This is a genomic window from Vibrio sp. S17_S38 (assembly GCF_014694375.1).
Classification (GTDB): domain Bacteria; phylum Pseudomonadota; class Gammaproteobacteria; order Enterobacterales; family Vibrionaceae; genus Vibrio.
In genome coordinates this window covers 57,672-167,689 of sequence record NZ_JAAUWW010000007.1, presented here as the reverse complement: position 1 = coordinate 167,689, position 110,018 = coordinate 57,672, and the positions used below count along the sequence as shown (strand labels likewise).

Here is a 110,018-nt window from a genome sequence, read left to right as displayed (position 1 = left end):
ACCCACCTGATTCCATGCCGAACTCAGAAGTGAAACACAATAGCGCCGATGGTAGTGTGGGGTCTCCCCATGTGAGAGTAGGACATCGCCAGGCTTTTAATTTAAGAGAGCCCGTTTTAAACGGGCTTTTTTATGCTTAAAACAAAATGCTGATATAGCTCAGCCCGGTAGAGCGCACCCTTGGTAAGGGTGAGGTCCCCAGTTCGAGTCTGGGTATCAGCACCAGTATTTAAAGTTTACGACTTCTTCAAATTTGTCGTCAGATTTTGCTTAGCGACCATAGCATTGTGGACCCACCTGATTCCATACCGAACTCAGAAGTGAAACACAATAGCGCCGATGGTAGTGTGGGGTCTCCCCATGTGAGAGTAGGACATCGCTAGGCTCATATTATTAAAGCCTCCCATTTATGGGAGGCTTTTTTGTTTGTCCTGTCTCGTTCTAGATAAGGTGAGCCTTAAGCTCTTGGATAGGTGCCTTTTCTCTACCCAAATTTTTGTTGGCCAAATCTTCCTTCACATTGAAACCAAACTAATAGACCATTGAGGTGAGCGTGCCTAAGGATCTTAAGAATTGTTTTTATTCTTAAAGAGGGGGGTAGGTGTAGAGAGGTAATTAAGTGCGGTTAAAGTCTTTTAAGTTGAACCATACTAGCCCTAGTGGATGGTGTTTGGGGAATAGTATGGTTCTATAAAGTCCTATCTCATGGTAACAAATTCTTCGCTTCCTGTTGGATGGATTGCAACAACGGCATCAAAATCTGCCTTAGTTGCACCCATTTTCATAGCAACTGCAAAACCTTGGATCATTTCATCAACTGTAAAACCGATACCATGTAGTCCGACAACTTTTTCATCGTTACCGGCACAAACTAACTTCATTTTACATGGTTGACGGTGTTGCGTGACAGCGGTGTACATTGCGGTGAATCCTGACTGATAAACCTTTATATTATCTTTACCATACTGTTCAATCGCTTGCTGTTCAGTAATACCAATAGTACCAATTGGAGGATGGCTGAATACTACAGTAGGAATGAGATCATAGTCCATTTTGGCGTTAGTCTGCCCATTGAATAGACGCTCAGACAATTGACGGCCAGCTTTCACAGCCACAGGAGTCAGTTCAACACCTCCTTCCATAATGTCGCCCACACAATAAATACCTTTCACGTTGGTTTCTTGGTATTCATCGACTTTAATATAACCGCGGTCATTAGTGGCAACACCAGTCACATTTAAGTTAATAGCATCAGTGGTTGGATGGCGTCCAATTGCCCAAATAAGTGTATCAACATTTTGGCTTTCACCGTTTTCAAGGTGGAGAGTGATACTGCCATCGGCTTCTTTAATCACTTCTTTAGGAACAGAATGAGTATGCAGTGTTGGACCTTCGGTATTCATTACTTCAACCAAGGTTTCCACAATCATAGGATCAAAACTGCGTAGTGGTGATTCTTTGCGGACATACAAATGGGTATCAGTGCCGAGAGCGCTTAATACGCCAGCGATTTCGACGGCAATATAACCTGCGCCAACGACAGCAACACGTTTTGGTTGTTCGTTTAGATCAAAGAAACCATTGGAATCAATACCGTGCTCAGCACCTGGTACGTTTGGAATGCTTGGGCGCCCGCCAACGGCAATCAGAATATGATCGGCGGTGTAAAGTTCACCGTTTACCTCAACTGTTTTTGCATCGACAAACTTCGCAAAGCCACGGATTACATTGATTTTATTGTTACCCAAAACACGGTCGTAAGACTGATGAATACGACCAATGTATGCTTGGCGGTTTTCGACCATTTTAGCCCAATTGAAGCTTTTTACTTCAACATCAAAGCCGTAATCTTTTGAGTATAAATTGATGGCTTCAGCTACTTGTGCACCATGCCACATTACTTTTTTCGGTACACAACCAACGTTAACGCAAGTACCGCCGAGATCTTGTGCTTCGATCAGTGCTACTTTTGCACCATACATTGCTGCACGGTTAGCTGATGCGATGCCACCACTGCCGCCACCAATACAAATGTAATCAAAATGCGTCATCTTGTTCTCCGTAACTGTGTTGAAGGCATGTGATATTATCAGCATGCTCATGATTATTAAGTTTGTGAGTTATTTATTCATAATGGGGATCGCCCACCAGAACTGCAACCCCCATTGTTGTGAGTTCGATTATTCAGGGACAATCCAATCTACTTTAGAAAATCCGGTAGATGGTGCTATCGATTGTTGTAATAATGGTAAGATTTCCTGCATCTGACTTTCTAGCTTCCACGGCGGATTAATCACGATCATGCCTGAAGCTGTCATTCCTCGTTCTTCACTATCGGCTGAAACACCTAATTCAATTTGCAGGATTTTACGAATCCCGAGATCTTTTAAGCCTTTCATCATGTCATCAATATTACGACGGTAAACCACTGGGTACCAAATAGCGTATACGCCGGTTGACCAGCGTTTATAACTTTGACCAATTGCTTTCACTACATCTTGGTATTCGTGCGTCAATTCATAAGGTGGATCTATTAATACTAAACCACGGCGTTCTTTTGGCGGTAAACATGCTTTTAAATGAGCAAAGCCATCTTTTTGATGAATAGATACTTGGCGATCACGATGAAATTCTTGTTCAAGTAACGGAAAATCACTAGGGTGTAGCTCAGTAAGAACCATGCGATCATTTGTTCGTAAGTGAGCACGTGCTACGCGTGGAGAACCTGGATAATAACGTAGTTCATTATCAACGTTTAAGTTTCGAATCGCGCCTAAGTAACTGCTCACCTCTTCAGGTAATTCAGAATTCCAAATACGAGCAATCCCTTGTTTGTATTCGCCGGTTTTTTCAGACCATTCATGGGTTAAATCGTAACGACCAACCCCCGCATGAGTATCATGATAAACAAATGGCGCATCTTTTTGCTTCAGAGCATTAAGAATAAGGCTTTGAACAATATGTTTAACAACGTCGGCATGATTGCCAGCATGAAAGCTGTGGCGATAACTCAGCATGAAAGATCTCTTCAAAATAATTCAATATTATAGCCATGATACCGAATATTGACTGGCGATGCTTTACAAAAGATAAACCGCGTTACCCATTGAATTTTACTTATATCGACTACATTTAATAACAAAGACACAAATAATCTAGAATTTAAGCATTGAGCAATAAAGTCTCTCGCTTTAAAAGAACTTGGCGATTACGCCTTCAGTGATTAAGGAAGCATTCATGTCTAACCCGTTATTAAGCTTTACCGACCTCCCGCCATTCACTCAAATTAAACCAGAACACGTTCAGCCCGCAGTGGAACAAGCGATTGCCGATTGCCGCGCTCAAGTGGAAAAAGTATTACAAAATGACGCCGCACCAAGTTGGAATACCATCTGTGAGCCATTAACTGAAACTGATGATCGCCTTGGTCGACTTTGGTCACCAGTAAGCCACTTAAACTCAGTGAAAAACAGCAATGAATTGCGTGAAGTGTACGAAGCTTGCTTGCCGTTACTATCCGAATACGGCACGTGGGTTGGTCAACATAAAGGTTTGTACGATGCGTATAAAGCGATCCAAACCAGTGATGAATTTGCCACATTGAATACCGCTCAACAAAAATCAATTACCGATGCATTAAAAGATTTCGAATTATCGGGTATTGCACTTCCTGCGGATGAGCAAAAACGTTATGGCGAGATAAGTAAGCGTTTATCTGAGTTAGGGTCAACCTTTTCCAATAATGTGCTGGATGCGACCATGGGTTGGAGCAAGCTGATCACGGAAGAATCCGAATTAGCCGGAATGCCAGAATCGGCTGTGTCGGCGGCAAAAGCGAATGCAGAAGATAAAGAATTAGACGGTTGGCTGTTAACACTTGAAATGCCATCTTACATTCCTGTGATGACCTATTGTGATAATCAAGCATTACGCCAAGAAATGTATGAAGCCTTTGTGACTCGTGCCTCTGATCGTGGTCCAAATGCAGGTAAATGGGACAACACAGAAATTATGGCTGAAGAGTTAAAATTACGCCATGAAATCGCTCGTTTGTTAGGTTTTAGTTCGTACGCTGAAAAATCACTGGCGACTAAAATGGCAGAAAACTCTGGTCAAGTGATGAGTTTTTTAAACGACTTAGCCATCAAAGTGAAGCCGCAAGGTGAAAAAGAAGTCGAGCAACTACGTCAGTTTGCTGAGCAAGAATGTGGTGTGACTGAATTGAACTTGTGGGATATCGGCTATTACAGCGAAAAGCAAAAACAAAAACTTTTTCAAATTTCAGATGAAGAACTGCGCCCATACTTCCCAGAAGCTAAAGTTGTTTCGGGTTTATTTGAAGTATTAAACCGTGTGTTTGGTATGACTGTAAGCGAAAAGGAAGGCGTAGAAGTGTGGCATAATTCAGTCCGCTTCTTTGAAATTAAAGATCCGAAAGGCGAATTACGCGGTAGTTTTTATCTAGATTTATACGCTCGTGAACATAAACGTGGCGGGGCGTGGATGGATGAATGCCGCGTGCGCCGTAATTTGAAAGATGGTTCTATCCAATCACCAGTGGCGTACCTAACTTGTAACTTCAACAAGCCAGTGGGTGATAAGCCTGCGTTGTTTACCCATGATGAAGTCGTTACCTTATTCCATGAGTTTGGCCATGGTATTCACCACATGCTCACCAAGGTAGCTGTTGCCGATGTATCTGGTATTAACGGTGTGCCTTGGGATGCGGTTGAATTGCCAAGCCAGTTCTTAGAAAATTGGTGCTGGGAAGAGGATGCGTTGTCATTTATCTCTGGTCATTACCAAACGGGTGAACCACTGCCAAAAGAAATGCTCGATAAAATGCTGGCAGCAAAGAATTTCCAATCGGCAATGTTTATTTTGCGCCAGTTAGAGTTTGGCCTATTCGATTTCAGTCTGCACTCGCAATACGATCCTGAAGTCGGCGCGAAAGTGCTAGAGACGTTAGCTGAAGTAAAAGCCAAGGTTGCAGTACTGCCAAGTTTAGAGTGGAATCGTTTCTCACATGCATTTAGCCATATTTTTGCAGGTGGTTACAGCGCCGGTTACTACAGCTATTTATGGGCTGAAGTGCTTTCCAGCGATGCATTCTCCCGTTTTGAAGAAGAAGGTATTTTCAATAAAGAAACCGGTCAAAGCTTCTTGAATAACATCCTAGAAATGGGTGGCAGTGAAGAGCCTATGGAGCTGTTCAAGCGCTTCCGCGGTCGTGAGCCACAAATTGATGCCATGTTGCGCCATGCTGGCATTGAAGGATAAATAATTCTCTTTATTTGAAATGAAAACACAAAGCCCTGAATGAAAGTTCGGGGCTTTTTAGTCTATCTAACGTACTGCTTATTCAGTTAAATTCTTATCTAATCAATTTTTGCACATTTGAGCTGATCAACACATTCGACAATTTTTCCAACAGCGAACCATTTTGGTGCCAATAATGCCAATACAGTGGGACTTGTACGCCGTCCTGTTGTGGGAATATTTCAACTAATTGATCAATAAAAGGTTCCGCTTGTAAGAGCGGCAGCAAACCATAACCTTGGCCGCTGAGTACCATGTGCACTAAACCTTCGCTTGATGGGCAAATATGGTAAGGATAAGTCTGATTAAAGCCATATTGTTGCAAGGATTGTTTATGTAGTTTATCGGAGGAGCCAAAAATAACAGCTGGCGCATGAGGTAACTCTGCATGTCGATCGTGAGTGGAAAAGTAACGTTGATAAAAATCATGAGTGCAATAAAAACGGTACTCCATATTGCCAAGAAAATAGCTACGAGTGCCATTGAGTGGTTTTTCTGAGCTACACAAACAGCCCAGCACTAACCCTTCTTCCAGATGCTTTAAGCCTTCACTTTGATCTTCAATAATGAGTTCAAATATCACACCATGTTGCTGTGAAAAATGTTGAATCGCAGGAAACCACCACGTGGCTAAGCTGTCGGCGTTCACCACGATTTTAATGGCATGTTGTTTGGTCATATCGCCCATTACATGACTTAACTCTAATTCGAGTTGTTTGACCTTAATGACATGATTAGCCAGTGCTTGTCCGGTTTCAGTTAATGACAGAGCTTTGCCACGATGAACCAAAATCGCCCCCACTTTTTGCTCAAGCGAACTGATACGTTGAGAAATAGCCGATTGCGTAATATTGAGCTCATTGGCGGCGGCGTCAAAACTTTTGAGTGCGCCAATACGCTCTAGTGATTCCAATAATTTATAGTCGAACATAATGTGTATTAAATAAGTTTATCTAATGTTAGTTAAGTTATTTTAATTTTAACTTATGATGAGTTGGCGTGATACTGCGCGTCTCACGTTTTCACTTCAAGTTTTTAAGGAATCCACTCATGTTGGCAATGGTAGTCAAAGGGGCATTTTTGTCGGGTAGTTTAATTGTGGCAATCGGTAGTCAAAATGCCTTTTTATTAAAGTCAGGATTGAAGAATAACCATGTGATGCTGGTGGCGACCATTTGCTTTCTTGGCGATATTTTGATGATCTCAACCGGTATTCTAGGTGTGGGTGCATTATTAGAACAAGCGCCAATATGGCGCGATGCCTTAACATTGGCTGGCATTGCCTTTTTATGTTGGTATGGATTTTTATCGGCTAAATCAGCATGGAAAGGCCAAAGTCATCTAGATGTTGACTCTGGTGATGTCAATCGCAGTTGGGTGGCCGTGGCAATGATGACGCTTGCGATGACTTTCCTTAATCCACATGTGTATATCGATACTATTGTGGTGTTAGGCGGTGTCACTTCATCGCTTACTTTTGATGAGAAAAAATGGTTTTTGCTTGGCTCACTAACGGCGTCGGCAGTGTGGTTTTATGGCGTGGCGTATATTGCCAAAAAACTGATCCCATTTTTTGCCAACCCGAAAACCTGGCAGATTTTAGATAGTGTGATTGCGGTGATTATGTTTTCGATTGCGGCAGGGTTGGTGAGGGGATTGGTTTTTAGTTCCTAGTCTCGAGATCCGAGTAAAACATATCGACCAATTACCGTCATTCCAAAAGTGAGGGACGAGCTGTTTGGAATCTCCTAAAGCACGCTGAGACGCCAATAGTTGTGGGAGATTCTGAACTGCGCCCCTACGTCGATTTTCAGAATGACAGGCTTTTTCTTAATATAAAAAAAGCTTCATCATCTACCGCTAACTGGGAGATGAGAAGCTTTTGGTTAAGGGAATGGTTATTGTTGAGTCTCTTAGCTCGGCTCTTGAGCTAAGCGTCTTCGTGACTCGTCACTTGCTATTAAGAGAACTGATTCATGGTGTTGTTCTCACCTGAGGCTTTTAGTGCTTGGTCGCCAGAGAAGTATTCTTTGTGATCATCTCCAATGTTCGAACCTGACATATCTTGGTGCTTCACTGATGCCAAACCTTGGCGTAACTCTTTACGTTGAACGCCAGCCACATAAGCCAACATGCCTTGCTCTCCGAAGTAGTCTTTCGCTAAGTTATCGGTAGAAAGTGCTGCTGTGTGGTATGTCGGTAGCGTGATCAGGTGGTGGAAAATACCCGCTTGCGCCGCCGCATCACGTTGGAAGCTTTGGATTTTCTCATCCGCTTCTAGCGCCAATTCTGAACCATCGTACACTTGGCTCATCAATTGGGAACGCTCATAAGTGGATACGTCTTTTCCTGCTTCATTCCAACCATCAAATACTTGTTGGCGGAAATTCAGCGTCCAGTTGAATGATGGGCTGTTGTTGTAAACCAACTTGGCATTTGGTATTACCTCACGAATTCGATTGACCATGCCTGCAATTTGTTCAACGTGAGGTTTTTCGGTTTCAATCCACAATAGATCAGCGCCGTTTTGTAGGGAGGTAATGCAGTCTAGTACAACGCGATCTTCACCTGTGTCAGGCTTGAAGCGAATCAGACCATTAGGCAGACGAGTGGGTTTGATCACTGCATTACCTTGTTTTAGTACCATATCACCGGATTCAAGCTCAGATAGAGACGTAATTTCTACGCCATCAATATAAGCGTTGTATTGATCGGAAAGATCGCCTGGTGTCTGTGATACTGGAATTTTTTGCGTTAGCCCCGCGCCCAATGAATCGGTACGCGCTACAATCACGCCATCTTCTACGCCCATTTCTAGAAATGCATAACGTACGGCATTGATTTTAGCCAGAAAATCTTCGTGCGGCACGGTGACTTTTCCGTCTTGGTGGCCACATTGTTTGGCATCCGATACTTGGTTCTCAATTTGAATGCAGCACGCACCCGCTTCAATCATTTTCTTCGCGAGTAAATAAGTCGCTTCTTCGTTACCAAATCCGGCATCAATATCGGCAATGATAGGAACAACATGAGTTTCAAAGTTATCGATTTGTTTTTGTACTGCTTGGATTTTGATGTCGTCACCGGAAGCTTTAGCCGAGTCCAAGTCTTTAAATAAATGATTTAACTCACGAGCATCGGCTTGCTTTAAAAAGGTGTACAGCTCTTCAATCAGCATAGGAACCGAGGTTTTTTCATGCATGGATTGATCGGGCAGTGGGCCAAATTCAGATCGCATAGCCGCGACCATCCAACCTGAAAGATACAAATAACGACCGCGTGTGGTTTCAAAATGCTTTTTAATTGAAATCATCTTTTGCTGGCCGATAAATCCATGCCAACAACCTAGAGATTGAGTGTAGTTAGATGAATCAAGATCATAAGCGTCCATGTCTTCACGCATAATTTTCGCAGTATAATGCGCGATATCCAAACCGGTTTTAAAGCGATTTTGCAGGCGCATACGAGCCACATATTGCGGTGTGATCGCACTCCAAGTGCTGCCTTGCTTTTCGATCATTGAGGTCGCATCTGCAAGCTGTTGTTTGTAGCTGTTTTGCTGACTATTTGATAAATGAGTAGTGGTATTTGGCATAATGATTCCCTTCTATTTGCTTTGATTCTCATTGCAAGAGCGCTTTGCTTCTTTTAGCGAGGCTGCTCTACGATTTTTGTTATTGAATTAAATTTATAATTTCGCGATTTTTATTACCGTCATCCTGAATAGCGACGAAGGCGTGTGGTTCAGGATCTCCTTCCACTATTGAGCCTCTACGGTGTAGGAGATCTTGGATAACACGTGTCTCGTTTTCTTATTGATCCTTAGCCCAAGCTCGATATTGGTGTAACAAAGGTTCGGTATAGCCACTTGGCTGATGGCGACCTTGGAATATCAGCTCCCTTGCTGCTTGGAACGCTAAACTGTGTTCAGTGTGAGGCGACATCGCTTTATATCCTTCAGTACCTTGATTTTGGCTGTCTACCACTTGCGCCATTTTGTGCATGCTGTCCATAACTTGCTCTGGGCGGCAGATACCGTGTAATAACCAGTTGGCAATATGTTGGCTGGAAATACGTAGCGTGGCGCGATCTTCCATTAATTCAATATTGTTGATGTCTGGTACTTTTGAGCAACCAATCCCCAGCTCAACCCAGCGAACGACATAACCTAAAATGCCTTGAATATTGTTGTCTAACTCGGCTTCGACTTGCTGTTGAGTCAGCTCATTTTCAGCCAGTAATTCAAGCTGTAATAAATCCTCAATTGTTGCTGGTGGACGTTGGCTAATCGTTGGTTGTTGCTCAAATACATTGACTTGATGGTAATGAATAGCATGTAGAATCGCCGCGGTTGGTGATGGTACCCAAGCGGTATTAGCACCTGAAAGTGGATGGGCGATCTTGGCGCTCATCATGGCGTTCATTTCCTCTGGCATCGCCCACATGCCTTTGCCTATTTGCGCTTTACCTGCAAAACCACACGCTAAACCCACGTCAACATTGTTGTTTTCATAAGCTGAAATCCAAGCTTGATGCTTGATCTCAGCTTTTGGTTTGAATGCGCCCGCTTGCATGCTGGTATGAATTTCATCGCCAGTGCGATCTAAAAAACCAGTATTGATGAACACCACACGAGATTGCGCCGCGCGGATGCATTCTTTTAGATTAACGGTAGTGCGACGTTCTTCATCCATAATGCCCATTTTGATGGTGTTTGGTTCAAGTTCTAGCATGTTCTCTACACGTTCAAAGATTTCGTTACTGAATGCCACTTCTTCTGAGCCATGCATTTTGGGCTTCACAATATAAATGCTACCAGTGCGGCTATTGGCGACACGACACGCTTGAGGATTTTTGATTTCGATAGCTGCAATCAAGGAGGTGATCACGGCATCAATCAAGCCTTCTGGCATATTGTTGCCGTGTTGGTCTTGCGCTAAATCACTCGTCATTAAGTGACCGACGTTACGCACCATCAACAGTGAGCGGCCATGTAAGGTGTAGTCATCGCCATTTTTATGGGTGTAACTACGATCGCAATTAAGGCGGCGAATCTGGGTTTGATTGCCTTTGTTGATGGTCGCGGTTAGGTTGCCAGTAATTAAACCAAACCAATTACGGTACGCTTCAATTTTGTCTTCACTGTCTACCGCGGCTACCGAATCTTCAAAATCCATGATGGTAGAAAGTGCCGATTCCATTTGAATATCATCTAAACCAGCGATGTTATGCTGACCAATCGCTCCTTTGCGGTTAATGATCAGCTCAATATGCAGACCATTATTTTTTAAAACGATAGACGTGGGTTCCACATCCGGGTTACTGGAAGCCACAAACTGGCAAGGTTGGGCTAAACCAGATTGGCTTCCATCTGGAAATGTTGCTAAAAGGTGGTGAAAATAAACCGAATAGCTTTGAACGTCGTGATGTGAGCCTTCTTTTAATGGAAAGTTGTCATCCAAAAAAGTTTTAGCGAAAGCAATCACATGCTTACCACGAGCAGGATTGTATTTTTTGCCCACCTTTAAACCGTCAGATTGTGAAATCACATCTGAGCCGTAAGCTGCATCATATAAACTGCCCCAGCGAGCATTAGCCGCGTTTAAAACAAAGCGAGCATTTTTAATCGGAACCACCAATTGCGGCCCTGCCATGATCGACATTTCTTCATCTACATTGCTGGTGGTTATTTGGAAATCATCGCCTTGCTCAACCAAGTAACCAATGTCACGTAAAAATGCTTGGTATTGATCGGTATTTAATTGGCTAGGATTGGCTTGATGCCATTGATCAATTTGTTGTTGTAGCGTTTCACGCTGGGCTAAAAGCGCATTATTTTTTGGAGCAAGATCGGTTAACAGTTGGCTAAAATCTTGCCAAAACTGTGCTTGGTTTAACCCTGTTAGCGGCAACACTTCTTGATTGACGAATTGAACTAGGTCAGCGTTGATCTTGTGTGCCATCGACGGTGTGTTTTTGGTATTGATTGTCTGAGCTAAGTTCATAATATTTCCCTCGTGTTACCGGTTATAAATGTGGTTCTGATAGAGCAATTAGTGACGGCTGTCTTAAAACTGAACATCAAATGCGGTTTTCTTATCTTGTGACTAAAAGAATATCTATAAATTAACTAAAATTTCACAAAGGAAATTACACACTGTAAATTTTACAAAATAATCATAGGAAGTTCTCAAGGATGAAAACGGTACATTCACTCAATCGACAATCTCATTTTTTGGGAACAAAAGTCCGTAACCTGCGGAAACGTAACGGATTAACCTTGGAGGACTTATCCGCGCGTTGTGTCAAAGTGGATGCTGAAGATGCGCCATCTGTTTCTTATCTTTCGATGATCGAGCGCGGTAAAAGAGTGCCAAGTGAAGCGATGCTGGATGTGATTGCGCAAGTATTTCAAAAGCCATTAAGTTGGTTTTTAGACGATGCCAGTGAGGAACAAGAATTCGCACCAGAAAAAGGTACCCGTGGTGGTATCAATGGCATGGCACTTGAACCAAGCTTCCTGTTTTCTAATGATATTTTACAGATTGCCATTCCAGAAATGCTGTCTCAAACAGGAACGACAGGACATCAATTCGCCCATTTGCTTATTCGTGCTCACCAAGAACATCATCAAAACCATTTTCCAGATCTAGAAAAAGCGGCGGAAAAAATCGGTCAAAAACGTATGCCACTTTCCGTTGATGATTTACTGGAAATCTGTAAAGAGGTAGGCGTAAAAATTAAATGGTTTGATGAGCCGTCACAAGATGTAGTCGATAAAGCGGGCATTAAATCTAAGCATATTGTGCGCTCTTATGCTGAAGCTCCGAGTGTTATTCGTATTAATAAAGCCCTCAAAGCGACGCCAGAAAAGTTGAAGTATGATCTAGCGGTGCATATTGGCCATAAGGTATTGCATAACAGTGATGGTGAAAAAAACGTTATCGCGTCTGATAATCGTAATTTATCGACACTCAAACGAGATGATAAATCTCGAGATACGTTAAATTTAGATTCACAACATATCCTACAAGCGTGGCGAGATTTTGAATGTTCGTTTTTTGCGGGCGCGTTACTGTGCCCCAAAGTACCATTTCGTCAATTGCTTGACCGCCATGGCTATGAGATCAGCGTGAGTAAATTGATTGGTGTATCGGAATCGGTGGTGATGCGTCGTATGACCGCCGTGTCTTCGTATCCGCATTGGCATTATTTTGATGCATACAATCCCGGGAAATTAAAAGCGGTGTATCGCGGTAACGGTATTCCGCTGCCGTGGGGCAATATGCGAATGGTGGAAGATCCGTGCCAGCATTGGTCAGTATTTCGCATGATAGGCATTCCGGGAAATACGCCAGTCGCGCAAATTTCGGTGTTAAATCAAGATGGTGTGCCACACATTTATTGCTGTGAATCGGTCAAGGTGAAAGACATGGCGGGTAATTACCATGTGCTATGCAGCGGAATCGATTTAAATCCCGCTTTGGATGCACAAGGTGAAAATGCAGTAGAGATTGCCACTGCATTGCAAAAAGAATGTGTGCGCCGAGGCGGTCAAGCTGTAATACCACATGGTATTCGACAAAAGTTATTAACCGTGGCCAGAATTTTAAATATTAATTGGATTGAACGCGGAATTGAAAATGACGCCAGAGTGATTTGTGCTCGCGGTGGCATGTGCCCACGGGTACCAACCTGTTATACCGATAAAGCCGAAACTCGCAGCTCTGAACTGAAAGTATCGACTTTATAAGATTAAGTGATCACTATCGGAAACTCTGATATTGAGATCCCGACATGTGGGAAACGAGGCTTATGCCCCAATCACGCCACCATCTTCACGGGTAATTTTCATCACGGTTGAGCGCGGAATGCCGTTGAGAGCAGAGAAACTTCCCGTGGGGTGCTGCACGCCAATCAGCATGGTTTTATTATCTGGGCTAAAAGTGATTCCAGTGATTTCACAACCAGTTGGCCCAGTTAGAAATCGTTTGATCTCACCGGTATTAGGATCGCCACACAGCATTTGATTATTTCCCATGCCAGCAAAATCGCCTGAATTTGAATAATCACCATCAGTTTGGATCCATAGGCGACCAGCGTTATCAAACCCAATCCCATCAGGACTATTGAACATATTGTCTTTGTTTATATTCTGGCTACCCGAACGCGGATTTTTAACATCGTATTTATCCGGATTACCTGCCATCACATAAATATCCCAAGTGAATTCATTGGAGGCATGGTTACCATTTTTAGGTTCCCAACGAATGATATGACCATAAATATTGTTTTCGCGAGGGTTGGCTGCATTTAATGCTTGGTTCTCTTTTACGCCTCGGTTTTTATTGTTGGTTAATGTACAAAATACTTGATCGGATTTTGGATTAATCGCTACCCATTCAGGGCGATCCATTGTGGTTGCGCCGACTTGTGTCGCTGCTTGACGAGCAAAAATAACTACTTCAGCTTGATTATTAAAACCATTTTCAGGCGTTAAACCATTTTTGCCAAAGGTCAGCTCTAACCATTCGCCATTACCGTAAAGCTCACCATCTTGAGCGGAAAATTTGGCTACATACAATGTCCCTTCATCCAATAAATCACGATTGGCTTCTGGTTTACTTGCATTATATTTTGCTTTCGAAACGAATTTATATAAATGCTCACCACGTTCATCATCACCTAAATACACGACTATTTTGTCATCTTGGTTGATGGTTAAGGCGGCGTTTTCATGCTTAAAGCGCCCTAGAGCCGTGCGTTTTTTAGGTTTTGAATTTGGATTCATTGGATCGATTTCGACTACCCAGCCGTGACGGTGGTTTTCATTCGGCTCTTTTTGTATATCAAATCGCTCATCAAATTGATGCCAATTGAAGTCACCATCCCCTGATTTTATACCGTATCGAGCATCTTTCTCTGGCACTTTAATGTCGTCCTTACTGCCAAAGAAGCCATCAAAATTTTCTTCACAAGTTAGGTAGGTTCCCCAAGGTGTCGAACCATTAGCGCAGTTATTAAATGTGCCTAGCACTTGTGTACCGGTTGGATCAGCATTGGTTTTGAGGTGTTGATCGCCAGCGGCAGGCCCGGTGAGTTCCATTGGAGTGTAAGCGGTAATGCGGCGATTAAGACGACCGTCAACATTCACATTCCAGCCTTGCTGATCTTTATGAAGCTCAACAATAGAAACCCCAACCGCAGCTTGTGAACGGCGAACTTTTTCGGCGGTTAATGTTTTACCGTGATCATTAAATAAAGTGGTGTAATCTGTACTTTCATTATTTACCGCTAAAACGGCGCGCGATTGGCTGAGTGGCAAAAATGTCATGCCATCGTTATTGTCACCAAATTGGTTTTCTTGATCTGCGGCTGAGTTGGTTTGGGAAAAAAGAGCGGCTTTAGGCTTAATTGAATCACCCCAAGCGATAAGTGGTTGAGCGAGATAACCTTTTGGAACCACAACGGTATCTGAGGTTGAAGCTGCGATGGGATTAAAGCCAATAACGGTTGGATTGCTGTGTTTTTTTGTCATCGCATTGGCTAACGGTGACGTCGCAAAAAAGGCAATAGAACTTCCTGCTGCCGTTGTTTGTAAAAATCGACGTCGACTTAAGCTGTTATCGATAATTTTTGAAAAATCAGAAGGTGTAGATAAAAGGTTATTTGAATGCTCATCGTGCTCAATATGTGTCATAACAGCTTCCTTGGTCTATTTTTAGTTTGACCAAGAGGCTAAGGTTTCTATGTTAAATAAATATGACGATCTATTTACGGTAATATTTCATGTGAGATATACCCGTCTTACTTACCGCCTCACTGCAACTTTAATTACTTTGGGTATAAATGCTGAGAAGGCCACAATGAGCACTCCAAAATACGTTATGGATTTACGTTGCGATTAATGGGGTTTTGCAAAGAAATCAAGGTTTCAGTGGACTGAACTTCATCAATTGCTTGCAGCTTATCGATTAAAACATGCTGTAATTCTTCGATGTTTTTACACATCAGTTTGACGAAAATATTGTAAGCGCCGGTGGTGTAATAGGCTTCGACCACTTCATCTAAGGCATTCAGTTTCGCGATCGCAGAATGATAATCACGCGCCGCGTTTAAGTTAATCCCAATAAAACAGCACACATCATAGCCGAGTTTTTTCTCATTAATGACCACTTCGGTACGCTCAATAATATTAGCGGCGCGCATTTTTTCTACCCGAACATGTACGGTGGCAGGGCTAACATTAAACATTTTAGCCATTTCGGCGTATGGGGTACGAGCATCGGCCATCAAAGTTTTGAGGATATCTCGATCAAGTTGGTCGAGTTTAGGTACGTTATTTTGCATGCTGTCTTCCTGATCCTGAATAGAATATAATTTAACATACATTGACCGCTATCCCACGTTATCCATACTATTTCCTTTGTGGGTTGCTTATCTTTAGCCTTTTTCGCGGTTATGTTGATTTTCCTATTATTTATCTATTATAGAGGTTGCCGATTGTGCAGTTGAACTTATGTTGTGAAGCGCCAGAAAGAATAGCGGAACTTCAAGAACTTGCCCAACGTTGGCAACTGACGCACCAAGCTGACTCCGTATTTTCCCTTGTTTTAACTTCTGAGAGATTAGAGCTGCGTAAATTAGATGAGCCCAAATTAGGGGCGATTTATGTTGATCTGGCGGGCGGAGCGGTGGCGCATCGACGTAAATTCGGTGGCGGAAAAGGTCAAGCAATAGCCAAAGCTGCAGGATTAAATAAAGGCGGTAGACCAACGGTTTTAGATGGTACCGCTGGGTTGGGACGAGATGCCTTTGTATTGGCCTCATTGGGTTGTAAAGTGCAGATGGTTGAGCGCAATCCAGTGGTGGCTGCATTGTTAGATGATGGATTAGCGAGAGCCAAACAAGATCCTGAAATCGGCGGTTGGGTGAGTGAGCGAATGAGCTTGTTGCATGCTTCTAGTCATGATGCTTTGACGCAATTAACACAGCAAGCTGACTTTGTGATGCCAGATGTCGTTTACCTTGATCCAATGTATCCGCACCCTGAAAACAAAAAAAAATCGGCATTAGTCAAAAAAGAGATGCGTGTTTTTCAGTCTTTAGTTGGTGCGGATAATGATGCGGATGCGTTGCTTAAACCTGCATTAGCGCTCGCTACTAAGCGAGTGGTGGTGAAACGCCCTGACTATGCGAATTGGCTAGATAATCAAAAACCGAGCATGGCGATTGAAACCAAAAAGAATCGTTTTGATGTCTATGTCCTAAACGCCATGACAGAGAAATAGAACGCGCATAACGAACACTTGACCTAAACTTCACAAATATATTGAAATTTATTCGTTATTAGATGGTCTTATCTACTTGAATGGCAAATTAAAAAAAGAGAGCAGTATGAAATCTACAACCCTATTACTATCATTAGCGTTATTGCTACCTGCGACTACATTTGCAGCAACGTCAACTTCGGATTCGGCTTGTTCTGAATTGAGCAATAAGATCATCGTCGGATCAAAAGAATGGCTGACGGTCATGAATACCGATCAAAGAACCATTGCTAAAATAGATACGGGTGCAACGACCTCTTCAATTAATGCGCTTGATATTAAAGACTTTGAAAAAGACGGCAAAGATATGGTGTCATTTAAACTTAAATCAAAAGATAAAGTCAGTGATACGATTACGTTACCAGTGAAACGTTGGGTTAAAATCAAGCAGTCTTCGACCACCAAGCTGTCTCGTCGCCCAATTGTGGAACTTGAAATTAAACTAGGTGATAAAACCTACACCACACCGTTTAACCTTGTCGATCGTGACCATATGGTTAGCGATATATTACTTGGTCGCTCATTCCTAAATCCGATCGCTTTAGTCGATGTTGAGCAAAAATACATTTATAAATAAGCGTTGTTATAAATAACGATTAAAGCTTGAATGAACAGTTTGAGGTGCTGACGGCGTATCGCCATTGGTGCCTTAAACTATTAACAAGATAGCTTCATAGGGTTAATTTTGAGTATTGCATGACCAATTCAGCAATGCTTTTAGTGGCAAACTTCTTCATTAAACTAGAACGATGTACTTCTACTGTTCTGACCGCAATACACAAATCATCAGCGATTTGTTGATTCTTCATACCTTTCACGATTAACGCTAAAATTTCTTTTTCTCTCTCGGTTAATGATGCAAATGCCAATTGGATGGTGCTGGTTGCCTGTGCTTGGCGTGAATATTCACATGCTTTATCAATTGCCTGAGCGAGTTTTAATCCATCGACTGGTTTTTGCAGGAAATCCACCGCGCCTTGTTGCAGAGCTTCAACTGCCATCGGTACATCGCCATGTCCGGTTAAATACACCACACCTAATGGGCTGTATTGTTTGATCAATTGTTGATGGACTTGTTGGCCGCGCATTAATGGCATGCGGCTATCCAGTACGACGCATCCCGCTTTGTCTAATTGAGCATGATTGAGAAAATCGGATCCGTTAGAAAAACACGTCACTGAGTAATCTAATTCTTGTAATAAAAAAGCCAATGAATCGAGTACGGAATCATCGTCATCGACCAAATAAATAGGAAGCATCATTATAGTTATTTATTCCTTAATACAATGGGGTGTTAGATGGTTGAGTGAGAGAACTATAGGGCAGTTGAATACGAGCTTCACAACCATGAGGCTGAATCGATTGTAAGGTAAAATGGCCGCGATGATGCTCAATAATGTCATGGCAAATCGATAAACCAAGTCCTAATCCTTCCTCTTTAGTAGTCACAAATGCAGCCTGCAAATGTTCAATTGGATGACTTAGCCCTGCGCCATTATCGGTAATAATAATATGGGCTTCATTAGCAAGATACTCGACAACAATCTTAATGTGATTATCCAGTGGATCACCGTGACTTAAACAAGAATCCGTAGCATTGTTGAGTAGATTAATCAGCACTTGTTGTATCCCGACAGGATCAAGATGAACGTCACGAGCACGACCAATAATTTGAGTGTGAATATTCACATGTTTAAGGCTTAAATCGTGTCTCAGCAGGGCAATGGTGTCATCTATGATCGCTTGAATATTGAAATCTCTGGTGGCAATTGGTCTTTTGGTAATTAAGTTGCGTAAGCGCTGCACTATCGCATCGACTCGCACCACTTGTTGCTCAATTTTTTCCATGATCGGAGTGAGATCTTCCGCTTTGGCGCCCTTAGATATTTTAATTATTGCCCCTTGATTGTAATTACGGATCGCGGCCAAAGGCTGGTTGATTTCATGCGCTAGGTTGCTACCCAACCCACCGACAATGGCAACTCGTTGTGCATGTTCCAGCATTTGGCTTTTCTGTTTTAAGTCGTAGTTGGCTAAGTTCAACAATTTTTGATTACGATTAAAGCGGTATTCCAACCAAAAGTGATAACCGCTGAGTGCTAAAAATAATATTAATGCCACCCATGCCCATTGTTGATTTTGCTTTAACCACAGTAATGCTTGTTGCCACCAAGGGGTTTGTAACGGATGAATATTGAGATCTTGGTATAACTTATTAATGCGCAGTGGACTAATTGGGGAGGCCCAGCCTTTTGATTGGGCGGCGGTAGCTGCGATGCTGTCGGCAGGCAGGCTGAGTAACGCTTTAGCAACATTGGTGGCAAGACCTTCACTCGCTTTACTTGTTTTGGCAAATGACCAATTGGGATAAAGCGGCGTAGAGACTGAGCAAGGAAAGCCTGGGGGCGGGTTATTATTAATGACGCGAAATTTTTCAGCATCAATTAATCCGTCCTTGGCCATATTCTCAAGTAAACAGGCAGGCGTAATTGCCACATCGGCGCGATTATCACGCAGTTGATAGATCATGGCGTCCAATGGGAATCCAATATAATCAATGTGCTGAAAGAAATTTTGTGGGTCTTGTTGTTGTGACTTTAGGTATTGCTTTAAAGTCAGAAAGCCGCCAAAGGCATCGGGTGAAACTGCAACGGCGTGCGAGTGTTGTAAATCGTTCAAACTTACAAAAGGACTATTCACTCTTACCACTAAAGCACTGCCTAACGCCTGATTAGTACCATGTGGCCAAGGGCTGTTTAACGTGGCGATCCAAGACAGTGGGAATTGCTGGCCAAGCATGACAGATTGTCCGGGATTGGTGATCGCAAATTCAACGGTGTCTTCACGTACCGCTTGTTCTAGTTGCTCTAAATTACTTGGCAATAGCTCAAACTGATATTGAGGAAGTTGGATATTGAGCCAATCAATCGTGGGCTGCCAACGTTGTATTGCGTCAACATTGCCGCGTGGCGCTAAAACTGCAACCTTGATGGTAGGTGTTTGAGGTTGCTGCGCATAAGCGTTCAGGCTCAACAATGGGCTTAAAAATGAAATAAGCAGCAGACAGAATAAGCATCTTATTTTTCGAACATGGATGAGATGCGTCAAATTGTATCCTTTATGCCAAATTATATGATGAGTAAAAGAGATTCCCTCCTCTATACCTAAAACAGCGTCCGTTTTAAATAAGCCGAGTACTTTTATTCTAGCTTAATTTGTTCTAGATCAAGTGACGTTGGCTTATGTGGAAAACCACAGTAGAGCAAAAATTATCCATTAGAGAGAATACCTCTTAATAGCTAGTACCACCAAGGTAGATTCTAATGGATAAAACGAAACGTCGATTTTTTAGTGGCATAGGTGCGATCACCGCAGGCGCTGCCATCATTCCCGTGACCAGTGTCGCTGCAACACCGATTATTCGCAATAACCAAGAACCTGATCGCCAAGGTATGAAAGGTAAGCGTTATGCGATGGTGGTTGATTTGCGTAAATGCATTGGCTGCCAAGCGTGTACCGTGGGTTGTAGTATTGAAAACCAAGCGCCAATCGGCCAGTTCCGTACCACGGTGAAGCAATATGAAGTCACCTTAAATGATGGTTCAACCGCGAGCAGACAAACCAAAATGTTTACTTTGCCGCGTCTTTGCAATCATTGCGAAAATCCACCTTGTGTTGCTGTCTGTCCTGTTCAAGCCACTTTCCAGCGTGAAGATGGCATTGTGATGGTGGACAATAAACGTTGTGTTGCCTGTGCTTATTGTGTGCAAGCTTGCCCTTATGATGCTCGTTTTATCAATGAAGAAACCCTCACCGCCGATAAATGTACCTTTTGTGCTCATCGTTTAGAGCAAGGTTTACTGCCAGCTTGCGTCGAAACTTGTGTGGGTGGCGCTCGCGTGATTGGCGATATAAAAGATCCAAACAGCGAAGCCAGTCGTTTATTGGCTGAGCATAAAGATGAAATCAAAGTATTGAAGCCCGAAGAAGGCACCAATCCGCATGTGTTTTACATTGGTTTAGCGGCAGAGTTTACGTCTCATATTGGCAGTGGAAATGTTGACGCTAGGGCCGCGATTTACGATCCAGCTGAAACCAATAACCGTCCAGTTGGAGGAGATGCATAATGAGCATTACTGAAGTGTTAGTTCCCATGCAAGATGTCGCTTGGCTACCGTGGGCGGTGCAATATTTTTTCTATATTGGTAGTGCTTATGCGGCGGCAATTTTATTTTTGATAAGTTTGGTTCTGCGAGATAAAACCAGTCATCAATTGCGCGCTTCATTTGCTTTATGCTTGGGAATTTGCGCCATTGTTGGTCCATTAGCTTTAACCGCTGATTTACACCAACCCGGCCGAGCATGGCATTTCTTTATTCATCTAACGTCTTGGTCTTGGATGTCTCGTGGAGCGGTATTATTACCATTATTCTCAATGCTGTCCGTTGCGGCTGCGTGGTTGTACTTACGTCCAGATATTGCCCAGCTAGAAAAAAGCGAGCATAAAATTGTACGTTTATGCTCAATGTTAACGCTAGGAAAATGGCAAATATCTAATCGGTTAATGACGACGGTGGCGGCTATCACCGTGCTTTCTGGTTTGTCGATTGCGCTTTATACCGGCATGGAGATTTCGGTGGTGGCGTCTCGCCCAATGTGGCATCAACCTGCTTCGCCGATAATTTGGTTTGTCACGGCTTTCTTTGGCGCGATTGGATTTAGTCTGTTCATTTTAAGTTTCTTATCGAGTAATCAAGCAGCACAAACGTTAACCTCAACCGATGTCAGTTTACTAAAACGTAGCGTAGTGATCTGTTCGGTATTATCTCTGATTTTATTACCTATTTGGGTATCCAATGGTGCGTATATGGATTTACTTCATTACGGACAATGGTTCGCCAATTTATTGCTGATGATGGGCGCTTTTGCCGCGTGCTTGGTGATGTCGTTATGGCTTCTACGTGGCAGTCAATTTAAGCGCATCAGTTTGTGGGCTGCGAGCGCGTTAACCATTTCAACGTGTTGGTCGATTCGTTGGATGACCATGATAGAAGTGCAAACATTGCCAAAATTTGATGTTGGTCCTTATCCATATGATGTTCCGTGGGGATCTCCGGGGATTTTAGGTGTGGTTGGAATGGCAGGATTATGGCTATTACTGGCGATGATATTAACGGAGCTCGTGTCAGCCAAAGGAAATCAGCCTCAATTGATCAAAGCAGATTTAGTAAAAACAGCATCAAGCTCATCACAACCAGTAAGAGGTCATCATGGATAATAAACGTCGCAAGTTTTTAAAATCTGGTCTTGCTGTTGGTGGTGGTGTGGCGTTTTCTGCCGGTTATGCTTCTACCGCTAAACACACTGCGGAAGGTATTTTGGAGGGTACATCGGGCGAAAAAACCAAACATGCGCATTTTGGTAATTCATTAGAGCCAGAATACTGCGTCAAAAATGGCAATTTGATCGCCAATGAGAAACAACGAGTTGCGCCTTCAATGTGCTTTGGTTGCTACAGTTTATGCGGCGTGCGCGTGCGCATTGATAACGAAACGGACAATATTTTGCGTATTGCGGGTAATCCGTATCATCCGCTTTCTAGTGAACAAAAAATTCCATTCGAAATGCCAGTTAAAGAGGCGTATTTGTCGCTTACGGGTGAAGCTGGCATTGATGGCCGTTCTACTGCTTGTGCACGAGGCAATGCCATGATGGACGTACAAAACAGCCCATATCGCGTGACTCAACCGTTAAAGCGTGTGGGAAAACGTGGCGAAGGAAAGTGGCAGCCAATCAGCTTTGAGCAGCTGGTTAAAGAAGTGGTGGAAGGCGGTGATTTATTTGGTGAAGGTCATGTCGATGGCTTACAAACGATTCGCGATCTGAAAACGCCATTGGATGCGAATAATCCAGAATATGGCCCATTAGCCAATCAATTATTGGTGACTAATGCGACCAATGAAGGGCGTGATGATATTCTAAAGCGCTTTGCTTTTAATAGCTTTGGCACGCGAAATTTTGCCAATCATGGTTCATATTGTGGCTATGTGTTCCGCGCAGCATCGGGTGCTTTCTTGCATGATTTGGATAAGTTTTTAAATCTAAAGCCCGATTATGAACATGTGGAATTTGCTTTATTTATCGGTACCGCGCCAGCGCAATCAGGTAATCCATTTAAGCGCCAAGCTCGTCAATTGGCCAAAGCTCGTACTCGTGATAATTTTGATTATGCGGTGGTGACACCAGTTTTGCCAATGACATCAAGCCTCGCGGCAGGTCATAATAACCAATGGGTATCCATTAAACCTGCCAGTGATTCGGCATTAGTTTTTGCCATGATGCAATGGATGTTTACCCATGATCGTTACAACAAAGATTATTTAGCTCAGCCAAGTGCCGAAGCAATGACTGCAGCCGGTAATGCGCATTGGTGTAATGCTACGCATTTGGTGATCACCGAAGCTGGCCACAAGCGTCAAGGTTCGATGTTACGAGCTTCCGATATTGGTTTGCCTTTTAAGGGCGAAGCACATTCAGACAGCGATCCTTATGTCGTGATTGATGAAGCATCTGGCGAATTGGCAGTCAACACTCAAGCTAAGCCTGCGCGTTTATTGGTGGAACAAAGTGCTGAAACCAAACACGGCACGTTGCAAGTGGCGTCTTCTTTACAAAAATTAAAACACAGCGCGTTTGAACATAGCATGCAAGAGTGGAGCGAGTTGTGTGAAGTGCCAGTGGAGAAAATCATTGAGTTAGCGGATAAATTCACTAGCCATGGTCATAAAGCAGTGGTGGATACCCACGGTGGCAACATGCACACCAATGGTTTCTATAATGGCTACAGTATTTTAATGCTCAACGCTATGGTGGGAAACATTAACAAAAAAGGCGGCATGATGGCCAAAGCAGGCGGTTGGCCAACCTCTGGCGCGGGACCTCGTTATGATTTCACCAAATTTAAAGGCAAAGTAGCGCCGACAGGGGTGTTTTTATCGCGTAGTAAATTCCCGTATGAGAAAACCACTGAATACAAAAACAAAGTAGCGGCAGGAAAATCACCTTATCCAACGCGCGCACCTTGGTATCCGATTTCTGCGCCATTATTAACCGAGCATTTAACCGCTGCGATTGATGGTTATCCGTATCGTTTAAAAGCGTGGATCAATCACATGGGCAACCCGCTATACGGCATTCCTGGTTTGGTAACCTTGCTTAAAGATAAGCTAAGCGATCCAAAACAATTGCCTTTGATTGTGTCAGTCGATGCGTTTATTAATGAAACTAGCGCCATTTCTGATTACATCGTGCCCGATACCGTGACATACGAAAGTTGGGGCATGGCAGGTCCGTGGCATGATGTTCCAACTAAAGCAGTCACGGCTCGTTGGCCGGTCGTCACGCCACGTACTGAGAAAACCCAAGATGGTCGTTCAGTCTGTTTAGAAACCTTCTTGATCGATGTAGCTAAAGCGATGAATCTAGGCGGTTTTGGTGATAACGCGATTCAAGATGTACAAGGTAATTGGCATGGCATTCACTCTGCTGCCGATTACTATCTGCGTAGCGCGGTGAACTTAGCCTATATTGCTGGTGGCGCGCCGAAAGCGTCTGCGGAAGATATTCACTTTTCTGGACTTGAGCGCTTATTGCCTGAAATGCAAAGAGTTCTAAATGCAGAAGAGTTTGCCAAGGTGGCCTTTATTTATGCGCGTGGTGGTCGTTTTGAAAATTTATCAGAAGCCTATAAAGGCGATTTGATGAAGTATCAATGGCAAAAACCAGCAGCAATTTGGAACGAAAAACTAGGCACATCGCGTAATACCATGACTGGCGAATTGTATTCTGGTTGCCCGGCTTGGTTCCCACAGAAATTGGCCGATGGCACGCCGATGGATAAGCAATTTCCAAAATCAGAATGGCCATTTACGTTAACCAACTTTAAGTCGAATGTGCACAGCGCAGTATCAAACTTATCGCCACGTTTGAATTCAGTTAAAGGAGTGAATCCGGTTTATATTCATCCACTTGATGCCAAAAATGCTGGCGTTGAAACGGGTGATGTATTTACGGTTGAAACACCAACCCGATCACTGGAAGCGATTGCAATGATTGTCGATGGTATCCGCCAAGGTACATTGGGTTTTGAGCATGGGTTTGGTCATACTGAATTGGGTGAGCGAGCACATTGGATTGGTGATAAGCAGCAACCCGTGAAAATGAAAACCAGCGATGGCGTCAATATCAATGATATCGGCATTATCGATCCTACGCGTGAAGGCAAAGGTGTATTACTCGATTGGGTGGTGGGCTCCGCTGCAAGGCAAGCAATGCCAGCTAAGATTAGATTGAGTTAAGGTTAAGCAAGCGGATAGAAATAAAATGGGCAACCAAGTTGGTTGCCCATTTTTCTATTTTGATGAAGGGTGTTTATTGGGCGACTTTCTTTTTGACCCAGGTTTCATTGACCCAAAGTGAAAGTAAGATCACTGCGCCACCTAATGCTAGGCGAGTGAAGTCGACATCGCGGTTCCAAATCAAAATATTGACCACTAGTCCAGCAGGTACTAATGCATTATTCATGACCGCGAGCGCGCCTGCATTCACCATACACGCCCCTTTATTCCATAAGAAATAGCCTAGACCAGAAGCAATCAATCCTAGATAGATCAAAATCCCCCATTGCAGATTGGTGGTTGGAAGTTTGTCGGTATGCCCCAGCAATAAGAACGCAATGGTGGCGACAATAAACGCCCCAATATAAAAGTAGCCAAAAATAACGCGTTGTGGCAATTGGACTTTTTCTTTTTCCATCACATATTTATAGCCGACTTGCCCAATCGCAAAACATAAATTCGATGCTTGAACCACCAAAAAACCAATCAAAAAGTTGTCGTTAACGCCTGAAAATTTAATGATGGCTGCGCCGAAAACGGCAATGGCAGCGGTGACTAAATACCAAGGCGAAAATTGACCTTTGAGTAAGTCATAAATTAAGGTGACATAAAGAGGAGTAAATACGGTGAATAACAACACTTCAGGAACGGAAAGTAACAGAAAAGATTGATAATAGAAGCAATACATTAGGCCAAGTTGCAGACCACCAATTGTCATGAGTTTTCCGATTAAAGCGCGAGGTATCCCTTTGAATTTTAAGAAAGGTAAAAAAAGCGCACCCGCGAGTGCGATACGAATCCAAACTGAAAACCAAGCATCCACTTGACCGGAAAGATAGACACCGATCAAGCTAAATGAAAACGCCCACAACAAGGTGACCGCAGAAAGATAAAACATGACGAATTCCTGTAAACCAAAAATAATCCGCCAAGTTTACCTTGATCTAAAATAAAATCAGCTTAATCTTCGTTTCTTTTATCTTGGAGTTCAGATTATTTAGTCTTCTAGAGGTACGATCAGCATATCGACCGGAGAGTCATTGATCATTTGGCGAGACGTTGAAAGTAGTTTGCTCCAGAAATCTTTGTGATGTCCACACACGACTAAATCAATATTAATCTGCTTAATAGCATTGCGAATTTCATTACACAAGTCGCCGCTAGAAACAATAATTTCACTGACAGGGTAGTCAAGTGCTTGCACTAAGGTGTGTATTTTTGCTTGAGCGGCTTCCAGCATCGCATTCTGCGTTTCAGCAAAATTGATTTCCATAAAGCCGGTGTACATATCGGTGAAATTCACATCAATATGAACTAGAGAGAGTTTTGCATTTAAAGCGCAAGCAAGCTCAGCGGCTTTTTTAGCTAAAACTTCACTGTCTTCCGATAAATCCACTGCAACTAAAATATGTTTATATGTCATATCAATCTCCAATACATATGATTTTATAAGTTTAGGTCTAAACTCATAGTACGCCTCAAATTTTAAAAAAAATAGATGCAGTGTCACAACCATTGCTTAGATATTTTTATTATCCTAGAGAGTTAGAATCCTGATTTTTCAATAGGTAAGTAAAAATATTGGATTTGTCACAGCGAGGTTTGAGCAACATGATATAGTGGTGCAGAACGTCAATATTCGTTAACGTAGGAGTTTCTTATGCTGTCAAAAGCGATGATCGATAATTTAAATGATCAAATAAATCTGGAGTTTTTCTCATCCAATCTATACTTACAAATGAGTGCTTGGTGTGAAGACAAGGGCTTTGAAGGTGCTGCGGTATTTTTACGTAAGCATGCAGTAGAAGAAATGGAACATATGCAACGTCTGTTTACTTATGTCAGTGAAACCGGTGGTTTACCGATTTTAGGTGCAATTGATGCACCTAAGCATGAGTTTAAAAGTCTCGGTGAAGTGTTTCGTGAAACCTACGAACATGAGCAGATGATTACTGAACGTATTAACAAGTTAGCCCATATGTCTTTTACTTGCCAAGACTACTCAACCTTTAATTTTTTACAGTGGTATGTTGCTGAGCAGCATGAAGAAGAAAAATTATTCAAAGGTATTTTAGACAAGCTAGAATTAGTTGGTGAAGATGGAAAAGCGCTCTTCTTTATTGATAAAGATTTAGCAGAGTTAGCTAAACAAGGCTCATCTTCTGTGATGGCAAGTTCAACTACCGTTTAGTTTCGGTATCGAATTTTAAGATAAGGACTGATCGTCTTTTTCTTCCTCCATTACAAGAAGATGTTTGGAGGGAAAGATGATCAGTGCTGATACTTTACTTATTGCGTTTACGCTCGTAACCGCTATCAATCTTGTGCGATATCTCACCGCACTTCGTTCACTCATTTTTATTATGCGAGAAGCGCACCCACTGCTGTATCAGCAAGTCGACGGGCGAGGTTTCTTTCACACCAACGGCAACGTTTCTAAGCAGGTGCGTTTATTTCATTATTTAAAAAGCCGTGATTATTTACATCACCACGAACCCATTTTCATTGCTAAGTGCACCAAAGTTCGTGACTTGTTCATGTTATCGGTTGGTTTACTCGGGTTGACGCTATTAATGGCTTTCATCGCTTAGTTGATATTACCCATATACTTTGTCTCGCATCATTTAAGGATGTGCTAAAATCGCGCATCTTTTTTGTGTGGTAGATAAAGTTATGAGTAATCATTTTGAGGTTGTGATCATTGGTGCTGGTGCGGCTGGGTTAATGTGCGCTGCTGAAGCGGGAAAACGTGGTCGAAAAACCTTAGTGATTGATCATGCTAAAAAGCCGGGACGTAAAATTTTAATTTCTGGTGGTGGTCGCTGTAATTTTACCAATTATGATGTTAGCGCCAATAACTTTGTTTGCCAAAATCCACACTTTGTAAAATCAGCCTTATCACAATATACCCATTGGGACTTCATTAGCTTAGTGTCTAAATACGGTATTGAATTTGAAGAACGCGATCATGGGCAACTGTTTTGTTTGTCGGCCAATGAAAGCGATAAGAATCCAGCTAAAAACATCGTTAGTATGCTACTTAAAGAATGTGATTTCCCCCATGTATCGCAATGGTATCGTTGCGATATTCAAGAGATAAAAAAAACAGAGACGGGATTTTCATTCCACTCTATTTCGAGTAATAAAGAACAAACAGGCGAAATAACGTGTGAGTCTTTGGTGATCGCAACCGGTGGTCTTTCAATGCCAAAATTGGGCGCAACCCCGTTTGGTTATCAAGTGGCGGAGCAGTTTGGTTTACCAATCGTGTCAACCGGTGCTGGCTTAGTGCCTTTTACCTTGCACAAGGAAGATAAAGAAGCGTTTGCGGAGTTGTCTGGCATTGCCGTTCCTGCTGAAATTACCGCGCAAGATGGTACGCTGTTTAAAGAAGCCTTATTGTTTACGCATCGTGGTTTATCGGGCCCATCGGTGCTGCAAATTTCTTCCTTTTGGCGAGCGGGTCAAACGGTTACTATCAATCTCGTTCCTAATGATGATGTGTTTGAATTACTGACACAATCACGAGAAAAACATCCTAATCAAAGCCTTAAAAACACCTTATCTAAAATATTACCAAAACGTTTAATTGAAGTATTTATTGACCGAAAATTGTTAAGTGACAAACCACTTAAACAGTTTACGCCTAAAGAGATCCAAGTCGTGGTTACTCAATTAGAGCAATGGCAAGTACTACCGAATGGCACGGAAGGTTATCGCACCGCAGAAGTCACTTTAGGTGGTGTGGATACCAATAATTTATCCTCTAAAACCATGCAATGCAAAGACATCCAAGGCTTGTATTTTATTGGTGAAGTGATGGATGTAAGCGGCTGGCTGGGAGGTTACAATTTCCAATGGGCTTGGAGTAGCGGTTTTGCAGCTGGGCAATGGGTTTAGGCATTAAATCATTCCTTTTATTACGAATATTAGGTTTCCAAGCTACATGACTGAGCGTGGTTAGATTTTATTTCAATGTTATGGAATCATATATAAAAGCTTCCAATTGCCTATAGAGATAAATTACCCTAAATTTTCTCAATATAAAGAATCAAGCTGCCAACACGGATGCCGAACTTGGTCATTTCGGTTTTATTGAATAGACGCTTTTCATCCATTAAGTACATCCAATCATCAAGGGTGAGTTGATAGGTTGTGCCTTTCGATTCTATATCCATGTCATATTTCCAATATAGTGCGGAACCATTAGTCGAGCCTTTGGCTGTGCCGATGACATCACTGGCGTGACCTTGATATTGGTTATCGGAGCGTTTTTCTAAGTACCAGATTCGAGTCGATTTCTCGCCATCATCAAATTCAAACCATTCATGTAGTTCACCTTTGTTGCCATTCCATTTACCGACTAAATCGACTTTAAAGCGGCGAGTTACGTTACCAGAACGATCGAGTACCATGCCATAAGCTTTTAATTTGCCATCAAAAAACTGTTCAAGCTTGAGCTCGGGCGTGGTGTTGGCGTATTGCTCTAATGCCGTTGGGCTGCATCCGCTTAGTAAAATAGAGAATAATAAAATGATGATTTTCATGGTGAATCCTTTTCCATATTGAAGTTAGCCAACAATGTTTGACTCAATCCAAACTGAGCCTAGTTAATCTTTATCAACACCTAATAATTGCTTACGTAATTTAGGTTCTGAGGTGTTTTTAGACAGCCAAATATCTAAGAAAGCATCGCCAAAATAAGGGTCGTTGATAGTGCCTATCAAATGGTTAGCAAGATAAAACTGGCTTGTTCTCTGGGGTGTGATGAATAAAGTGAGCTGATCGCCCGATTTTACATTGGGCCAAATAGCACTTAATTCATCAAGCCAAGCAGAGGTTTGTGTCGGTGGTAAACCTAAGTGTTGCCACTGATCTTGGGTTGCTTTAAGTAAGTCATTTTTAGAGATGGATTTGAGATAGGTTAACCGTAGTGCGGTTGTATTGTGCGATGAATTAAGGTGCGATGGCTTATTTTTTAAGGACTGGCTTTGCAAAGACTGGTCGTTTGATGATTGGTTATTAGAAGATTGATTACTTGAACCTTGGGCATTCTGTGGACTGCGAAACAATTCAGCATGGTATAAATCCCAAAAGAGATATTGCATGTTGCCTTCGCCAAGCTTGTTGAGTTTGTCGATATTAAAAGGTGCGGCGGTTGCAGCCGAGACCGAGAAGCTGAATAAGAATAATAACCAAGCTTTACTCATAATGACTCCAATCGTTGGTGGTTTTAAATGGCTTATTTTTCATATGCCTTTTTTATATGCCTTTTTTTATATGAATGGCGAGCGGATTGAGTTTGCGGTAGATCATTGCTAGAAGTGGTAATAACACCGCCCAAGATAGAGACAGAAGCATGATCAATACTGGGTAAGACCAAGTGGTTTGCATGGCACCTGCTTTTATTCCAGCTAAGTAACTTGCCGTTCCAGAAATTGCGCCCAACAAGGATATTAACCATAACGATTGGCTAACCAGCCAATGCAAACTGTGATTAAGGCTTATCAGCAGCATTGCCCACAACAATCCAAGCCACAAAGGAAAACCACCTGAGTGAGTTGAAAACGTACCCAGCGCAATATGTAAGCTGTCGATAGCAACCGCGGGTATCAGTAATGCCAGTACTTTTACATCGGCTAATTTTTGGGGTGAAAAACAAAAATGCATAATTAATATCGCAGTGATCCAATAAGCGGCCTCGGCGGTATAAAAGGCTGCGCAAAACCAACTTAATTGGAACAAGGCAAAATTAATAATCCAAAATTGACGCATTATCTGGGCTTAAATAACGGGGTTTTCTTGCCATGATGTGATGCGTACTGATCACTCGTTCCATAAACGCGCCTTCGCAATAGCATAAATAAAACTGCCATAAACGTTTGAAATCTTCTGTATAGCCTAATGATTTTAGCTCCGACCAATTTTTATCAAAGGCTTGATGCCAATCATTCAACGTTCTGGCGTAGTGCAAACCAATATCTTGGATTTCATCGATCACCATATCGGTGCTGTTGGCGATATGCTTACTCATTTCGGCAATCGACGGTAAGCAGCCACCAGGGAAAATATATTTTTGGATAAAGTCGATATTCTGGCGATATTGATCGTAACGACTGTCGGCAATGGTGATCGATTGCAGTAACATTTTTCCGCTGGGTTTCAGCAGTTGAGAGCATTGGGTAAAGAAGGTGGATAAATATTCATGTCCGACTGCTTCAATCATTTCAATTGATACCAATTTATCGTATTGACCTTCAAGTAAGCGATAATCGTTTTTCAACAAGGTGATGTTATCTTCTAATCCGAGTTGCTTCACTTGTTGCTGGGCATAGTCAAACTGAGCATCAGAAATGGTGGTAGTGGTGACATGACAACCGATATGTTGCGCCATATAAATCGCAAGCCCGCCCCAGCCTGTACCAATTTCAATCACGCGATCGCTGGGTTGCAGCTCAAGCCTTTGACAAATAAGGTGCATTTTATTTTGTTGAGCGGAGGCCAAACTCGTCGCATCTTGGCTGTAGATAGCCGATGAATACAGCATCGAAGGATCAAGAAAACGTTGATACAACTCATTACCAATATCGTAATGCGCAAGAATATTACGTTTAGATCCGGTTTCACTATTTAAGTTTTGACGCTTTAGCCACCAGTTTTTAATTGAGCTTATCCAGCGAGTTTTGCTTTCAATTTTATCGAGTTGAGGTTGATTACGCGCCATGACTTGAATGAGAGCCGTCAAGTTTGGGCTGCTCCATTTTCCTTCTAGATAGGCTTCGGCGGCGCCAATACTGCCTTTAAAGATCATATCTTTAAAAAAGCTACTATCATGGACAGTAATTTGCGCTTTCAGTGGGGCTGAATCGTAACCAAAAACACGGTGATGTTTACCTTCAACTATTGTAATTTGGCTATCATTTAAATGAGTTAATATGGCAAAAATCACATCGCGATATTTGTTTTTTGTATTGGATGATACCGCGGATTTTTCTGTATCGAGCGTGTTGTCTTGTTTGGCTAACTGTTCCATATCAACCTCATTTTGAATTTATTTTTGTTTTTATTTCGTATCTGGATGACCAACAAACGGTACTTTCTTGATAAACAGTTTTAATGCTTGCCAGTAAATGCCCGCGACAACTTTCAGTGTCATTGTCGGTGTACTAGCAACCGTTTTAAGCAATTGGCCCGCCGTAAATGGTTGTTTCTTTAATGCCAGTGTTGCATCGAATATTTTGCTTTGGTTATTTTGTTGTCGTTCATTATCTTGCTTATGGTTTTCAATATGAATCAAGGTGTGGCTGTCTGGCGCGGCGACTTTCCAGTGATAATTCATATTTAAGGTCATAAACGGTGACACATGAAATGCCTTTTTGGTTATCGTTGGTTCATTTGGGTTAACCAAATAATAATGGCGTTCTCTCCAAGGCGTATTGCTCACCTCAGCTAACATCCATTGGCATTGGTCTTGTTGGTCATAGCAAAAATAGAAATTCACTGGACTAAAATACAATCCCAAGCAACGGCATTGTGCCAACATCATTACTCTATTTTCACTGTTCCAATTACCGCCTAACGATTGCACTTTTAAATCAATACGTTGTTTGAGCGAGACCGGATCATGTTGACGTCCATTTTTTTTCAGCTCATCTGTTTTTTTGTTATCTTGGTTTATATAATCGTCTTCACAAAATCGGATCGGATTAAACCAACTCTCCCCAAACAACCAGCTTTTTTGCGTGAGTTGGGGAAGCTCATCAAGATCAATGCCCATCATATAAAGCGCGTAATTAAATTGATGAGGAATATCACCAAAGCGGCGATGACGAACATTGCCCGCATAAATGCCGCTATTGTGGGTGAGTTGATTGGAGTGCGTGATCATAGTGACACGCCAAAATGCTGAGTCACATCGAGTGCGCTGCGCACGCCATCTTCATGAAAGCCGCTATACCAATAAGCACCGACAAAATGAGTACGATTTTTTCCTGAAATCAATGTGCGTTGTTTTTGCGCCGCGACACTGGTGCTATTGAGTACCGGATGATGATAAACAAATTTTTGGATGACTTTACTGGCATCAATGCTGTCGGTTTGGTTTAAGGTGACACAAAAGGTCGAGGCGCTTTCAATCCCTTGTAAAATGTTCATGTTGTAGGTGACGCAAGCAGGGCGAGAGGCTGAGTCGGTGCTGGTATCACTATTGTTGACCGCCTTATCACCAAGTAAATAGTTCCAGCTTGCCCATGCCAATTTTCGTTTTGGCAGCAACGAAGTATCGGTGTGTAAAACCACTTCATTGCGGCTATAAGGAATGTTACCCAGCACTGCGCTTTCATCTTCAGTAGCATCAGCTAATAATGCGAGTGCTTGATCTGAATGGCAGGCGAAAATCACCTCATCAAAGGTTAAGGTTTGCTCTGAGCCATTGGGTGTTTTCGAAGCTAATTGAATCGAAACATGGCCGTGATGTCGTGTGACGGATTGAATATCACTTTGGGTTAGAATCGGTTTATTTAAGCGAGACAATATCGCATCAACATAAGATCTCGAACCACCGGAAACCACATGCCATTGAGGTCGATCGCTGATATTGAGTAGCCCATGATGGTAAAAAAACTGAATGAAAAATTTAAGTTCGAACGCTTTCATCTCGTTTAAGCTGGTGGACCAAATTGCCGCTCCCATGGGTAAAATATAATGTTCGGCAAAAAAAGCAGAGAAGCCATTGGCGTGTAAAAAATCGCCCAGCGTTAAGGCATCATCAATTTCTTGACGGTGGAACAGCGATTTACACATCTTATTAAATTTGATGATTTCTAAGATCAAACGCCAAAAACGAGGACGAAAAATATTACGACGCTGCGCAAATAATGAGTTAATTCCATGCCCATTGTATTCAAACCCAGTAGCGCAGTTATGTACGCTAAAGCTCATTTCAGTATCGCGCTTTTTAACCCCAAGTTTGTCTAATAACTTGTTGAAGTTAGGATAAGTACGATCATTAAAGACGATGAATCCGGTGTCAATTGAATGGGGTTGACCGTTGTGAGTAATATCAACAGTGGCAGTATGCCCGCCCACATAGTCATTTTTTTCAAACACAGTCACATCGAACTTCTCGCCAGAGCGATAATTATCGAGTAAATAAGCGCAAGTTAAACCAGAGATCCCAGAACCCACGATGGCAATTTTTTTCATTACGTCATCCTTACTGCTAAATAACGCCAAATAAAATCGGGAAGAAAGCGAAATACTTTCATCATCAATACGAAAGCAAAAGGCACATTAATTTCGGTCTTTCCTTTGTGAATGCCTTGGATGATTTGTTGCGCTGCCGATTGACTGGTGATCATCATGGGCATGGCGAAATTATTACGCTCGGTTAGTGGTGTATCAATAAATCCCGGCTGCACGACTGACACAGAAATATGGTGAGGCTTGAGGGTTAAAGATAAAGTTTTGGCCAAATAGGTGAGCGCTGCTTTTGATGCGCCATAACCTTCAGCCCTTGGTAGTGGCAGTAAGCCAGCACTAGAGCTAACGAGCACTAGTCGTCCACCTTTGTTCATGTTTTTGAGCCAGGCTTGCAAGCAATAACCGATAGAAATTAAATTAAGATTGATTGTTTGCTCAAAGGCTTGGGCATCAAAATGAAGCGGATCGTTGATGTAGAGACAATCTCCGGCATTTAAGATCAACAAATCAATCTGCTGAGCTAAAATCGGATAATGGTGATAGTCGGTTAAATCAAAGCACAAAGTCTCGATTGTAGGATATTCAGCGACGAGCGTTTGTAATTTGTCTGCATTTCGGCCACAAGCGATTACATCATGCCCTTGCTTGGCGTAGCGGATTGTTAATGCTTTGCCTATGCCAGATGTTGCTCCGGTGATCATGATTTTCATAGCTTACCTGCCCTATTTTTTATCGCGGTAATCACGCGTCCCAGCAAAGGAATGTGCTCATAGACCATTGCGCCCACATCAAGATAATCACGGTGATAGGCAACCATGCCTTCTCGTTGTTTTAAGTGAGAGTGACCAACAACCTCAATCGGTTGCTTACCATTGAGGTTTTTATGGGTGTAAGTCATGGTCCAATAAATGGACGCTTCGTTTTCAGACTCTATTACATGGTTGATAACAAATTGGCAGCTTGCGACATTGGTATACATATTTTGAAAGTAGGCGACTAAAGCGGACACACCATTTAAATGATGTAAGGGATCGATAAATTCAACATCAGCGTGGTAGACGTGCAAGAGAGACGTAAAATCTTGCGGCTCGGTTTGCTGAGCGTTATTTTTGGGAGATCCATTTTTTGGCTCGCCTAGGTTTTCATACATAGTGATGAAGTTTTGTAGCCATGGCGCTCGGGTAGCGTGTAAGTCTGATCCGTCAGTCATTTAATGTATCCTTATCGCTCGTTTGCCAGACTAGTTCTGCTTAAAGAAATTAATCGCTCGCTCGCGTGCAAATTTATGTTCAACCAATGGTGGCCAATACATCTCAGATTTCCCTTCTTTATGTAAATATTCATGGGGAAAGTGGATCTGTTTATTCGGCACGTTTTCTAGCTCTGGTAAATATTTACGAATGAAATCACCGTTTGGATCAAACTTCTCACTTTGTAGAATCGGATTAAAAACACGGAAGTAAGGTTGAGCATCACATCCAGTGCTTGCCACCCATTGCCAGCCGCCATTGTTAGCACTGAAATCACCATCAATTAATTTCGACATAAAGAATGTTTCTCCCCAGTGCCAATCGATTAATAAATGTTTAGTTAAAAAGCTGCCGACTATCATACGCAGTCGATTATGCATCCAACCGGTTTGGCGCAGTTGTCGCATGGCAGCATCAACAATTGGGTAGCCAGTTTTTCCATCGCACCATGCTTTAAAATCATTAGAGTCATTACGCCACATTAGGGTGTTGTACTTGGTTTGAAAGCAATCGCCTTTGATTAAACGAGGAAAATGATGCAGTAGATGCTTATAAAAATCCCGCCATATGAGTTCATTAAGCCAAGAAAATGCAGGATGATCGGAGTGGTAGAGAACTTGTGGATCGCGATCGATAAGTTGCGCGGCTAATTGTCTTGCGCTGATGGCACCAATCGCAAGATAAGGCGATAAACCGGAAGTGCCTTTAACCGATGGAATGTCTCGAAGGTGTGAATATTCACCTACTTTATTGGCTAGAAAATCAGGGATGACATGTTGGATAACGCTATCACTGAGCGGCCATCGGCTGGAATCAATTTGCGGATAATTAAACTCAACTTTTTGCGTTGGAATATTGATCTGAGGGCTATTTTTATCAGAATTCACCACAGGAATAGAAGCCGTTTCAACACCTATTTCTCGAATGTAATTGAGCCAAGCTTTTTTGAATGGAGTAAAGGTTTTAAACATTAACCCTTGCTTGTTCAATATGCGGCCAAGTGGCGCGATGCTATCACAATCAAACAGTTGCAAATCAATACCTGATCCCATCACTTGTTGGTCGCGTTTGATCTCATTAAGTTCTGGTTCTCGATTGGCGAACACTTTTTCAATTTGGTGGTGTTGGCAAAAATCGCGTAACACCGAGATTTGATCGTTAAAATCATTCGCTTTTAGGTGAATAAACGAGACGCCAAGTTCCGCTAATTGCTTGGCAAAAAGATCAAGATGGCGACGTAAAAAATCGGCTTTGATTGGCGCGAAGTGATGTTGATGCCATTGCTGTGGCGTTGAAATGAACACTGCGTATGTTGGTATATCATGGTGTTCTGTTTGAGGTAATAGTGATTTTTCTGGTTGCTGATTTAGCAGCGAAAATAACGCCGGGTTATCGTGCAAGCGGATATCTCGGCGTATCCAAAGTAAAGAGTTCAATATCCGTATCTCAGCTTTAATTCTTTAGGGTGTGGTGTTAAGTAAACTTGATCGCTTAAATATTCATTAGGGAATTCTTTTAAGTGATGGTTGATTAAGGTCAGTGAGACCAATAAAGGTGAATAGCCTTCTCGATAGGCAGTAATCTCATCGCTTAATGCTTGCTTCTTTTCAGGCGATAACTGTTTTTTAAAATAGCCTTGCAGGTGTTGTAAGGTATTGGTGTGGGTTTTGCGTGTGGCTTTAATTTTGAGTGCGGTCATTAAGCCATGAATATACTCGTTTGCTTGTTGCTCTAATGGCATGTCCGCCCGTGCTAATAATTGCCCTAAAGCACGATAACTTTCCACATGATGGCTCATCACAAGGTATTTATGTGCGCGATGAAAGGTGATTAGCTTATGCTTGGTAATGCCCGATTTTTTAGTCTCTAACCAGCGCTGATAAACAAAAATACGAGTAATGAAATTTTCTTTGATTACCGGATCGTTTAGGCGATCATTTTCTTCGACCGGTAAACAAGGGTTGGCTTTCATGATTTGTTCGGCAAAGACACCAACGCCTGTCGATGCTGAACCTTTGCCGTGATGATAGTAAACTTTGACCCTTTCCATGCCGCAAGTTGGGCTTTTGGCGCAAAAAATAAAGCCAGCCATATCTTGAGTTGTATTAGCGTGAGCTTTACCAAAATCTTTTAGTGCTTGAGTCACATCGCCGCTACCATCGGGCTTGGAGACGGTAATAATCTCATTGTTGAGAATTTGTCTAATGGTCGGCCGTGGAGTGGGAAGCCCAATCGCGACTTCTGGGCAAACGGGAATAAAGTCGGCAAATTCACCTAATTGATCGGTACAAAACGCTGAACGTTTATGACCAGAATTAAAGCGAACTTTATAACCAATAACGCAAGCACTAATGCCAATTTTAAGTTTTGACGCCATCTGAAACCTCTCTACAACGTGATAAATGAGGGGCTAATAAATGAATTTTCCGATCGGATTAAGAAGCTGACTCATCCCTTGGGTAAAGTGAATCGCATCACTCGATACCGTTAGACACACGCAACCTTCGTCCGTGATTGGGCTATGAGTGTGTTTGCCATCCAACCACATAAAATCACCGGCTTTATATTCTCCCATGTCATCGTGAAAGCTGCCTTCAAGTAATAAGGTGATTTCAAAACCATGATGAGTATGCGTTGGAATGCTGCCACCTTTAGCGATATGCAATAGTGACATTTTAAGCTTATTGTCCTCCAGTGCTGCGCGAGCTCGTGAGAGCTTTCCTATGCCTTGCCACTCCTTCAGCGCAATGGATTTCATCGAATGTGGCAGGGCAATCCGAGTACCGTTGATATCAATTTCGGTAACGGTTTTCGGCAGCAGAATGGCGGCTTGTGTTTCTTCAATTTCGATATCGGTAATGCTCTGCATCATATCGAACTCATCGAAAGTTAAATCAGCGTGCGAAGGGGTTAAATCAAGCACTTGATTGAACGTTTCTGGTTCAAATAATGATTGCGCCGCTTGCTCGGTTAGTTGCATCGTGTGTTGCTGGCAATGCAGACATATTTCTACATGGCTGGCGACAATGATCGAAATAGAGGCTGGCAAGTTGCCATCGACAAATTGCTGCAAAATGGTCGCGGTTGGATGATGTTTAATCATGATCGTTTTCTCCCATGTGTTGCTTTAATTTTTCCAGTGCCAGTCTGAGTCTTGATTTGACCGTACCAATTGGAATGCCGAGATGTTGAGCTAATTGTTCTTGCGATAGCTCTTGATAATAAATGCCTTGTATAACTTGTTGCTGTGCTTCAGGTAAGCGACCCACATGATTGAGCAAGTGCTTTGATAACAGATGATCTTCAAACCCGCTGCTTTCATCTTGCTCTGGGGTTTGTGCCGAGTGGGCGATAGAGTCTACGGGCCAAATATCATCGGATAAGGATTCTTCAGAGCGAAACTGTATTTGCCTTAACATATCAAATGCGGAGTTACGCATGATGGTATAGATCCACGTTGTGGCGGCGCTTTTGTCTGGGTGATACAGGTGCGCTTTCTTCCACACTTTGGTCATGGTGTCTTGTACCAGTTCTTTGCCCAAGGCTTCACTATTAAGCTTACTGATGCCAAAGCGTTTTATTTTGGGAGCAAAGTATTGAAACAAGATGCTAAAAGCGTGTTTGTCCTGTTGCTTAGCCACTAAAACGAGGTATGTGGTTAAATCTTCGGGCAATAGTGATTGGGCAGCGATGATGCTCTCCTTATGACTTATCTTATTCACATCCTGCTGCATATTGTCACCCAAATAGTTAGACGCTTCATATTGTGAATACGCACGGACTTTTAATTAGGATCAGATATTTTCAGCAAGGTATTCAAAAAGTGTACAACATGTTGAAAACTATTTGGTTTTAAAAATTCTTTTTGTGCTTGGTAAGGCAACGGTAATTGTTCAATTAAGCGAGCCGCGACCCATTCTAATTGGGAAAAATAAGTGTCTGTGTACAGCTCGGCACGTAAAGGTTGGGCTTTAAAAAGGGATTTTAATTGATCGGCATATTGGTTTTGGTGCTCATTAATGTAGGTTGTTTCTTGATTCAACTCTGATCCAGTTTGTGATTCATTTTTCGCTTGGGTTGGATTGAGTTGAGTGGGGTTTAGATGAGTTGACGGCGTAACTGGATCGAGTTGTGACCAATGATCTCTCGCTTCAATGTGACAAAACCAGCGGTGCGGTTCTGCTTGGTGGTAATCCAATAACACGACCATTTGTCGGGCATGAATATCGATAGTTAAAAAACCTTCTTTGGTTTGAGAAAAATTTGTCACCTCAACTTGAACGCCCCAAGGATAAAGCTTTTCATCGCTGGGGTAATCGAACGCCATCACCAGCGGGCATTGTTTTTTTAATACTCGAGTAATCAAAACAAGGTGCTTGGCATCAATAATCTTAAGGCGTTGACGGCCACCGGGTAGCAGGATGATTGGCAGAAGAAATAATTCTATCTTGTCAGAGCTATTTGATGTTAACCATTGATGTTGCAAGTGAGCATTATTGGATGTGAGCATTTCTATCCTTTGGATATTTGGTGTGTTTCATATACAGATAAATACGAAACTCAGCCAAAAGAAGATCACTGAGCGTTAAATGAGAATGAATGACGAGCGATTTTGTATGGAATTTAGTCAATGGGAAATGGAACGGTATTACGCATAAAAATGAGTTTAAACAATCAGATAATCTACAACAGTCACAAATTAAAATATTTTATTACATCAAAGTTCACGAAGCTGAAACTATCTAATGCATCTTGGGTTGAAAACCGATTTAATGTGCGGAATTAATGATAATTAAAGGGGCGAAGACTATGTCCATGTTAGAAAAAGAGTCAATTATTCCAAACAACTCTCGTTATTTAGGTCTTTTTATTGGACCACTAATTTTGATCATGACGTTAGTTTTTCCGCCACCTTTGGATGGTTTGAGTGAACCGGCTTGGCGCATGATTGGTCTTGCGACTTTAATGGCGGTGTGGTGGGTAACCGAAGCTGCGCCGATCCCTGTGACTTCATTCTTACCTATTATTTTGTCGCCATTATTGGGAACCGCCAATATTAAAGAGGCGACGGCGGCGTTTGCCAATCCGCTGATTTTCTTATTCTTAGGTGGATTCTTACTCTCGATTGCGATGGAAAAATGGAATCTGCATAAACGAGTGGCGCTGATCGCGATGCTGGCGGTTGGGAAGAAACCTGCACATCAAATTGGTGGTTTAATGGCAGTCACGGCGTTTTTATCCATGTGGATGAGTAATACCGCAACGGCTGTGATGATGTTGCCGATTGGTATGTCGATCATTGGTATTGTGTGCGGTGAAAAACGCGATAAAAACCCTGAGTTTGCTAGTGCCTTGTTATTGGGTATTGCGTACGCAGCCAGTATTGGTGGTTTAGCAACCTTAATCGGAACACCGCCCAATGCATTGTTAGCAGCGTATTTGGCTGACAGTTACAACATGGAGTTGGGCTTTGGTAAGTGGATGATGGTGGGCTTGCCATTGTCGATTATGATGCTGGCTTTCACTTGGGTTTGGTTGACCAAGATTTCATATAAATTGCCGGATGCTCAAGAAGGTGATGCGACCGGTTTATTAGGGCAACAATTAAAAGCATTGGGTCAACTGAGTAAAGGTGAAAAGTGGGTTGCTATTATCTTTATTGGCGCGGCGCTTAGTTGGGTGTTTCGTCCATTAATTGCAAAATGGACTGGGCTGCCAATTAATGACACCAGCATTGCGATGTTTGCCGCTTTATTGCTGTTTATTATTCCTATTAATGTGAAGAAGCAAGAGTTCGTTCTAGATTGGGAAAGCACTAAGAAATTACCGTGGGGTGTATTACTACTTTTTGGTGGTGGTTTAAGTCTTGCCGCACAAATTAAAAGCTCCGGTCTGGCGGATTTTATCGGCGACAGTTTAGCCTCAACTGGCGGAATGCCAATTATTGTGGTGATGCTAATTGTGACCGCTGCGATTATTTTCTTAACGGAAGTGACCAGTAATACCGCCACCGCAGCAGGTTTCTTACCGTTATTAGGACCAATTGCGATTGCGATGGGAGAGAATCCCGCTATGCTCGCGATCCCTGCTGCATTGGCTGCCAGTTGTGCCTTTATGATGCCAGTGGCCACGCCGCCAAACAGTATTGTATTTGCCTCTGGTCAGCTACGGATCAAAGACATGATCCGTGCCGGTTTTATGCTCAATATTGTGGGGATTTTCTTTATCACCGGTATTAGTTATACACTCGCAGCTTGGGTGTTTGGTTTATAAGTAACGGTTTGGTTTGTAAGAAAAAATAAAAGCCGAGACGTGGACTTATCCGCGTTTCGTTTTTATTTATTTCCTTTTATGTTTTTGTAAATATTCCCGACTCTCTTCTTTGCCCATGTATTTTGCCAACGTGCGTGGCGGCACTTTGCGTAAATCCACTACGATTAAGCCGTCTAACGCATCGTTGAAATCTTTATCCACATTAAAACTGATCAGCTTGCCGTTAAGATTAAGATATTGTTTCAACAAAATGGGCAGACTGTTTTGTCCTAAACGAGTGAGGACCTTCGATAACAATTGAATATCGGCTAAAGAAGACAACATATCGTTGCGCCAAAAGGTGTTTTTGGGTGGTTTGAGAGGGTTAGTGGCTTTGACTAACATGGCACTTTCTTGATCAAAGTGGTGCATTTCAAGTGTTGAAACCATTAACTGACGAGCGATTGGGCTGTACTCACTACTGATACTGACAGGGCCAAATAAATGAGTGTAATGGGGGTGGCGATAAGCATAGGTTGAAATCCCTTTCCACAATAATAATAAAGCGGTGAGACTGCGCTGATAAGGTAAGTCGATAACCGAGCGCCCCATTTCAATAGCATGACCATATTTGCCAATTAAGGCTTGGTCGTAGTCAAACAATGTTCGTGAATACAAACCGTGTACATTTTTATCTGGCAGGATTTTATCGGTTAATCCTAAGCGGTAAGCGCCGACAATACGGTGTTTTTCGTTATCCCAAATAAATAAGTGCTGATAATAATCATCGAATTCATCTAAGTCACAATCTTTGCCGGTTCCTTCATTCACCATGCGAAAATTCATTTCACGGATCCGACCAATTTCTCGCAATAAATGAGGAATGCGTTTGGCTTCAGTGCAATACACGTCAAATTGTTTAAAGCTGAGTAAGTGCTCATCAGCGGTTAATGTCGCAATGTCCTGTGCCATTAAATGAGAGGCAATGGGGGCGATAATGTTGCCTTGTTGTGATGGTAGCTCGGGCTGATAGTCGGCTTTGGGCGCAAGCAAATAGGTGTTGAGGCGCAAATAATATACTAATTGTTGATCGCTATCGAGTTGCTCAAGTTCTTTATGCTAAATAATTCAGAATCAGATTCAATTAATTTAACCCCTACGCCACGACAACCTTGGTCAGGTTTGGCGACAATTGGCAGCGTTAAATTGGCTTTTTGCATGTGTTGCTTTGCATCTTCAAATTGAGATTTAACTGATGAATCCAGTTTAGTCAGAGTGATAAATGACGGGATCCATGTTTTGGCATAGCTTCCCGCTTGCGACAAAATATCCGCTTTAGATTCTCCCACCATGCCGCTCAAATCTATGTTTGGATTAGCAACTAAAGGCAAACGTAAATCGCCATATTTGAATCCATACCAAATACTTTGCACCACCACCGGAGCATAGAAAAACCAAGTGGGCCAAAATTCAAATCGAGAGATGGCTTTATCGGATGTGTGCATTGCTGGCATGCCTTGATTGACAGTGCTCTCTTTAGCGGAGACGGTTACTGATTGATCGCCTGAGATGGTTATAAATTCAATGTTTGGCTGCATATTAGGCTTTCCCTTTGATCTTTGGGCGAATGACTTGAGCGCTGTAACGGTTGAAAATAAATAGCACCAATAATGCCAGCGGACCAAGTAACCACTTCCAGCTGCTTTGCTGCAACCATTGCGTGTTGCCCAATTGATAAATCAGGCTAAATACGACTAAGGTCCATATTGCGGTGGCGACCAAGACAGCTGATAAAAACTTGCTGAATGACACATCAAGATAACCGCATAAAGTGAAACTAATACTACGCAAACCAGGTATAAACCGAATAATGAAAATATTCACAAAAGCATGGTTGTTCAGGTGACGTTTTGCCTGTTGTAAATACGGTAAGGTCAATAATCGGTATCGGAGGCCTCTCCAGCGTTTCGCCCAGTGACCTAATCCATACAGCAATGTATCTCCGCTTGCGATACCGATAAAAATGGCAAGCAAAGCCAGACTAGAAGGAATAAAATCTTGGCTAGCTAATATTGCTGCTGTAATGATGGCGAGATCTTCTAATAGGTATGACAGCAGTATGATGCCGATAAAAGCCATCCAAACGTTTTGCTGTAAGAGTGTGAGATACTCGTTCATATCAGACCTATTGTTGATCTTGCTTGTCCATTAATAGATATAGAACCATGTTATCGGAATTAAATTTCAACCTGAGAGGGAGTGATGTTAGAAAGCCCTTTAAATAAAGCGATATTCAATCGAAATTTATAATAACTATAGTTGGCGATAAGGCTTTTTCCTGATTTTTAGTGTTGTGAGATAGACAAACAATAGAACGGATGTGATGAATCTAAAATCCTGTCTTAACTTCGTGTATACTCGTCCTTTATGTATAAATAACCAGTGGAATGATGATGGATCCTTCTTTATTACTCGATGGTCTTAATGACCGACAACGTGAAGCTGTAGCCGCGCCGCTTGAGAACTTACTAGTACTCGCGGGGGCTGGAAGTGGTAAAACTCGAGTATTGGTTCATCGCATCGCTTGGTTATTATCGGTAGAGCAAGCTTCGCCGTTTTCGATTATGTCGGTGACTTTTACCAATAAAGCGGCGGCGGAAATGCGAGGCCGGATTGACGAACTGATGATGGGAACGTCGTCAGGAATGTGGAACGGTACTTTTCATGGCATTTGCCACCGCATTCTTCGTGCTCATTATATGGATGCGAAACTACCAGAAGATTTCCAGATCCTTGATTCAGAAGATCAACTACGTTTGCTGCGCCGTTTAATCAAGGCGCAAAACCTTGATGAAAAACAATGGCCAGCCAAACAAGCGAGCTGGTGGATTAATGGTAAAAAAGATGAAGGCTTACGCCCAAGTCACATTGATACTTATCATGATCCGGTTGCCAAAACCTACCTGCAAATCTATCAAGCCTATCAAGAAGCCTGCGATCGTGCGGGTTTGGTTGACTTTGCTGAAATTCTATTACGTTGCCATGAATTATTACGCGATAAAGTGCATATTCGTGAGCACTATCAAGCGCGCTTTAAGCATATCTTGGTGGACGAATTCCAAGATACCAACAACATTCAATACGCTTGGTTGCGGATGATGGCAGGGCGAGATGCTCATGTGATGATTGTGGGTGATGATGACCAATCAATTTATGGCTGGCGTGGTGCGCAGATTGAAAACATTCAAAAATTTCTACGCGAGTTTACGGCTGCGCGCACTATTCGTTTAGAGCAAAACTACCGTTCAACCAAGAATATCCTGACCGCAGCCAATGAGCTGATCAGCAATAATACCGAGCGGATGGGCAAAGATTTATGGACCGAAGGGGAGGATGGTGAACCGATCTCTTTGTATTCGGCCTATAACGATCTTGATGAGGCTCGCTTTGCAGTCAATAAAATTAAAGAGTGGCACGACAAAGGCACGCCATTGAGTGATTGCGCTATGTTGTATCGCAATAACGCCCAATCACGGATATTGGAAGAAGCGTTAATTCAGGCGCGCCTGCCATACCGAATTTATGGTGGTCAACGCTTCTTCGAGCGTCAAGAAATCAAAGATGCGCTCAGCTATTTACGTTTGATGAATAACCGCAATGACGATGCTGCGTTTGAACGCGTTGTGAATACGCCAACGCGTGGTTTAGGTGATAAAACGCTGGAAACTATTCGTATGACCGCGCGCGATCGTGGTACCACATTATGGCAAGCGGGCGTTCAACTTATTGACGAAAAAGTTCTGCCTAATCGTGCGGCGATGGCGTTTAGTCGATTTGTTGAACTGATTACTGCACTAGAAGATGATACTTACGATTTAGCTTTACATGAACAATTCGACCATGCAATTAAATCGTCGGGTTTGTTCAATATGTATGAAATGGAAAAAGGCGAAAAATCTAAAGCTCGCATTGAGAACTTGGAAGAATTAGTTACCGCCGCGCGTCAGTTTGAAAAGCCAGAAGAAGCGGATGAAATGAGTATGTTGTCGGCATTCTTATCGCATGCGGCGCTTGAAGCGGGTGAAGGGCAAGCGGATGAATTTACCGATGCAGTACAATTAATGACACTGCACAGCGCCAAAGGTTTGGAATTTCCATTAGTCTTTATGGTTGGCGTGGAAGAAGGCATGTTCCCCAATCAAATGTCGGCTGAAGATGCCGCTCGTTTGGAAGAAGAACGCCGCCTTTGCTATGTTGGCATGACGCGAGCAATGACCAAACTCTACATTACTTACGCTGAAATGAGGCGCGTATATGGTCAAGAGAAATGTCATAAACCCTCACGTTTTATTCGTGAAATCCCAGAGAGTTGTGTAGAAGAAGTGCGAATGAAAGCGCAAGTGAGCCGCCCGGCTACCTCGGGTAGATTTGGCTCAAGTGCAGTTAAAGAAACCTTCAATAGCACCGGTTATGCATTAGGACAAAGAGTGACCCATCCTAAATTTGGCGAAGGCACAATTATTAACTTTGAAGGCAGTGGTCAGCAAAGTCGAGTGCAGGTGGCTTTTAATGGTGAAGGGATTAAGTGGCTGGTCACAGCTTACGCTAAGCTAGAGAAATCTTAAGGTCTGATTTGAATGGAAAAAAATTACGCAAAGTTAGTTAATTCCGCAGCATGGGCGGCAATGGTTATAGCGACTATTTTGTTGATCGTGAAAGTGATCGCATGGTGGCAAACCAATTCAGTTAGTTTATTAGCCTCATTGGTTGACTCATTATTGGACATGGCAGCATCATTAACTAATTTACTGGTGGTTCGCTATGCATTGCAACCCGCTGATGAAGAGCACCAATTCGGGCATGGTAAGGCAGAATCTTTGGCGGCGTTAGCGCAGGCTATGTTTATTTCTGGATCTGCCGTATTTCTGGTGCTCAATGGGGTCGAACGATTTTTTCGCCCACAGGCTTTAGTCTCGCCTGAGATCGGTGTGTGGGTGAGTGGTTTTGCTATTTTGCTCACATCTGGTTTGGTTCTATTTCAAAAACATGTGGTAAGAAAAACGGGCAGCCAAGCCATTTCAGCCGATTCTTTGCATTATCAAACTGATTTATTTATGAATATTGCCATTATGATTGCTTTGGTACTCAGTTGGTATGGGTTAAAGCAAGCCGATGCTATTTTTGCTGTCGGTATTGGTATTTACATTTTGTATAGCGCATATCAAATGGCGAATGAAGCGGTGCAGTCGTTATTGGATCGCCAGTTACCGGATGAGGAAGTCGATGCCATCCGTTTAGCTTGTGTGTCGGTTGAAGGCGTATTAGGCGCGCATGATTTACGTACGCGAATGTCTGGCCCTGTACGTTTTATTCAAGTACATATTGAGTTAGATGATCATTTACCTTTGCTAGATGCGCATCGAATTTCTGATCAAGTGGAACAAAAATTGGATAACTTATTCCCATATTCAGATGTCTTAATTCACCAAGATCCAATCTCCGTCGTGCCGGCAGCAAAATATCGACCATTAAGTTAGCAAGTGGCACTTATATAGAATAAAATCATGTGAGATAAGTCATTATGTTGAGATAATTGACTATCTTATTGTTCGTAGAAATGTTGAGTGAAAGTGATGTGAATCAACACACTTTGATTGCAAGCTTGTATATTGATCATAAAGGTAAACGATTGAAATAAACTTATGACTATTATGAGTGGTAAGTTTTTCGTATTTAACGTACAGAATCTCGAATTAAGTTGGCGCAGATTAGCCAAATATGTAGTGAAGATTCAAGTAAACCAATTTTTATATTTTGAAATTTAGAGGGTGAAAACATGGTTAAGAAAATCGGTGTTTTAACAAGCGGTGGTGATGCACCAGGTATGAACGCAGCGATTCGTGGTGTAGTTCGTACTGCATTAAGTGAAGGTCTAGAAGTTTATGGTATTCATGATGGATATCTTGGCTTAGTTGAAGACCGTATCGAAAAACTTGAGCGTTCTAGCGTTTCTGATGTAATTAACCGTGGTGGTACGTTCTTAGGTTCTGCGCGTTTTCCTGAGTTTAAAGATGAGAAAGTGCGTGAAAAAGGCATTGCTAATTTGAAGAAACACGGCATCGATGCACTGGTTGTTATTGGTGGTGATGGTTCTTACATGGGGGCGAAGAAGCTGACTGAAATGGGCTTTCCATGTATTGGTCTTCCTGGCACAATTGATAATGATATCGCAGGTACCGATTACACTATTGGGTACATGACGGCACTGAATACCGTTATTGATGCTATTGACCGTTTACGTGATACATCAACCTCTCACCAACGTATTTCGATTGTTGAAATTATGGGCCGTCACTGTGGTGATTTAACTTTGATGTCAGCACTTGCGGGTGGCTGTGAGTACATTATTACGCCAGAAAACAATCTTGATAAAGATGCACTGATCCAAAACATTCAAGATGGCATCGCCAAAGGCAAAAAGCATGCGATTATCGCACTGACTGAATTGCAGATGGATGCTTATGAACTTGCTAAAGATATTGAAGCAGCAACGGGTCGTGAAACTCGTGCAACGGTATTAGGTCATATTCAACGTGGCGGTCGTCCAACGGCATTTGATCGTGTATTGGCTTCTCGCATGGGGAACTATGCGGTACATTTATTGGTTGAAGGCCACGGTGGTCGTTGTGTTGGCATCCAAAAAGAAGAGCTAGTGCACCACGATATTATCGATGCTATTGAAAATATGCGTCGTCCGGTACGTAAAGATCTCTACAAAGTAGCGGAAGAGTTATTCTAATTTTTCAGAGTATTCATACTTTTGTTTGATAAGCCGTTGGTGAAAGGCAGCGGTTTTTTTTCGTTTTAAATACTCCAATAAAAAAGGTTAGTGATTTCTCACTAACCTTTTGTCTTTTATTTTTTAGAGCCTAGAGCCTAAATAACAAGAATTATGCTTTTTTCGCTTCTGCTGCTGCTTTAGCAATTGCTGCAAAGCTTTTCGCGTCAAGCGCTGCGCCGCCAACTAGAGCACCATCGATGTCTGGTTGTGCAAAGTAAGCTGCTGCATTTTCTGGTTTAACAGAACCACCGTATTGGATCACAACATTTTTCGCTACGTCTTCAGACTTAGCTGCGATGTGAGCACGGATTTGTGCGTGAGTACGTTGTGCGTCATCAGCAGTTGCAGCTTTACCAGTACCGATTGCCCAGATTGGCTCATAAGCAATGATCGCGTCGTTAAGCGCTTCAACGCCAAGCAGATTAATAACTGCATCGATTTGACGTGCACATACTGCAACTGTCTCGCCTGCTTCGTTTTGCGCTTCAGATTCACCGATGCAAAGAACTGGCGTTAGGCCATTTTCTTTTAGGAAAGCGAATTTTTTAGCGACAAACTCATCTGATTCGTTGTGGTATTGACGACGCTCAGAGTGACCGATGATGATGTGAGAAGCGCCGAATTCTTTCAGCATTTCAGGAGACATATCACCAGTGAAAGCACCGCTGTTATTTAGGTCAGTGTTTTGAGCGCCTAAAATGATTTGGCTGCCCGCATCAGTAAGAGTGCGTTCTGCAAGATCGATGAAAAGTGCTGGTGGCGCGACAGCAACGTCTACACCAGTAACGCCTTCAAGCTCTGCATTTAAGCTCGTTAGCAAATCAACAACCATTTCTTTGCTGCCGTTTAATTTCCAGTTACCCATAACTACAGGATGACGCATAGGATTCTCTCCAATTCGATTTAATGAATGTTCAGGTATTAACCCAAAATGTACTATCAAAGAATATAACAGAATAATGTGATGAGATCATGATTCTCGTCATGTCTATACTCTTCATTAATGGTAGTTTCGTTTTTATTAATTTTCAGCGTGATTATAGCGGAAAAATCAGGTGGCTTAAGTGGCTATTTTTCCTTAATTAGGTATGTTAGAACTATGAACGTGATCCGCTGGTAATAGTCTAATTTGTGAGGGAAAACCAATGCCAAATGTTGTGATGGAATATTCAAATTCAATTGATGAGCGTGTCAATATTCAAGCTCTGCTAGAAGATATACACCACGTCACGATTGAAAGTGGCTTATTTCAATTGATGGATGTGAAGTCCAGAACTTTACGTACTCACAATTGGTTGATTGGGGATAAGGCAGATAATGTTGATTTTATTCATGTTACGGTTGAGTTACTTGAAGGAAGAACCGTGGAACAAAAGCAGGCGTTATCTCAATCAATAATGGTAGCATTGCGTTTAAAGGCTGATTTTGTCGCAAGTCTTACGGTTAACCTTCGAGATATGGACAAAGCAAGTTTTCAAAAAGTGATCAACCTATAAATTTTAAGGTAAGAGTATGAGTTTGAAATAGTGGCTGTTTTCTTTTCAAGGAAGGATCGGTCGACAACGTTTTTGGATCTGGAACATCTTTTATTATGCGGTTATTTTAGGAGCTGGCGTTTTTCTCGGTCAAAGCGGCTTAGGAAATATGGCGAGCTATATTTTATTGCTTGTGACCGCAGGGTTATTAATTCCTGACTTGGCGGTAACGGCCAAGCGTTGGCATGATAGAAATAAATCCAATTGGTGGTTACTTATGCATGTACCACTCATTTTGGGGCGTTTATATGCACCTGAAATAGGAGCAGCGCCGAGTACAATGGCACAAACAGCCATGGGATTGGTAGCGTTAGTTTGCGGTATTTGGATGTTGGTCGAGTGTGGATTTTTAAAAGGGTCAGTCAATGAAAATCGTTATGGGCAGCCTGACATTTCGTCACGTTAAGTTTGTTGGCGTGACGGTATTTATTGGGGTAATTTTATAGCTACAACGTCTTTCACCTTTAATAATATGCTCGGTTCGTTGGATATGACATTCATCACCGAGCAGTTGAGAAAAAATCGAAAACTCCGAATGACATAAGCTTGGACAATGTTTTGCTGCATGGCAAATCGGGCAATGATTTTCAATTAAAAGATAACCTTCTAGTGTCGTTTCAAGCTCCGCCATATAACCTTCACTTTCTCGTAATTGAGTTAAGGCTTTCAACCGTTGTTCTAATGTTTCGCATGTGGATAACTGATCTTGATAATGATTGAGAATTTTTCTCTCTCGCTCCGCAGTAACTTGCTCTAATCCCTGTTGACCAAATAAATGTGTCACAGCATCAATAATATCGATAGTGAAATCATTATGGCGATCAATAAAGCCATTATGACCTTGTTTGGTGAGTGACCAATGACGAGCAGGGCGTCCGACCTTAACTTTGATATCAGTAAAAGACAAAAGCCCTTCATCTTCTAATGCTTGTAAATGCTGCCTTGCACCCATTGGTGTGATCGATAAATCTTCCGCGAGTTGGCGTGCGGTAATACTGCCTTCTCGTTTTATTTTGTGGAGAATTTTATCTGAGGTTTTCATCACTAAGCCTTTACACTTCGATTATTGATGTAAATGTAAATAAATCGTTAACTAATATGATGAAGTAAAAAAGAAATAATGCAAATGACGAGTAGATTTATATGGCGCAGGCTAACGTTTCTGATTTATGAGTAATAAAAAACGCAACACTAGGTTGCGTTTTGATATGAAGTTTTATCATTTAAACAATTGATAAAACTATAAAATGTGTTTTTTAATGGTGTCGTCTTTACGTTCAAGGTAGTGAATCGATTTAATACGACGAATGGTACGACTTTTACCACGGATCACTAAGGTTTCTGTGGTCGCAATATTACCTTTTCGAGTAATGCCTTCTAATAAGTCACCTTTGGTAATACCCGTTGCAGCAAATACCACATTATCGCTGCGTGCCATATCATCCATTTTGAGGATCTTATTGGCTTCAACACCCATTTCTGCGCAACGTTTAAGCTCTAATTCGCCATGGGTTCGGTTTTCTGGCGTATCGCCTTTAACTTCATGACGAGGTAATAAACGGCCTTGCATGTCACCATCTAAAGCACGAATTACTGCTGCTGAAACAACACCTTCTGGAGCGCCACCGATGCAGCACATCATGTCTACCTCGCTATCAGGCATGCAGGTTAGGATTGAAGCGGCAACATCACCATCTGGCACAGCAAAGACACGCACACCCATCTTTTGCATCGTAGCAATCATAATGTCGTGGCGGGGTTTTGCTAGGGTGGTAACAGTGAGTTCGTTCAATTCTTTATTTAAGGCTTTGGCTACGTTACGTAGATTGTCTTCAATTGGTAGGCTAAGATCGATTGCGCCTTTTGCGCCAGGACCAACGACTAATTTTTCCATGTACATATCTGGTGCTTTTAAGAAGCTGCCTTTTTCACCTGCCGCCAATACAGCTAAGGCATTAGATTGCCCCATGGCGGTCATGCGAGTACCTTCGATTGGATCAACGGCAATATCAACTGCGTCACCACCAATGCCGACTTGTTCGCCAATATAAAGCATTGGAGCTTCATCGATCTCGCCTTCACCGATAACAATTTCACCGCTGATTTCAGTTTGATTAAGTAGGCTACGCATTACTTCAACTGCAGCACCATCAGCGGCGTTTTTATCGCCACGACCTAACCATTTATAACCAGCAAGCGCAGCACCTTCTGTAACTCGTGAAAATGCTAATGCTAAATCGCGTTTCATAGGGACTCCAATACAAACAAGTGGGTAGAAAAATTCGTTGCAGATTTTATCACAGCCAAAAGGGTAACGTTTGCTTTTTTATATTTCGAAGAAAAAGACAGTGGCTTCACCCGGTTGATAGGCGCAGTTTGCTATGCCGCTGGTGAACGTTTTTCAGAATATTGATTAACGGGATGGATACTATTGTCATGTTTTCGTGATAAGTGTTGTTTTTTTGCGCGAACAGACAAAAATACTGCAATAAGAGTGTGGCGAATAAAAAGAAGCTGAGTAGAATGAAGGCATCACTAGTGATAACATTGTTATATCACTCATCATGGTTCATTAAGCAGGTAGTAAAGATGTCTTTCGAAGTTTTAGAGCAGCTAGAAGCAAAAATCCAAACCGCAGTAGATACTATTGCTTTATTACAAATGGAAGTTGAAGAGCTTAAAGAGAAAAATGAGCAATTGGCTTCAGAATCAACTCAACTTAAAGAAGGTCGTGTTGAATTAGAGCAACAATCGCAAGCCTTGCGTCAGGAGCAACAAGTTTGGCAAGATCGTATTCGTAGCCTACTTGGTAAAATGGATGATGTAGAATAATTTCCGACTTTCATTGATAAATAATCGATGGAAACATAAAAAAACAGAGCCCAAGTGGCTCTGTTTTTTTATGCTTTGGATTTACGGGATAGAAGATTAAAGCTACCCCATAAATCGATCAGTCAGCTAATTCTGCATCGTCATCAATTTCCAACTCAATATCGAGTGGCTCTTGAGACAAAATGACACCGGTATTATCAGCGTAGAGGTAGTCTTCAGGTAAGAAAGTGACGCCACCAAAGTTAACAGGAACGTCAATTTCACCAATATTATTTTGAGTCGCGCCAACAGGGATTGCCGCTAAAGCTTGAATACCGACTTGTCTCTCTTCAAGGTCATCGACTTCACGAACGCTACCGTAAATTACAATGCCTTCCCAAGAGTTTTCTTCAGCCAGTATGGCTAATTCAGCATCAATTAAAGCGCGACGTAATGAGCCACCGCCATCAATTAATAGAACACGGCCAGTACCTTCTTCTTGCAGAACAGAACGGATAATACCGTTATCTTCAAAGCATTTTACTGTGGTTACTTGCCCGGCAAACGATGATAATCCACCAAAATTACTGAACATTGGTTCAACTACATCTACTTGGTCAAGATAGATATCACACAGTGCAGAGGTATTATATTCCATAGTGGTTATTCTCTTTGCGGGGGATAATTAACGAGTATATAGGGTCAATATTGCTTTGCAATGACAAAGCTCATTTTACTGACTAGAGTTTGATCTAATAACGAAACTGAGCTGTCATTTATAACTACGCCATAAGATTTACGCAGTGCCAAAAACGAGAATAATGGCAAACATTATATTAGTGATAAAGGCGCATTTGACCATATCAGGCAGCATCGGGATGAATTCTTTCGCATCTTCAACTTTCCAAATGGTTTTACCATGCTTGATAACCAAAATTAAAGGTAAAAGCATCAATAATGTAGGCCAAGCAGCTTCGGTATGAAACAAAATATAGCTTGCGAGAGTGAGCCAACCAAACGCTAATAATGTCAGATGGTAGCATTTGGCTTTGTCGGTACCAATACGAACCACAAGAGTGCGTTTATTACTGGCCGTATCATTTTCTATATCACGCATGTTATTGATATTTAATACACCCATAGAAAATAACCCCGATCCTATGGCCGGTAATAATAAGGAGAGGTGTACGGTTCCAGTATGAAGAAAGTAAGTCCCTAAAACGGCTAATAAGCCAAAAAATAAGAAGACTGAAATATCACCTAAACCCACGTAACCATAAGGTTTACTTCCCATGGTGTAAGCGATAGAGCTGAGGATAGATAATAGACCTAAAGCAATAAATGCCATGATACTGGTTGGGCTTTGCAGCGCATAAAATACCAGCGCTAAACCACTCATTATGATCAGTACAATATTGGCAATAATTGCTTTTTTCATGCCTGATTGAGTTATCGCGCCTTGTTGCATACCTCGAATAGGTCCAATACGGTTTTCGTTATCTGTACCTTGAGCTGCATCGCCATAGTCATTGGCGAGGTTGGATAATATTTGTAGTAATGTTGCGGTGAGTAGGGCCAAAAATGATATAGCAAAGGAAAAGTGGCCATCAGCATAAGCAAGGCTACTGCCGGTTGCGATAGCGGCAATTGCAAGCAATAAAGTTTTAGGGCGAGCAGCATCGAGCCAAATAGCAAAAGATGATTTCATAAGTGCTTATATTTATAGATTGTTGTTTAATAATAGTCGTTAAATTATATACGTATACCCGTCGCACTTGAAGGCGTAGTCTAATGTTTCCTTATGTTGGTTAAAATTAATGAGGTTAAGGGCAAGCTATAAGAAGAAATAGATAAGTAGGAAGGGCTTCGGCTTCTAATTCACAATAAAAAAAGCTCGCACTAGGCGAGCTTTTTATGAATGTAGCGTCCTCATTATTATAAAATAAAACGACTCAAATCTTCATCGGCAACCAGTTCACCAAGACGTTTGTGAACGTATTCGGCATTTATTTCTACTTTGCTGCCTGGATTGTCGGTGGCATCAAATGATATTTCATCCATTAAACGCTCCATAACAGTATGAAGACGACGGGCACCAATGTTTTCAGTACTTTCGTTTACTTGCCATGCCGCTTCGGCAATTTTTGTAATACCATCTTCGGTAAACGTTACTTCAACTTGCTCAGTTCCCATCAATGCACAATATTGCTCAGTTAATGATGCGTGTGGTTCAGTTAATATACGTTTGAAGTCATTACTGCTTAACGCTTCTAGCTCGACACGGATTGGTAATCGACCTTGTAGCTCAGGGATGAGATCAGATGGTTTTGCGGTTTGGAATGCGCCTGATGCCACAAATAAAATATGATCGGTGCGAACCATTCCGTGTTTAGTTGAAACTGTGCTGCCTTCGACTAAAGGTAAAAGATCGCGTTGTACCCCTTCACGAGATACATCGCCACCGCCAGTTTGATCGGCACGTTTACAGATTTTGTCGATCTCATCAATAAACACAATACCGTTGTTTTCTGCATTGAAGATCGCTTGTTCTTTGATGTCTTCTGAATTCACCAGTTTGCTGGCTTCTTCTTCGACAAGGGCTTTAAGTGCATCTTTGATTTTTAGTTTACGACTCTTCTTGGTATCACCGGCGAGGTTTTGAAACATACCTTGCAGCTGATTGGTCATTTCTTCCATACCAGGAGGCGCCATGATTTCAACACCCATTTGTGGTGCTGCGACATCAATTTCTATTTCTTTGTCATCTAACTGACCTTCGCGTAACTTTTTACGAAAGATTTGACGAGTATTCGATGTGCTTTCTTTTGATTGATCATCTTGTCCCCAGCCTTCACGAGGTGGTGGCAACAAAGCATCTAGAACTCGTTCCTCTGCTTGCTCTTCTGCTCGGAATTTTACTTTTTCGGTCGCTTGTTGGTGAGTGAGCTTAATCGAAACATCCATGAGATCACGGATAATACTTTCCACTTCTTTACCCACATAACCCACTTCGGTGAACTTGGTCGCTTCTACTTTAATGAATGGAGCATTAGCTAATTTTGCTAAACGGCGTGCGATTTCTGTTTTACCCACACCGGTTGGGCCGATCATTAAAATATTTTTTGGGGTCACTTCAGCACGGAAATCTTCCGATAGTTGCATCCGACGCCAACGATTACGCAGTGCAATAGCAACCGCGCGTTTGGCTTTATCTTGACCGATAATGTGTTGGTTCAGTTCATGAACAATTTCACGAGGAGTCATCTCAGACATAAATTTATTTATCCTTCTACTTTAAGAAGATACAAGGTAATGCATCAACAATACCGTGCTTATATATTCAGTTAAAAGCTTTGATATGAGAGGAAATTAAGCAAAAAGTAATGCTTATAGTTCTTCAATCGTATGGTGATGATTGGTAAATACACAAATATCACCGGCGATATTTAATGCTTTTTCTGCAATGTCGCGAGCTTCTAAATCGGTATTTTCAAGTAAGGCGATAGCTGCGGCTTGGGCAAAGTTGCCGCCAGAACCAATCGCAATGAGATCATTTTCAGGTTGAACCACATCGCCATTACCAGTAATGATTAACGAGGCAGTTTCATCGGCGACCGCAAGAATGGCTTCGAGTTTGCGTAAAGCTCGATCGCTGCGCCAGTCTTTAGCTAGCTCAACGGCTGCTTTGGTTAAATGGCCTTGATGCATTTCGAGTTTACGTTCAAAGCGTTCAAATAGCGTGAAGGCATCTGCAGTACCACCAGCAAAACCGGCGAGTACTTTGTTGTTATAAAGGCGACGTACTTTTTTCGCATTGCCTTTCATCACAGTATTGCCTAGAGAGACTTGGCCATCACCTGCGATGACAACTTTATTATTACGGCGCACAGATACTATAGTAGTCACGAGAAACCTCTTCTTCTTATTCTGGTGGTCTAATCTATATGCGGTTAAGAGAGATGAAATTCAAGGGAGGGGAATAAAATGTCACAGGAATGAAGGATGCTTTGCCCGAGAGCCGAAAATAATAGATTGGCACTAATGATGCCAGTTATGATATTCGGCTCTCGTTTTTTATTTTCCTAGGGTGTCCTTCAAAATGATGCAAGGCTCAATCTTGGCGCGCTGTAAGATATGTTGCTCTTTTACAGCATCACGTTTGTAAGTGTAAGGACCTAAAATTATGCGATACCAACTGCTGCCTTCTAATTTGAGGACTTTACTTTTTAAACCCTGAAAAGCGATATTGGCTTTACGTTGCCCAGCTTGAGCGGATGTTTTGTAAGCGCCACATTGCATGATATACGGGATTTTCGGAACTACCTGTTCTTTAGCTTGGACTTCGATTTCACGTTTAGGCAAGCTTTCCATGTAATCCCACTTCTCTTCCGGAGGAGGCGGTAATACTTGAGTGGGTTGAGTTTTGGTCGGGGCAATTATAAGGATATCTTTAACACTGGGCGCTTTAGGCTCAGGATCGCTACTTAGCATTGATAACAAAGAAATTAAACCACCCAGTAAAATAATCGCAATGATCGCCGCTTTCCAAGGAATCGCACGTTGAGGTGCTTTTTTCTTAGATGCGGGTCCGCGAGTATTTTTCTTCTTATTCGGTGCAGGATTTTTTCTTACGTAATCTCTATTAGCCACAGGCGATCTACAATTCTGTATGGTTTCAAAAAGGAGTCATATAGTAATACCTATTGTGTCAAATATCTATTCATTCCACTGCCAATTAACTTGTTTTTCACATGGTTATTTTCACTATAGTCAGCTTTGTTTTTTGGTCAGTTTGAATGTTGTAAATATCTATTTACTCTAATTGCTGCTTATATTCTAGGCGGCGCTGCGCTATTACGGATCACTAAATTAGCTTCAAGTAAGCGAGATCCTGCCCTGACCTCATGGCCTCTTAATATCTCTAGCAGCATCAGCATTGATTGTTTGCCAATTTCATAACGAGGTTGGGCAATAGTGGTTAAGGGTGGATCGCAATATTGAGAAAATTGAATATCATCGAATCCAACCACGGAAAGATCTTGAGGTACTCGGTAGCCCATCTTTTTGGCTTGCTGAATTGCTCCGATTGCCATTGCATCATTGTGGCAAAAGATAGCGGTTGGTGGTTCTGGTAGTGCTAATAATTTTCCTACGGCAACTACGCCAGATTCAAAAGTAAAATCGCCACAAACTTTGTAGCTAGGACTCATTTCAATTCCAGCTCTGCGTAAGGCTTGCTGGTAACCTTGATGGCGGAATTGGCATAAAGATGCGTGTTCTGGGCCTGACATTTCGGCAACACGTTTATGTCCCATTTGAGTTAAATAATTCACGACGTCAAACGCTGCCGTTAAGTTATCAATATGAACGGTGGGTAGTTCTAATTCGGGAGCATATTCACACGCCATGACCAACGGTGGTAAGTTTTTTTGTTCAGATTTACTGACATCAAAAGGCGTACTGCTTCCGAGTAGTAACATACCATCAGCTTGTTTCGTGAAAAGTAAATTCATAAAAGTTGAGTCACGTTTAAGCTGTTGGCTGCTATCGCCTAATAAAACGAGGTAATTATGCTCCGCCGCGGTATCTTCAATTCCTCGAATTATTTCGGAGAAATAAGAATCACAAATATCAGGGACGATGACGATAATGGTTTTGGATTCGTTGCGTCGTAAGTTTCTTGTTAAGGAATGGGGTGAATATCCTGATTCTAAAACCGCATCTTCTACTCGTTTTCGAGTGGTGAATGAGACCTTTTCTGGATTCATTAACGCTCTTGATACGGTCGCGGTGGATACACCTGCAAGTTGAGCAACCTCCTTCATTGTCGCCATGATTTTTTCTCCCTAAAAAGCCCAAATGGGCAATAACTGGCTTATATTCTAAAAAGTACGACAGTGATATAAGCAAAATAATAAAAATAATCCCTCTGTTTTTACGGGGGAATATGTAGCGAAGATGTTACTATTTTATGCTTTAAATTAAGACCTTAACACGAACCCTTCAGCAATAATTACAGAAAAAAAGTGATGTCACTCACATTCAATTATTTTGTTGCTCAGTTTGTCACAACATTTCAAGATCAGCTGAGATCTTGTGGCTCGATATCGAGTGACCAACGCACTTTTTTGGCTAGAGGTAATAATTGAATTGCTGGTTTTGATGATGCCAATATGCGCTGCATTTTTGATCTGGCTTCAACTTGCAGTAGTAACTGCCATCGGTATTTTCCTGCGCGTTTTGACAATGGAGCAGGCATCGGGCCGAGTACCATACAGGTTTCATCAAACAATGGATGCGCTTCTAAGGTATGGCGAACTTGGCGCAAAAAGTTTTCTGTGGCCTCGTTTTGGTTGGATTCGGCTCGGATCAAACTTAAATGAGTAAAAGGCGGCAGTAAGGCCATTTTACGTTCTTGCAATGCGGCCTGAGCAAAGTGATGATAATTTTTGTGTAGTAATGATTGCAGTAAAGCATGCTCTGGATGATGGGTTTGTAATAATACTTCCCCAGGTTTACTGGCTCGGCCCGAGCGACCTGCAACTTGAATAAATAGTTGCGCTAAACGTTCTGAGGCGCGAAAATCGCTGCTATACAGTGAACCATCGACATCAATTAATCCCACTAAAGTCACATTGGGAAAGTGGTGGCCTTTTGCGAGCATTTGAGTGCCAATTAAAATTTGATATTCCCCTTTGCGAATTGCTTCTAACGCTGACTCTAAACTGCCTTTTCGGCGAGTGCTATCGCGATCAATTCGCAAGGTTTTAAATTCGGGAAATTGTACTTCGAGTTGCTTTTCGAGTTGCTCAGTACCAACACCAACCGAGACTAATTGCGTAGAACCACAGCCATCACATTGGTGGATCACAGGCTTTTGCGAACCACAATGATGGCAGCGCATCTCTTGGCTGCCTTGGTGGAAAGTATAATAAGCATCGCAGCGTTTACATTCGGCAATCCAGCCACATTCATGGCACATCAATGCAGGGGAAAAACCACGTCGATTCAAAAAGAGCATGACTTGATTGCCGGCATTTAAGTGACGACGCATTTCTGCCATTAATGGCGCGGACAAACCGCCTTCTAAATATAAACCTTTAATATCGAGAACTTTATGAGTGGCAGCTTGCGCATTACCCGCCCGCTTACTTAAAGTTAAGTAGTGATATTTTCCAGTTTGTGCATTATGTAAGGTTTCAAGTGCAGGTGTTGCGGAGCCTAATACGATTGGAATGTTGTCTTTATGAGCGCGCATGACGGCAACATCACGCGCATGGTAGCGTAAAGTGTCTTGTTGTTTATATGAAGCATCATGTTCTTCATCAACAATGATGATGCCTAAATTCGCAAAAGGGGTAAAAAGGGCAGAACGAGTACCAATCACAATTCCAGCCTGTTTATCTCGTGCTGATAACCAAGCATTGAGGCGTTCGGTATCATTTAAGCCCGAATGAATCACTTCGACCGGAACATTAAAACGACGCTTAAAGCGCTGAATGGTTTGTGGGGTTAAACCAATTTCAGGCACTAGAATTAACGCTTGCTGTCCTCTATCTAGCACCGGCTTGATTAAGCTTAAATATACTTCTGTTTTGCCAGAACCGGTGACGCCATCTAATAAATAGCAGCCAAAGCCTTGCACGTTATTAACGGTCGCAATCGCAATCGCTTGTTCTTCGTTGAGTTTTGGTTTGTATTGTTCATTTTCAATCTCGGCGGGCCAGCGTGATGTTATGGGCTGCGTGTACGTCGCGCCAATCCATCCTTTATCTTGTAAGGTTTTTAAAGTGCTACTGCTTACTTCTTCTTCAATCATAACGGAATGAGGGACAGGAGCATTTTCGAGTAATCGCATTACTTTGGCTTGCAGATGAGCTCGACCAAATCCTGCGCTTAGTTGGTCCTTACCTGAATCGGTAATATGCCATTGTTTAAGGCTGGCGAAACTGGCTTCTTTGCCTCTACGCAACAAGGATGGAAGTGCTAGTGAAAATGTATCACCGAGCGGATATTGATAGAACTGGCTGCACCAAATGAGTAATTGGTATAAAGGGGTCGGCCAGACGGGTTGACTATCTAAACTGGCTTTAATTGGTTTGAGTTGCTCAATAGGAAAGTCAGAGGTATCAACTAACGCGGTGACGATTCCAGTTAAGGTCTGGCGGCCAAAAGGGACGGAGACACGGCCACCTACAACAGGATATAAATAATTGGGAATGAGGTAGTCAAAACATTTGTCCAATGGAACAGGCAAGGCGACTTGGGCGATATTAGGACGCATAGATGTTAAGACACATAGTTGTTGAGATACATAGTTGGTGAATTCCAATTAAATGAGTTATATCCTTGGTACGAAGTGGAGACTTCATAACTTTAAGTATAGTAAAGCAAGCTCTGTGTAATTTCGAGAGTATATACACGGTCTTATCGTGTAATGAAGCCAGTTTGCAAGAATAAATGCTGAAAAAGAGAGCAAATATCTTGATCGATGGGCTGGGATTCATTACTATACTGCGCCTCGAACGATGTAGATTTCTACATTATTTTTAACACTACGTATGGTGTCTGGCATCCTGTTCTATTGATTATTTTTTATAAAAAGATGGATAGAAGGAAAGAACCAGATAGCGATACGGACCAATATTAAGGTTTGTCCTATGAAAACTGGTATCCACCCAGAATACAAAGCAGTTGCAGCAACTTGTTCTTGTGGTAACGCTTTTGAGTTCAGCTCAACTCTAGCTAAAGACACTATCCACTTAGACGTATGTGACAAATGTCACCCGTTCTACACTGGTAAGCAACGTATCGTTGATACTGGCGGCCGTGTTGATCGCTTTAACAAGCGTTTTGGTGCTCTTAGCAGCAAATAATCTCAACCTAAAAATTTTTTAGAGTTAGAGACAAATTTCAAAGGGATGCTTCGGCATCCCTTTTTTATTACTTAAAATTAAGGCGAAAGAGGGCTTACTCGCTAGGAACTTATCGTTCAATCTATTATGATCTGTTTCTTGTATCGTCTTCGTTCTTTTAGGAATACCAAATTATGTCAGATACCCAACCGACTAAAGATTTTCGCCAGCAAGCTTTAGATTATCATGCTCTGCCTATTCCGGGAAAAATTGCTATTTCTCTTACTAAGCCAGCTGATACTGCTGAAGATCTTGCTTTAGCTTATAGCCCAGGTGTAGCAGAGCCAGTGCGTGAAATTGCACTGAATCCTGATAATGCTTACAAATACACAGGCAAAGGAAATTTGGTTGCGGTTATTTCAAACGGTACTGCAATTTTAGGCTTAGGGAATTTAGGCCCACTGGCTTCAAAACCAGTGATGGAAGGGAAATCATTATTATTTAAACGTTTTGCCGGCTTAGATTCGATTGATATTGAAGTTAAGCATCGCACCATCGAAGAGTTTGTGGATACGGTAGCCAACATTGCTGATACCTTTGGTGGTATCAATTTAGAAGATATTAAGGCTCCGGATTGTTTTGAAATTGAACGCCAGTTGATTGAGCGTTGTGATGTGCCGGTTTTCCACGATGACCAACATGGTACGGCGATTGTAACTGCGGCAGGCATGTTGAATGCGATTGAGTTGCAAGGCAAAAAACTATCTGAATGTAAGATTGTTTGCTTAGGCGCTGGCGCGGCGGCGGTTGCATGTATGGAGCTATTAATTAAATGTGGCGCATTACGTGAAAAAATCTACATGCTGGATCGTAAAGGCGTTATTCACACACGTCGTGACGATTTAAACGAATACAAAGAATTATTCGCTAACAACACCGATATGCGCACCTTAGAAGATGTTATTGCTGGCGCGGATTTATTCTTAGGTGTATCAGGCCCGAATCTATTGCCACCAGAAGCATTAGCACTAATGGCAGATAAACCTGTGGTATTTGCGTGTTCTAATCCTGATCCTGAAATCAAACCTGAACTTGCCGCTAAAGTACGTAATGATTTAATTATGGGTACTGGGCGCAGTGATTATCCAAACCAAGTGAATAACGTGATTTGTTTCCCATTCATTTTCCGTGGCGCATTGGACGTTCGTGCGAGCGAAATCAACACTGAAATGAAGTTGGCAGCGGTAGAAGCTATTCGTCAATTGGCGAAAGAAGGCGTTCCTGAGGAAGTGTTGCAAGCCGCTGGTGTAAAATCGCTGGCATTTGGTCCTGATTACATTATTCCAAAACCAATGGATCCACGTTTATTACCACGAGTTGCTGGCGCAGTTGCCCGCGCTGCGGTTGAATCGGGTGTGGCTCGTATTGCGCTGCCTGAGCAGTATAAGTAAATACCCTTCATTCTCTGAGTATTTCATTACTGGAAGTAATTTGAAGAAAATAAAAGCCCGATCAAACGAATATTTGATCGGGCTTTGTTTTTCTAGTGATACATGTTTTTTTAGTAATGAACTATAAAAATTCGACTATGGTATTGATAAACAACGGTTTTCATTATCAATAGTTTTAATCATCAAATGATTCAAATTCGATGCCCATTTCCGTCATCAGCTTTTTGACTTCAGCGGGCAAATCATCGGGGCGATCTTTACGTAGGTCTTCATCGGTTGGTAGAGGTTGACCGGTATAAGCATGCAGAAATGCTTCACACAATAATTCACTATTGGTGGCATGGCGCAGGTTGTTAACTTGGCGGCGAGTTCTCTCATCCGTCAATATTTTTAATACCTTCAGCGGAATAGAAACAGTGATTTTTTTGACTTGCTCACTTTTTTTTCCATGTTCCGCATATGGGCTAATGTAGTCCCCATTCCAATCGGCCATTACGCACCTTCGTTGTTTATTATCTAAATTAAGTGTTAGGACAGCAATTTTAGCGGCATTGACTGCCATAAGTAAAGACGCTTAGACGTCTAGAGGTGTTGACGTCCTTTTTTTGTAAGGGTAAAGTAGCAGAAAAGATCGATACTGACTAAAAAAACGGTAAGATTAAGCCTTTATATGTACGTTATTTGAGTCGATATAAGCTTTTTTTGTATAAACTATTTTTGTATAAGCGATGTGTTGTATGAGCTGCTCGGCTCTACATTATATCCTCTCTGTCAATGGAAAAGGAATCAACCATGAGTTCAAGAAAGCCCGCGACTGTTGCTGTTCGTACCGGTATTGAATCAGATACCCAATATCATGCGGTTGTCCCACCGATTTATCTTTCGACTAACTATGGTTTTCCTGCCTTCGGTGAAGTACCTAAATATGACTATACTCGTTCAGGTAATCCTAATCGTGGCCTGCTTGAGCAAGCATTATCGGAATTAGAATCAGGATCAGGCGCGGTGATCACCAATTGTGGAACTTCTGCTTTGAATTTATGGGTGTCTGCTTTTTTAAGCCCAGATGACTTAATTATTGCACCTCATGATTGTTATGGCGGTACATACCGTTTATTTAATACTCGCGCGCTCAAAGGCGATTTTAAAGTGCAGTTTGTCGATCAATCGAATCAAGCTGAATTTGATGCAGCGATTGCAAAAAAACCAAAACTTATTTTATTGGAAACCCCATCGAATCCGTTAGTTCGAGTGGTGGACATCACGAAAGCGTGTGAAAAAGCCAAACAAGTTGGTGCAATGGTGGCGGTTGATAACACCTTCATGACACCTATATACCAAAAGCCACTTACTCTAGGCGCAGATTTTGTTGTGCATTCAACCACTAAGTATATTAATGGTCACTCGGATGTAATCGGTGGCGTGATTATTGCTAAAGATCCTGAACATGTAGATACCTTATCTTGGTGGGGAAATTGCATCGGTGCGACAGGGACGCCTTTTGATAGCTATATGACTTTGCGTGGGTTAAGAACGCTGCCTGCGCGAATGAGAGTGCATGAAGAAAGTGCTCAGGCTTTATTAAAATACTTACAACAGCAACCACTGGTAAGTACCATTTATCATCCAAGTTTACCAACTCACCCTGGGCATGAAATTGCAAAAGCGCAGCAAAGCGGTTTTGGTTCAATGTTGAGTTTTGAATTTAATGGCAGCATGGATCAATTAAAGACTTTTGTGGGTAAGTTACAATTATTCTCGCTAGCGGAATCGTTAGGAGGCGTGGAAAGCCTAATATGCCACCCTGCCTCCATGACACATCGCGCAATGTCTGATGAAGCTCAAGCAGAAGCGGGCATCGCCCAGACATTACTTCGAGTGTCAGTCGGATTAGAAGATAGCCAAGATTTAATTGCTGATTTAGAACAAGCATTTCAACAAGTGCAATAAAAACAGTCAGCGTAATACATTATTAAGAGGTAGCCTAAATGACAACGGCTCGTCAGTTACATAAGTTTGGTGGGAGCAGTTTAGCCAATCCCGAGTGTTATAAGCGCGTTGCAAATATTTTGCGTGAGTATTCTGATCAATCTGATTTGGTCGTTGTTTCTGCGGCGGGCAGTACCACCAATCGATTAATTGATTGGTTAGCAGCATTGGAAAAAGATGGCCGTATTGCGCATGAAATATTACAAAAGTTGCGTCAATTTCAAGTCGAATTAGTTGAGTCATTGTTACCAACAGAAGAGGCGCAGCCATTATTAGATTTATTGCATAATGAGTTTTTAGCATTAAGTGATCTTACCGGACCTATTAGCATTGTGACTCGATGTGATGTACTAGGACATGGTGAAGTATGGTCTTCTCGCTTATTAGCTGCTTTATTGTGCCATTTGGATATGGAAGCGGCTCAACTCGATTGTCGTTATTTTTTACGAGCAGAACGTGGAGCTCAACCAGAAGTTGATCGCGCACGTTCATTACCATTACTCAAAGACTGCCTAGCGCAACACGGTAAAGTTAGAATTGTTATCACCGGCTTTATGGCTCGTAATGCCGCTGGCGAAACGGTACTACTTGGTCGCAATGGTTCCGATTATTCTGCCACCGTGATTGGCGCATTAGCTGAAGTAACGCGAGTAACTATCTGGAGCGATGTGGCGGGTGTATTTAGCGCCGATCCTCGTAAAGTCTCCGATGCGTGCCTATTACCACTTTTACGACTTGATGAAGCCAGTGAACTTGCTCGTCTTGCTGCACCTGTTTTACATAGCCGAACATTGCAACCGGTGGCGCAAAGTGCAATGGATTTAAGCCTACGTTGTAGCTATCAACCAGAATCGGGTTCAACCCGTATTGAGCGAGTATTGGCATCAGGGCGCGGCGCTAAAATTATCACCTCGATTGATGAAGTGTTGATGGTGCAAATTCATTTTGGCTCTGGGCATGATTTCGAACGTTTACAATCAGATGTGATCCGATCTTTATCTCGTGCTCAATTACAGCCATTAGCAATGGAATCACAGCCAGATCAGGGGTGTTTGTTATTAGCTTACACTCCTGAGCTTTCAGGTGATGCTTTGTCTTATTTGCAAGATATTGCGGTTGGCGCTGAAATTAAACTGAAAGAAGGCTATTCAATGGTCGCTGCGGTTGGCGCGGGCGTGACGAGTAATGCAAATCATAGTTATGGATTCTATCAACAACTAAAGGATGCCCCTGTTGAGTTTGTCTCTGCAGCAGATTCAGGTTTAAGTCTAGTTGCGATTTTACGCCGCACCGATGTGACCCAAATTGTGTCAGGCATGCATTCTCAATTGTTCCAAGCTCAGAAGCGTGTTGCGATAGCGTTATGTGGTAAAGGTAATATTGGTTCAAGTTGGTTGGCGTTATTTCAAGAGCAACAAGTTGAATTAGAAAAACGCAGCGGAATGAGTTTTGACTTGGTGGCCGTGGTTGATAGCCAAACGTATTGGTTAGATTTAAACGGGATTCAAGCAAAAGATGCATTGTCGAAATTTTCTGACGAGAGCATCAAAAATGATGGTAAAACATGGTTAGAAACACTGGCGCACCAAACTCGATACGATGAAGTTGTGGTGATGGATGTGACGGCTAGTAATGTTTTAGCTGATCAATATGAAAGTATTGCGGAACATGGCATGCATTTAATTTGTGCGAATAAAGTGGCAGGTTCAGCCAGTTCAATTCGCTATCAAGCCGTAAAAGATGCATTTGAGAAAACGGGTCGTCATTGGTTGTATAATGCCACAGTCGGCGCCGGCTTACCGGTCAATTATGCGATACGTAACTTACGTGATAGTGGCGATGATATTACCGCGATTTCAGGCATATTTTCCGGGACATTATCGTGGTTATTCCAACAATTTGATGGTTCGATTCCATTTAGTGATTTAGTCGATTTAGCGTGGCAACAAGGTTTGACAGAACCAGATCCCCGCTCAGATCTTGATGGCTCTGATGTTATGAGGAAATTGGTTATTTTGGCACGTGAATCAGGCTTTGAAATTGAGCCAGAGGATGTCAAAGTGGAGTCTTTAGTGCCGCAAGAGTTGCAAGGTATTTCAATGGATGAGTTCTTTGATCAAGGCGCACTGCTTAATGAACGCCTAAGTAAACGTTTAGAGAAAGCACAAGCAAATGGCAAAGTTTTACGCTATGTCGCACGATTAAGTCGTGATGGTAAAGCTACGGTTGGAGTGGAAGCGTTAAATCCGGAGCACGCACTAGCGAACTTATTGCCATGCGATAATATTTTTGCGATTGAAAGCCGCTGGTATAAAGAGAATCCTTTAGTCATACGTGGACCGGGAGCGGGTAAAGCCGTCACTGCTGGTGCATTACAATCTGATTTGAATCGACTTTCTATCTTATTGTAATTTAAAGATTAATTTTAATTTATTTCAATGCCATCTGTTATTTAAGATGGCATTTTTATTGTGTGGAACATTTTTATATTAAATATGAAAAAAATTCATGTTTAGATCGTTGACATTAGATTCCATTCAAGACATTCTTTAGACATATGGACGTCCAGAAGTATTTGTAACACGTATTTTCAACATGTCTTGTTAAGTAAGTATTTTTTTAGATGAGCAGTATTGCTGTTATTTATTAAGTGGCCTTGTCGTTATCCGTTTAGTAAACAGCTTTTCCGCTATTGGTTTATAAGTGGCTTCGCCGCTATTGATTTATAAGTGGCTTCGCCGCTATTGATTTATAAGTGGCTTTGCCGCTATTAGTTTATAAGTGGCTTCGCCGCTATTGATTTATAAGTGGCTTTGCCGCTATTAGTTTATAAGTGGCTTCGCCGCTATTGATTTATAAGTGGCTTCGCCACTATTAGTTTATAAGTGGCTTCGCCACTATTAGTTTATAAGTGGCTTCGCCACAGGGAGAGAAAAAGAAATGAGCTATTCACATGCAGGTCATATTGACGCACTCAATCACAACGTGGCCGATCTTGCAGGCAAGATTAATGTTTCTTTTGAATTTTTCCCACCAAGCAGTGAAAAGATGGAAGAAACGCTTTGGGCATCTATCCACCGTTTAAAAACGCTGCAACCTAAATTTGTCTCGGTCACTTATGGAGCCAATTCTGGCGAGCGCGATCGTACTCACTCAATCATTAAAGAAATTAAAGAGCAAACCGGCTTAATTGCTGCGCCGCATTTAACCTGCATTGATGCAAGCCGTGATGAGCTTAAAGATATTGCTAAAGATTACTGGAATAACGGGATTCGCGATATCGTGGCGCTACGTGGTGATTTGCCTCAAACCGGTAGTAAACCTGATATGTATGCGTCTGATTTAGTTGAACTCTTAAAAGGTGTAGCTGATTTTGATATTTCAGTTGCGGCTTACCCAGAAATTCACCCTGAAGCGAAAAATGCTCAAGCCGATTTGATTAACCTAAAACGTAAAGTCGATGCAGGTGCTAATCGCGCCATTACTCAATTTTTCTTTGATGTGGAAAGCTACTTACGTTTTCGTGACCGTTGCGTAACCGCTGGCATTGATGTTGAAATCATTCCAGGTATCTTGCCTGTCTCTAATTACAAACAAGCTAAACGTTTTGCGGATATGACCAATGTACGTATCCCAAGTTGGATGGCAAAGCAGTATGAAGGTTTGGATGAAGATCCTGTTACTCGTCAAATGGTGGGAGCAAGCCAAGCGATTGATATGGTTCGTACCTTAAGCCGTGAAGGAGTAAAAGATTTCCATTTTTACACCTTAAACCGCTCGGAAATGACATACGCGTTGTGCCATACGTTAGGCGTGCGTCCTAGCCTTTAAAGCCAATTACATTGTAGAGCTAGCAAACAAAAGACTTATCTCGAGGTAGGTCTTTTTTAGTTTGTGTAGCGGGTAGTGGATATACAAGTTTATTGAAACGAAATTTGATCTGTCCTTCTGGATAGCGAGGCAGGAGAATGGTTCCGAATTTCTTAAAGCATGTTATTATCCCAAATTGAGTTAGACATGATTGATCACATACTGTGATGCAGAATTTTTCTTAATGTTAAGTAATCTATTATCCTATCGCTTAGGCGCATTTTAGCTGTCCCTATGAAGGTTTTTGATACTTTTATACTTATATGAGTGTTCATCTATGCTGTTTTTTGTTGTTTTCGTGCCTTTAATTTATGTGCTATCTATTGTTTTTATCCGCATTCGTAATCGTGATCGATTAAAATTCAGTCGCCAGTTGTCTGACTTTTCTACATTTATGGTTCCTTTTAACATTCCTATCTATCTTTTATCTAAAGTACCGCGAACACCCTTTGTTGATCGTAAGCATTTTCCAGAGTTGGATATTTTACAAAACAATTGGGAGCTAATAAGAGATGAAGCTTTAGCTCTTTATGAAAATGGTCATATCGCAATTAAAAATGATTTACCATCTAGTTCTTTTTATAAAGATAATCGATGGACTAGCTTTTATTTAAAGGTATACGATTGTGATATATCATCAGCTCGTGAATTGGCTCCTAAAACGATGGAACTGATTGACCAGGTTCCTGGGATGAACCTAGCGTTGTTTGCCTGCCTCAATCCTGGGAAAAAACTAGGCAAACACCATGACCCATTTGCTTTGAGCTTACGATATTCTCTTGGGCTGAATACGCCAAATTCTAAAGATTGTGCTATTTCTGTGGATGGACAATGGCGAACGTGGAATGATGGTGAGTCAATCTTGTTTGATGAAACTTATGCTCACCACACTCACAATGATAGTGACACTCCACGTATTATTTTAATGTCTGATATTGATAGACCACTAAAATCCAAGACTGTCCAAAAAATGTATTATTATTTTTCTAAATTTTTTAATAGCTTATTTTTTGTGGATAACATTGACGCTAGTAAAAGCGGGATTGGTAATAAAATCACCCCACTTCATGGTAAGTACATGGCTTACATAAAAAAAATAAAAAAATGGAACAAGCCAGTTTATATTATGCTGAAATGCCTCATCGTTACTGTAGTGTTGTTTTTGATTTATAATTTAATTGCTTGAATTAGATTTAAAGACCTATGCAAGCATAAATAGAGAACTTAGGATTTAACGTAACAGTATTTAATACGCATTACACATAAAATCCGTAAGCTACACTTGTAGTGGCTTACGGATTTTAGTGCATCTAGGTAGGAGGAGGGATACACCAATTCTAATGCTTATCCCTTAATTTGCATTGACTCTAGTTCTTGCTTCACCTCTATCGCCCAAGTCAACCACGACTGACGCTCAAGAAGATTACGGCGTACTGTTAGTCGTTCTAATCGTAATGCGTTTGATAAGGTCGATTGGAGTGAATAACGAGCATCTAACTGCTGATAATGGTGTAGAAGCTGCTCATTTTCGGGGATTAATCGTTCAAGCTGTTCGATTAATGGTTGAGGTGATTGCACCGTACAAGCCATGAGTTTGGCACTAAATTCATCACGTAATTCGGTGTGTGAGAGTGGTTTTTGAAACCAAGCGGCTAAAGCTTGAGTGCCATATTGAGTGATGGCGTAGACTTTTTTATCTGGCTTACCTATTTGAAATAATGCTTCACAAGTTACCCATTCTTTTTCCAGCATTTTGCTGAGTTCACGATAAACCTGCTGATGACTGGCTTTCCAATACTGACCAGCCTGTTGTGAGAAAGCTTTAGTGATATCGTAACCAGTGGCTTCTTTTTGGCTTAAGACGGTTAAAATGACGTGTGGTAAAGACATGTGATGATCCAATCAATTCGCTGACAGAATCATACCCCAATCGACAGCACTTCGATATGACGTCTTACTTGAGTTGTGAAACTAAAACCAGATTTTCTATCTGCTTGTGTTACTCGCGTATTGAAGGGTGATTTTCGTGGACCACTACAGAATCATAAATTTAATTCTATTTTCTTTACAGTGCACGGGTTACCCGCAGCCATACAATTAGCAGGAACATCTTTTGTTACTACACTACCAGCCCCTATAACCGCGCCATCGCCAATGCTAACGCCAGGTAACACAATACACCCATAGCCTATCCAAACATCACTGCCAATTGTTACAGGTTCAACCTTTAAGTTATCAAGCTCATCAGGATGACCTCTATTCGAAAGAGAATGTCCACTGCAATCCATAATCACTGTATTTGGGCCAAAAATTACATTGTTTCCTATAGAAACTTTTTCATAAGCACAAATGGAAGTTCCTTGAAGCACACATCCCTTTCCGATTACTATTTTGCCAAAGGGCCTACCGTTAACTGAAACGCTTGTCAGTTTTGTGATGCCAGAGGGGAAGGCTGGAAAGTTGGAAGATTCAATATAACAACCAGAGTCGATAGAAATTACCTCATTACCTTCGGGCAAATTTTCGAAGCTTTTTTTCCCTGCTTTGGTCAATGTAATCAAGGGGCACCCAGAGAATGTTACCCAGTTATTTGAACCAAAGTATCGACCATATTGTTCCATCAGTTCCGACTCAGACAACTCAGAATGGTTATCTGGGTACAGTATTCGTTCAGAGTGGTACATCTTGAGTCTCCTGCCTAAAATTATTGGGAACCTCCTGAACAAGCCCACCATCCATGAGTAAAACTCGATCAGTCGACGCAATGGTTTCAGGACGGTGAGCTATCATCAAAATTGGAATATTAATTTCTTTAAACATCTGACATACAAATGATTCTGTATAGATATCTAAGCTGCTTGTCGCTTCATCCAATACCAAAAACTTAGGCTTCTTATATATTGCTCGCGCTATGAGAATCCTTTGTTTTTGACCACCAGAAAGACTTGACCCCATCTCACCAATCAAGGTGTGATACCCCATATTGAGACGCTCTATATCGTCATGAACACCAGCTCTACGCGCACACTCAACAAGCCAGTCTTCATCTAAATCGCCGGTAAAAAAAGTAATGTTCTCAATAATTGAACCACTGAACAGTTGATCTTCTTGTAATACAGCTCCTACTTGAGCTCGAAGTAACTTGGAGGACATCGATTTATTACCAAAATAGTAAATACCTCCCGATGTGGCTGAGTATATGCCCAATAGAAGCTTAGAGATCGTTGACTTACCACAACCAGATGCCCCTACTAACGCAACGATTTCATTACTTTTCACACTAAAGTTGGCCCCGTTAAGGATAGGGGGCTGGTCTTTTCCGTAGGAGAAATAGACATCGACGAACTCGATGACATTATCACTCGGATTATTAGCCACATTAGTTTGCCCTATGAGGTTATAATCGCTATCCGTTTCTTTTTCCGTTAAGACAATATCTGCTAGACGCTCGTTGTACACAGATAGCATCTTAAACTCGAAGTACTTATCTGTTAGGGAGCTAATGCTGGCAGAAAAACGACCTTGATAAGAAAGGAATGCCATCAGCATACCGATAGTAAAGAGTCCATCCAACACCAAATTCGCACCAAACCAAAGAACACTCGCAGATACAAGACTAACAATAGACACATTCATTGTGTGGTAGATCATTCCAAGCTTTTGCTCATGAAGCTGCGCATTTCTGCGATTAATATTAAGGTTTCTCCAAGAGGACTCTCGCCAAGGTAAAGTCCCATTTACTCGTAAGCTCAATACACCACGCACAGTCTCAATAAAATAACTTTCCTCCTGAGTGCTAGCTTCCCAGGTGTTTTCTTCAGCACGTTTAAATGCACCAAACCAAGCGAACCTGAGAGTGATGTAACCTAATGCAGCGACTATTGCAATGAGGGATAGTTGAGGACTATAAACCAACATAATCACAAGTGTGCCGACGACTAACACTAAGTCGAGCAGAGCCTGAATTACGCTAGTCGTTAAAGTCCGCTGAATGACATCCACAGCGGCAAACTTAGCGCTAATGCTTACTATATCCCTTTTTTCAAACCAATCTATTGGTAACCGGAATAAATGATGGAAAACATTTGCAGCCCACTGCATATTAAAATTCACAGACAGTTTAATTGTGGCCCATTGTTGGGCAAGGCCGATTAGAGTTTGAGTTGCTGTCACCATCAGTATGGCTCCAATGACGAGTACAAGAAGATTTTTATCATACCCAACTAAGACTTCATCAATAACTATTTGATTGAAGATGGGTAACGTGAGAGCTAACACCTCCAATACCAATGCGAAAACAAATATCCGCCCTAATGCCCCTTTTAATCCTATTGTTTTACCAATCAATGTTGATAGCCGGATAGCTTTACTTTCTACTTTCTCCTCGAAATCATGAGTTGGTGTTAGCTCTAGCGCGATTCCTGTAAAATGTTTGTTTACCTCATCATGACTCAGTGTCAATGCTCCATTGGCGGGATCGTGAATTTCAATTCTCTTCCCAGTCACTTTCTTTAACACAACAAAATGATTTAGATTCCAATGCAAAATACAAGGAGTGGCTAATTGCTCTAGTTCATGTAAGTCTAAGCGCACCGCTCGACCTGAAAGTTTCAGAAGTTCACCACACTCAACGAGCCTCGCAAACGACATTCCGTGCTGGGTAATGCCGAACTTTGCCCTTAGAGACCTTAGATCGGTTTTATACCCATGCCATTCGGCAACCATAGCTAAACAAGCGATGCCACATTCCGCTTTTTCAGTCTGTCGGATCAAAGGGAGTTTCTTACCCCATTCCCAATCAATTAGGCTTTCGGTATGAATCATTAAGTTCGTCCTTTAATGGTGTACAAAGGCTCTAACAACCACTCGTAGATCTTACGAGTATCCAGTTCAATGTCTGCAGTCAATGTCATTCCTGGAATAAACATCTGCTCCTTTCCATAAACCGTGATGGTAGGTTTATCTAATTTGACTCTAATTTGGTACAAACCCATGCCAGTATGAGTACGTGAAAGTTGACTTTGTATTAGTAGGCTATTTGGTAGCATTTCGGCAGATACTGCGGATTTTGATATGGATTCGATGACTCCTTGCTGTACACCAAATTTTTCATAGGAGAACGCATCAAATCGTAAGCGAACATCTTGACCTTCTTGAATGAAGCCGATGCTGCGGCTGGGGGCATAAAGCTCGACGACCATAGGTTCTGAGCCTTCAGGTATTACAACTAATAGGGGCTGGCCCTTATTAACGGAGTGGCCTTCCTTAACAAAGGTGGACGCGACCACACCGTCAATCGGTGAGACAATCTGAGTATCCGTTTGATAAAAATACTCGATTTTACTCTGAGCGATTTGCTGAAGCTGGCGGTCTATTTCCTGTAAGGCAATTTCAAGTTCCAGATGAAGCGTACCTGTCGTTTCTTTTAGCTTAGCTTTCTCTCTTGTTAAACGCTGTAAATTAAGACGCTGTGTTTGCATATTGGCTTCTAATGTTATCAACTCGAGTCTTTGTCTCTGAAGCTCAATCAAAGAAATGAAGTGCTTGTCGACTAACACTTGTTGTTTGTCAACCAAACTTTGAGCAAGGTTTAACTCTTGCTCTGATAAATTGACGACAAGCTTCAATATTCTAGCCTCTTCTGATAAGCGCACTAGATCATCATCAATCACTTGTAACTGAAGCTGAGATTTTTCTATTTCTTTATTCCGACGTTCATTTAATAAAGCAATTTGATTATCTATGGTAGCAATAATGCGTTTTTTAACACCCAGCCCAAATTCATCATACCGTTCTGTCTTGATTTCATATAACGGCTCTCCGGCGAGCACTTTTTGCCCCTCCTCTACAAATACACTCTCGATATAACCTTCATCATTAGACTGTACCTTAACAATACCACCAGTAGGAATTACCACTCCACTCAGTGTATCTCTGCGAGTATATTCAGCAAAAACAACAAAAAAAATGATTGTGACTAAAACGAGTACAGACGCACCAACAAACAAATGCTGATTCAAAGAAGCGTCGATTAAAATCGAACCTTGACTGTCTGATTTTTGAGCGTCAAAATACTCTGGCCGATATAGATGCTTAGCTCTTGCTACCACGGGTGTACCTTTCCCTAATTAAGCGAGATTAAAGTTGCGTCACTTCAATTTGTTTTTCTTTATTAGCAATGAGCCTTGTGTTGACCTTTTTTGCAGAGAGATCCACACCACATTGGCAAATCTTAGTTCTACATTTAGTTGGGGTAGTAGGAAGCTCGATGCTTTCGTCATAAATTGACCCAATAGGTCCATCTTGCATACACCAAGATCGATAAATATCACCACTAAAAGTGACGACCAAGCTATCAATACCTGCGTAACAATCCCAGCCGACAAAGTTCGTTTGGTCATTTGCAATTAGATCAAACGTCGACATATTTTCCGTTGTACCATCGGCATAATTAATTTCTAATTCCGCCATTGATGGTGGAAGCGTTTTAAGCTCCGGCCTACCACGAAAGTCTTTCATTATTTGCTCTTGTTCAGATGTATAATGGTACTTTTTAGTAATCCCACCATGTCCGAAGCCTTCAAAAAGTGGCTGCAAAGCAATAGAGCAACGGACTTCTTGTTTTAGTCTATTTGCAAACGCTAAGCAGTCTTCAAATCGCTCGGGAACCATCATGATGTTGACGTGAAATCGAGTCGTTTGTGAATCCTCAAGCACTTTAGATACCTCAATAAAATGAGATTCACTCTTAATATCATTAATATGAAAACTCAAGCTTACGCCTGATAAGTACTTCGCGTTATCTTGCCACCAAGAAAGTTTTTTTGAGCCGTTTGATACAATCGTAACGTCTCCATTTTTTTGGAAAATATACCGAATAAGTTTATTAAAATAACTTAAAAGAGTTACTTCTCCTCCTCCAAATTCAAAATATGGTCTAGAATATAATGTTGATGTGCGTTCAAACACAAGATCAACAAAGTTCAATGTGCTTTTATAAGCTGGAGCTTTTATAGAACCACTATTCAAGTCTGAATGGCAGTAATAACACTTGTAATTACAATTATTCATTAGTGCCCAGTTTATATAAATAGACTTATATTTAGAACTACAACCAACAATCACAACTCCCTCCATGGGGTCAGCCTCAAAGATTTAAATTTATAATAATAGTAAAAAGAAAGAACCAATGACACAAACGCAGGAAATATAAATAAGAAAATGTAGTCTAAATTATTTGACAAAAAGCTCAAAACCATAACAAGACAAAACCAAAAAAAATAAAAAATAAAAAATAAAAAATAAAGAATAAAGAAGTTTTTATAAAATTCATTATAATAAAGAGGCTTAACTCTCAACCCTAAAAATCTTAATAGCTTTATAAATGGCGTAATTTCAAGACCGTTAGCTCTTAATTCCAAAGATGAAATTTTGTATTTTTTTTCAAAATAGCACATATATACCTTCTCTATTGGCACGCTTTCGCGTGCCGTTTAATCCTAAATTTAATAACCGCCATTACCATTAAAACATTGACCAGTGTAGGCACCAGCTGCAGCTCCCATTGCGGCCCAGCCAGGACCTCCAGCTGACCCCATAACTGCTCCTGCAATAACATTTCCTATGCAATTAGAGCTAAATGGGCCTTGACTTGGTTTACTGTCACAACCTTAACAAGCTGACAAAAATAACCCCGTTTTGTGACTATTACTTTGGAGTATGCATACACTCACAGGTGAACTCGTTTTTTTCTGTATTTAATGAATAAATACAGGTCGCTACACACGACCTGTAATATTTATTTTTTATAGAAAGACTTAACTAACAGCACATGGATTATGAATGTCACAAATAAGACTAGTCTTAAATAAAAATTCAGATCAGTTTTAAACGCCACATAACCAATTAGGCTAGCCATAATGGCTGTGGAAGTTAAATATATGAAGCGCATTAGAAGTTGCACATCCCCCCTCCAAAGCCAAAGCCACCTGTTCCCCCAGCAGCAGCACCTAAACTCTTAGCGCCAAATCCTACGGCACCTCCTAACGCAGCAAAAGCACCTTGGCAAGCCGCATTCGCAAGCTGACTCCTACCTGCATCACCTTGGGGACCAGCCATTTGATTTATTGCACTAGGCGAGGCTGGGTAACCACTGCTATTACCATCACCACCACCATCAACCATAGATATTTCATCAACACTTAAGTTGTACATAAGTTATTTCCTTATATTAAATTATAGTAAAAGAGTACTGCGCTCATAAAAACCAGCTTGTTAACCAACATTTTTATTATCCAAGGTTTCATTTTAACAACCAAGTAATGAGATTCTATTTATAAATAATAAAACTGTCCAAAATACACAAAAAGTAAAGAAAAAAAATTAAGCATAAAATGAATAGATATTGAAACAAAAAAACCAAGCCATACTTTATTTTCTGACCACACAAGATATGAAAGAGAAAAAACAAAAAATGAGAAGAATGTGATTACACCCCAAAATGGAACCACCAAGCCATGAAGATAAGATATAAAAGCAGCAACGATAATAGCCTTTGTATTTCTACTCTCAAAAAATAAACCTAAAATAGACATTAAAACATATATCATTAGCATTTCAACAACAGGTGAAATAAAACCACCACCTAAGACATCATAGAATGTTATATTTTCTTCCGAGGATTCACTTTGAAAATATTCGAAATAGCCAAGAATTAGAGAAGTAGGTATAGCTACGACAACGCATAATAAAAACGATTTTAAAATATAATAAATTACGCTTTGATTAGAATGATATAAAAACATATTTTCTCTAGATCTCAATAAAAAGGGAAACAGCTAGGCGCAATGCCTAGCTATAAAGACTTAGCAACTCCCATGTGCCATTGCACCGCCACTTTGCATAGTGCAACCACCAGTATCGCGCCCTTGGGCACCATACGTCTGATTAGAGCCAGTGCGTGCTGGATTGTTAGTATATGTGTGAGAATTAGTTAACGCTCCCCATGCTAAATTTCCAGCTACCCATTTAGTCCCTTCCCAGATTAATTTTCCAGCGCCATCACCACCACCATCAACTAGACAAATTTCATCAACACTTAAGTTATACATAAGTTATTTCCTTATATTTAATTACAGTAAAAGAGTACTGCGCTCATAGAAATCACCTTGTTAACCATCCCTTCTTCTTACCCAGAATTTCATCTGAATAGCCGAGTAAATTAGGTAGCCACGTAATCGATTCTAATAAAGCCGAATATAATGGTGCTTTAATCACTTGTCGGTTTGATAACTCACCCGAAAGGTCAAAATCTCTTATATAAGAATGCACCAATAAAAAATAAACAAATACATTGGCAACAGCAACTACTATTGGAATCCAAATACCCATCGCAACCATAAATCCAAGTAAAATAATGCTTGATGGAAATAAATACTGGGCCGCCGTAAGTAAAAACCAAGGAGAAGCGCATAGACCTGCTATCCAATGAGTCTTCCAAGCTTCTGTATAAGCTTCTACTCGTCCCCTAGCCCAGCGTCTACGTTGATTGAACAAACTTTTAACGTCTGTCGGGCATTGTGTGGTCGCTTTTGCTCTAGGCGCATAACCTGTTCGGTATCCGTTAGAAATCGCTTTCCAGCACCACGCGATATCTTCGACCAGCCACTCGCTCCAACCACCTAATTGATTCACCACTGAAGCTCGGTGAGCAACAAACGCGCCAGCTAATACTGGAACACAACCTAGTTTGTCTTGCGCGGCTCTTATCGCACCATAAAAGCTAATGTGTTCATAATGCTGTAATTTTCCTATAAAACTGTCTTTATAGTTTTCTGGCGTAATATACCCACAGACCGCAGCGTATTTTTCATCAGACCAAAGCTTAATTACCAGCTCATAGATGCCGTTGGTATCGATATAAGTATCACTGTCTACAACGACATAGACCTCTCCAGTAGCAATGCCAAGGTCTAGTACATGATCTAAGGCAAAGCCTTTTCTTCCACCATTCACTGGCCTTTCTATTATTTGGAAATCATGGTTCATCTCGGTGTTATCAATCCATTCTTTAACTCTACTGATTGCGTTGTTTGTAGAGCCATCATCAATAACAATAACCTGAATTTGGCTTGGGTAATTCTGATCGTTTAGCTTGTTTAGTGCGTAAATTAAATGCTCTTCGTTTTCATTATAGAAAGGTAAAAAAACCGAAACTGTTGGGTCATTACTATTTTTACACTTCGATTTTTTGAGTTTATAGCACCCAAATAAAACTAAGGTTGTAATAAACGAGAGAAAAGATGTTGTTATTAAAATTACTTCAATCACATCAATCATAACCATCTCACTTATGCTAAGTAACTATTAATAAGCTGACTAATTGATTGATAGTCGTACTTTGTATTCAAGTGCCCCTGAAGCAGGGTAAAAGATGAATATTTGATGTTTCGTAAAGGGAAGCCAATATTATTCACATCTAACCCCTGATTCTCGGCTTCAATGAGAATATTTTGGCGGAATTCTTGGTCATTAAAGCGAGTGATAACTCTACGCTCATCGCTTTTAAGCCGCTCTTTTAAACGACTAGCTCGTAGCAAATTTAAATCTGAATGATCCTCAATTCCTAACTCTATTAACAAGAATTTATTCTCATATTCGTCTAGTAATTTCGAAAACCCCGATGAGTATTCTCTTATTTGACATAATGTCAGTTCACCTTTCGAGTAGTGATTGAGCGTGTCGATGAAGTTAACCAGCCAGGATTTAATAAGTTCATGATCATCCCATACGGCACCAACACCATTAGCCAATACATAATTTCCAAAATCGGGCACGGCCGTTATGGTACCAAAATCCAAGAACCGCCCATCTATCGATATGTTTGAACTGGTTAAAGAACCGTGTGGGATTCCTTTCACTCTCGATGCTGCAATCTGACAAGCTAGGCGATCAATCATTTTGTTAAGGGCATCACCGAGTGACACATTATTTACCTCACCAAAGAGCAATTTAGATAGGTACGGAACGGCCTTTCTTACTCGATTCGCATCATTATCCCGTAGGAAGCTGTAACTCTCCTCTGGCCAGAAAAAAGTACATCGCTCAAAATGTGCTGGGCGCACAGAAACTTCCCTGATAGCTAAGGCACAGTGTTTATAGGGTGCATTATCTAAGTATCCAAACTTATGTTTTGTATTGGTCTTGATAATGGCTAACGTTCGTATTGCTCCGTAGGGTAGATGCTTATGGCAGATCTCACCCCATATTGCCTCACTAATAGCCTCATCAATAAATAATTTACCATGTGAGTGGCTTTCAGATATATTCACAGCCACTAGAGGATTACGTCCTATCCCTTTAATCTGAAAATACCCATTCAAGCCGCACCGTGCGCTACCACCGTTACATACTTCATGTCGAGAGCCATACTGATCTGCCATGAATGATTTCTTATCATTAGTTACAATTCTTGTTTTCTTCGTATAGCTCTTAGACACGTAACTAAAATTATTAATAAGCTCCTCTTTAATGATTTTTTCATCAAGTTCAATATTGTACTCCTGGATAAGTTCTTTATTAATCCAAACGACTTCTGCTCCGTTTAACTTATAGGTATCAAATGAAACAAAGGACTCTTCGGGTAAATCATTACCTATACATGGAGTGTTATCTTTTCCAGCTAACTTATGCGTTTTTAGTAAATCAGTAACCATAAACACTCCGTTTATTCGTTTTGATAATATTACCTTGACTATCTCGAATACAAATATTGATCTCTTTTCTATTCATTCCTGCTGATAAAGTAATGAATCTATAGAGTTCTCTCAATTGACTTGTATTATTTTTTTCCACAAACCAATCCACAACTATTAAATTATTTCCTTCATTCCAATTCATTGGCTTTAATGAAAATTTAGGTTGAGTCATGTAGTTATTAAGTGTCAGATCATCTACCCAAGCCCATATAACATATCCTGTAAAACCAACATCGCTAGATAATTTCAAAAACTTATATTGCCTATGAATTACCGCTGGTTTTATCCAATGTAAAAAAGAAGCTAGGTTTAACTCCCTGCGTTTATTGCATTTAGACATCACCTCTACAAATTGGCCTAATTCATGGGTAACTTCTACTTTTGATAAAGGCCCGTAAGGTAAGCCAGAAATTTGACTATTAAAAAAAGAAACAGCTTTGTGTTTCATTACAACCTACAGAGTTATTTAATATTTAAAACACTAAGACAAAATTTTAAATATAAATATACTTCTCTGATATGTTTCTAGAGTTACAACAAAAAAATAATTATTGATACTCATAATTATTACATTGTAGCGGCCAATGAATATTGAACACAGTTTTAGCGTTTCCCTTGAATAATTCTTCTAAACCATTAGCTGTTAATACCAATCTAACTAACTATCTAATTACTTAGATTAGTATAATTCACCATTGCACTGATGGAATTTGAGTATGAATTGAGTAATCAAAGGGTGTGATGTTCATGGGGGGAATAACGATAAATTGTCATCTCGAAGTGACAAAGGCGCTATCCGTGATCTGCTTTTGAATGTTTGAGTGTCACAAAAAAGCCGCAACGAGTGCGGCTTATATTTTGGTTTCGTGAACTAATAAAAATTCAGCTCTAAAAATTAGGAGTTAACCAGTGTTACGCATACCAGCCGCAATACCTGCGATGGTCAACATTAACGCCTCTTCCAGTTCAGGCGATGGGTTTTCAGTTTGACGAGTGCGGTATAACAACTCCGCTTGTAGCATGTTGAGTGGTTCAACGTAGGTGTTACGCAAACGAATAGACTCAAGCCCCCAAGGGTCGTTTTGCATCAAGTTCTCGTTGTTTTCCACGTTTAGCACTGTGATGATGTCTTTTTGCAATTGCGTGCGTAAACGCTCACCCAAGGGCCATAAAGATTCATCAGTTAGACGGTGATCGTAATAGCGTGAAATGTCTATATTACATTTCGAGTACACCATTTCGAGCATGCCTAAACGAGTTGAGAAGAATGGCCATTCACGACACATTTCCTCTAACATTGCTTGGTGACCTTTATCGATGGAGTATTGAATCGCTTCACCTGCGCCAAGCCATGCAGGTAGTACTAGGCGGTTTTGACTCCATGAGAAAATCCACGGGATCGCACGTAAGCTTTCTACGCCACCACTTGGATTACGTTTTGCTGGGCGAGAACCTAACGGTAATTTACCTAATTCTTGTTCTGGTGTAGCCGCGCGGAAGTAAGGAACAAAATCCGGTTCTCCTTGAACAATGCCACGATACGCTTCACACGATACTTCTGATAATACATCCATCAGATCGCGCCACTCTTGTTTTGGCTCTGGAGGCGGAAGTAAGTTCGCTTCTAAAATGGCGCTAGCATATAAATTAAAGCTGTTTACCGCGACATCAGGCAAGCCCAATTTGAAGCGGATCATTTCGCCTTGCTCTGTTACCCGTAAGCCGCCTTTTAAGCTGCGTGGTGGTTGAGAAAGTAATGCAGCATGCGCTGGTGCTCCGCCGCGTCCTACTGTACCTCCACGGCCGTGGAATAAAGTTAAGTCGATGCCTTCAACATCAGAAACCTTCACTAATTTATCCATAGCAGCGTATTGCGCCCAACCTGCCGACATTACACCAGCATCTTTGGCTGAATCAGAGTAACCAATCATCACCATCTGGTGGTTATTAATGAAGTTTCGGTACCATTCTAGTGAGTACAGTTGCTTCATTACGGTTTCTGAATTATTTAAATCATCTAAGGTTTCGAATAATGGGCACACATCCATGCGGAATTTGCAGCCACATTCTTGCAAAAGTAAGTGAACCGCTAAAACATCAGAAGCAGTACGCGCCATCGAAATAACATAAGCACCAAATGCTTCACGCGGATGATCGGCCATCACTCGGCAAGTATCTAATACTTCTTGTACTTCAGGTGATGGTTGCCAATTACGAGGCAGTAGTGGGCGTTTTGAGCTGAGTTCTTTAATTAAGAATGCGACTTTTTCATCTTCAGACCATTGAGCATAATCACCAATCTCAAGAAAACGTGTCATTTCAGAGATAACATCGGAGTGACGAGTACTTTCTTGACGAATATCTAAACGAACTAAATGCACACCAAACGTTTTGACGCGGCGTAAAGTGTCAACAATCGTACCTTCGGCAATAATGCTCATGCCACATTCGCGTAATGATTGGTAGCAAGCGATCAGCGGATCCCATAATTGATCAACGCTGGTTAAAATCGGTAGGTTAGGAGTATCTTCTCCATTAATTTTCGCTTCTAAAACTGCGCAGGTATTGATCAATAAAGTTCGTAAGCCTTTTAGGATCGCACGGTACGGTTCGTGTTGATCGCCGGCTAAATCACGAACTTGTTGATTACATTGAACCATAGACAATTCAGTGATTAACTCTTGAATATCACCTAAGAATAAATCCGCTGCTTTCCAACGAGAAAGAAGCAAAACTTCTTGGGTTATTGGATGGGTAACATTTGGGTTACCGTCGCGATCACCGCCCATCCAGTTGGTAAAGTGTATAGGGCGATCATCAATGGCTAAGCCTTCACCGATATAGCTTTTTACACGGTCATCAAATTCACGTAGGAAGGCAGGGACGGCTTCCCATAATGAATTTTCCACAACGGCAAAGCCCCACTTGGCTTCATCAAGCGGAGTTGGGCGTTGCTGGCGAATAACATCTGAATGCCAAGATTGAGCAATTAAACCTTCTAGACGACGTTCTGTTGTTAGACGTTCACGAGGAGAAAGATCACTGTGTTCTAATTTCGATAAGCATTTGTTTATTTTGACCAACTTGTTGATCATGGTGCGGCGAGCAATTTCAGTTGGGTGTGCAGTTAACACTAATTCGATGTTGAGTTCTTTGATTGCTTTTGCGGTTTCTTCTTTACTAATTTCGTTGTTGGCCAATTTGCCAAACAAGGTATTAATGGAATCTGGTTCACATACATGCTCTTCACAATGGCGTGAAATTGTATGGTATTGCTCAGCAATGTTGGTCAGATTTAGGAATTGACTAAAAGCGTGGGCGACTGGAGTTAATTGATCATTCGGTAAGTTTTTGATTTCTTCGATCAAATCTTCACGCTCTTGGCTGCCAGCCGCGGCGGATTTTGAAAGCTTACGGATAGTCTCAACTTTTTCTAAAATTGCATCACCATGTGCCTCTTGAATGGTGTTACCCAGAATTTCACCAAGCATGCGTACATTGCTTTTGAGTGCATCATATTTTTCGTTCATTTTTAACACTACCTTGTAAAAAAATTACATCCATTGTTCTCGTCTCGATACCAATCTAGCGAATTTATTTGCACTGAGTCAAACTTTTACGTGCTTTAAATAAATAAAAACGCTGCTGATTGATGTTGATCAGATATTAATCACTTAATCCTTAAGTGGTATATTTGTTGAGCTTGAAGCTAAAGTGCTGTTGTTTACTCGCACTCACCTCAACGACTTAAAATATTATTGCTAATGCTAAAAGCCGATATTTATCTTCAAGCTTAAAAGCAAAACTGTTTAATTGATTTAGACAATACTTTAATCGTTGGATCGATAAATTCAAAGGCTAGAAATTCATCCGGTTGATGCGCTTGATCGATAGAACCCGGTCCTAACACTAAGGTTGGACATACATCTTGTAAGAATGGTGCTTCGGTACAGTAATTTACTGTTTCAGAAGGTATCTCACAAATTTTTTCCATATCGGCAATGAAAGGGTGATCATGTGGGCACTCATAACCAGGAATGGCTTCATGCAATGGTGTGATATCGATTCTACCGGGCCATTTAGCTTGTACTTCTTTTAATGCTGAGCGCAGCATATTATCAAGCCCATCTAAACTAATTCCGGGTAGTGGACGAACGTCATAGTGCAGTTCACAACAGCCGCAAATACGGTTAGCACTGTCGCCTCCATGAATATGCCCTAAGTTTAAGGTTGGGCTTGGAATTGAAAACCCTGGGTGATGATATTCTTTGACTAGCTTGTCTCTCAGCTGCATTAAGGCAAATAATACTTCGTTCATAATCTCAATGGCATTCACTCCAAGGGCTGGATCTGAAGAGTGACCTGATTTTCCTGTGACACGCACCGCATTGGCGACATGACCTTTATGACCTCGAATGGGTTTTAAGCTAGTGGGCTCACCAATAATGCAGTAATCGGGTTTATAGGGGGCGCCATCGGCTTGGCATAATTCTGTGAAGTGACGAGCGCCAAGCATAGTGGTTTCTTCATCACAAGTTGCCAATACGTAAAGAGGCTTGGTTTGCTTACTCCAATCAACGCTCTTCACCGCTTCAATTATAAAGGCAAAGAAACCTTTCATGTCAGCAGTGCCTAAACCATAAAATCGATTATTGGCTTCGGTGAGTTCATGGGGGTTAAAGCTCCAGCGGCCTTCGTCAAAAGGGACGGTATCGGAATGTCCGGATAACAATAAGCCTCCAGACCCTTGGCCCTTCTTGGCAATCATGTTGTGTTTACCTGGTTCGACTTCGATCACTTCTACGTCGAAACTGAGGTCTTTAAACCATTGAGCTAATTTTTCGATAACCTTGGCATTGCCTTGATCCCAAGCTGGATCCGTGGAGCTAATCGATGATGTTGAAATTAAGCCACGATAAACTTCGATAAAATTTGGAATCGACATGTTCTGCTTCCTTACAAGTACTTTATGCGGTCTGGTTTTGTTTGTTGTTGACAAAAAAGTCACAAAACGATAAAAACATATTAAATCATTATTTGTGAATAAAAAATCAAATAATGTCGAAATTTGAGTATATATAGTCATCAAAAGGTTGTATCTTAGACGGCAAGATACAAACAAAGCTTACTACAGCTTTTCATATGACTAGATTTCTAATACGGCTAGTTTTTGAATACGGCTAACTTTTTAATATGGACAGTTAAAATATGTTAAAAACCGCAATTGTTGGTGCCAGTGGTTATACCGGTGCCGAGCTCGCTTTAATGGTTAATAAGCACCCTGAACTCACGCTATCAGGTTTATATGTTTCTGCCAACAGTGCAGATGCAGGTAAACCAATTTGCCAATTGCACGGTAAATTACAAGGTGTGATTGATATGCCTGTGCAGCCTCTAACTTCAGTCGAAGAGGTTGCCAAGCAGTGTGATGTGGTTTTTTTAGCGACCGCCCATGAAGTGAGTCATGATTTAGCGCCGACTTTTTTAGAAAATAGCTGTGTGGTTTTTGATTTGTCTGGTGCTTATCGTGTACAAGCGGAGGGATTCTATCCTCAATATTATGGCTTTGAACACACCAACTCAAAGTGGTTAGATAAAGCCGTGTATGGCCTTGCTGAGTGGAATGAAGATTCTATTGCTGGCGCAGATTTAATTGCCGTTCCGGGTTGTTATCCAACCGCTTCTCAATTAGCAATTAAACCATTGGTTGAAGCTAAGCTGATCGACTTAAATCAATGGCCTGTGATCAATGCAACCAGTGGTGTCACTGGCGCTGGTCGTAAAGCGACAATGACCAACAGTTTTTGCGAAGTGAGCTTACAGCCTTATGGCGTCTTTACCCATCGTCACCAACCAGAGATTGCGAGTCATTTGGGCTGTGACGTTATTTTTACGCCACATCTAGGTAATTTCAAACGCGGCATTTTAGCGACTATTACAATGAAGCTAGCTGATGGTGTCGATGACGAGCAAGTGTCGGCTGCTTTCGAGCAAGCGTATCAAGGCAAACCCGCAGTACGTTTACAGCAAGACTTACCAAAGCTGCAAAATGTTGAAAATACGCCGTTTTGCGATATTGGTTGGAAAGTACAAGGTCAACATGTGATCGTTGTATCGGCGATTGATAATTTGTTGAAAGGTGCTTCTAGCCAAGCGATGCAGTGTTTAAATATTCGTTATGGTTTCCCAATGCTTACCTCATTGGTTTAGGAGTAATAATGAATATGAAAGAATTAGTGAATAGCTCTGCACTTAAGCCTTTGGTTATTAAATTGGGCGGAGCGGTGCTTTCTGACCTTGATACATTGGCTTTATTATTTAAGGCGATAGCCGAATACCAACATCAAGCCGACCGTGAAATAGTGATCGTTCACGGTGGCGGTTATTTGGTTGATGAGTTGATGGATAAGCTGCAATTAGAAACGGTTAAGAAAAATGGGCTACGAGTCACGCCATTTGAGCATATTAATTATATTTCTGGTGCTTTGGCTGGAACGGCCAATAAATTATTGCAAGGCCAGGCGATGAAGCTTGGCTTGAATGCAGTCGGTTTAAGTTTAGCCGATGGCGGCCTATGTCAAGTTAGTCAAATTTCAGATGAGCTTGGTGCGGTTGGCGAAGCAAAAGCAGGCAATGCAATGGTATTAAATGCAATATTGAAAACAGGCGCATTGCCAATCATCAGCTCAATTGGCCTTACTGCTCAAGGTCAACTGATGAATGTGAACGCCGATCAAGCCGCGGTTGCAGTTGCAACAAGTTTGGATGCTGAGCTAGCGCTACTTTCAGATGTTAGTGGCGTGCTTGATGAGAATAAACAATTAATCGCTCAACTTGATCAAGACCAAGCGGATAGATTGATCGAGCAAAAAGTGATCACTGATGGCATGATAGTGAAAGTTCAAGCAGCACTTGATGCGGCCAATGAATTAGGTCGCGCCATTGAAGTCGCTAGCTGGAAAAGTCCTAAAAAATTAACGCAATTATTTGCAGGTAACAGCATAGGAACACGTTTTTACCCTTAATCCGTCATATTTGACGCTGCAGCTTTGTTGGCTACGTTAATTCACCCCAATCACCTAGACAAGCTAGGCTCATAGGCTGAATTCTCTTGCCGCCTCGCTGCAACGCCAACTATATTAGGGTTAAATTACAATTTAATTAAATGATTATCCATGGAATGTCATACCAAAATAAAAGGGATTCCAAGGAAGGCAAATACAAACTTTTGGAGAAGTACAATGGGCAAGTTAAGTGTAGATAAAGCAAGTGTAAATAAAGTCGTTGTTGCCTATTCTGGTGGCTTAGATACGTCCGTGATCATTCCGTGGCTGAAAGAAAACTATGACTGTGAAGTGATCGCGTTTGTGGCCGATGTTGGCCAAGGCGCAGAAGAGCTAGTGGGCATCGAAGAAAAAGCCATCGCATCGGGCGCATCAGAATGCTATATCGCCGATCTTAAAGAAGAAATGGTGGCTGACTACATTTATCCAACACTTAAAACGGGTGCGCTTTATGAAGGTAAATATCTTCTAGGAACTTCAATGGCTCGCCCAATCATTGCCAAAGCACAAGTTGAAGTGGCGCGTAAAGTCGGCGCTGATGCTCTGTGTCATGGCTGTACTGGTAAAGGTAATGACCAAGTTCGTTTTGAAGGCGCATTTGCAGCGCTAGCTCCTGATCTGCATGTGATAGCTCCATGGCGTGAGTGGGATCTTGTGAGTCGTGAAGAGTGTTTAGATTATCTTGCTGAGCGTAATATCCCGTGTACTGCTTCTCTTACTAAAATTTACTCTCGCGATGCAAACGCATGGCACATATCAACTGAAGGTGGCGTGCTAGAAAATACTTGGAACGCACCAAATGATGATTGCTGGGCATGGACGGTCGATCCTGAACTTGCGCCAAATGAAGCAGAATATGTATCACTAAAAGTAGAAAAGGGCGAAGTCGTAGCTGTTGATGGTGAAACTATGACGCCTTATAACGCTTTGGTTTATTTGAATGAAAAAGGTGTAAAACACGGTGTTGGTCGTATTGATATCGTTGAAAACCGTTTAGTAGGCATGAAGTCTCGTGGTTGTTATGAAACCCCAGGAGGCACGATTATGATGGAAGCATTACGTGCAGTTGAGCAATTAGTTCTGGATAAAGCATCATTTGAATTCCGTGAAGAGCTAGGCGTAAAAGCCTCTCACCTTGTTTATGATGGCCGCTGGTTCACTCCATTATGCAAATCACTGCTTGCTGCGACTGAAGAGTTAGCACAAGATGTGAATGGTGAAGTTGTGATTAAGTTGTACAAAGGCCAAGCGACTGTGACGCAAAAACGTTCAGATAACAGCTTGTACTCAGAAGAGTTTGCAACCTTTGGTGATGATCAAGTATATGACCAAAGCCATGCGGGTGGTTTCATCCGTTTGTATTCTTTAGCGAGTCGTATTCGTACATTGAACGCCACGAAAAATAAATAATATACATAATAAATACCGTTATTGCAGGATCTCACTTTTCATTTATCAGTGACGAAGAATAGCGGTGATAATAACTAAGAATATATACTCGAAGTAATTGGAGTTGCAGTGAGGCGGCAAGATCGTTCATCCCCATGAGCTTAGTTTACTAAGTGAGTGGGGTGGGCGAGCGTAGCCAACAAAGCTGCAGCTTCAAGTATGATGAAGATGAGCAGGAGAGACACCAATGGCATTATGGGGCGGAAGATTTACCCAAGCAGCAGACACTCGGTTTAAGCAATTTAATGATTCATTACGCTTTGACTACCGATTGGCTGAGCAAGATATTGTTGGGTCGATTGCATGGTCCAAATCTTTGCTTTCAGTCAATGTTATTACCGAGCAAGAACAACAGAAATTAGAATTAGCGCTGAACGAGTTAAAGTTAGCGGTAATGGAAAACCCAGAACAAATTCTACAATCGGATGCGGAAGATATTCACAGCTGGGTCGAAACTCAGCTAATTAACCGTGTTGGGGATTTAGGTAAAAAACTTCATACAGGCCGTTCTCGTAACGACCAAGTGGCGACGGATTTAAAGCTTTGGTGTCGTCAGCAAGGTCATCAATTATTAATGGCACTTGACCGTTTACAGACTCAAATGGTGTCGGTCGCGCGCGTGCATCAAGAAACCGTTCTTCCTGGTTATACTCATTTGCAACGTGCTCAACCTGTAACATTTGCGCATTGGTGTTTAGCGTATGTTGAAATGCTTGAGCGTGATTACTCTCGTTTATCCGATGCGATTAAACGCCTTGATACTTGTCCGTTAGGATCTGGCGCATTGGCTGGCACCGCTTATCCGATGGATCGTGAGCAACTTGCCCACAATCTTGGTTTTCGCCGCGCAACTCGTAACAGTTTAGATTCGGTTTCTGATCGCGACCATGTGATGGAATTGATGTCGATCGCCTCTATCTCCATGTTGCACCTTTCTCGTCTTGCAGAAGATATGATTTTCTACAATTCTGGAGAATCTGGTTTTATTGAATTAGCTGATACAGTTACATCTGGATCATCATTAATGCCACAAAAGAAAAATCCAGATGCACTAGAGCTGATCCGAGGCAAAACTGGTCGCGTTTATGGCTCACTAGCTGCCATGATGATGACAGTGAAAGCATTGCCATTAGCGTATAACAAAGATATGCAAGAAGATAAAGAGGGCTTATTTGATGCGCTCGATACTTGGAATGATTGCATGGAAATGGCGGCATTGTGTTTTGACGGTATTAAGGTTAATGGTGAACGTACATTAGAAGCCGCTAAACAAGGTTACGCCAACTCAACGGAATTGGCCGATTACTTAGTTGCCAAAGGCATTCCTTTCCGTGAAGCACACCATATTGTTGGGGTTGCGGTGGTTGGGGCGATAGCTAAAGGGTGTGCATTAGAAGAGTTGTCACTTGAAGAGTTAAAAGAATTTTCAGCTGTGATTGAAGATGATGTTTATGCCATTTTAACTATTGAGTCTTGTCTAGAGAAGCGCTCAGCCTTAGGTGGCGTATCACCAAAACAAGTCAACTATGCGGTTAATCAAGCGCAAAAACGTTTAGAAAAACGGGATACTTCAGGGGTGAAAGTTCGCCCTGCTCGTTTAACTGATATTGATGCACTAGAAGGCATGGTGGCTTACTGGGCTGGTCTTGGTGAAAATCTACCTCGTAGCCGAAATGAATTGATTCGAGACATTGGATCGTTCGCTGTCGCCGAGCATCAAGGGGAAGTGACGGGTTGTGCCTCACTTTATGTTTATGATTCAGGTTTAGCGGAAATTCGCTCACTTGGGATTGAGGCCGGTTGGCAAGGCCAAGGTCAAGGCGCCGCAATTATTCAACATTTGGTGTCTAAAGCGAAACAAATGGCAATCAAGAAGGTCTTTGTATTGACTCGTGTGCCTGAGTTTTTTATGAAGCAAGATTTTATTCCGACCTCAAAAACACTACTACCTGAAAAAGTATTAAAAGATTGTGACCAGTGCCCACGTCAACATGCGTGTGATGAAGTGGCATTAGAAGTTAATTTAAATGAGCAAGTTATTGCTCGTGTGAATGTTGCTTAATAGCGAGTTATGGTGGGCGTATGGGAAGATGGTTTAGTCATCACTACTAATCGAATCATGACGTTAAAAGCCTAAACTTTCATCTAAATGTGACGTATAATGACACCCAAGCTAATTTATTGGCTTGGGTGTTTTTATATCCCCCATTGATTATTCTACCTGTCGATAAGTTAGCGATCATTTTGTTACTTTACTGGCATCTAAAACGCTTAACGTTATTATCATAAAAGATATGCGCTTACGTCGCTTCGATAAGTGAAACGTTAGTGTATTCTATTTTATGCTGTGTGACTTTTTCAAAGGTGTACGATTTGAACCTTGATTTTCTTCATGTTGGCTTTCCGGTATCCGACTTAATTGTTGGTGCATCCTTGTATTTCCCTCCGATGTTTAAAGCTGTTTTACTCGGTGGTGTTTTATGGGGGGGCATACATCGATTGCTCAGAAACTGGATGTATTCAGGTGAGGTATGGCATCCAACATTAATGGATTTGTCATTGTTCGTGCTGTCTGTGTTTAGCGCTTTGTTATTAATTACAAGATTCTCTTGATACTAGGTGTCAGAAATGAAATTTAAAACCTTAAAATATTTTTCAACCTTGGTTGTTTTTGCTGTGGCAGTCAGTGCGGGTTGGTGGATGTGGAACTATTATATGCAGTCACCATGGACTCGTGATGGTAAAATTAGGGCCGATGTGGTTGATATCGCCGCGAGTGTCAATGGTGTCGTACAAACTCTTGATGTTGAAGATAATCAGTTTGTTAAAAAAGGCGACTTGCTGATGACCATCGATCCTGAACCTTTCCTGATTGAAATCAATGAATCGGAAGCGGCGATGGAGACGGCTCGAGTGATGGCTGAAAATGCACAGCGTGAATATGTTCGTCGTCGTAATATGAAAGCCAGCACTATCTCTAAAGAGGAGCTGGAATCATCTCAAAGTAATGCACAAGCAACGGCTGCACAATACAAGCAAGCACAAGCTGCTTTAGCAAAAGCCAACTGGAAACTGAGCCAAACAAAAGTTTACGCTCCCGTTGATGGATATATCAGTCACTTGAAAGTGCGTGAAGGCCGTTATGCGATACTTGGTATTGCTCTAATTGGCTTGATTGATGCTGACTCATTTTATGTGCAAGGTTATTTTGAAGAAACAAAACTAAAACATATTAAAGAAGGTAGCCAAGCCGATATCACGTTGTTTTCTTCGAATCAAAAATTAACGGGTGAAGTGAGCAGTATTGGCCGCGGTATTGTGGATCAAAGTGAAACAGAATCATCAGAGTTATTAGCCAATATCAAGCCTAATGTTCCTTGGGTTCAGCTAGCTCAGCGCGTTCCTGTTCGGATTAAACTGACTAATATGCCAAAAGATTTACGTCTTATTGCTGGCACAACATGCAGTATTTCTATCCACTATTAATGAGACAATTATGAGTTTTCATTGGTTAGAATGGTCAAATACCCCTTGGGGAAAAGCAACTTCTTTTCAGTGGCGCTATGCCATACGAAATGGATTAGCGTTAACCCTTTCTCTGTATGTGGCATTTTTACTTCAATTGGATGAGCCTTACTGGGCGCTAACTTCGGCAGCTGTCGTGAGTTTTCCTACTTTTGGTGGAGTGATCAGTAAAAGTCTAGGCCGCGTATTTGGCAGTTTGGTCGGTGCTTATGCGGCTTATCACATTGTCGGCTATACATTAAATGACCCTTGGTTATTGGTCTTTTATATGTCAGCTTGGATGGCGTTATGTACTTACGTTGCCAGTCATTATGAAAATAATGTGTCTTATGCATTTTCACTCGCAGGGTATACCGCAGCGATTATTGGTTATAGCTTAGTCAACACCACGGATACTCATCTGTTATTTGAAGTTACACAAGCACGAGTATGTGAAGTTATTGTTGGGATTTTATGTGGCGGGATCATGATGATGATTTTGCCAAGTACTTCTGATGGGGTGACTTTAATTAGTACGCTACGACAAATGCAAACTCAGTTACTTGATCATTTTGAATTATTATCTCATCCAGAAGCTTATCATCCTGATGTGGTAAACCCAGAAATGAACACTAAGATTCGCTTGTCACATGAACATGTGATTGGGAAAATTTTATCCATGAATTTACTGAGAATTCAGGCGTACTGGAGTCACTACCAACTTCGTTATCAAGATAGTTATTTAAACCATCTTCTTCAGCAACAACTACAAATGACCAGCCACATATCTGGCTTACGGCGTATGTTAGTTAACTGGCCTCATCCTCCTGAACATTTATCCACCGTGATACAAGACATATTGCAAGGCTTTAAACAAGGAGAGTTTGATCAATATAGCTTGTCGAAAAAACTGGCTGAAATAAAACCGATCGAAAATGCAGATTATCGTCATCATGCTTTTTGGTCCCGTTTAAATCAGTTCTGTAAGTTGTATTTACGCTCTTCAGAAACATTGCGCAGTATTGAAAATACCTCTCCAGGCCAACAACTAGCACTGGGGGTTATTCCTAGAACAAGCCGTGTTCGTCGCCATACCGATACAATAGAAGCGCTTTATAATGGTTTTAGAACCTTTATTTGCCTGTTTTTTTGCTGTGCTTTTTGGATAACATCGCAATGGGACATGGGAGCTGGAGCTGCTACATTAGCCGCGGTGAGTTGTATATTGAATGCCACGAGCCCTGCACCTTTTGTTGCAATTTCAACCATGTTTCGTTCGATTTTGCTACTTTGTGTTGCTATCTTTGTGGTGAAATTTGGTCTGATGATACAAATCAGTACCTTCACTCCTTTTGCCGTTTTGCTTTTTGTTGCCATTATGACAATGGAGCTTTTTAAGGTTCAATCGAAGAAAAACGCTGGCTTATGGGGAATATTGATCGTTTTCATGGGGACATTTCTGTCGCTAACGAATCCGCCAACGTATGATTATCAAAGCTTCATTAATACAAATATCAGTATGATTGTCGGGATCTTATTTTCAGCAGTGGCATTTAATATTTTTAGACCAAGCTCTGATCGCCGGAAAGGGTTGAGGATTGCTAAGGCCCTACGTCGAGACTTTCTGATGCAGCTAAAGCGTAAACCGATGATGGATAATTTTGAGTTTGAATCTTTGGTGTATAACCGAATTAACCGCTTAAGCCAAAGCAAGGATGAATACACTCGACTTGGCCTATTACGTTTAGGTGTGGTGACATTAAACTGCCATCTTATTGTGTGGCAATTTCGCAATTTGCACTCTAAAGAGGCGATTGAGGTTAGCCGAAATATTCAGGTTAACTTGCACAAGGTTATTGACTCGATCAAGATCAAGCAAGCTTGGTTTACCGCACATGACTGGCAATATCATTATTCACATGATGAAAATATACTTAATGAATCATTAGCGAATTTACTGGCCTTGAGCGAGTCGTTATCCAAGCAAAATCAAGTTGATCTGGCGGGAATTAGTTGGCGTTTGTATTGCTGCTTATTGCAATTAAAGCAAGTGGAGCTATCTCAAGATGGTAAACAATTTGATCTTCAAGTTGAGTAATATCTTATTGGTAAATGTATTTGAGCATTTTCGTTCTCGGTGTTACCCGTTAATGGCGGTGCTAATTGAAAGTTTGGTATGACTGTGAATACCAAACTTTCAATTAGTATAAAACCAATAAATCAACTTCATTGGCTTCAAGATCGTGCCATAATTCCCTCTCCATAAAGAGTAATATGGTCTTATTAGCATAAATTTCCAATCTGATTTTTTTAAAATTGGTAATCAATTTTTTCATCACACTTTCCTCTATTATTTTCAAATTATGCTATAAAAAAATTGATAGCTATAGTCATTTGGTGTTATCGTTTTGATAGTTTAAATCTATTAGGGAAGGCGCGTGAATATTCGAGACTTTGAATACTTAGTGGCATTGGCCGAACATAAACACTTTCGTAAAGCAGCAGAGGCTTGTTTTGTTAGCCAGCCAACCCTGAGCGGACAAATTCGCAAATTAGAAGATGAGCTTGGGACATCTTTACTTGAGCGTAGTAGCCGTAGAGTGCTTTTTACTGATTCAGGTCTGCAATTAGTTGCGCAAGCAAAACGTATTTTGAGTGAAGTGAAAACCTTTACAGATATGGCAAACTTGCAAGGTAAAGAGATGAGTGGGCCACTGCATATAGGCTTTATTCCAACGGTTGGACCTTATCTGTTACCTAAAATCATTTTACCGCTTAAACAAACTTTTCCTGATTTAGAGTTATTTTTACATGAAGCTCAGACCAATCAGTTGATCCGTCAGTTAGAAGAAGGACGGTTAGATTGTTTGATTTTGGCTTCGGTTGCAGAAACGGAACCCTTTATTGAACTGGATCTTTTTGAAGAACTATTAACGTTAGCGGTGCCTGAGACTCATGAATGGGCGAAGCTTGATCAAGTTGATTTACAGCAATTGAGTGGCAGAACGGTGTTGTCTTTAGGGGATGGGCACTGTTTGAGAGATCAGGCGCTGGGTTTTTGTTTTGCCGCTGGTGCGCGTGATGATGATCGCTTTAAAGCTACCAGTTTAGAGACACTGCGTAATATGGTTGCAGCAGGAGGTGGAATCACATTATTGCCTCAACTGGCCACCCCTGTTGAAAAAGTGAAAGATGGCGTGTGCTATTTACCTGCGGTGAACCCAACACCTTCACGACAACTGGTATTGGTTTATCGACCAGGTTCACCCTTGAAAATACGCTTTCAGCAATTGGCAACGTTTATTAGCCAACAGATGAGCTAATACCCGTTAATGAGTGAATTGGTATAAATAAAAAATGGCCTCTAATGATAGAGGCCATTTTATTAACAGTTATGCGATATTAACGAAAGTTGATATCTCCAAAATTAGAATAAGCTGTCGCCATCTTCATCTTCTGTATACAAGTTATTGGTTGCAGCATCTGGTTCATATTCTGTTGGTTGAGTTCCTACCGCAAAATATTCCCACATCGATGAATTATCATTTTTATGTGTTAATAAACCACTTTCACGGTCAATACGCACACGAATGATACCAGCAGGTAATTGCAGATCTTTTTCAGGTACATCTTTCAATGCAACCCTCATAAAATCGACCCATGCTGGTTGAGCGGTTGTACCGCCTGACTCACCACCATTGTATTGCTCTTTTCGTGTGAAGCTAGGATTCGCACCAGTGTAGCCAAGTGGTCGATTAGCTTGGTCAAACCCAACCCAAGTCGTCGCGACAATACCGGGGCCATAACCGTTATACCATGTATCAACCGAGTCATTGGTTGTACCGGTTTTGCCGCCGATATCACGGCGTTTGAGTGCCTGTCCACGCCAGCCAGTACCATTCCAACCTGTCTTATTACTCCATAATCCACCACCCCAAATATTGCTGTACATCATTTGACGCACTAGGAATGCCGTTTGTGGTGAAAGGATTTTTTCGGCGTAATTTGGTTCTTCTTGAGTACCTTCATTATCAATGGTGATTGGGTCGTGTGAGCAATCAGAGGTGCAAACACGAGTCGGATTGGCTCTGAATAGTAATTCGCCATAAGGATCATTAACATGATCAATATAGAACGGTTTTACATAGTAACCACCGTTGGCAAAAGCGGCGATACCTTGCGCCATTTTGATTGGAGTTAAGCTACCAGCACCAAGTGCTACTGTTTCTGAATGCGGCAGTTTTTCTGGATCAAAGCCAAAACGAGGTAAGTAATCCAGAACGTTGTCTAAGCCAACACGACGCAGCGTGCGAACAGCCATTACGTTTTTCGATTGCGCTAATCCACGACGAAGCATGGTTGGTCCTAAGTAAACAGGTGGAGAGTTTTTCGGTCTCCATGCTGTACCTTGTCCTTCATCCCACTGATTAATCGGTGCATCATTGACTAAGGTTGCAAGGGTCAATCCTTTATCAATAGCAGCTGAATAAATAAATGGCTTAATACTTGAACCGACCTGACGCTCTGCCATAGTGGCTCGGTCAAATTTACTGTGAGTGAAGTTAAAGCCACCGACTAAAGATAGAACCGCACCATCATTTGGGTTTAATGCTACAAAAGCTGTATTTACGATAGGAACTTGGCTAAGTTGCCACGTCATTACTGGCTGCGCATCTTTGGCGTCATCAGCAACTTTCGAGTTATCTGCAGTATCATCGTCAGTAGCTGTCGTATCATCTGAAGATTCGGTTGGTACCGCTACAGGTTCGTCATGCAACACTCCAAATGGACGGACCCAAATAGCTTGGCCTACCGCGAGAATATTTGATGCTCTCGAAGGTGGTGGACCTTGGTATTTATCGTTGTAATATTTACGCGCCCATTTTAGTCCATCCCACGGGATAGTTTGTGATCCGCGATGCTTGATGTAAACCGTTGCAGATTGGTTATCTATACTGGTTACGATAGCAGGGTGCACTAAACCAAAGGTTGGCTGTTTATTTAAATATGCATCCATTTCATCTTGAGATAGAGCAGGCTGATCTTTTTTCCATAATTCAGCAGTTGCACCACGATAACCATGTCTCTCGTCGTAATTAAATAAGTTACCAATTGCAGCTTCGTTGGCAGCTTCTTGTAAATCAGATTTAACGGTAGTGTAGATTTTCATACCAGAAGAATAAGCATCGTCACCATAGTTTTTTACTGCCCAAGAGCGAGCGAGTTCTGCAACGTACGGGGCATTTACTTCAATTTTTGCTCCGTGATACTTCCCGTCAATTGGTTCGGCATCGGCTTTATCAAATTCTGTTTTTGTGATGTATTTTTCTTCAAGCATACGAAGTAATACAACGTGTCGGCGTGTGGTAGCACGATCAATAGAATAAATCGGATTCATTGTTGAAGGCGCTTTTGGTAGGCCAGCAATAATGGCCATTTCTCCCAACGTGAGATCTTTAGGTTCTTTGCCAAAATACGTTAACGATGCGGCGCCAACCCCATAAGAGCGATAGCCTAAATAAATTTTATTGAGGTACAGCTCTAAAATTTCTTTTTTGTTTAATACTTGCTCAATATGAATGGCAATAAAGATCTCTTTAATTTTACGCATGATCTTTTTGTCATTAGACAGGAAAAAATTTCGAGCAAGCTGCTGAGTGATAGTACTTGCACCTTGTTTGGCATGGCCCGAAATAGCGACAACAAAGGCGGCTCGAGTGATACCGATTGGATCAATACCATAGTGAGAATAGAAGCGACTATCTTCTGTTGCGATGAAAGCTTCCCTCATTTTTACAGGGATATCATCGAGTTTTAGCGGTATGCGTCGTTTTTCACCAAACTGAGCAATCAGTTTGTCGTCTTGACTGAAAACTTGCATTGGAGTTTGTAGCTGCACGTCTTTTAACGTTGCGACATCTGGGAGCTGAGGTTTCAGGTAAAAATAAAACCCAAAAATCGTTGTCACTCCAAGAATAATGCAAATTAATGAAAATATAAGCAATGGCTTTATGAACTTCACCGGATATTCCCTGATTGTATGAGGATGTGTTGATATAAACACCTGTACAGTAGGCGCCATATTAGCATAACGCTAAATAAATTCGTTCTTAACTTTATTCCAATTTTTTTAAGAGTACGAATATTCTAGTTGGAGCCTAGGTAAATGGGTAAATCTGTTGTTACAGGCATAGACATTGGTCACCACAGTATTAAAGCTGTAGTGATGAAATCAGCCGGGGACCAGTTTGAACTGGTGAGTTATAAAGAAATACCAGTTACGGAGGCTATTTTTTCAGAAAACCATACCTTTAGTCATCAGAGTATTGTTAAAAAATTAAAAGAATTAAAAAAACACTTACCTTTGTTGTCTCGCCAAGTTTGTTTATCGCTTCCTGATAATGCTGTGATTAGTAAGGTTTTACATATTGATAGTGAATTAGAGGATAGAGATAAAGAATTCGCTATTTATCAAGTATTCGGCCAGCAATCTCCATTTCCGATAGAGGAACTAAGTTTAGATTATATTCAAGTGGATCAAGGCCCTCTAAAGCGTAATGCTACGGCAACATATCAAGTTTACGCAACTCGTAAAGAAGTGGTGGAAACGCGAATTGAAGCACTGAAAAAATCGGGATTAAAACCAGTTGTTTTTGATTTACAGGCTCATGGCTTATCGCGTGTGTGGCAATTAGCTTCTAAGCAATATGAAGACAAGCAATCTTGGTTATTAGTGGATATCGGGTTGACTCAAACCTCTCTCTGTATTCTTCCGCAAGGGCGCGCTGCCTATTACAAAGATTTGCCTTATGGTTTGAATAACACGGTTACTCAATCAACCTCTCTTGCTATGTCATCACAACCGGAAAACATAGCCACAGATATTGGCGATCATACTAATCAGTTTGTTATCGAGTTAGCTGAACGTTTAACTCGTCAAATCAGCTTATATGGTTCGGTAAATCAGCAGAAAAAAATCGAAGGTATTTGGTTAACTGGTGGTGGAGCCTGTATTTCTGGAATAGAGGATTCGTTGACGCAGCAATTACAGTTGCCAGTAGATGTATTAAATCCATTTCAGTTAGTTCAGCAGCATCAGAATAAAAATAAAGACATAGATGCAGAAGCTTGCATTTTTAGTGTTGCAACAGGTTTAGCCATTCGTGGTTTGCAGTGGCAAAGGAGGGGGAATGTTGCATGACATTAACCTCTTGCCGTGGCGAGAAGAGAAAAGGCAAGAATACAAGCAGCGTTTTTACGGCATGGTCGTTCTGGGTGTGCTGGTGGCGATTGGATTGCAGTGGTTTGGCAGTTTGTATATTGATCATCTCAAGACCCAGCAAAGGACTCGAAATCAACAATTACAAGCTTATGTTCAAGAGTTAGATAAGCAGTTGATCAATTTAAAAGCCATTGAAGCTAAGCATAAATCGATACTGACTCGTTTACGTTTGGTTGAGTCATTGCAAAACGAACGAAATAAGACCACTGACTTTATGAATCTCATGCCGGAGCTTGTTCCTGAAGGCGTTTATGTCGATAAGATGAAAATGAATGGACGAGACGTTGAAATTGGGGGAATAAGCGACAGTACAGCACGTTTGGCGACCATGTTGGATAACTTTGAAAATTCCGCTTGGCTGATGAATATAGAGATGCATTCGATAGTGTCTGGCAAGGTGGTTTTTGGCAAAAAATTCCAAACGTTTAAAGTGTCATTTCGATTTGAATCAAAGCCATTTGAAGTCGGTTTAGATAAATCTTCCTTGAAGGGAGTCAAGTAATGATTGATTTTAGTGATTTAGATTTTGAAGAAATGCCTGAATGGCCAGTACTCCCGCAAATCCTCATCATTGGAGCGTTAGTTGTTTTGTTGCAACTGTTTGGCGCGTGGTTCTATTTGATGCCTCAGCACGATGAACTGGAACAAATTCGACAACAAGAGGTGACATTAAAAAGCTCTATACGAATCAAAGCGATTAAAGTTGCAGCATTACCGCAGTTACAAGCCCAGTTGAGTGAATTAAATACTCGCTATGAGTTTTTACTTAAACAATTACCAGTTCAAAAAGAACTCGCGAGCATGCTGTCATCGGTGAATGATTTAGGGCTCAAAAATAGTTTGTCATTTACTCGTGTTGATTGGGGAGAGAAGCAAGTACAAGAGTTTTTGTATCGATTACCTCTCAATATTGAATTGACTGGAAATTACGACAATATCGGCCAGTTCTCAGAAGCCATTGCGAAGTTGCCACGGATTATCAGTTTGCATGATGTGGAATGGAATCGCGTAAGCCAAGAAAGTTCAACTTTGCACTTTAGAGTGAGGGCATACACCTATCAGTTTAAACCTGAGGAAACTAAGAAATGAGGTCATATTGGATCTTAATGGCTTCAACGTTATTAATTGGGTGTGAACAAGAAGGCAGCTCTATTCCTGCATTTATTTCTCAAGTTGAAAGTCAATCACGTAAAGAAATAGCGCAACTTACTCCTGAAGCCATTTTTAGTGCCGCTACTTATCACGCTCAAGTTGAACGCTCTCCTTTTGTCTTACCTGAAGTGGCTATGATTGCCAATCAACCTAGAGCGAAACAAGATTGTTGGCAACCCGGCTCTAGAAATAAAACCGGAGTATTGGAGGCTTTTTCATTAGATAAACTGCATCTACGTGGTGTGATGGGAAATAAAAATCATATTTCAGGTTTAATTCAAACGCCAGTTGGGAAGGTGGTTAAGGTTCAGCAGGGGGAATATGTGGGGTTAAACAACGGCCGGGTGGCAGAAGTGACCTCAAAATATATTTTAATTAAAGAAACCTTGCCTGATGGTTTGGGCTGTTGGATGCAGCGTAGTGTCAAGCTTGCGCTGAAATGATGATTTCAACCTATTAACAATTTATTGAGTACTTAAGCTATGTGTAAAGGATTAATGCGTACTGGTTTGGAGAAACCGTTTTTATTATTGAGTTGGGTTATTGCATGTTTATTCTTGGTTACCCAAACCGTTTCTGCTGCACCCAAACATGCTCCAGCATCTAATGTTGCCGATAGTCCCTCAGTAGATGCAGGGTTCAAAACTAAATTCGAAGGATTGGATTTTCGTTTAAATAAGCAAAAAGAAGCCGTGATTATTGTGAAGCTTTCCTCTTCTGCTTCTGCTGTGGATATTAAGAAAAATACCGAAGGTTTAGATATTGAATTACTTTATACCGCAGTTAAAGATGATGATCTTTATGTCATTGACGTAAAAGATTTTTCAACCGCAGTGAGCACTGTTGAGGTCTTTCGTAATGGTGACAATACTCGTCTACAAGCTTATGTCAGCGGTGAATTTACCTATGACTATCGTTTAAAAGGTAAACTCTTAGAAATCACGATCAGTGAAATACAACCGCCAGTGACAGGCAGTATTATAAAAAGCAAGAATGCTTTAGATGCCGATAACAAATTAATGTCGATTAATTTTCAAGATATCCCGGTTCGAAATGTATTACAGCTTATTGCAGATTATAACGGTTTCAATTTAGTGGTTTCGGATTCGGTTGCAGGCAACTTAACCTTGCGTCTAGATGGTGTACCTTGGCAACAAGTATTAGATATTATTTTACAAGTAAAAGGGCTCGATAAACGTGTAGAAGGGAATGTGGTATTAATTGCACCAAAGTCCGAATTAGATGAACAACAAAAGAAGCGTTTAGAGCAAGCTCGTTTAGAAGATGAGTTGGGCGATCTGACGTCTGAACTATTAAAAATTAGCTTTGCTAAAGCATCGGATATCGCGGATATGATTGGCGGAGAAGGTGAAGTCAGCATGTTATCGAGCCGCGGTAATATTACGGTTGATGAAAGAACTAACTCATTACTTATCCGAGACTTGTCATCGAATATTGATATCATCAAAGGCATTGTTGAAGCGCTTGATATCCCCGTAAAACAAGTGCAAATAGAAGCACGAATTGTGACGGTTAATGAAGGTAATTTACGTGACTTGGGGGTTCGTTGGGGCGTGGCAAGTACAAATGGTGACTTTTCAACTAGTGGTAGTCTTGAAAGTACGTCAGCACAAGCAGGGATCGCCGATGGTCGCAATGATATTGATTTTGCTGGCGGCGCTGATACCACGACCGGGTTGGATGACTTTTTAAATGTGAATTTAGCCGCGACCAGTGGTAATGCATCTAGCATTGCATTTCAGGTGGCAAAACTCGGTTCTGATACCTTGTTAGATTTGGAGCTGTCAGCGTTACAAAGCGAAAATAAAGCAGAAATCATTTCAAGTCCTCGTTTGATTACTACTAATAAACAACCAGCTTATATTGAACAAGGTACCGAAATTCCCTATTTAGAAGCCTCATCGAGTGGTGCGACTTCGGTGAGCTTTAAAAAGGCGGTGCTTAGCTTGAAAGTAACGCCACAAATCACACCCGATAATCGTTTAGTTTTAGATTTAAGTGTGACTCAAGATAGACCAGGAGCGGTAGTTAAAACAGGCGATGGAGAGGCGGTTGCAATTGATACACAACGTATTGGTACTCAAGTGTTAGTGAACAATGGTGAAACGGTGGTGTTAGGTGGGATTTATCAACACTCAGTACAAACGAGTGTCGATAAGGTTCCATTTTTAGGGGATATTCCATATTTAGGTGCTCTATTTCGCCGTAGTTATGAAAACTATGGTAAGAGTGAATTATTGATATTTGTAACCCCAAAAGTAGTCATACAGTAATTATACTCGTATTACTTGAAGTTGCAGCTTGTTGACTAAGTATAACGGAATACGAAAACCAATTATGAGTGCTACTTTGTCGATATATATCGATAAGGTGCGAAATAAATAAAATTAAAGTTGCATTAGTGGCACCATACTTAGATAATTTCAGGTCTGATCACGAATTATCTGTGAGGAATTTGGTGCCACAGTGATATCCAGTAGGGTCTCCCGACAATATTAGGGGGGTGTAGACTTGCGATATCGGATGGCAATGTCATTAAATTAACGTTGAATTACTGCTAAACATGGCCGAAAAACGCAATATTTTTCTTGTTGGCCCAATGGGTGCCGGCAAAAGTACAATTGGTAGATATCTAGCCCAGCAACTTCATATGGAGTTCCTAGATTCTGACACTGTTATTGAACAACGAACTGGTGCAGATATCAGTTGGGTATTTGATGTCGAGGGTGAAGCGGGTTTTCGTATCCGTGAAGAAGCCGTACTCGATGATCTGACTCAAGAACAAGGTATCGTACTGGCGACTGGTGGTGGATCAGTAATCAGTAAAGATAACCGTAATCGTTTATCTGCGCGTGGTGTTGTCATTTATCTTGAAACCACAATTGAAAAGCAATTAGCACGAACAAATCGTGATAAAAAGCGTCCATTACTTCAAACTGAACAACCACGTGAAGTATTAGAAGAGTTAGCTCAAGACCGCAATCCTCTTTATGAAGAAATTGCTGATTATACGATTCGTACTGACGACCAAAGTGCAAAAGTGGTCGCAAACCAAATCGTAAAAATGCTAGAAGAGAGTTAATCTTTTATCTAAGGAGACCCTACCATGGAACGGCTCAATGTAGAGCTCGGTGAGCGCAGCTATCCTATCTCGATTGGCGCTGGATTATTAAGCGATCCAGCGCTTTTCTCTTACTTAAAACCTAATCAAAAGGTAGTCGTGATCAGTAATGTCACGGTCGCTCCCTTATATGCCGATCTTTTAATTTCGACACTACAAACACTAGGTTGTCATGTTGATTTATTGTCTTTACCGGATGGTGAGCAATATAAAACGCTTGATACCTTTAATACAATTATGAGCTATTTACTGGAAGGTAATTATAGCCGTGATGTTGTGTTAGTAGCTTTGGGGGGCGGTGTTATTGGTGATTTGGTCGGGTTTGCTGCGGCATGCTATCAGCGTGGTGTTGATTTTATTCAAGTACCGACAACCTTGCTTTCTCAAGTCGATTCATCTGTTGGCGGGAAAACAGCGGTTAATCATCCACTTGGTAAAAATATGATAGGGGCCTTTTATCAGCCCAAATCTGTCATTATTGATACCAATTGTTTAGCATCTTTACCAGCAAGAGAATTTGCTGCAGGTATGGCGGAAGTGATCAAATACGGCATTATTATCGATGCGGATTTTTTTGATTGGCTTGAATCACATACCGATGCGTTGAATCAATTAGATGAAAATGCTTTGATTTATGCGATTGCTCGTTGTTGTCAAATAAAAGCCGATGTTGTGTCACAAGATGAAAAAGAGTCCGGCATACGAGCATTACTTAATCTTGGTCATACTTATGGTCATGCGATTGAAGCTGAAATGGGATATGGCAACTGGTTGCATGGAGAGGCGGTTTCCGCTGGAACCATGATGGCGGCTAAAACATCATTATTATGTAATTTCCTGAATGAACAGCAAGTCCAACGCATCGAAGATTTATTACTTAAAGCGAAGTTACCAATTCAAACACCAAGCTCTATGGTTTACGCTGATTTTATTAAACATATGATGCGAGATAAAAAAGTACTGGCGGGTCAATTAAGATTAATCCTTCCTACTGGAATTGGTAAAGCTGAAGTGGTGGGAGATACATCAACAGAGATTATTGCTAAGGCTATTGAGTTATGTCGTTAGAATACGGCGGCTAAAAGCTTTTGTAAGATATCTGCGAGATTATTAATTGTACTGCTTTAGTGTGTTGGTTTTTAAGCTTTACTGACATATTTAAAATATGTTTATGCTTTACTGTTAATTAAGAATAAATACTGAGCTGTATTACTGTGAGTGAGAGAACAATGGGTCATGATTTAGAATTAGAGTCACAAACGCAGTTATTAGGCGGATTACAGCTGTTCACTCAGTTTAGTTCTAATCTTATTTATGTCGAGGGTCATCCCGGTTCTGGTAAATCATGGCTAGCTCAGCGCTTTTTAAATACAGATAAAGAAATACAAACATTATCATTTTTGATGTGTTTACCTTCCCAGACGGCGGATCAGCAGCGTAGTGTGCTTATGGGGCAATTATTAGCGGATAGTTTCTGTATCGGTGATGAATCTTTAGCTCAAAGTTTAAAAATTTATCGAAAAGATCAGGAGTGCAGCGCGACTTTAATTGTTGATGATGCTGAATTATTAGCCAACGATTTATTACATGAATTATGCGAGCTAGTACTTGTCGCTCAGAGTAATCCATTGTGGCAAATCAATGTGATAGTGTTTGCTAAACCTAATTTTGTCGAGGCAGTGTTAGGTGATATCTCACCTATCCCAGAAATTAAATCACTCGTTATTTCTCCATTGACGGATGACGAAGCTCAGGTCTTTTTGGAAAAGCTGGTATTACGAAATACTAGGAAGGAAAAAGAGCGTTCTGCTGTTTATTTGGCTGCTGAGAAAATAGAAAATTGGCCTGCAGATTTACTCGCATTAACAGGTGAGCATCATCATTCCTCTCATTGGGTTCGCCGTATTTTAATCACGTTGATAGTTTTGTTGCTTGCAATGGGGGGTTGGTCATGGTGGACAAGTTATCAGTCTAGGGTTTCTGATGATAACAATGATGTCATGCTTGAATCTTCGGATCAGCAGTTGAGTTCTTTAGACCAGACCAAGCAGATAAAATCTACAACGGACACCGTTTCATCGGTGGATTCTTCTGGTTCTTCGACCGATTCCGCGTCTGAAAATGATGTTAAAGATCTCCCTCAGTCGGTCACTACTGAGACGATTAGCGTTGGTGATGAAGATGTTAATCAACAAAAACGAGTAACTATCCCTTCTAATGTTGTTGATGCTTTGGTGGATGGTGATAATTCTGTCGGTGACAATCAGGCAGTAGCCACGAGTGGTGGTTCATCAGAACCTACGCTGAACTCTTCACCGAAGAAGATAACCAAAGTTACTTTAGACTCAAAGGCATTACTTTCGATTTCAGAAGCTCGCTATACTTTGCAACTTGCTGCTTTTACCACACAAGAAGAAGTGGTTGGGTTTATTAATCAATTTGAACTGCAAGGCCAGGTACGAGTTTATCGTACTATCCGTAATCAAAAAGAATGGTTTATTGTCACGTATCAAGACTTTAACACAATTCAGCAAACTCGTGATGCAGCTCAGGATCTTCCACTTGATTTACAAAAAGAGTTACCGTGGCCAAAATCGATGGCACAAGTTCATCAAGAAATTAAACGAGTGAAATAACACTGAGTTAAAGGTCTAAATATGATACATTCCTCAACCCGTCAATATAGTCGACGGGTTGGTGGTCTTAATTGTAGTCGGTGAGTAGTTAAATTAATGAAAAAGCAACGAGCTTTCCTTAAATGGGCAGGCGGTAAATATGGTTTAATCGATGATATTCAACGTCAGCTACCTGAAGGTAGAAAATTGATTGAACCTTTTGTTGGCGCTGGTTCTGTCTTTTTAAATACCGACTATGATCAATATCTCTTAGCGGATATTAATCCCGATCTGATCAATCTCTATAATCTCTTGAAAGAAAAGCCTGATCTTTTTATTGAAGAAGCTCTGCGTTTTTTCACCCCTGAATATAACCAAAAAGAAGTGTATTTAGGTGTTCGTGCTGACTTTAATGCGACTCCTGATGATGTTCTTTTTCGTTCGGTAGCTTTCTTGTATATGAACCGTTTTGGTTTTAATGGCTTATGCCGTTACAACAAAAAAGGTGGGTTTAATGTGCCGTTTGGTTCATATAAAAAACCGTACTTTCCAGAAAAAGAACTGCTGCATTTTGCTGAAAAAGCCAAGAAAGCTACGTTTATTTGTGAGAGCTATCCACAGACCTTTGCCCGAGCGCGTAAGGGTTGTGTTATCTACTGCGATCCACCTTATGCGCCATTGGCTCAAGCAAGTAACTTCACCTCTTATGCTGGCAATGGTTTTTCGCTTGATGATCAAGCCGAACTTGCCAGTATTGCTGAGCACACTGCACTGCAACGTCATATTCCAGTCTTAATTTCAAATCATGATACTGCATTGACTCGTCGACTATATAAAGGCGCTAGTTTGAATGTGGTTCGAGTGAAGAGAACCATCAGCCGTAATGGTGCAGGTCGAAATAAAGTGGATGAATTGTTAGCGCTGTTTGAGCAGGCTAACGGTTTAGGTTGAACCTGCTCTAGCTCTCTTCTTCATTATCAAAATATCAAACATATTTGTATATAAACGTTTGCTTGGGTAGAATTGCGCCGAATTTATCATCTTGAATATAGCCCCAAACCTGAACTTTAAACGGAATTGACCATGAAAGATTTTTTGATCGCACCTTCGATTTTATCTGCTGACTTTGCTCGTTTGGGTGAAGATGTTGAAAAAGTACTCGCCGCGGGTGCGGATGTGGTGCATTTCGATGTAATGGATAACCATTATGTTCCAAACCTCACGTTTGGCGCGCCAATTTGTAAAGCATTGCGTGATTATGGTATTACCGCCCCAATTGATGTTCATTTGATGGTAAAACCGGTGGATGCCATCGTACCTGAGTTTGCTAAAGCTGGTGCAACCATGATCACTTTCCACGTAGAGGCAACGGAGCACCTTGACCGTACACTGCAATTGATCAAGGAAAATGGTTGCCAAGCGGGTGTAGTGTTTAATCCAGCGACCCCTCTTCATCACCTTGATTACATCATGGATAAAATTGATATGATTTTATTGATGTCGGTGAATCCAGGTTTTGGCGGCCAATCTTTCATTCCTGCTACGCTTGATAAGTTACGTGAAGTGCGTAAGCGTATCGATGAGAGTGGTTATGATATTCGTTTAGAAATTGATGGTGGCGTAAAAGTAGATAATATCCGTGAAATCGCAGAAGCGGGCGCGGATATGTTTGTTGCAGGGTCTGCTATTTTCAATCAACCAGACTATAAGTTAGTGGTTGACCAAATGCGCGACGAGTTAGCGAAAGCTAAATAACGGGTAATAGAATAATCCCACTCTTTAAGTGGTCGATATACACAGAGGCTTGAGCTAAACTCAAGCCTCTTTTTTCGTTTATGCAGTCGATGGGCAGGAATATGGCATTACAAGACATTCAATTAATCGCATTTGATTTAGATGGTACGTTATTAGATAGCGTTCCTGACTTGGCACTTGCAGCAGATCAAGCAACGCAAAGTCTTAATTACCCAGCTGTGAGCGAAGAGCAAGTTCGAGACTGGGTCGGAAATGGAGCGGATATTTTAATTGGTCGCGCACTTAGTCAATCTATGACGGTTGATGACTCGTTGTCTTCTGAGTTATTACAACAAGCGCGTGTTCGCTTTGATGAGTTTTACCATCAAAGTGGTCACAAACTCAGTCATTTATATAGTGATGTAGTCACCACTTTAGATACATTGCATAACGCTGGATTTAAAATGGCGATTGTCACCAATAAGCCTTCTGCGTTTGTGCCAGATATTTTAAAGCAGCATAATATCGAACACTATTTTATCGATGTGATTGGTGGTGATACTTTGCCATTAAAAAAACCAGATCCAATGGCATTAAATTGGCTGCTTGAAAAACACAATATACAAGCGACTCAAATGTTGATGGTCGGAGATTCGAAAAACGATATTTTAGCCGCGAAAAATGCAGACTGCCATTCTTTTGGTCTCACTTATGGGTATAACCATGGTGAGCCAATCTCAGACTCTAAACCTGATTTTATTGCCGACAATATTAGTGAGTTACTCACTGTTGTTGGAATCCCAGTATAAATTTGATTTCAATGTGAGATCGGAAGATAAAGCGCTAGCCAAATCGGCGTGGATCAGTAAACTGAAATGCTCAAACATAGAATGATGTTTGGGCATTGTTTTTAATTAACCACCTCATTTTTAATCCTATAACTCATTTTAGCGATCGCCAAAGTGGGGTATTACACGTAAGGAAAAGTAGCATGAGCAAACCCATCGTATTAAGTGGTGTTCAACCATCAGGTGAACTGAGTATTGGTAACTACTTGGGTGCTCTACGTCAATGGCAACAAATGCAAGATGATTATGACTGCCAATATTGTGTAGTCGACCTGCATGCGATCACGGTTCGTCAAGATCCGAAAGCGCTGCATGAAGCAACGTTAGATGCGTTAGCCATTTGTCTTGCTGTTGGTGTTGATCCTAAGAAGA

The 110,018-nt window shown here is 41.4% G+C and carries 98 protein-coding genes, 1 tRNA gene and 2 rRNA genes (1 of these 101 only partly in view); 48 read left to right on the top strand and 53 right to left on the bottom strand.

Annotated features, from left to right (window positions below):
- The 3 genes from rrf (HC725_RS07745) to rrf (HC725_RS07735) all read left to right on the top strand — a co-directional run.
- Positions 1-94, top strand: a 5S ribosomal RNA gene (rrf, locus tag HC725_RS07745); the annotation flags it as partial.
- Between the two features lie 54 nt (positions 95-148).
- A tRNA-Thr gene (locus HC725_RS07740) sits at positions 149-225 on the top strand.
- A gap of 44 nt (positions 226-269) precedes the next feature.
- A 5S ribosomal RNA gene (gene rrf / locus HC725_RS07735) occupies positions 270-385 on the top strand.
- A gap of 313 nt (positions 386-698) precedes the next feature.
- Here rrf (HC725_RS07735) and gorA read toward each other — a convergent pair.
- Both gorA and HC725_RS07725 read right to left on the bottom strand, forming a co-directional pair.
- Complete coding sequence (gorA, locus tag HC725_RS07730) at positions 699-2,051, bottom strand: glutathione-disulfide reductase (protein ID WP_190331249.1); 1,353 nt, start codon at positions 2,049-2,051, stop codon at positions 699-701.
- A gap of 129 nt (positions 2,052-2,180) precedes the next feature.
- Entirely contained in the window at positions 2,181-3,017 is an 837-nt protein-coding gene (locus HC725_RS07725) for a 23S rRNA (adenine(2030)-N(6))-methyltransferase RlmJ (protein WP_190331248.1), read from the bottom strand.
- Positions 3,018-3,237: 220 nt separating this feature from the next.
- Between HC725_RS07725 and prlC the strand changes: the two genes are divergently transcribed.
- Positions 3,238-5,280, top strand: a complete 2,043-nt coding sequence (gene prlC / locus HC725_RS07720; RefSeq protein WP_190331247.1) for an oligopeptidase A — start codon at positions 3,238-3,240, stop codon at positions 5,278-5,280.
- A 94-nt stretch (positions 5,281-5,374) separates the two neighbouring features.
- On the opposite strand, the gene HC725_RS07715 is transcribed toward prlC, so the two are convergent.
- Entirely contained in the window at positions 5,375-6,250 is an 876-nt protein-coding gene (locus HC725_RS07715) for an ArgP/LysG family DNA-binding transcriptional regulator (RefSeq protein ID WP_190331246.1), read from the bottom strand.
- A 119-nt stretch (positions 6,251-6,369) separates the two neighbouring features.
- On the opposite strand from HC725_RS07715, the gene HC725_RS07710 reads away from it, so the two are divergent.
- Positions 6,370-6,993 (top strand): LysE/ArgO family amino acid transporter, encoded by a 624-nt coding sequence (locus HC725_RS07710; RefSeq protein ID WP_190331245.1) that lies wholly within the window; start codon positions 6,370-6,372, stop codon positions 6,991-6,993.
- A gap of 286 nt (positions 6,994-7,279) precedes the next feature.
- Here HC725_RS07710 and HC725_RS07705 read toward each other — a convergent pair whose 3' ends face one another.
- Entirely contained in the window at positions 7,280-8,839 is a 1,560-nt protein-coding gene (locus HC725_RS07705; RefSeq protein WP_238928462.1) for an isocitrate lyase, read from the bottom strand.
- 292 nt (positions 8,840-9,131) lie between these two features.
- Positions 9,132-11,324 (bottom strand): malate synthase G, encoded by a 2,193-nt coding sequence (locus HC725_RS07700; protein ID WP_190331243.1) that lies wholly within the window; start codon positions 11,322-11,324, stop codon positions 9,132-9,134.
- Between the two features lie 191 nt (positions 11,325-11,515).
- On the opposite strand from HC725_RS07700, the gene HC725_RS07695 reads away from it, so the two are divergent.
- Complete coding sequence (locus HC725_RS07695) at positions 11,516-13,072, top strand: DUF3612 domain-containing protein (protein WP_190331242.1); 1,557 nt, start codon at positions 11,516-11,518, stop codon at positions 13,070-13,072.
- A gap of 60 nt (positions 13,073-13,132) precedes the next feature.
- Here HC725_RS07695 and HC725_RS07690 read toward each other — a convergent pair whose 3' ends face one another.
- Positions 13,133-15,019: a PhoX family protein gene (locus HC725_RS07690; protein WP_190331241.1), complete on the bottom strand. Its 1,887-nt coding sequence runs from the start codon at positions 15,017-15,019 to the stop codon at positions 13,133-13,135.
- A gap of 185 nt (positions 15,020-15,204) precedes the next feature.
- On the bottom strand, positions 15,205-15,669 hold the full coding sequence (gene asnC / locus HC725_RS07685) for a transcriptional regulator AsnC (RefSeq protein WP_190331240.1): 465 nt from the start codon (positions 15,667-15,669) through the stop codon (positions 15,205-15,207).
- A 155-nt stretch (positions 15,670-15,824) separates the two neighbouring features.
- Between asnC and HC725_RS07680 the strand changes: the two genes are divergently transcribed.
- Both HC725_RS07680 and HC725_RS07675 read left to right on the top strand, forming a co-directional pair.
- The gene (locus HC725_RS07680; protein WP_190331239.1) at positions 15,825-16,610 is read left to right on the top strand and encodes a class I SAM-dependent methyltransferase; all 786 of its coding nucleotides are present in this window, start codon (positions 15,825-15,827) and stop codon (positions 16,608-16,610) included.
- 106 nt (positions 16,611-16,716) lie between these two features.
- Entirely contained in the window at positions 16,717-17,226 is a 510-nt protein-coding gene (locus HC725_RS07675; RefSeq protein WP_190331238.1) for an ATP-dependent zinc protease family protein, read from the top strand.
- A 94-nt stretch (positions 17,227-17,320) separates the two neighbouring features.
- Here HC725_RS07675 and HC725_RS07670 read toward each other — a convergent pair whose 3' ends face one another.
- Positions 17,321-17,911, bottom strand: a complete 591-nt coding sequence (locus tag HC725_RS07670; protein ID WP_190331237.1) for a response regulator transcription factor — start codon at positions 17,909-17,911, stop codon at positions 17,321-17,323.
- A 16-nt stretch (positions 17,912-17,927) separates the two neighbouring features.
- Positions 17,928-19,757 (bottom strand): sensor histidine kinase, encoded by a 1,830-nt coding sequence (locus HC725_RS07665; protein WP_238928458.1) that lies wholly within the window; start codon positions 19,755-19,757, stop codon positions 17,928-17,930.
- Between the two features lie 215 nt (positions 19,758-19,972).
- Between HC725_RS07665 and dsrO the strand changes: the two genes are divergently transcribed.
- From dsrO to HC725_RS07650, 3 genes are read left to right on the top strand one after another with little or no spacing between them, the layout of a single operon-like run.
- The gene (gene dsrO / locus HC725_RS07660) at positions 19,973-20,776 is read left to right on the top strand and encodes a sulfate reduction electron transfer complex DsrMKJOP subunit DsrO (RefSeq protein WP_190331236.1); all 804 of its coding nucleotides are present in this window, start codon (positions 19,973-19,975) and stop codon (positions 20,774-20,776) included.
- Positions 20,776-21,927 (top strand): NrfD/PsrC family molybdoenzyme membrane anchor subunit, encoded by a 1,152-nt coding sequence (gene nrfD / locus HC725_RS07655; RefSeq protein WP_190331235.1) that lies wholly within the window; start codon positions 20,776-20,778, stop codon positions 21,925-21,927. Before dsrO ends, nrfD begins: the two co-directional genes overlap by 1 nt.
- Complete coding sequence (locus tag HC725_RS07650; protein ID WP_190331234.1) at positions 21,920-25,006, top strand: tetrathionate reductase subunit A; 3,087 nt, start codon at positions 21,920-21,922, stop codon at positions 25,004-25,006. The genes nrfD and HC725_RS07650 overlap by 8 nt, the downstream gene beginning before the upstream one ends.
- Before the next feature lie 73 nt (positions 25,007-25,079).
- Here HC725_RS07650 and HC725_RS07645 read toward each other — a convergent pair whose 3' ends face one another.
- Positions 25,080-25,943 (bottom strand): carboxylate/amino acid/amine transporter, encoded by an 864-nt coding sequence (locus HC725_RS07645; protein ID WP_190331233.1) that lies wholly within the window; start codon positions 25,941-25,943, stop codon positions 25,080-25,082.
- Positions 25,944-26,042: 99 nt separating this feature from the next.
- Entirely contained in the window at positions 26,043-26,468 is a 426-nt protein-coding gene (locus HC725_RS07640) for a universal stress protein (RefSeq protein ID WP_190331232.1), read from the bottom strand.
- A 237-nt stretch (positions 26,469-26,705) separates the two neighbouring features.
- Here HC725_RS07640 and ftnA point away from each other — a divergent pair, with 237 nt between their 5' ends.
- From ftnA to HC725_RS07625, 3 genes are all read left to right on the top strand, one after another.
- Complete coding sequence (ftnA, locus tag HC725_RS07635) at positions 26,706-27,236, top strand: non-heme ferritin (RefSeq protein ID WP_190331231.1); 531 nt, start codon at positions 26,706-26,708, stop codon at positions 27,234-27,236.
- A 76-nt stretch (positions 27,237-27,312) separates the two neighbouring features.
- Positions 27,313-27,636, top strand: coding sequence for a universal stress protein UspB (uspB, locus tag HC725_RS07630; RefSeq protein ID WP_190331230.1), 324 nt, complete (start codon positions 27,313-27,315; stop codon positions 27,634-27,636).
- Between the two features lie 82 nt (positions 27,637-27,718).
- Positions 27,719-28,945, top strand: coding sequence for an NAD(P)/FAD-dependent oxidoreductase (locus HC725_RS07625; RefSeq protein ID WP_190331229.1), 1,227 nt, complete (start codon positions 27,719-27,721; stop codon positions 28,943-28,945).
- Positions 28,946-29,073: 128 nt separating this feature from the next.
- Here HC725_RS07625 and HC725_RS07620 read toward each other — a convergent pair whose 3' ends face one another.
- The 13 genes from HC725_RS07620 to HC725_RS07560 form a co-directional block, all read right to left on the bottom strand.
- Positions 29,074-29,592 carry a DUF3833 domain-containing protein gene (locus HC725_RS07620; RefSeq protein ID WP_190331228.1) on the bottom strand — a complete coding sequence of 173 codons (519 nt, stop codon included), beginning with the start codon at positions 29,590-29,592 and terminating at the stop codon, positions 29,074-29,076.
- Between the two features lie 63 nt (positions 29,593-29,655).
- Positions 29,656-30,255: a chalcone isomerase family protein gene (locus HC725_RS07615; protein WP_190331227.1), complete on the bottom strand. Its 600-nt coding sequence runs from the start codon at positions 30,253-30,255 to the stop codon at positions 29,656-29,658.
- A 52-nt stretch (positions 30,256-30,307) separates the two neighbouring features.
- On the bottom strand, positions 30,308-30,820 hold the full coding sequence (locus HC725_RS07610; protein WP_190331226.1) for a DUF2878 domain-containing protein: 513 nt from the start codon (positions 30,818-30,820) through the stop codon (positions 30,308-30,310).
- A complete protein-coding gene (locus HC725_RS07605) occupies positions 30,798-32,078 on the bottom strand; it encodes an SAM-dependent methyltransferase (RefSeq protein WP_190331225.1) in 1,281 nt (426 codons plus the stop codon). Before HC725_RS07605 ends, HC725_RS07610 begins: the two co-directional genes overlap by 23 nt.
- Before the next feature lie 30 nt (positions 32,079-32,108).
- Positions 32,109-32,933, bottom strand: a complete 825-nt coding sequence (locus HC725_RS07600) for a DUF1365 domain-containing protein (RefSeq protein ID WP_190331224.1) — start codon at positions 32,931-32,933, stop codon at positions 32,109-32,111.
- The gene (locus HC725_RS07595) at positions 32,930-34,249 is read right to left on the bottom strand and encodes an NAD(P)/FAD-dependent oxidoreductase (protein WP_190331223.1); all 1,320 of its coding nucleotides are present in this window, start codon (positions 34,247-34,249) and stop codon (positions 32,930-32,932) included. The genes HC725_RS07600 and HC725_RS07595 overlap by 4 nt, the downstream gene beginning before the upstream one ends.
- Complete coding sequence (locus HC725_RS07590; RefSeq protein ID WP_190331222.1) at positions 34,249-34,956, bottom strand: SDR family NAD(P)-dependent oxidoreductase; 708 nt, start codon at positions 34,954-34,956, stop codon at positions 34,249-34,251. Before HC725_RS07590 ends, HC725_RS07595 begins: the two co-directional genes overlap by 1 nt.
- A complete protein-coding gene (locus tag HC725_RS07585) occupies positions 34,953-35,456 on the bottom strand; it encodes a nuclear transport factor 2 family protein (RefSeq protein WP_190331221.1) in 504 nt (167 codons plus the stop codon). Before HC725_RS07585 ends, HC725_RS07590 begins: the two co-directional genes overlap by 4 nt.
- 30 nt (positions 35,457-35,486) lie before the next feature.
- Positions 35,487-36,932: a deoxyribodipyrimidine photo-lyase gene (gene phrB, locus HC725_RS07580; protein ID WP_190331220.1), complete on the bottom strand. Its 1,446-nt coding sequence runs from the start codon at positions 36,930-36,932 to the stop codon at positions 35,487-35,489.
- The gene (locus tag HC725_RS07575; RefSeq protein ID WP_190331219.1) at positions 36,929-37,873 is read right to left on the bottom strand and encodes a YbgA family protein; all 945 of its coding nucleotides are present in this window, start codon (positions 37,871-37,873) and stop codon (positions 36,929-36,931) included. The genes phrB and HC725_RS07575 overlap by 4 nt, the downstream gene beginning before the upstream one ends.
- A gap of 33 nt (positions 37,874-37,906) precedes the next feature.
- The gene (locus tag HC725_RS07570; protein WP_190331218.1) at positions 37,907-38,599 is read right to left on the bottom strand and encodes a ChrR family anti-sigma-E factor; all 693 of its coding nucleotides are present in this window, start codon (positions 38,597-38,599) and stop codon (positions 37,907-37,909) included.
- A complete protein-coding gene (locus tag HC725_RS07565; protein WP_190331217.1) occupies positions 38,592-39,230 on the bottom strand; it encodes a sigma-70 family RNA polymerase sigma factor in 639 nt (212 codons plus the stop codon). The genes HC725_RS07570 and HC725_RS07565 overlap by 8 nt, the downstream gene beginning before the upstream one ends.
- Positions 39,231-39,280: 50 nt before the next feature.
- Entirely contained in the window at positions 39,281-40,006 is a 726-nt protein-coding gene (locus HC725_RS07560) for a hypothetical protein (protein WP_190331216.1), read from the bottom strand.
- Between the two features lie 89 nt (positions 40,007-40,095).
- On the opposite strand from HC725_RS07560, the gene HC725_RS07555 reads away from it, so the two are divergent.
- Positions 40,096-40,242 carry a hypothetical protein gene (locus HC725_RS07555; RefSeq protein WP_190331215.1) on the top strand — a complete coding sequence of 49 codons (147 nt, stop codon included), beginning with the start codon at positions 40,096-40,098 and terminating at the stop codon, positions 40,240-40,242.
- A gap of 63 nt (positions 40,243-40,305) precedes the next feature.
- Positions 40,306-41,769, top strand: coding sequence for an SLC13 family permease (locus tag HC725_RS07550; RefSeq protein ID WP_190331214.1), 1,464 nt, complete (start codon positions 40,306-40,308; stop codon positions 41,767-41,769).
- Positions 41,770-41,835: 66 nt separating this feature from the next.
- Here HC725_RS07550 and HC725_RS07545 read toward each other — a convergent pair whose 3' ends face one another.
- From HC725_RS07545 to HC725_RS07535, 3 genes are read right to left on the bottom strand one after another with little or no spacing between them, the layout of a single operon-like run.
- Entirely contained in the window at positions 41,836-42,819 is a 984-nt protein-coding gene (locus HC725_RS07545; protein ID WP_190331213.1) for a GNAT family N-acetyltransferase, read from the bottom strand.
- An 8-nt stretch (positions 42,820-42,827) separates the two neighbouring features.
- Entirely contained in the window at positions 42,828-43,346 is a 519-nt protein-coding gene (locus HC725_RS07540; protein WP_190331212.1) for a hypothetical protein, read from the bottom strand.
- Position 43,347: 1 nt separating this feature from the next.
- The gene (locus HC725_RS07535; RefSeq protein ID WP_190331211.1) at positions 43,348-43,926 is read right to left on the bottom strand and encodes a DedA family protein; all 579 of its coding nucleotides are present in this window, start codon (positions 43,924-43,926) and stop codon (positions 43,348-43,350) included.
- Positions 43,927-44,198: 272 nt separating this feature from the next.
- On the opposite strand from HC725_RS07535, the gene uvrD reads away from it, so the two are divergent.
- From uvrD to pfkA, 3 genes are all read left to right on the top strand, one after another.
- Complete coding sequence (uvrD, locus tag HC725_RS07530; RefSeq protein WP_190331210.1) at positions 44,199-46,373, top strand: DNA helicase II; 2,175 nt, start codon at positions 44,199-44,201, stop codon at positions 46,371-46,373.
- 12 nt (positions 46,374-46,385) lie between these two features.
- Positions 46,386-47,285 carry a CDF family cation-efflux transporter FieF gene (gene fieF / locus HC725_RS07525; RefSeq protein WP_190331209.1) on the top strand — a complete coding sequence of 300 codons (900 nt, stop codon included), beginning with the start codon at positions 46,386-46,388 and terminating at the stop codon, positions 47,283-47,285.
- A gap of 299 nt (positions 47,286-47,584) precedes the next feature.
- Positions 47,585-48,547, top strand: a complete 963-nt coding sequence (pfkA, locus tag HC725_RS07520; RefSeq protein ID WP_190331208.1) for a 6-phosphofructokinase — start codon at positions 47,585-47,587, stop codon at positions 48,545-48,547.
- Positions 48,548-48,698: 151 nt separating this feature from the next.
- On the opposite strand, the gene tpiA is transcribed toward pfkA, so the two are convergent.
- The gene (gene tpiA, locus HC725_RS07515) at positions 48,699-49,472 is read right to left on the bottom strand and encodes a triose-phosphate isomerase (protein WP_190331207.1); all 774 of its coding nucleotides are present in this window, start codon (positions 49,470-49,472) and stop codon (positions 48,699-48,701) included.
- Between the two features lie 262 nt (positions 49,473-49,734).
- On the opposite strand from tpiA, the gene HC725_RS07510 reads away from it, so the two are divergent.
- Complete coding sequence (locus tag HC725_RS07510; RefSeq protein ID WP_190331206.1) at positions 49,735-50,085, top strand: 5-carboxymethyl-2-hydroxymuconate Delta-isomerase; 351 nt, start codon at positions 49,735-49,737, stop codon at positions 50,083-50,085.
- A gap of 34 nt (positions 50,086-50,119) precedes the next feature.
- Positions 50,120-50,530, top strand: coding sequence for a DUF805 domain-containing protein (locus tag HC725_RS07505; RefSeq protein ID WP_238928460.1), 411 nt, complete (start codon positions 50,120-50,122; stop codon positions 50,528-50,530).
- Here HC725_RS07505 and HC725_RS07500 read toward each other — a convergent pair.
- Entirely contained in the window at positions 50,522-51,166 is a 645-nt protein-coding gene (locus HC725_RS07500) for a helix-turn-helix transcriptional regulator (protein WP_190331205.1), read from the bottom strand. The two genes, HC725_RS07505 and HC725_RS07500, sit on opposite strands and share 9 nt — an antisense overlap.
- 198 nt (positions 51,167-51,364) lie before the next feature.
- The gene (glpX, locus tag HC725_RS07495; protein WP_190331204.1) at positions 51,365-52,372 is read right to left on the bottom strand and encodes a class II fructose-bisphosphatase; all 1,008 of its coding nucleotides are present in this window, start codon (positions 52,370-52,372) and stop codon (positions 51,365-51,367) included.
- Between the two features lie 341 nt (positions 52,373-52,713).
- On the opposite strand from glpX, the gene zapB reads away from it, so the two are divergent.
- Positions 52,714-52,956, top strand: coding sequence for a cell division protein ZapB (zapB, locus tag HC725_RS07490; RefSeq protein WP_190331203.1), 243 nt, complete (start codon positions 52,714-52,716; stop codon positions 52,954-52,956).
- 118 nt (positions 52,957-53,074) lie between these two features.
- On the opposite strand, the gene rraA is transcribed toward zapB, so the two are convergent.
- The 7 genes from rraA to priA all read right to left on the bottom strand — a co-directional run bounded on the left by rraA (position 53,075) and on the right by priA (position 61,219).
- Positions 53,075-53,593, bottom strand: a complete 519-nt coding sequence (gene rraA / locus HC725_RS07485; protein WP_190331202.1) for a ribonuclease E activity regulator RraA — start codon at positions 53,591-53,593, stop codon at positions 53,075-53,077.
- Between the two features lie 138 nt (positions 53,594-53,731).
- On the bottom strand, positions 53,732-54,643 hold the full coding sequence (locus tag HC725_RS07480; protein ID WP_190331201.1) for a 1,4-dihydroxy-2-naphthoate polyprenyltransferase: 912 nt from the start codon (positions 54,641-54,643) through the stop codon (positions 53,732-53,734).
- A 227-nt stretch (positions 54,644-54,870) separates the two neighbouring features.
- A complete protein-coding gene (gene hslU / locus HC725_RS07475; protein WP_190331200.1) occupies positions 54,871-56,208 on the bottom strand; it encodes an HslU--HslV peptidase ATPase subunit in 1,338 nt (445 codons plus the stop codon).
- 114 nt (positions 56,209-56,322) lie between these two features.
- Positions 56,323-56,841, bottom strand: coding sequence for an ATP-dependent protease subunit HslV (gene hslV, locus HC725_RS07470; protein WP_190331199.1), 519 nt, complete (start codon positions 56,839-56,841; stop codon positions 56,323-56,325).
- A 168-nt stretch (positions 56,842-57,009) separates the two neighbouring features.
- Positions 57,010-57,585 carry an SPOR domain-containing protein gene (locus HC725_RS07465; protein ID WP_190331198.1) on the bottom strand — a complete coding sequence of 192 codons (576 nt, stop codon included), beginning with the start codon at positions 57,583-57,585 and terminating at the stop codon, positions 57,010-57,012.
- A gap of 179 nt (positions 57,586-57,764) precedes the next feature.
- Positions 57,765-58,769, bottom strand: coding sequence for a DNA-binding transcriptional regulator CytR (gene cytR, locus HC725_RS07460; protein ID WP_190331197.1), 1,005 nt, complete (start codon positions 58,767-58,769; stop codon positions 57,765-57,767).
- Between the two features lie 248 nt (positions 58,770-59,017).
- Positions 59,018-61,219: a primosomal protein N' gene (gene priA, locus HC725_RS07455; RefSeq protein ID WP_190331257.1), complete on the bottom strand. Its 2,202-nt coding sequence runs from the start codon at positions 61,217-61,219 to the stop codon at positions 59,018-59,020.
- A gap of 376 nt (positions 61,220-61,595) precedes the next feature.
- On the opposite strand from priA, the gene rpmE reads away from it, so the two are divergent.
- Both rpmE and HC725_RS07445 read left to right on the top strand, forming a co-directional pair.
- Positions 61,596-61,811, top strand: a complete 216-nt coding sequence (gene rpmE, locus HC725_RS07450; RefSeq protein WP_190331196.1) for a 50S ribosomal protein L31 — start codon at positions 61,596-61,598, stop codon at positions 61,809-61,811.
- Positions 61,812-61,984: 173 nt separating this feature from the next.
- Entirely contained in the window at positions 61,985-63,241 is a 1,257-nt protein-coding gene (locus tag HC725_RS07445) for a malic enzyme-like NAD(P)-binding protein (protein ID WP_190331195.1), read from the top strand.
- A gap of 175 nt (positions 63,242-63,416) precedes the next feature.
- Here HC725_RS07445 and metJ read toward each other — a convergent pair whose 3' ends face one another.
- Positions 63,417-63,734, bottom strand: coding sequence for a met regulon transcriptional regulator MetJ (metJ, locus tag HC725_RS07440; protein ID WP_190331194.1), 318 nt, complete (start codon positions 63,732-63,734; stop codon positions 63,417-63,419).
- Between the two features lie 299 nt (positions 63,735-64,033).
- Here metJ and HC725_RS07435 point away from each other — a divergent pair, with 299 nt between their 5' ends.
- The 4 genes from HC725_RS07435 (at position 64,034) to HC725_RS07420 (ending at position 70,286) form a co-directional block, all read left to right on the top strand.
- Positions 64,034-65,191 carry an O-succinylhomoserine (thiol)-lyase gene (locus tag HC725_RS07435; protein ID WP_190331193.1) on the top strand — a complete coding sequence of 386 codons (1,158 nt, stop codon included), beginning with the start codon at positions 64,034-64,036 and terminating at the stop codon, positions 65,189-65,191.
- 38 nt (positions 65,192-65,229) lie between these two features.
- Positions 65,230-67,641, top strand: a complete 2,412-nt coding sequence (locus HC725_RS07430; RefSeq protein ID WP_190331192.1) for a bifunctional aspartate kinase/homoserine dehydrogenase II — start codon at positions 65,230-65,232, stop codon at positions 67,639-67,641.
- Between the two features lie 529 nt (positions 67,642-68,170).
- A complete protein-coding gene (gene metF / locus HC725_RS07425; protein WP_190331191.1) occupies positions 68,171-69,061 on the top strand; it encodes a methylenetetrahydrofolate reductase in 891 nt (296 codons plus the stop codon).
- A gap of 316 nt (positions 69,062-69,377) precedes the next feature.
- On the top strand, positions 69,378-70,286 hold the full coding sequence (locus tag HC725_RS07420; RefSeq protein ID WP_190331190.1) for an aspartyl/asparaginyl beta-hydroxylase domain-containing protein: 909 nt from the start codon (positions 69,378-69,380) through the stop codon (positions 70,284-70,286).
- 158 nt (positions 70,287-70,444) lie between these two features.
- Here HC725_RS07420 and HC725_RS07415 read toward each other — a convergent pair whose 3' ends face one another.
- From HC725_RS07415 to argE, 14 genes are all read right to left on the bottom strand, one after another.
- Positions 70,445-70,990 carry a PadR family transcriptional regulator gene (locus HC725_RS07415; protein ID WP_190331189.1) on the bottom strand — a complete coding sequence of 182 codons (546 nt, stop codon included), beginning with the start codon at positions 70,988-70,990 and terminating at the stop codon, positions 70,445-70,447.
- 152 nt (positions 70,991-71,142) lie between these two features.
- Positions 71,143-71,661: an acyltransferase gene (locus tag HC725_RS07410; protein ID WP_274601395.1), complete on the bottom strand. Its 519-nt coding sequence runs from the start codon at positions 71,659-71,661 to the stop codon at positions 71,143-71,145.
- 109 nt (positions 71,662-71,770) lie between these two features.
- The gene (locus HC725_RS07405) at positions 71,771-73,921 is read right to left on the bottom strand and encodes a cysteine peptidase family C39 domain-containing protein (protein ID WP_190331256.1); all 2,151 of its coding nucleotides are present in this window, start codon (positions 73,919-73,921) and stop codon (positions 71,771-71,773) included.
- A 2-nt stretch (positions 73,922-73,923) separates the two neighbouring features.
- The gene (locus HC725_RS07400; RefSeq protein ID WP_190331187.1) at positions 73,924-75,210 is read right to left on the bottom strand and encodes an HlyD family efflux transporter periplasmic adaptor subunit; all 1,287 of its coding nucleotides are present in this window, start codon (positions 75,208-75,210) and stop codon (positions 73,924-73,926) included.
- Between the two features lie 28 nt (positions 75,211-75,238).
- Complete coding sequence (locus tag HC725_RS07395; RefSeq protein ID WP_190331186.1) at positions 75,239-76,237, bottom strand: radical SAM protein; 999 nt, start codon at positions 76,235-76,237, stop codon at positions 75,239-75,241.
- The gene (locus tag HC725_RS16905) at positions 76,222-76,557 is read right to left on the bottom strand and encodes a DUF6404 family protein (RefSeq protein ID WP_446751356.1); all 336 of its coding nucleotides are present in this window, start codon (positions 76,555-76,557) and stop codon (positions 76,222-76,224) included. The genes HC725_RS07395 and HC725_RS16905 overlap by 16 nt, the downstream gene beginning before the upstream one ends.
- Positions 76,558-77,050: 493 nt before the next feature.
- A complete protein-coding gene (locus HC725_RS07390) occupies positions 77,051-77,314 on the bottom strand; it encodes a hypothetical protein (RefSeq protein WP_190331185.1) in 264 nt (87 codons plus the stop codon).
- Between the two features lie 119 nt (positions 77,315-77,433).
- Entirely contained in the window at positions 77,434-77,904 is a 471-nt protein-coding gene (locus HC725_RS07385; RefSeq protein WP_190331184.1) for a hypothetical protein, read from the bottom strand.
- A gap of 60 nt (positions 77,905-77,964) precedes the next feature.
- Positions 77,965-78,210, bottom strand: a complete 246-nt coding sequence (locus tag HC725_RS07380) for a hypothetical protein (RefSeq protein ID WP_190331183.1) — start codon at positions 78,208-78,210, stop codon at positions 77,965-77,967.
- Positions 78,211-78,262: 52 nt separating this feature from the next.
- Positions 78,263-79,438 (bottom strand): glycosyltransferase, encoded by a 1,176-nt coding sequence (locus HC725_RS07375; RefSeq protein ID WP_190331182.1) that lies wholly within the window; start codon positions 79,436-79,438, stop codon positions 78,263-78,265.
- A gap of 11 nt (positions 79,439-79,449) precedes the next feature.
- A complete protein-coding gene (locus tag HC725_RS07370; protein WP_190331181.1) occupies positions 79,450-80,814 on the bottom strand; it encodes a protein adenylyltransferase SelO family protein in 1,365 nt (454 codons plus the stop codon).
- The gene (locus tag HC725_RS07365) at positions 80,804-81,304 is read right to left on the bottom strand and encodes a toxin-activating lysine-acyltransferase (RefSeq protein WP_190331180.1); all 501 of its coding nucleotides are present in this window, start codon (positions 81,302-81,304) and stop codon (positions 80,804-80,806) included. Before HC725_RS07365 ends, HC725_RS07370 begins: the two co-directional genes overlap by 11 nt.
- Before the next feature lie 454 nt (positions 81,305-81,758).
- Positions 81,759-84,386, bottom strand: a complete 2,628-nt coding sequence (ppc, locus tag HC725_RS07360; RefSeq protein ID WP_190331179.1) for a phosphoenolpyruvate carboxylase — start codon at positions 84,384-84,386, stop codon at positions 81,759-81,761.
- A 263-nt stretch (positions 84,387-84,649) separates the two neighbouring features.
- Positions 84,650-85,801 carry an acetylornithine deacetylase gene (gene argE, locus HC725_RS07355; protein ID WP_190331178.1) on the bottom strand — a complete coding sequence of 384 codons (1,152 nt, stop codon included), beginning with the start codon at positions 85,799-85,801 and terminating at the stop codon, positions 84,650-84,652.
- A gap of 263 nt (positions 85,802-86,064) precedes the next feature.
- On the opposite strand from argE, the gene argC reads away from it, so the two are divergent.
- From argC to oxyR, 8 genes are all read left to right on the top strand, one after another.
- On the top strand, positions 86,065-87,066 hold the full coding sequence (gene argC, locus HC725_RS07350; protein WP_190331177.1) for an N-acetyl-gamma-glutamyl-phosphate reductase: 1,002 nt from the start codon (positions 86,065-86,067) through the stop codon (positions 87,064-87,066).
- Positions 87,067-87,080: 14 nt separating this feature from the next.
- On the top strand, positions 87,081-87,881 hold the full coding sequence (argB, locus tag HC725_RS07345; protein WP_190331255.1) for an acetylglutamate kinase: 801 nt from the start codon (positions 87,081-87,083) through the stop codon (positions 87,879-87,881).
- A 216-nt stretch (positions 87,882-88,097) separates the two neighbouring features.
- On the top strand, positions 88,098-89,330 hold the full coding sequence (locus tag HC725_RS07340; RefSeq protein WP_190331176.1) for an argininosuccinate synthase: 1,233 nt from the start codon (positions 88,098-88,100) through the stop codon (positions 89,328-89,330).
- 226 nt (positions 89,331-89,556) lie between these two features.
- Positions 89,557-91,431, top strand: coding sequence for an argininosuccinate lyase (argH, locus tag HC725_RS07335; RefSeq protein ID WP_190331175.1), 1,875 nt, complete (start codon positions 89,557-89,559; stop codon positions 91,429-91,431).
- Positions 91,432-91,742: 311 nt separating this feature from the next.
- Positions 91,743-91,982, top strand: a complete 240-nt coding sequence (locus HC725_RS07330; RefSeq protein WP_190331174.1) for a DUF1656 domain-containing protein — start codon at positions 91,743-91,745, stop codon at positions 91,980-91,982.
- Between the two features lie 15 nt (positions 91,983-91,997).
- Positions 91,998-92,855: an efflux RND transporter periplasmic adaptor subunit gene (locus tag HC725_RS07325; protein WP_190331173.1), complete on the top strand. Its 858-nt coding sequence runs from the start codon at positions 91,998-92,000 to the stop codon at positions 92,853-92,855.
- Between the two features lie 10 nt (positions 92,856-92,865).
- Positions 92,866-94,971, top strand: coding sequence for an FUSC family protein (locus tag HC725_RS07320; protein WP_190331172.1), 2,106 nt, complete (start codon positions 92,866-92,868; stop codon positions 94,969-94,971).
- Positions 94,972-95,311: 340 nt separating this feature from the next.
- Positions 95,312-96,196 carry a DNA-binding transcriptional regulator OxyR gene (gene oxyR, locus HC725_RS07315; RefSeq protein ID WP_190331171.1) on the top strand — a complete coding sequence of 295 codons (885 nt, stop codon included), beginning with the start codon at positions 95,312-95,314 and terminating at the stop codon, positions 96,194-96,196.
- Between the two features lie 104 nt (positions 96,197-96,300).
- Here the strand turns inward: oxyR and HC725_RS07310 are convergent, their stop codons facing one another.
- Positions 96,301-98,895: a PBP1A family penicillin-binding protein gene (locus HC725_RS07310; protein ID WP_190331170.1), complete on the bottom strand. Its 2,595-nt coding sequence runs from the start codon at positions 98,893-98,895 to the stop codon at positions 96,301-96,303.
- A gap of 144 nt (positions 98,896-99,039) precedes the next feature.
- Between HC725_RS07310 and pilM the strand changes: the two genes are divergently transcribed.
- The 12 genes from pilM to trpS all read left to right on the top strand — a co-directional run.
- Positions 99,040-100,074: a type IV pilus assembly protein PilM gene (gene pilM / locus HC725_RS07305; protein ID WP_190331169.1), complete on the top strand. Its 1,035-nt coding sequence runs from the start codon at positions 99,040-99,042 to the stop codon at positions 100,072-100,074.
- Positions 100,064-100,657 carry a PilN domain-containing protein gene (locus HC725_RS07300; protein ID WP_190331168.1) on the top strand — a complete coding sequence of 198 codons (594 nt, stop codon included), beginning with the start codon at positions 100,064-100,066 and terminating at the stop codon, positions 100,655-100,657. Before pilM ends, HC725_RS07300 begins: the two co-directional genes overlap by 11 nt.
- Positions 100,657-101,244 (top strand): type 4a pilus biogenesis protein PilO, encoded by a 588-nt coding sequence (locus tag HC725_RS07295; RefSeq protein WP_190331167.1) that lies wholly within the window; start codon positions 100,657-100,659, stop codon positions 101,242-101,244. The genes HC725_RS07300 and HC725_RS07295 overlap by 1 nt, the downstream gene beginning before the upstream one ends.
- Positions 101,241-101,750 carry a pilus assembly protein PilP gene (locus HC725_RS07290; RefSeq protein ID WP_190331166.1) on the top strand — a complete coding sequence of 170 codons (510 nt, stop codon included), beginning with the start codon at positions 101,241-101,243 and terminating at the stop codon, positions 101,748-101,750. The genes HC725_RS07295 and HC725_RS07290 overlap by 4 nt, the downstream gene beginning before the upstream one ends.
- 54 nt (positions 101,751-101,804) lie before the next feature.
- Positions 101,805-103,601 carry a type IV pilus secretin PilQ gene (locus HC725_RS07285; RefSeq protein ID WP_238928457.1) on the top strand — a complete coding sequence of 599 codons (1,797 nt, stop codon included), beginning with the start codon at positions 101,805-101,807 and terminating at the stop codon, positions 103,599-103,601.
- A gap of 290 nt (positions 103,602-103,891) precedes the next feature.
- The gene (gene aroK, locus HC725_RS07280; RefSeq protein WP_190331164.1) at positions 103,892-104,410 is read left to right on the top strand and encodes a shikimate kinase AroK; all 519 of its coding nucleotides are present in this window, start codon (positions 103,892-103,894) and stop codon (positions 104,408-104,410) included.
- A 24-nt stretch (positions 104,411-104,434) separates the two neighbouring features.
- On the top strand, positions 104,435-105,517 hold the full coding sequence (gene aroB, locus HC725_RS07275; protein ID WP_190331163.1) for a 3-dehydroquinate synthase: 1,083 nt from the start codon (positions 104,435-104,437) through the stop codon (positions 105,515-105,517).
- Positions 105,518-105,678: 161 nt separating this feature from the next.
- On the top strand, positions 105,679-107,085 hold the full coding sequence (locus tag HC725_RS07270; protein WP_190331162.1) for an AAA family ATPase: 1,407 nt from the start codon (positions 105,679-105,681) through the stop codon (positions 107,083-107,085).
- A 96-nt stretch (positions 107,086-107,181) separates the two neighbouring features.
- A complete protein-coding gene (locus tag HC725_RS07265; protein WP_190331161.1) occupies positions 107,182-108,015 on the top strand; it encodes a Dam family site-specific DNA-(adenine-N6)-methyltransferase in 834 nt (277 codons plus the stop codon).
- 132 nt (positions 108,016-108,147) lie between these two features.
- Positions 108,148-108,819 (top strand): ribulose-phosphate 3-epimerase, encoded by a 672-nt coding sequence (gene rpe / locus HC725_RS07260; protein ID WP_190331160.1) that lies wholly within the window; start codon positions 108,148-108,150, stop codon positions 108,817-108,819.
- Positions 108,820-108,920: 101 nt separating this feature from the next.
- Complete coding sequence (locus HC725_RS07255; protein WP_190331159.1) at positions 108,921-109,607, top strand: phosphoglycolate phosphatase; 687 nt, start codon at positions 108,921-108,923, stop codon at positions 109,605-109,607.
- A gap of 182 nt (positions 109,608-109,789) precedes the next feature.
- Positions 109,790-110,018 carry the 5' portion of a tryptophan--tRNA ligase gene (trpS, locus tag HC725_RS07250; protein WP_190331158.1) on the top strand. The gene runs 797 nt beyond the window's last position, so only the first 229 of its 1,026 coding nucleotides appear in the window; the start codon lies at positions 109,790-109,792; the stop codon falls past the right edge of the window.

Coding starts and splice junctions, on each gene's coding strand:
- gorA (WP_190331249.1), bottom strand. CDS start 2,051: ATGACGCATTTTGATTACATTTGTATTGGTGGCGGCAGTGGTGGCATC.
- HC725_RS07725 (WP_190331248.1), bottom strand. CDS start 3,017: ATGCTGAGTTATCGCCACAGCTTTCATGCTGGCAATCATGCCGACGTT.
- prlC (WP_190331247.1), top strand. CDS start 3,238: ATGTCTAACCCGTTATTAAGCTTTACCGACCTCCCGCCATTCACTCAA.
- HC725_RS07715 (WP_190331246.1), bottom strand. CDS start 6,250: ATGTTCGACTATAAATTATTGGAATCACTAGAGCGTATTGGCGCACTC.
- HC725_RS07710 (WP_190331245.1), top strand. CDS start 6,370: ATGTTGGCAATGGTAGTCAAAGGGGCATTTTTGTCGGGTAGTTTAATT.
- HC725_RS07705 (WP_238928462.1), bottom strand. CDS start 8,839: ATGATCGAAAAGCAAGGCAGCACTTGGAGTGCGATCACACCGCAATAT.
- HC725_RS07700 (WP_190331243.1), bottom strand. CDS start 11,324: ATGAACTTAGCTCAGACAATCAATACCAAAAACACACCGTCGATGGCA.
- HC725_RS07695 (WP_190331242.1), top strand. CDS start 11,516: ATGAAAACGGTACATTCACTCAATCGACAATCTCATTTTTTGGGAACA.
- HC725_RS07690 (WP_190331241.1), bottom strand. CDS start 15,019: ATGACACATATTGAGCACGATGAGCATTCAAATAACCTTTTATCTACA.
- asnC (WP_190331240.1), bottom strand. CDS start 15,669: ATGCAAAATAACGTACCTAAACTCGACCAACTTGATCGAGATATCCTC.
- HC725_RS07675 (WP_190331238.1), top strand. CDS start 16,717: ATGAAATCTACAACCCTATTACTATCATTAGCGTTATTGCTACCTGCG.
- HC725_RS07670 (WP_190331237.1), bottom strand. CDS start 17,911: ATGATGCTTCCTATTTATTTGGTCGATGACGATGATTCCGTACTCGAT.
- dsrO (WP_190331236.1), top strand. CDS start 19,973: ATGGATAAAACGAAACGTCGATTTTTTAGTGGCATAGGTGCGATCACC.
- nrfD (WP_190331235.1), top strand. CDS start 20,776: ATGAGCATTACTGAAGTGTTAGTTCCCATGCAAGATGTCGCTTGGCTA.
- HC725_RS07650 (WP_190331234.1), top strand. CDS start 21,920: ATGGATAATAAACGTCGCAAGTTTTTAAAATCTGGTCTTGCTGTTGGT.
- HC725_RS07645 (WP_190331233.1), bottom strand. CDS start 25,943: ATGTTTTATCTTTCTGCGGTCACCTTGTTGTGGGCGTTTTCATTTAGC.
- HC725_RS07640 (WP_190331232.1), bottom strand. CDS start 26,468: ATGACATATAAACATATTTTAGTTGCAGTGGATTTATCGGAAGACAGT.
- ftnA (WP_190331231.1), top strand. CDS start 26,706: ATGCTGTCAAAAGCGATGATCGATAATTTAAATGATCAAATAAATCTG.
- uspB (WP_190331230.1), top strand. CDS start 27,313: ATGATCAGTGCTGATACTTTACTTATTGCGTTTACGCTCGTAACCGCT.
- HC725_RS07625 (WP_190331229.1), top strand. CDS start 27,719: ATGAGTAATCATTTTGAGGTTGTGATCATTGGTGCTGGTGCGGCTGGG.
- HC725_RS07620 (WP_190331228.1), bottom strand. CDS start 29,592: ATGAAAATCATCATTTTATTATTCTCTATTTTACTAAGCGGATGCAGC.
- HC725_RS07615 (WP_190331227.1), bottom strand. CDS start 30,255: ATGAGTAAAGCTTGGTTATTATTCTTATTCAGCTTCTCGGTCTCGGCT.
- HC725_RS07610 (WP_190331226.1), bottom strand. CDS start 30,820: ATGCGTCAATTTTGGATTATTAATTTTGCCTTGTTCCAATTAAGTTGG.
- HC725_RS07605 (WP_190331225.1), bottom strand. CDS start 32,078: ATGGAACAGTTAGCCAAACAAGACAACACGCTCGATACAGAAAAATCC.
- HC725_RS07600 (WP_190331224.1), bottom strand. CDS start 32,933: ATGATCACGCACTCCAATCAACTCACCCACAATAGCGGCATTTATGCG.
- HC725_RS07595 (WP_190331223.1), bottom strand. CDS start 34,249: ATGAAAAAAATTGCCATCGTGGGTTCTGGGATCTCTGGTTTAACTTGC.
- HC725_RS07590 (WP_190331222.1), bottom strand. CDS start 34,956: ATGAAAATCATGATCACCGGAGCAACATCTGGCATAGGCAAAGCATTA.
- HC725_RS07585 (WP_190331221.1), bottom strand. CDS start 35,456: ATGACTGACGGATCAGACTTACACGCTACCCGAGCGCCATGGCTACAA.
- HC725_RS07575 (WP_190331219.1), bottom strand. CDS start 37,873: ATGGCGTCAAAACTTAAAATTGGCATTAGTGCTTGCGTTATTGGTTAT.
- HC725_RS07570 (WP_190331218.1), bottom strand. CDS start 38,599: ATGATTAAACATCATCCAACCGCGACCATTTTGCAGCAATTTGTCGAT.
- HC725_RS07565 (WP_190331217.1), bottom strand. CDS start 39,230: ATGCAGCAGGATGTGAATAAGATAAGTCATAAGGAGAGCATCATCGCT.
- HC725_RS07560 (WP_190331216.1), bottom strand. CDS start 40,006: ATGCTCACATCCAATAATGCTCACTTGCAACATCAATGGTTAACATCA.
- HC725_RS07555 (WP_190331215.1), top strand. CDS start 40,096: ATGACGAGCGATTTTGTATGGAATTTAGTCAATGGGAAATGGAACGGT.
- HC725_RS07550 (WP_190331214.1), top strand. CDS start 40,306: ATGTCCATGTTAGAAAAAGAGTCAATTATTCCAAACAACTCTCGTTAT.
- HC725_RS07540 (WP_190331212.1), bottom strand. CDS start 43,346: ATGCAGCCAAACATTGAATTTATAACCATCTCAGGCGATCAATCAGTA.
- HC725_RS07535 (WP_190331211.1), bottom strand. CDS start 43,926: ATGAACGAGTATCTCACACTCTTACAGCAAAACGTTTGGATGGCTTTT.
- uvrD (WP_190331210.1), top strand. CDS start 44,199: ATGATGGATCCTTCTTTATTACTCGATGGTCTTAATGACCGACAACGT.
- fieF (WP_190331209.1), top strand. CDS start 46,386: ATGGAAAAAAATTACGCAAAGTTAGTTAATTCCGCAGCATGGGCGGCA.
- pfkA (WP_190331208.1), top strand. CDS start 47,585: ATGGTTAAGAAAATCGGTGTTTTAACAAGCGGTGGTGATGCACCAGGT.
- tpiA (WP_190331207.1), bottom strand. CDS start 49,472: ATGCGTCATCCTGTAGTTATGGGTAACTGGAAATTAAACGGCAGCAAA.
- HC725_RS07510 (WP_190331206.1), top strand. CDS start 49,735: ATGCCAAATGTTGTGATGGAATATTCAAATTCAATTGATGAGCGTGTC.
- HC725_RS07500 (WP_190331205.1), bottom strand. CDS start 51,166: ATGAAAACCTCAGATAAAATTCTCCACAAAATAAAACGAGAAGGCAGT.
- glpX (WP_190331204.1), bottom strand. CDS start 52,372: ATGAAACGCGATTTAGCATTAGCATTTTCACGAGTTACAGAAGGTGCT.
- zapB (WP_190331203.1), top strand. CDS start 52,714: ATGTCTTTCGAAGTTTTAGAGCAGCTAGAAGCAAAAATCCAAACCGCA.
- rraA (WP_190331202.1), bottom strand. CDS start 53,593: ATGGAATATAATACCTCTGCACTGTGTGATATCTATCTTGACCAAGTA.
- HC725_RS07480 (WP_190331201.1), bottom strand. CDS start 54,643: ATGAAATCATCTTTTGCTATTTGGCTCGATGCTGCTCGCCCTAAAACT.
- hslU (WP_190331200.1), bottom strand. CDS start 56,208: ATGTCTGAGATGACTCCTCGTGAAATTGTTCATGAACTGAACCAACAC.
- cytR (WP_190331197.1), bottom strand. CDS start 58,769: ATGGCGACAATGAAGGAGGTTGCTCAACTTGCAGGTGTATCCACCGCG.
- priA (WP_190331257.1), bottom strand. CDS start 61,219: ATGCGTCCTAATATCGCCCAAGTCGCCTTGCCTGTTCCATTGGACAAA.
- rpmE (WP_190331196.1), top strand. CDS start 61,596: ATGAAAACTGGTATCCACCCAGAATACAAAGCAGTTGCAGCAACTTGT.
- HC725_RS07445 (WP_190331195.1), top strand. CDS start 61,985: ATGTCAGATACCCAACCGACTAAAGATTTTCGCCAGCAAGCTTTAGAT.
- metJ (WP_190331194.1), bottom strand. CDS start 63,734: ATGGCCGATTGGAATGGGGACTACATTAGCCCATATGCGGAACATGGA.
- HC725_RS07435 (WP_190331193.1), top strand. CDS start 64,034: ATGAGTTCAAGAAAGCCCGCGACTGTTGCTGTTCGTACCGGTATTGAA.
- HC725_RS07430 (WP_190331192.1), top strand. CDS start 65,230: ATGACAACGGCTCGTCAGTTACATAAGTTTGGTGGGAGCAGTTTAGCC.
- metF (WP_190331191.1), top strand. CDS start 68,171: ATGAGCTATTCACATGCAGGTCATATTGACGCACTCAATCACAACGTG.
- HC725_RS07420 (WP_190331190.1), top strand. CDS start 69,378: ATGCTGTTTTTTGTTGTTTTCGTGCCTTTAATTTATGTGCTATCTATT.
- HC725_RS07415 (WP_190331189.1), bottom strand. CDS start 70,990: ATGTCTTTACCACACGTCATTTTAACCGTCTTAAGCCAAAAAGAAGCC.
- HC725_RS07395 (WP_190331186.1), bottom strand. CDS start 76,237: ATGGAGGGAGTTGTGATTGTTGGTTGTAGTTCTAAATATAAGTCTATT.
- HC725_RS16905 (WP_446751356.1), bottom strand. CDS start 76,557: ATGTGCTATTTTGAAAAAAAATACAAAATTTCATCTTTGGAATTAAGA.
- HC725_RS07390 (WP_190331185.1), bottom strand. CDS start 77,314: ATGTACAACTTAAGTGTTGATGAAATATCTATGGTTGATGGTGGTGGT.
- HC725_RS07385 (WP_190331184.1), bottom strand. CDS start 77,904: ATGTTTTTATATCATTCTAATCAAAGCGTAATTTATTATATTTTAAAA.
- HC725_RS07380 (WP_190331183.1), bottom strand. CDS start 78,210: ATGTATAACTTAAGTGTTGATGAAATTTGTCTAGTTGATGGTGGTGGT.
- HC725_RS07375 (WP_190331182.1), bottom strand. CDS start 79,438: ATGATTGATGTGATTGAAGTAATTTTAATAACAACATCTTTTCTCTCG.
- HC725_RS07370 (WP_190331181.1), bottom strand. CDS start 80,814: ATGGTTACTGATTTACTAAAAACGCATAAGTTAGCTGGAAAAGATAAC.
- HC725_RS07365 (WP_190331180.1), bottom strand. CDS start 81,304: ATGAAACACAAAGCTGTTTCTTTTTTTAATAGTCAAATTTCTGGCTTA.
- ppc (WP_190331179.1), bottom strand. CDS start 84,386: ATGAACGAAAAATATGATGCACTCAAAAGCAATGTACGCATGCTTGGT.
- argE (WP_190331178.1), bottom strand. CDS start 85,801: ATGTCGATTCCAAATTTTATCGAAGTTTATCGTGGCTTAATTTCAACA.
- argC (WP_190331177.1), top strand. CDS start 86,065: ATGTTAAAAACCGCAATTGTTGGTGCCAGTGGTTATACCGGTGCCGAG.
- argB (WP_190331255.1), top strand. CDS start 87,081: ATGAAAGAATTAGTGAATAGCTCTGCACTTAAGCCTTTGGTTATTAAA.
- HC725_RS07340 (WP_190331176.1), top strand. CDS start 88,098: ATGGGCAAGTTAAGTGTAGATAAAGCAAGTGTAAATAAAGTCGTTGTT.
- argH (WP_190331175.1), top strand. CDS start 89,557: ATGGCATTATGGGGCGGAAGATTTACCCAAGCAGCAGACACTCGGTTT.
- HC725_RS07325 (WP_190331173.1), top strand. CDS start 91,998: ATGAAATTTAAAACCTTAAAATATTTTTCAACCTTGGTTGTTTTTGCT.
- HC725_RS07320 (WP_190331172.1), top strand. CDS start 92,866: ATGAGTTTTCATTGGTTAGAATGGTCAAATACCCCTTGGGGAAAAGCA.
- pilM (WP_190331169.1), top strand. CDS start 99,040: ATGGGTAAATCTGTTGTTACAGGCATAGACATTGGTCACCACAGTATT.
- HC725_RS07300 (WP_190331168.1), top strand. CDS start 100,064: ATGTTGCATGACATTAACCTCTTGCCGTGGCGAGAAGAGAAAAGGCAA.
- HC725_RS07295 (WP_190331167.1), top strand. CDS start 100,657: ATGATTGATTTTAGTGATTTAGATTTTGAAGAAATGCCTGAATGGCCA.
- HC725_RS07290 (WP_190331166.1), top strand. CDS start 101,241: ATGAGGTCATATTGGATCTTAATGGCTTCAACGTTATTAATTGGGTGT.
- HC725_RS07285 (WP_238928457.1), top strand. CDS start 101,805: ATGCGTACTGGTTTGGAGAAACCGTTTTTATTATTGAGTTGGGTTATT.
- aroK (WP_190331164.1), top strand. CDS start 103,892: ATGGCCGAAAAACGCAATATTTTTCTTGTTGGCCCAATGGGTGCCGGC.
- aroB (WP_190331163.1), top strand. CDS start 104,435: ATGGAACGGCTCAATGTAGAGCTCGGTGAGCGCAGCTATCCTATCTCG.
- HC725_RS07270 (WP_190331162.1), top strand. CDS start 105,679: ATGGGTCATGATTTAGAATTAGAGTCACAAACGCAGTTATTAGGCGGA.
- HC725_RS07265 (WP_190331161.1), top strand. CDS start 107,182: ATGAAAAAGCAACGAGCTTTCCTTAAATGGGCAGGCGGTAAATATGGT.
- rpe (WP_190331160.1), top strand. CDS start 108,148: ATGAAAGATTTTTTGATCGCACCTTCGATTTTATCTGCTGACTTTGCT.
- HC725_RS07255 (WP_190331159.1), top strand. CDS start 108,921: ATGGCATTACAAGACATTCAATTAATCGCATTTGATTTAGATGGTACG.